This window comes from Microbacterium sp., from assembly GCF_031178445.1.
Taxonomy (GTDB): Bacteria; Actinomycetota; Actinomycetes; order Actinomycetales; family Microbacteriaceae; genus Microbacterium.
This window is the reverse complement of record NZ_JAPSIY010000006.1, coordinates 55,135-170,477: the sequence shown is the minus strand read 5'-3', so window position 1 is coordinate 170,477 and position 115,343 is coordinate 55,135. Positions and strand designations below refer to the sequence as shown.

Sequence of the window (115,343 nt, the reverse complement as noted above, 5' to 3'; positions counted from 1 at the left end):
GCACCACCTGGCCGACGGTGCGTCCCACGGTGAGCATCACCGAGTTCGCGAACATCTGCCCGAACGGCATCGACTCGAAGACCTCGGCGTAATTCGTGAACACCCACGGGTCCGGCAGCAGGCTCGGCGGCACCTGCACCGAGTCGGACAGCGTCTTGAACGACGTCAGCAGCTGCCAGATGAACGGGAACACCATCAGCACCGCGCCGACGATGAGCACCAGGTGCACGGCCCAGATGCCGCGGTTCTTCGGACTGCGACCAGCGGACCGGGCACGGGTGTCGCTGTCGGCGCCGACGACGGCGCGGGTATCGAGCGAGACGTCACTCATAGTGCACCCACTTCTTCTGCATCCGGAACTGCACGACGGTCAGCACGAGGATGATGATGAGCAGCAGGAAGGCGACCGCAGCCGCGTAGCCCCGGTCGTTGTCGAGGAAGCCCGCTTCGTAGAACAGGTACACGACGGTGCGGGTGTTCGGCATGGCCGGGTTGCTGCGTCCCAGCATCATGTAGATGAGGTCGAACACCTGCAGCGCCCCGATCACGCTGATGACACTGACGAAGAAGATCGAGGGCGACAGCAGCGGAATGGTGATCGAGAAGAACTTGCGCACGGGGCCGGCCCCATCGAGGTCGGCGGCCTCCATGACCGTATCGGGAATGCCCTGCAGGCCGGCGAGGAAGATCACGATGTTGGTGCCGAGGCCAGCCCAGATGCCGACGACGGCGATCGCGACCAGAGCCGTCGACGGATCAGTGAGCCAGCTGCGTCCGTCGAGGCCGAACCAGCCGAGGGCGACGTTGAGCACGCCGTAGTCGCCGTTGTAGATCATGCGCCAGACCAGCGCGATGGCGGCGGGCATCGTGACGACGGGGATGAAGTAGAGGGTGCGATACGCGCTTCGACCCTTGAGACCCGCGCTGTTCAGCAGCGCGGCGATCCCCACGGCGATCGGGATGCCGATGAGGGCGATCACGGTGTAGATCGCGGTGTTGCGCAGAGCCCCGATGAGCTCGGCGTCCTGGAACAGACGCTCGTAATTCTCGATGCCCACCCATTCGGAGCCGCCGAAGGGACCGGACTTGGTGAACGAGATGATCAGGGTGCGCACGGTCGGCCAGAGGTAGAAGACCGCCAGGCCGAGCGCCATCGGACCGATGAAGACCAGCGCCCACCAGGGGGAGGCGCCCGGGTTGCGCCGCCGGCGGCGGACGCCGGAGGGCTGAGCCTCCGGCATCCGCACGACCGGCGTCTCCGCGCGCTGCGCGAGGAGATCGCTGCTCACGACGTCACTCCTGCTCGGCGTCCAGAGCCGCCTGCATCTTCTCGGCGAGGTCCTTCAGACCGTCCTTCGCCGAGACATTGCCCGCCCACACCTGCGACAGCACCTCGCTCTCGATGCTCGTCCACGCGGACGTGTTCTTCGACACCGGGTAGGGGACGGACGTCTCGAGGGCGTCGATGTAGACCTGCAGGTCGTACTGCGGGAGGGCATCGACCCAGGCCTGCTGTGTGCCGTCGAACGCCGGGATCACCGTACCGGTCTCGGCCTGGATCGTGGCAGCGGCCTCGCCGCTCGCGAAGGCGGCGAACTCCTTCGCTTCGGCGAGGTGAGGGCTGTTCGCGTTGGCGACGTTCGCGACGCCGTGGATCACGCTCTGGTTGCCTGCGGGGCCCGCGGCGAGCGGCGCCACATCGACCTTGTCGGCGATGTCCGCGTTGTCGGCATAGGCGATCGCTGCCCAGGACCCGTTCTGGAACATGGCGACCTTGCCCGAGAGGAAAAGGTCCTCTGGGTTCGTGTCGGTGAGCTGCTGCGCCGTCGGTGACGAGCCGGCGTCGATCTGGTCGGTCCACAGCTCGATGCCGGCGAGCGCCTCGGGGCTGTCGTAGCCGGTCTTCGTGCCGTCGGCCGAGATCACCTCGCCGCCGGCCTGCGCGATCGAGTTGTAGAAGTTCTCCTGACCGTACTGGCTGGCGGCGATGCCGAACTGCCCCTTGGCCGCGTCGGTCAGCTTGGCCGCCGCATCCTTCAGGTCTTCCCAGGTCCACCCCGCGGCCGGGTAGTCGACATCCGCCGCGTCGAAGAGCTCCTTGTTGTACCAGACCGCCACGGTGTCGAAGTCCTTCGGGGCGCCGTAGAGCGTGCCGTCGTACGTGTAGAGGTCGACGAGGCCCTGCGGGTAGTCAGCGGCGTCGATACCGGTGTCGTCGAGCGGCGCGAGCTGCCCGTTCGAGGCGTACAGCTGGAAGTTCGGTCCGTTCATCCAGAAGACGTCCGCGGCGGATCCACCGCTGGCCGCGGTCTGCAGCTTGGTGAAGTACTCCTTGTAGGGCGTGACCTGGATGTCGATCGTGACATTGGGGTGCTCTTCGGTGAACGCTGCGGCGATGTCCTCCATCGCAGGCTTCTGGTTCTCGTCCCAGATGGCGTAGCTGAGGGTGACGTCGCCGCCCGATTCGCCCGATGGCGTTCCGGATGCGGACGAACAGGCGCTCAGGGCGAGAGCGGCGACGGCAGAGAGTGCCAGCGCGCCGGCGGCACGGCGGGTGGGCTGCGACATGGGGTCTCCTTTGACGGTGAGGGGTTGGTTCGCCAGTGCGGTAGCTCGGGAATCGGATTGGTTAATCGATTAGTACTGTTAAACGATTAGCAGGATAGCTCGATCGATCCGCCACCACAACTCGGGAGTGCCGCCCGCCGCCTCACCCACCCGGAATGCAGGAGATCGCCCGGAATGCAGGGCGGATGCTGCGAAAGCATCCTGCATTCCGGGCGATCCCCTTCGAGTCAGGCGCCGGGTCAGGCGGCCTACAGGTTGGCCTCGGCGTACACGCGCAATGCGTCACGCACGAACTCGGCGCCGGCCGTGCCGCCCCTGCTCGTGGCGTAGTTCGCCCCGAAACGCGGGTCGGCGACGTACATCTCACCGAGACCGATGACGTACGCCTTCACGTCGCCGCCCGGTACGGCGGCGGGCGTGCCCGGGATGCCGGTCAGCCACTCGACGTGCCGACGGGCGATGTCCTGAGCCTCGTCGGATGCCGGGTCGATGCCGCTTTCCGCGGCGGCGATCCAGTCCCTGCCGAGATCCGAGACACGCTGCTGCCAGGCGGCGCGTTCGTCATCGCTCATGCCCCGCCACCAGCGGTCGCTGTCGGCGTAGGCCTTCTTGCCCCAGCGCTGCTCGACCTCGTCCTTGTACTGGGTGTGGTCGAAGCCGTCGAACATGTTCTCTGCCATGAGGTGTTCCCCTCCTTTCAATGCGGTGATGGTGGACTCGACGGACGCGATCTGCCGCGAGAGCCGATCCTGCTCCTGGCGCAACCAGGCGAGGTGCGACTCGAGGGCGGATGCTTCGCTGCGCTCACGGTCAATCACATCGGCGATCTGCGGCAGCCCGAGCCCGAGCTCGCGCAGCAGCAGGATGCGCTGCAGGCGCACGAGCGCGGCCTCGTCGTAGTGCCGGTATCCGTTGTGAGCGACGCGAGTGGGCGCGAGCAGGCCGATGTCGTCATAGTGACGCAGCGTCCTGCTGGTGGTGCCGGCGAGCCGGGCGATCTCCTGGATCGACCAGTCCATGGCGCTCCTCCTGCCTCTTGCGTTCCGTCGATGATCCCACGCTAGAAGTTGACGTTGCGTAAAGGTCAAGCAGGGGTGACGCGGTTCCGGTTAGTCTGGACCCGTCTGAGTCGAGGGGGAACCATATGGACAACATCCAGAGCGCTTCGCGCCGCACAGTACTCAAGGTCGGAGCGTGGAGCGTGCCGGTGATCGCCGCGGCGGTCGCAACACCGCTGGCGGCGGCCAGCACCGCGGTGGATCTGCAGTTCTGGCTTCTTGCCGGCGACGGGTATTCCATCGACAACGCAGCCGGCACCCGCCGCCTGAACGTGTCACTGCCATCGCGATTCAGCATGTTCACGACGGCGGGCACCGTTCCTGCAGGCACGACGATCAGCATCAAGTACGACAACCGCTTCCATTTCGGGCCGTCCGCATTCTTGGACGCGGACGACACCCCGCTTGCGATGGTCGGCGACATCGTGAGCGACGGCATCCGCAGCACTGCGACGTTCACGGTTCCCGTTCCCGTCACGACCGACTGGACCGTCATCGGGCTGGAGTTCGAGACGAACGGGCGAGAGTTCCATGACGACTACGCCACGATGATCGCCACGGCCATCGCCCCCGGTGGAGACGACCCCGACCCCACCAACAACACCCGCGCGCTGGAAGGCGAGTACGAGGACCTTCCCCTGCCCTGACAGCACCCATTTCTGAAGAGGCTCCGGCGATCCATTCGCCGGAGCCTCTTCAATTTTCTGCGAGATTGCGAACCGACTCTTGACATACTCGAGATATATCGTGTTATTCTCCTAACACGCGATATATCTTGATATCGCCTCGACAGGAGAGAAGAAACGACATGACCGAGAAGTGGCTCATCGCCCCCGGCGAGGAACGCGTGATCGACATCGCCTCGGCATCGCGCCTCAAGGTCGGGCTCGTGGGCGGACAGGTCGACATCGTCGCCCACGACGAACCCGGCATCCGCATCGAGGTGCACGGCGTCACCACCAAGGACCTGCGCATCGAGTCCGACGGCAGCCAGGTCGAGATCGACCATCCTCAGATCGGCTGGGACAACTTCCTCGAAGTGTTCCGCAACTTCGGCACCGGGGGCCCCAAGGCCGAGCTGAGCATCGCCGTCCCGCGCGGCATCGCCCTCACCCTCGGAGTGGTCAGCGCGGGCGCCCTCGTCTCCGGCATCCGCAACGACGTGCGCCTGAACACCGTGTCAGGCGAGATCATGGTGGACACCGTCTCCGGAGATCTGTCCGTCAACTCCGTCTCGGGCGACGTGCAGATCCGCAACCTCGTCGGCTCGGTGAGCGCGAACAGCGTCTCCGGCGACGTCGCGGTGACCGGCTCGCTGCGCAAGGCGACGATCGACACCGTCTCGGGCGCGATGCTCGTCGACGCTGCAGGCGATGCGAACACGATCAACCTCAACACCGTCGCCGGCTCCTCGACCATCCGACTGGACGAGACACTCGCCGCCAACTACGTGCTGCGCAGCATGAGCGGCAAGCTGCTGGTCGACGGCGTCGAGCGCTCCAGCGGCGGCCCAAGCAACTACACCGGTCAGACCGGCGAGCTGGCCGGCAGCTTCGTCGACGTGCGCGCGAACTCCGTCTCCGGCGGCATCACCGTGCTGCGCCGCCCGCAGGTCTCCGCCGCCGACGACGCGGAGTGGGAATCATGAGCCCCGCGGTCTTCTCCCATGGCGACCTGCGCCTGTATCTGCTTTCGCTGCTGGCCGAAGCACCCCAGCACGGCTACGGCATCATCCAGGCGCTCACCGACCGCACGGGAGGCACGTACACCCCCAGCGCCGGAACCATCTACCCTCGGCTTGCGAAGCTCGAGGAGGAGGGTCTGGTGAGCAAGACCGTCGACGGCCGCACCACGATCTACTCCATCACCGATGCGGGCCGCGCCGAGCTCGCGGGACGAGAGGCCGATCTGGCCGGCATCGAGGAGGGCCTCGCCGACTCGGTGCGCCTGATCGCGAACGAGGTTCGCCAGAGCGTGCAGGAGGCCATGCGCAGTCTGCGTGCCGATCTCGCGACCGCGGCGCACGAGGAGAAGAAGTCCGCGAAAGCACGGGCGCACTCCGAGGGCATGCGCGATGAGCGCGTGGGAAGCCGTGAGAACCTGCAGCGGGCGGATGCTGCGATCACGGCATTCCGTGCGCAGGTGCGAACCGACCTGCGGACGCATGTCGCGCGCGGCGGCTCGCTGCCGACTTCCGTCGTCGCGGAGCTCGAGAACGCCATGGAAGCCGCCGCCCGCGGCGTCATCCAGGCGCTCTCGAAGCTGGAGGGCTGAACACAGGCTCCACCTGCGGCGAAGTGCCGGCGTCGATCGACGCCGGCACTTCGCGTGTGTTCACCGCGCTATTCGGTCCAGATGTCCTTCTGATCGTCGGGGACCTGCTCGCCCTGGGGCACCACGAGGATCGAGCGGTGCTGCCGGTGGGCGAGGCGCGCCGCCACCGAACCCGTGAAGAACTCCCTGATCGACTCTCCGATCCCGCGCTTGCGAGTGCCGATCACGATCAGCTGCGCATCGAGCTTGTTCGCGAGCTGCTTGATCGCCAGCGCCGGATCTCCGACGAGCTGGCGGGCGGTCCAGGTGATGCCCGCCCGATCCAGGGCCGCGGATGCTTCGCGCTGCACCTCCTCGAACTCCGCCACGCCCGCGTCGAGGTTCAGGTCGATGGGAGCGGAATGCACGTATCCGTCCGGATCCTCGTACGTGACGAAACGCGTGACGTCGACGTGCACGACGACGAGCGGTGCGCTCAGCAGCCTCGCGAAGCGCACGGCCTCGTCGAGCACGTGACCGGGTTGACCGGGCTGCATGCCGACGATCACGGCCTTCTGGAGCTCGGCGTTCTGCGCGGCTTCGTCGGCTGCCGCGGGCGTGGAATCCGTCATGGTGATCGTTCCCCCTCACCGGCCGCTCGCGCGGCCTCAGGTCCTGGCGTGCATGGTATCCTGAATGCTACTCTTACCGGCCTCGAGCCGGTGCCGTGAATGTCATCGGGCTTCGCACAGCCCGCTGCTGAACTCGTAAAAGGGGGTCTCGCGCATGGGCCGTGGCCGTCAGAAGGCGAAGCACACCAAGATCGCTCGCGAACTCAAGGCGTACAGTCCTGAGGTGAACTATTCGGCACTTGAGCGCGAGCTCGGGCACCCCGACACCGACGGCGACCAGTACGTCGACAAGTGGGCCGATCAGTACGAGGATGAGGACGAGGACGAGCTCGAACGAGCCTGATCCGCCTCGCATCCGCATCGACACCCTGGTCGACGAGCATCCGCTCCGTCGACCAGGGTGTCGTCGTTGTCGCCGATTGCCGCTGCAGGCTCAGTCCCAGCGGATCGCCGAGGCACGGTTGCGCCACGAGCCCAGATCGCTGTCATAGCTGTAGTAGCCGTAGGTCGCACCCGAGAACCCGGGGTGCTCCCACAGCTTCGTCTTGCAGCCGGAGTAGCTCTTGAACGAGTCGATGTCATCGTTCCAGCCGATCGCGCCGAGATCCGAGAACGTGAACGCGAGTCCCTGCGTGCAGGAATAGCTCGATGTCGCGGTGTAGGAGCGCCCACCGTAGTTCGGGTACGAGTAGATGGTGCCGAGCGCGTACGTGGCGGCCGCCGCAGCCATGCGGGCGTCGGTGGTGGAGCCCGTCCTGCTCGCCGTGCCGTAGACGAGCACTTCGCCCGTCGCTTCGTAGACGGCATCCGCGAGCTCCGACGCGGTGGCGGCGCACACCCGCACGCCCGTGTCGATGTTCACCGAGCAGTGGTCGCCCTCGCCGTGGCTTGCGGTCAGGTCGGCGCTGAGACCACCGTCTCCAAGCCCGGATGCCGCAGCCGGAGCGGCCGCCCCCGTGGCCAGCAGTGCGCCCAGGGCAGCGGGAAGCAGCAGACGACGCGCCAGGTTCCGGATCATGTTCTTCTCCTCACATCGCGACTCCGCACCGACGGACGCCGGGTGGAGAGCCGGGCGGAGGACTGGTACTCGGCATGCTAGACGAAGCGGCTGCCGTGCGCGCGGCGTGCGGACGCGCCACAATGGTCGCATGGAGCATCCGGCGAGCGCCCGTACGCCGGCATCCGACCAGCATCTCGTCGCGTCTTTGCGCGACCCCGGTTCGGATGCCCTCGTCGTGTTGCTCCGTCGACACGCGGACGCCCTGCACGACTACATCTCGACGACGGTCGCCGACGCCGCCGTGGCCGAGGACGTGTTCATGCGAGTGTTCGTGCGCGCCTGGTCGGAGCTCACGCCACGACGGATGCCGGAAGAATCTGCGCTGCCGTGGATGCTGGCCACGGCCAGGAACGCCGCTCTCGAGTCCGCGCGTGTGCGCGAGCGGGAATCCGCCCCCGTGACGTCTGATCCCCGTCGAGCCCTCGACGGCCGATCCGGCGCGCTGCGCGTGGCGTTGGCGAAGCTCACCGAGCGAGAGCAGCGGATCGTCGAGCTCTGCCTGGTCGAGGACCGCACGTACCGTCAGGCTGTCCGCCTCACCCGTAGCCGGAAGCGCCGCGGACTGCGTACACTTCTTGTTCGTCAGCGGGAGTGGTCCCGCGCTGCCGTCGCGACACTGAGGGGGAACGCGAATGGCTGAACTGATGACGGAGCATACTGTCGACCGGCTCCTGGCGGAGATCCAGCGCAGGATCCTCGCGGACGACGCCAGGCGGCGACGACGTAAGCGGCTCGTGACGGCCGCGGGCGGTCTGCTCGCCTGCGTGGCGGTGACCGGCGGAGCGTTGGCGGTGGCACAGGCGAACGACACGGCCAAGACGGTGTCGGTCTGCTACGAGGCGGCCTCCGCGCAGTCCGATGCCGCCGAGGTCGGAGCGGCCCCGATGGACGGAACGGTCGCGGCGCTGCCGAGCATGGCCTCGCGCGTGGCCTTCGCCGAGGCGCAGTGCGAGGTCGTGTGGCAGATCGGACTGCTCGGCTCGGATGCTCCCCAGGGCGGTGCCGAGGCACCGACGCTGTTCACCTGCGTGCTCGCCGACGGGCGGCTCGGCGTGTTCCCGGCCGAGGGTTCGACAGGATGCGAGACTCTCGGCCTGCCGCAACCGTGACGGGTTGTCTGTGCTGCTGCGCGGTGCTCACCAGCGCCCGTGCCGGCGCTCCCACTCGTCCTCGATCGTGCGACGGCGCCCCGCCATCATGCCGGTGGGGATCGCGGCGAGCAGCACCGCGGCGATGACCAGAAGCGGCACGGTCCATCCGCCGGTGGCGTCGTGCAGCACACCGAACAGCACGGGGAAGACCGCGGCCACCATGTAGCCCGCGCTCTGCACGAAGCTCGACAGCAGCACCGCGCTCTCGGCGGTGCGGGAGCGGATGCTGATCAGCACGAGCGACAGCGGGAAGAGCACCCCGACCAGGCCGAACAGCACGACCCACAGCCAGATCAGACTGGGAAGCGGGGCGAGGAGCAGCCCGATCACTCCCGCCACCCCACCGAGGGCGCCGACCAGGAACAGCGGCCGCGTCGCCTGGTATCGCACCACCAGAACCGGCACGAGCAGCGACGCCGGCAGGCCGATGAACCCGAACAGCGACAGCAGCAACCCGGCGACGGCCGCGTCGACGCCCGCGACGTCGATCATGATCGCGGGAAGCCACGCGAACGCGACGTACGCCATGGTCGACGACGTGCCGAACGTGATCGACAGCGCCCACACCAGCGGGATGCGCGCAAGCCGCGCGAACAGACGCCGGTTCGCGGGTGCGGTGGCGATCGGACCGGTGACGGCGAGGTCGGGCGAGTCGGATGCGGCGTGGGTCAGGTCGCCGGCATCGCGCTGGGACGTTCCGTCCCGGTGCTCCCGTGCGTCCTCGATCGACGACCGGGACGGAACCGAGCGCGCGACCATCAGCAGCCACGGGATGAGTCCGGCGACGGCGAACACCGCCCACACGGAGAGCGAGAAGCGCCAGCCCGCGGCATCCGCCATCGGAACCGCGAGCAGCGGCGGCACGAACGTCGAGATCGCCATCGCGGTCGTGTACACCGTCATCATGACGCCGATGCGGTCGGGGAAGTACTGCTTGACCAACGGAGGCAGGAGGATGTTGCCCATGCCGACCCCGGCGAACACGAGCGCCGTGGCAAGCAGCAGTCCTGTCGACTCGCCCACGAGCCCGCGCAGCAGCAGGCCGGCCGCGATCGCGGTGAGCGCCACGATGGTGAGCCGCTCCAGACCGAGCCGCCGCTCGAGGGTCGGGGTGAGCAGTCCGAACACCGCGAAGCACACCGGAGGCAGCGTGCCGATCAGCCCGGCCACGGCCGATGACAGCGGGAAGTCGGCGGCGACGCGATCGATCAGCGGCGACAGCGATGCGACGGCCGAGCGCAGCGAGAACGCGCACAGCAGGATGCCGAGTACTGCGAGCGCCCGTCCGCGCCACAGCGGTCGCGCGCCCGACGTCACGACGACTGCGACCTCTCGACCCAGTCGAGGTACTCGTCGGTCACGGTGCCGGTGATGTAGCGCCCGTCGAAGCAGCTCATGTCGAGATCGGTCAGCTCCGAGCCCTCGATGATCGCGGCCTTGAGGTCGTCGACCTCCTGGTACACGATGCGGTCGCAGCCGAGCTCCTCGGCGATCTCAGGGATGGTGCGGTCGTGGGCGATCAGCTCCGCGCGGGACGGCATGTTGATGCCGTACACGTGCGGATGCCGCACGGGCGGGGCGGCCGATGCGAAGATGACCGACTTCGCGCCGGCATCCCGTGCCATCTGGATGATCTGCTTGCTGGTCGTGCCACGCACGATCGAGTCGTCGATCAGCAGCACGTTCTTGCCCTTGAACTCCGCCGACATCGCATTGAGCTTCTGCCGCACGCTCTTCTTGCGCACCGCCTGGCCGGGCATGATGAAGGTGCGGCCGACGTAGCGGTTCTTGTAGAACCCCTCGCGGTACTCCTTGCCGAGCTTGCGGGCGACCTCCATCGCCGACGGCCGCGACGAGTCCGGGATCGGCATGACGACGTCGATCTCGTCGAGCGGCACGTGCTTGGCGATCGTGTCGGCGAGCTTGTCGCCCATCCGCAGGCGCGACTCGTACACCGAGACGCCGTTCATCACGGAGTCCGGACGGGCGAGATAGACGTACTCGAACGCGCACGGCGTCAGCTGCGTCTTCTCGGCGCACTGACGGGTGAACAGCTCGCCGTCGTTCGTGATGAACACGGCTTCACCCGGCTCGACCTCACGAACGATCTCGTAGTCGGCGTTCTCGAGCACGAGCGACTCACTGGTGACCACCCACTCGTCGGCGTCGCCGGGGGCGGCGGACGGGCGGCGTCCGAGGATCAGCGGGCGGATGCCGAAGGGGTCGCGGAACGCCAGCAGACCGTATCCGGCGATGATCGAGATCACGGCGTAGGCGCCCTCGATGCGCCTGTGGGTGCGCGACACCGCTTCGAAGATGCGGTCAGGGTCGAGGTCGACCGATGAGGTGGAGGTCTGCAGCTCGTGCGCGAGCACGTTCAGCAGCAGCTCGGTGTCGCTGGAGGAGTTCAGGTGCCGGCGATCGCGCTGGGCCATGTCGGCGGTCAGCTCACGCGTGTTGGTGAGGTTGCCGTTGTGGATGAGCACGATGCCGTACGGCGCGTTCACGTAGAACGGCTGCATCTCCTCCTCGCTGGAGGCTGTGCCCTTCGTGGCATAGCGCACATGTCCGAGGCCGATGTTCCCCAGCAGCGAGCGCATGTCGCGGGTGCGGAACGCCTCGCGCACCATCCCCTCGGCCTTGGCGAGGTGCATGACGCCGCCCGGCTCGGCCGTCGCGATTCCCGTGGCATCCTGACCGCGGTGCTGCAGGAGCAGGAGCGCGTCGTAGATGTCCTGGTTGACGGGGCCGCCAGCCACCATTCCGACGATGCCGCACATGGGTTGTTATCTGATCCGTTCTGTCTGAATGACTCAGGCGTAGGTGCCGACGAGGCGCACCGCGCCGCCGTCGACGCCCTTGGCGCCCACTTCGAAGTCCCCGGCGGGACGCTGGCCGATGTGCACGGTGCCGACCTGCCAGGCGTCGATGCCCTCGGCGCGGATCGCCGCGATCGCGGCATCCTTCTGGGCGTCGGCGACGACCGCGAGGAATCCGATGCCGAGGTTCCACGTGCCCTCGGTGTCGGTGAGCGCGGTGCTCGAGACGTCCGCGAGAACGCGGAACACCGGGCTGGGCGACCACGTGGAGCGGTCGACCTCGGCCCAGCTGCCCTGCGGCAGCACGCGGGCGAGGTTGGCGGCGATGCCGCCGCCTGTGACGTGGCTGAGCGAGTGGATGCCCTCGGGCACCGCGTCGAGCAGCCGCAGCAGCGGCGTCGTGTACAGCCGCGTCGGCTCGAGCAGCGCCTCACCCCAGGTGCCGCCGAGGTCTGCCGCGTTGTCGCCGTAGCCGATCCCCGCGTTCGCGACGATGTGCCGCACGAGCGAGTAGCCGTTGGAGTGCAGGCCGCTGGAGGCCAGTGCGATCACGGCATCGCCGTCCTGCACACGCTCCGCGCCGAGCACCGCATCCGCCTCGACCACGCCGGTCGCCGCTCCCGCGACGTCGTAGTCTCGCGGGCCGAGCAGACCCGGGTGCTCGGCCGTCTCACCACCCACCAGCGCCGTGCCGGTCGCGGCACACGCGTCGGCGATGCCGCGCACAATGTCGGCGATGCGCTCGGGCACGACCTTGCCGCAGGCGATGTAGTCGGTCATGAAGAGCGGCCTGGCACCCACCACGACGATGTCGTCGACGACCATGCCGACGAGGTCCTGACCGATCGTGTCGTGCTTGTCGATCGCCTGCGCGATGGCGACCTTGGTGCCGACGCCGTCGGTGCTGCTGGCCAGCAGCGGGCGGCGGTAGCCGAGCAGCGCGCTGGCATCGAACAGACCGGCGAAACCGCCCACCCCGCCGAGCACTTCGGGTCCGTGCGTCGCCCGCACGGACGACTTCATCAGCTCGACGGCCAGATCGCCTGCAGCGGTGTCGACACCGGCCGCGGCGTAAGGATTGGTGGGGGAGTCTGCCACCCCACCAGCCTACCGGAGCCGCACTGCACGTGAGCCGGGCGTGACCACACCAAGGCGCGCACCCGCGCAAGGCCGGCAGGCGGATCGTGCTAGTATGGGTGGTTGCGCATGATCGCCGCTTCTCACCGGCACAGCGCACGCTTCAGCCGGAGCATCCTCTCCGGACGGACCGCACCGACGCGAGTCCGTCAGCACCGGCTCATCGACCAGGCGGCAGCATGCCGCCGCACACAGCAAGAGCACAACCATGAGCAGTACCCACACTTCCGTGCGCTTCGGCGCGCCCGATTCCATGCCCGGCGAACCGACGCCGGCTTCTTCTCCCGTCGCCGCATCCGACCTCGCCTGGAAGCAGGCCGACCACGATGTCTTCGTGGCGACCCGCGAAGGCGAGTTCGCCGGCTTCGTGACCGTCGACGTGCAGGCTCACATCGTGCACGACCGGCACAATCGCCGGATCGGCAGCTACTCCACTCTCGCCGCCGCACGGCAGGCACTCGCCGACGCATCGCGACCCGCGGCTCGCGCGCGGCGACGTCGGCGCGGATTCCTCTCGCGTCGGAGATAGTCCCGGATCGCGTCGGAGATAGTCCCGGTGGTCATCCTCTGCCTACGATGAAGTCATGGTCGACAAGCCGCAGTGGCTGATCCGCGAAGACGCGAGCACGTCGGTGCTCGTCGCGCTCGCACTGCGGCAGCTTCTCGGCATCCGCGTGCCCGACGACCTGCCCTCGCTGCGCGGCCTCGAGGTGCGGCAGCCGGATGCGGTCGAGGTCGACGACGAGCTCGAGCGCCAGTGGCGCGAGTACTGGGACATGACGGTGGAACCCCGCGCCCACCGCTCCGGAGTGCCGCTCGACCTCGTCGACGGTTTCGAGACGCTGGTCGCGCTGCCGACCCGTGGCGCCGAGGAGCTGCGCGACGCGATCGTGCCGCATGCTCCGGCTGTGCTCAAATACGCCGAGAGCGCGCACCGCAGGTACGTCGAATCGGTCAGCTCGTCAGGCGGCGCCTACCGGGCGTATGCCAGCGCTATCGCCGAGTTCGAACGCGAGGTGGGGCGGCGCGCTCACTCCTTCGAACTGAACGTGCAGGTACTGCCGTTCAGCCAGCGCGGCATCTGGTGGATCGGCGCACTGAGCGTGGCCGTCACAGACGGTCTGCGCCGCGATGTGGTCGCCTTCGACACCGCGATGCGTCCGGTGATCGCCGAACTGGCCTGACTGCGAGCGTGACGCTCGCGGGATGAGCGCCGGCCCCGCGGCTCAGGATTCGTCGTCCTGCACCCGCTCATGGTCGACACGGACCACCCGTGAGTGGCGGCGGGCGGTGCGATCGAGGATCAGTGCGACGACACCGCACAGTGCCATGCCGATCGGCACGGTCCACAGCAGGGCGAAGCCGAACACCTGCCCTGGCGGGTAGACGACGTCGAGGGCCTGAGAGGGCTCGTAGCTGCCGATCGCCGCGAGGATGCCGGCAGCGATCACACCGAGCACCACCCCGAGGCCCAGGAACACGCCGTAGCGGGGCACCGGGCGGATGCGGGCCTCGGTGGTCTCGTGCGTCGTGTTGCGGGGCATGTTCCCATTCTCCCATGCCTGTGCGCCGACGGTTCCAGACGATGAAAGATCAAAGTGCTCGGCAACGGGTCGGACACGCGCACTTCTGATCCTTCATGCCGCCCGCGGGCCGTCAGCGGGTCGTTCGAGAGGGCCGGGCGTCCGGTCAGGGGCGCAGCGGCAGCAGATCGGAGAGGTCGGCGCGGGTGCCGGATGCCGAGACCCGGCCCGCTGCGCGCGCGGCCTCCCAGGTGATCTCGCCGGTGGCGAGGGCGATCCAGGTGGCGGCATCCGTCTCGACCACGTTAGGCGGTGTGCCACGGGTGTGGCGCGGGCCCTGCACCACCTGCACCGCTCCGAACGGCGGCACCCGCACCTCGACGCTGTTCCCGGGCGCCTTCTCGTCGAGAAGCTGCAGCAGGTAGCGCACGGCGGTCGCCGTCGACGACCGTGACGCCTCACCCGCGGCGACGGCGGCGAGCGCGGCGCGGCCGTCGGCGACGTCGATCCTGCGGACTGGCATGGATCCAGGCTACGCGGTGCGCCCGCACGGGCCGCAGCGGGCATAGGCTCGGACGGGATGACGGAGACAGCGGAGACGATGCGGGGCGCACGCGCCGACCTGCTCGCAGCGGCCGGTCGCCTGGACGACCTGCCGAGCCGCTTCGCGCCCGTCATCGGTGGCACACGACCTGCCGCGGTGCTGATGCTGTTCGGTCGACTCGACAGCCTGCCCGCGGACACCGGCGAGACCCCCGTCGCCGCCGACCTCGACGTGCTGCTGCAGCGCAGGTCGGCCACGCTCTCGTCGCACGCAGGCCAGGTGTCGTTTCCGGGCGGGGCACGAGACGAAGGTGATCGGGATGCCGTCGCCACGGCGCTGCGCGAGGCCGAAGAGGAGACGGGTCTGGATCCGTCCGGCGTCGACATCCTGGCGACCCTTCCCGAGCTTCCCATCGTGCCCAGCCGCTACGCGGTCACGCCGGTGCTCGCCTGGTGGCGGTCTCCGTCACGGGTCGCGGCCGTGGATCACGCCGAGACCGTGGACGTCTTCCGCGTGCCGGTCGCCGAACTCCTCGATCCGCAGAACCGGTACACATCGACTCTGCACCGCGCCGGGCGTGACTTCCGCGGGCCCGCGTTCGACATCGACGGCACCATCGTGTGGGGCTTCACGGCCATGGTGCTCGACGGCCTGTTCGACGCCGCCGGCTGGACGATCCCCTGGGATCCATCCGTCGAACGGCCGGTGCAGCCCTGACGGCACCCGGGTAACGCTGACGGGCGCCGCCGGTAGGCTGGCGGCATGAAGATCCTGGTCCTCGGTTCCGGCGCGCGCGAGCACGCGATCATCCTCTCCCTGCGCTCGGAGACCGCCGGCCACGAGATCTTCGCCGCCCCCGGAAACGCCGGCATCGCCCAGGACGCGCACCTCGTCGAGGTCGACCCGCTCGACGGCTCCGCCGTGGCGGCCTTCGCCAATGAGCACGGCATCGATCTCGTGGTCGTCGGCCCCGAGGCACCCCTGGTCGCGGGCGTCGCGGATGTCCTGCGCGAGCGGGGGATCCCGGTGTTCGGCCCGGGCAAGGCGGCCGCGCAGCTCGAGGGCTCGAAGACGTTCGCGAAGCGGATCATGGATGCCGCGGGCGTGCCCACAGGGCGCGCGGTGCGCGCCGCATCCCTCGCCGAGGTCGAAGCGGCGTTCGACGAGTTCGGCGCGCCCCACGTGGTCAAGGCTGACGGACTCGCCGCTGGCAAGGGCGTGATCGTCACCTCCGATCGCGCCGAGGCACTGGCGCACGCGGAGCACTACCTGCCCTCGGGCGCGGTGCTCATCGAGGAGTTCCTCACCGGAGCCGAGGTGTCGCTCTTCTTCCTCAGCGACGGCGACACCGTGCGCGCGCTCACCCCGGCGCAGGACTTCAAGCGCGCGCTCGACGGCGACGCCGGCCCGAACACCGGCGGCATGGGCGCCTACTCCCCTCTCCCCTGGCTCGCCGAAGATCACGGCAGCGTGGAGGAGTTCGTCGCCGAGGTCACCGCCACCGTGGCCGAGCCCGTGATCCGTCAGCTCGACGCGGAGGGCACCCCGTTCATCGGCCTGCTCTACGCCGGGCTGATCCTCACTCCCGCCGGCGTGCGCGTCATCGAGTTCAACGCCCGGTTCGGCGACCCCGAGACCCAGGTCGTACTGCCGCGCCTTCGCACGCCGCTGTCGGAGCTGCTGTTCGCCGCCGCATCCGGCACCCTCGAGGACCAGCCGCAGCCGGAGTTCTCCGACGACGTCGCGATCACCGTGGTGCTCGCGAGCGAGGGGTATCCGGAGTCGCCCCAGACCGGTCGCATGATCGAGGGCCTCGCCGAGGCGGCGTCCGTCGAGGGCGTGCGCGTCGTGCATGCCGCGACCGCTGGTCCGGATGCTCCCGGCGGCGCTCTCATCGCCACGGGCGGCCGGGTGCTGAACGTCGTCGCGACCGGTTCGGACTTCGCCGATGCGCGCGCCCGCGCCTACGAGGCGATCGGCAGAATCCGACTGGACGGCGGGCACTACCGCAGCGACATCGCGGCACGGGTCGCACAGTAGACCCGCGCCGCCCGCGCCATCCCGCCACTCGGGATCAGACCGGCTTCTCCTGCATCCCCCACGGCGAGTCGTAACCGGCAGGCGCCGCCGCTGCGAGCAGGTCGAGGAACGGCTTCGCGTCGAACGCCTCAGGCCCCAGCACCCCTGAGCCCGCCCATGCCCCGCGCGCCAGCAGCTCCAGAGCGATCACGGGGTTGATCGCCGTCTGCCAGACGACGGCCTGCGAATCGTACTGCGACATCGTCTGCTCGTTGTCGGCGACGTGGTACAGGTACGTCGAACGGGGCTCGCCGTCCTTTCCTTTGCCGCGAACCCACACGCCCGCGCAGGTCTTGCCGGTCATGCGGTCGCCGAGCGTGGCTGGGTCGGGCAGCACGGCGGCCACCACGTCACGGGGAGAGACCTCGACACCCTTGACCGCCACCTTCTCCGTGCGATCCAGACCGAGCTTGTTGAGCACCCTCAGCACCTCGATGAACTCGTCGCCGAGTGCGTACTTGAAGGTCACCCGCTTCGCGCCGGTCCAGCGCGGCATGAGCAGCACCTCCTCGTGCTCGACATTGACGCACTCCACCGGCCCGATGCCGTCGGGGAAGTCGAAGATCTCCGGCTCCGAGAACGGCGCGGTGGTGTACCAGCCGCGGTCCTTCTCGTAGATCACGGGAGGGTTCAGGCACTCCTCGATCGTGGTCCAGATCGAGAATGAGGGGGCGAAGTCGTACTCCTCGACGACCAGATTCGCACCGTCGCGCACCCCGATCTCGTCGATCTCGCTGAAGAGCTCGTCCTCGGCGTAGCGCGCGAACACGTCGGACAGACCCGGCTCGACGCCTATGCCCACGAGCGCCAGCAGTCCAGCTCGCGCCCACTCATCGGCCTTGGCGAACTGCTCGTCGCCGAGCTTGACGCCGGTCAGCTCGTACGGCCGCTCCGGATGCCGCTGCGACAGGCTCATCGCCATGTCGAGGTAGACCGCGCCCGCCGCGAAGCATCCGTCGAAGATCGGCATCACGAATCGCGGGTCGACCGCGTTCAGCACATGAGTGGAGCCGTGCTCGCGGATGAGTGCGGCGACCGACTCCGCCGACGACGCGTCGACCTGCGCGGCCGCGAACCTGCGGTCACCCAGTTCGGCGACCAGCGACTGCGGTCGCGCCGGGTCGTAGTCGGCGATGAGGAGTTCATCGAAGAAGTCCCGCCGTGCTGCGATCCGCGCGGCTGCCGAGCCCACGCCGCCGGCGCCGATGATGAGAATGCGCATGCCAGATGCCTCCGTCGGTGACTGGATCCAGGCTCGCCGCGGCGAGCTCTCGGTGGCGCCAGACTAGGCCAAGCCGGGCTGCGAGTCCAGTGGTGATCTGCGTCATTCTCACGCGAATCCGTTACGCCAGCGGCACATGTGCCACGATTCCGCTCGTGGATCTGGCTTCTCTCAATGAATTCCGCAGGTCCTGCCGCGGCGTAGGGTCAGAGCTCGATCCAGTACTGCCGCACCCGCGGGTGACCGGCCTCGGCGGCGTCGATCGTGTCGTGCAGAACCCCGCCAGAGCCTTCGATCGTGCGATACGAACCGGTGTTGTCGTCGTCGCAGGTGAGCATGACGCGCTCGTATCCCTCGCCGCGGGCGCGGTCGAGCAGAAGATTCAGCGCCGCCCGTGCGAGCCCCTGCCGGCGGCGGGACGGTCGCACGGAGTAGCCGATGTGACCGCCGTAGTTGCGCAGCCAGTCATTCAGCTCGCGCCGGAACGCGATGAAGCCGACCACTTCGCCGTTCTCGGTGACCCAGAAGTAGTCGCACGCCACGTGGCCGTCCGGCAGCGACGCACCGAGACGGCCGTAGAGCTCGGCCTTCGCCACGAACGCCGCGCAGGTCTCGCGGTCGGGGGACGCGCCGAGGTCGAGTCCCGCGCCGTCGATGTGCACTCCGCCGAACTCCGAGACCGTCGCCGCCCAGGAGTCGAACAGGTCGGTGGAGGGTGCGGAGAGTGCGATCGTCATCCACCCATCTCACCACAACCGCCGGTCGTTGCGAGACAGCGGCCGGGGGCGTTCAACCGTTCAGGGCGAAGCTCTGCGGAAGGATGTCTGGTGAAAGGGCGTACTCGACAGCAAGCATGCTCGCGCCGCGCACCGCCGCCTCGCCGGCCGTGACGGACTGCACGATCGACAGATGCTCGGTGGCGAGCGGCATCGACCGGGTGTAGACGATCTCACGGACCCCGGCGATGAGGTGTTCGCCCACGCGGGACATGGCGCCCCCGATCGAGATCACCGAGGGGTTGAGCAGGCTCACGGATGCCGTGAGCACCTCACCCAGGTCGCGGCCCGCCTGCCGCACGGCCTGAATCGCCTCGAGGCTGCCGTTCTTGACCAGCTCGACCACGTCGTTTCCGTCCTTCGCCTCGATGCCGAGCGCGCTGAGCGATCGGGCGATCGCCGGACCGGACGCCAGCGCCTCGAGGCAGCCGGTGTTCCCGCAGTGGCAAGGGACGTCGGCTCCACGCGCGACCCGCACGTGACCGAAATCACCGGCGATGCCCTGCGCCCCGCGCAGCAGCCTGCCGTCGGAGATGATCCCTGCGCCGATCCCGGTGGCGACCTTCACGAAGATGAGATGGTCGGTGGAGGGCCAGGCGGCGGCACGCTCCCCCAGCGCTGAGATGTTGACGTCGTTGTCGACGAGCACCGGCACCTCGAGGTGCTGCTGCACCCAGCCGGGCACGTCGAAGCCGTCCCAACCTGGCATGATCGGCGGCTTGGCCGGCCTGCCGGTCGAGTACTCCACCGGCCCTGGAACTCCCACTCCGACGGCGGCGATCTGGTCATGCTCCAGCCCGGCCTCGGCGACGAGCTCGGATGCCGTGTCGACCATCCAGGTCAGCACCGGTTCGGGGCCGAGAGACACCGCCAGCTGACCGCTGCGCTGGGCGAGGATCGTCCCGGCCAGATCCGTCACCGCGACGGTCGTGTGCGAGGCGCCGATGTCGGCGGCGATGACCACCTTGGCGGCCGGGTTGAGGGCGAACTGCGACGGCGGGCGTCCGCCCGTCGACGCGGCGTCGGCGACCGGCGCGATGAGCCCCATGCGCATGAGCTCATCGACGCGGGCCGCCACGGTCGAGCGGGCGAGGCCAGATGACTTCGCGAGTTCGGCGCGCGTGCGCGGAACTCCGTCCCGCAGCAGCTGGAAGAGCTGACCTACACCGGTGGCGCTGAGATTGCCTGTCATTCTTCCCCTGTGCTGCTCATGAACCGTGGCCACCGACGCGTCACGAGAGCGGATGTTCACTCCTGCGTCTGAACCGATGAGTTTACGCCGCCGGCGTCCAGCACTCCGCGCTGCGACGTGCGGCGCTTCTTGACGCGACCGACCGCGAAGCGCTGCTGCAGCAGCACGGCGATGACGATGATGACACCCTTGGTGATGGCCTGCAGCGACGACGACATGTTGTTCTGCACGAAGACGTTGCTCAGCGTCGCGAAGATCAGCACGCCGAACACGGTTCCGGTGATCGTCCCGCGGCCGCCGATCAGCAGCGTGCCGCCGACGACGACTGCGGCGATCGCGTCGAGCTCGTACAGGTTGCCGTGGGTCGAGGTGCCGGCGTTCGTGCGTCCGAGCAGCATGACCGCCGCGATGCCGGCCGTGAGACCCGAGAGTGCGTACAGCCACATGGTGTGCTGCTTCACCTTGATTCCCGCGAGTCGCGCGGCTTCGCGGTTACCGCCGATCGCCACGGTTCGCCGCCCGAACGTTGTGCGGTTGAGCAGCAGCCAGCCGCCGACCGCCACCAGGGCGAAGATCCAGATGAGGATGTCCACTCCGAGCAGGTCGACGTTCATGGCACGGAGGAAGTCGCGGTCCGACACCACCAATGTGCGGTTGTTGGCGAGCACCTCGGCGAGACCGCGCGCGCCGACCAGCATGGCGAGGGTCGCCATGAACGCGGCGACCTTGCCGTAGGCGATGACGACGCCGTTGATCAGCCCCGCGCCCACGCCGACGGCGAGGGCGATGACGATGGTGACGATCCAGTGCGACGACTTGGCTATGTCCTGGATCGCGGCGAGCGAGCCGACGACGGATGCCAGGGCCAGCACCGCGCCGACGGAGAGGTCGATGCCGCCGGAGATGATGACGAATGTCATGCCGATACTGATCACGCCGATGATCGAGGCCTGTCGCAGGATGACCAGCGCATTGCCGAAGTTGAAGAAGTTGTCGAAGGCGGTGAGCATGCCGACGGCGACGATGGCGAGCAGCGCCAGCACGAGGCCGAGGTTGCGTCCTGCAGCGCCGGAGAACACCGACTTGAGCGGTGAAGCCGGCATCTGCGACGTCGCCGCCTTCTGTTCAGGGGCGAGGGTCTGGGTCTGCTCGCTCACGCGGCGGTTCCTTTCATGACGAGGTCTAGCACGCCGTGCTCATCGATCTCGGAAGCGGGAAGAGTGGTCAGCACGCGCCCGTCGCCGACGACGAGCACGGTGTCGGCGAGACCGAGGACTTCCTCGATCTCGCTCGAGATGATGACGATCGCATGGCCGTCGGCGGCGAGATTGCGGATCAGGGCGTAGATCTCGGCGCGAGCGCCGACGTCGACGCCGCGGGTGGGCTCGTCCAGCAGCAGGATGCGGCTGCCGTGCACCAGCCACCGGGACAGCAGGATCTTCTGCTGGTTGCCGCCCGAGAGCGTGCCTGCGGGGAGATCGGGGTCCGCCGGGCGGAGTTCCATGGCTGCGATCTGCTCTCGCGCGATCCGGCGCTCGGCCCGCTCATCGAGCCAGCCCGCCTTGGCCTCGCGGGCGAAGGAGGACATCGTGATGTTCCGGAAAATGGGCTCGCCGAGCACGAGCCCTTGAGACTTGCGCTCCTCCGGGCTGAGGCCGAGGCCCGCTCGGACAGCGGCGGGAACGGAGCCGCGCGGGAGTGGCCTGCCCTCCACCCGGACCGTCCCCGAGGAAGCGGGGCGGGCGCCGTAGATGGTTTCGAGGATCTCGGACCTGCCCGAGCCGACGAGGCCGGCGAGTCCGATGATCTCACCGGCGCGTACCGAGAACGACACGTCCTCGAAGACGCCGTCGAGTGCGAGGCCGTCGACCTCGAGCAGCACAGGCGCGTCCGCGGGGATCGGCGCCGCGGCAGGGAAGACGTTCTCGACGATGCGACCGGTCATGTGCTTGATGAGCGTCGGCGTCGGCGTGTCAGCGACGGGGAGATTGCTCGCGGTGCTCGCTCCGTCCTTGAGCACGGTGATCCTGTCGCCGATGGCGCGGATCTCCTCGAGGCGATGCGTGATGTAGATCACCGCGATCCCCTGAGCGGTGAGCTCGCCGATGATGTGGAAGAGGTTTCTCACCTCCTCGGAGTCGAGCACGGCCGACGGCTCGTCCATCACGATCAGTCTGATGTCGTGCGACAGCGCCCTGGCCATGCTCACGATCTGCTTCTGCGCCGCGCTCAGCGAGCCGACCTCGGCGTTGGGAGAAAGCGATTCGTGACCGAGCCGCTTCAGCAGCGCCCGCGCCTGGGCTGTCGTCTCGCTGCGGCGGGTGAATCCGGCCCGGGCGAGCTCGTGCCCCAGGAAGATGTTCTCCGCCACGGTCAGATCGTCGACGACGTCGAGCTCCTGGTACATGGTCGCGATTCCGAGGTCGATGGCCGCCTGCGGACTGTCGATCGTGACGACGTCGCCGTTCCAGCGCACCTCGCCCGCATCGGGCGCATGCACGCCCGCGAGGGTCTTTATGAGCGTGGACTTGCCGGCGCCGTTCTGGCCGAGCAGGCAGTGCACCTCGCCGGCCCGGATCTCGAGATCCACTCCGCGCAGAGCCCGCACAGCGCCGAAGGTCTTCTCGACCCCTCGCATCTCCAGTAATGCCGACGTTCGGTCATCTTTGATCACGAGAGGACGATAACACGAGGTCGGCGAGCGCACGAGCACCAATATCGCTCGACCCCGGTGAACCACTGCTGTACGGTTTCCCGCGATTTCTAGCGGTTCGCCCGCTTTTGCCGTATCGAGAACAAAAGTTGCACGTCGCGATTGCGCTTCTGTTACATTGACCCTGTGCCCGCGACGCCGTACAGCTCAGGCGACGGCCGTGACGGACGCAGAGATGCATCACATTCAAGGAGGAAACACATGCACCGTATGCGCTCACGGCGCCTTCGCCCGCTGATGGCCGGCGCCGCCGCGATCTTCGCCGTCGGCCTGCTGGCCGGCTGCACCAGCTCGGGTGATGAGGGCGATGCCGAGACCAACCAGGGAACGACCAGCGAGGAGAACGCCGCGACCGGCGACACCGTCACCATCGGGTGGTCGGGTCCCGAAGCCGACCACGGCTGGCTCGGCGCGATCAACACCGGCGCCATCAACGCCGCCGAGAGCTTCGGCGATGTCGAACTGCTTCAGGCCGAGGGCACCAACGACGCGAACCAGCAGATCGCCGCAGTCGAGAAGTTCATCAACGACGGCGTCGACGCCATCGTCCTGCTGCCCACCGACGGCGCCGCGCTGACCCAGGTCGCTCAGAAGGCCATGGATGCCGGCATCCCCGTCATCAATGTCGACCGCGAGTTCTCGAGCCCGTTCGCAGCCCGAGCGACCATCCTCGGCGACAACTACGGCATGGGCGTGAGCGCGGGAACGTACATCTGCGAGCAGCTGGACGGTCAGAGCGACGCGGTCGTCGCCGAGATCGCCGGCATCGACTCGCTGCCGCTCACGCAGGACCGTTCGCAGGGCTTCGCAGACGCGCTGGAAGGCTGCGGTCTCGAGGTCGGCCCCCGCGTCGCCGCGGACTTCACGGTCGCCGGCGGTGAGAGCGCGGCATCCCAGCTGCTTTCGGCGAACCCCGAGATCGATGCCATCTGGAACCACGACGACGACCAGGGCGTCGGCGTCATGGCTGCGATCGAGGCTGCGGGCCGTGACGAGTTCTTCCTCGTCGGCGGTGCGGGCAGCGTGAACATGATGGACCGCATCGAAGCCGATGACAGTGTCATCAAGGCGACGGTGATCTACCCGTCCACCCAGGCCGCGGACGGCATCGCGCTCGCCCGCCTCATCGCGCAGGACAAGACCCTCAGCGACCTGGTCACGCCGACCGTGCCGTACCGGATCGTGCTGGATGCGCCGGTGGTCACCAAGGACAACGTCGACGACTACATCAAGCTCGCGTTCGAGTCCTGATCCACACTGCGGGGCGGGCGCACTTCGGCGCGTCCGCCCCGCCCATTCCGGGGAGGAATGATGTCTGCACAGCTGCGCGTGGCCATGATCGGTCACGGATTCATGGGCGCCGCGCACTCGGTCGGCTGGCGTCAGGCGCCGGCGGCCTTCGATCTCCCGCTCACTCCGGTCATGTCGGTGATCGTGGGCAGGGACGCCGACAAGACGTCCGCCGCGGCCGACCGGTGGGGCTGGGCGCAGCATGCGGCCGACTGGCGTGAGGTCATCGAGCGCGATGACGTCGATGTGGTCGACATCGTCACCCCGGGCGACACGCATGCCGAGATCGCCATCGCCGCCCTCGCGGCGGGCAAGCATGTGCTGTGCGAGAAGCCCCTCGCCAACTCGGTGGCAGAGGCGCAGTCGATGGCGGAAGCCGCGCGGGATGCCGCCGGACGCGGCATACGGGCCATGGTGGGGTTCACCTACCGACGAGTGCCCGCAGCCACCTTGATGCGCGACATGATCGAGGCGGGGCGCATCGGCGCGGTGCGTCAGGTGCGCGCCAGCTATCGTCAGGATTGGCTCGCCGATGCCGAGGCGCCGATGACGTGGCGGCTCGACAAGGATCGCGCCGGGTCCGGCGCGCTCGGCGACATCGGCGCGCACGCCATCGACCTGACGCAGTTCGTCACCGGCACGTCGGTGACCGAGGTGTCCGGCATCCTCGAGACGCTCGTGCGCGAGCGACCCCTGCTCGCCGAGGGCAGCGGTCTCAGCGGCACCGCCGCGGAAGGCCGGGGAGAGGTCACGGTCGACGACGTCGCCATGTTCACCGGACGCCTGTCCTCCGGCGCACTCGCATCGTTCGAGGCCACCCGCTTCGCCACCGGCCGCAAGAACGCTCTCGAGATCGAGATCTCCGGTGACCGCGGAGCGCTGCGCTGGAACCTCGAGGACATGAACGTCCTCGAGTTCCACGACGCCACGAGGCCATCGGTCGAACAGGGCTTCACCCGCATCCTCGTCACCGAGCCGGATCATCCGTATCTGTCGGGCTGGTGGCCAGCCGGCCATATGCTCGGCTACGAGCACGGCTTCTCGCACCAGGTGAAGGATCTGGTGGAGGCCATCTCCACCGGAGTGGATCCGCACCCCACCTTCGCGGACGGACTGTCCGTGCAGCGCGTGCTCGACGCCGTCGAGCGCAGCTCTGCGGCATCATCCGCATGGACCGCCGTCTGATCACCGCAGTCAAGAACACAGCATCCGGCAGTCGCCGGACGCAGGAATGAGAGGGACGATGATGTCACGACCAGTCACGCTGTTCACCGGGCAGTGGGCCGATCTGCCCTTCGAAGAGGTCTGCCGCCTGGCGGGCGAGTGGGGCTACGACGGGCTCGAGATCGCCTGCTGGGGCGACCACCTGGACCCGTGGCGGTGGGACGACGACCCCTACATCCAGGATCGCCTGGCGATCCTGGAGCGCAACGGCCTGCATGTGTGGACGATCTCGAATCACCTCAAGGGTCAGGCTGTGTGCGACGACCCGATCGACCAGCGCCACCGAGGCATGCTCTCGGATCGGGTATGGGGCGACGGCGAAGCGGAAGGCGTGCGGCAGCGTGCCGCCGAAGAGCTGAAGAACACGGCTCGCCTCGCGGCGAAGCTCGGAGTGAAGACCGTGACAGGGTTCACCGGATCGTCGATCTGGAAGTACGTGGCGATGTTCCCGCCGGCGACCGACGACATGGTCGACGCCGGGTACCGCGACTTCGCCGACCGATGGAACCCCATCCTCGACGTGTTCGACGAGGTCGGCGTGCGATTCGCGCACGAGGTGCATCCGTCGGAGATCGCGTACGACTACTGGACCACCGTGCGCGCCCTGGAGGCCATCGGGCACCGAGAGGCGTTCGGCCTCAACTGGGATCCGTCGCACATGGTGTGGCAGGACATCGACCCGGTCGCGTTCCTGTGGGACTTCAAGGACCGCATCTACCACGTGCACTGCAAGGACACGAAGAAGCGCCTCGGCAACGGCCGCAACGGCCGGCTGTCATCGCACCTGCCCTGGGCCGACCCGCGCCGGGGCTGGGACTTCATCTCCACGGGTCACGGCGACGTGCCCTGGGAGGACGCCTTCCGCATGCTCAACGCGATCGGCTATGAGGGCCCGCTCTCCGTCGAGTGGGAGGATGCGGGCATGGACCGGCTGCTGGGGGCGACGGAAGCGCTCGAGTTCGTGAGGAAGCTGTCGTCGTACCGGCCGTCGGATGCCGCGTTCGACGCCGCCTTCGCCACGCGCTGACGGCTGACGCCACGAAGGCCGCCCGACAGACTGTCGGGCGGCCTTCACCGTGAACCGGGATGCCGCGTCAGCGAGGAGCATCCTCGGTCTGCATCCGGTGGCGACGGAGGAAGAGCGACGCGATCAGGGCCACGACCATGACGGATGCCGGCAGCATCATCGTCTGGGCCATACCCGCCGACAGGCCCTCGGCCACGACGTCCGGCAGTGCGCCGCCGCCGGACCCGATACCGCCGGACGCGTCCTCGAGTCCTGGAAGGTTCGCCTCGAGCCGCGCCTGCATGAACGCCGCGATCGCCGATGATCCGACGACAGAGCCGATCGTCCGCGTCGTGTTGTAGATCCCTGCGCCGGCGCCGGCCTGGCGCGGGGGCAGATTGCGGGTGGCGGTCGTGGCGAGCGGACCCCACATCCCCGCATTGCCGATGCCGAGCAGCGCGGACGGCAGCAGGAACATCCAGGTCGGCGAATCCACGTTCATCAGTGAGGCGTTCCACAGCACGCCGCCCGCGACGCACAGCAGACCGGGGATCAGGATGAAGCGCGGATCCACCCTGTCGAGCAGGGCGCCCGCGAGCGGCGCCAGCGCACCGGAGACGACCGCCATCGGGATCATCAGCAGCGCCGCCTCGGTGGGGCTGAGCCCACGGGCCAGCTGCAGGAAGAACATGAACGGCAGCGACATCCCGGTCACCGTGAAGCCGACTGCGGCGATGCCGACGTTCGCGCCGGCGAAGTTGCGGTCGCGGAACAGCGCCAGCGGCACGAGAGGCTCGCTCTTGGTCCTCCACTGCTGCAGCACGAACACCGCCAGCAGCACCACCCCCGCGCCGATCAGCCCCCACACCGAGATGGGTCCGACGATCACACCCCAGTCGTACTTCTCGCCCTCCTGCAGGCCGAACACGATGAGGAACAGCGCGGCGGCGCTGAGCACCACCCCCACCAGATCGAACCGGTGCGGGTGCGTCTCGAGTTTGGGCACGAGCATCCATGCCATCACGAAACCGAGGATGCCGACGGGCACGTTGATGATGAAGATCCACTCCCAGCCGAACGCGTCGACGAGCAGTCCGCCCAGGAGCGGCCCGACCAGGGTCGCCACTCCTGCGGTCGCGCCCCACAGACCCATCGCCGCACCACGGCGGGCGGGCGGGAAGGTCCGCGTGATGACGGCCATGGTCTGCGGCGTCATGAAGGCGGCCCCGAGGCCCTGCACCGCCCGGGCGGCGATGAGGCCCTCGAGCGTCGACGACAGACCGCACCACAGCGAGGAGGCGGTGAAGACGACCAGACCGATCAGGTAGATGTTCTTCGGACCGAAGCGGTCGCCGAGCCGCCCGGTGATGAGCAGCGGCACGGCATAGGCGAGCAGGTACGCGCTGGTGACCCACACGACGTTGTCGAGGTTGTTCGTGTCGGGGTCGAGTGCCGCCTTGATCGCGGGATTGGCCACCGACACGATCGTCGTGTCGACCAGGATCATGAAGAAGCCGATGACGAGTGCCCAGAGGGCGGGCCACGGGCTGCGGGTCTTGACGGGAGACGTCGAGGCGGAAGTCACCGGGCAACGCTACACCCGCGCTCCGACCTGCGCGCGCGGTCAGATGTCGGCCGGCCCCATTCCTGCACGCTCGCGAATGCCCGCCACGAAGCGGTCGGCGATGAGGTCGAGACCACCCTGGTCGGGGTGGAGTCCGTCGTACAGCGCATTGGAATCCGCCGCGCCGAGAAGCTCCCGCCCGTCCCAGTACGCCAGTCTGTCGTCACCGCGGGCGGCGACGATCTCGGCGAGGATCTCGCGGCTCCGCGAGAGCGTGAGGGCTCCCGTGTCACCCTCGACCGCCCGTCGCGCCGCGCGGGCCCTGCCGTCCTCACCGGTGACCACCGGGCCGGGCGAGTCCTCGTGGATGGGGCAGGACAACGCCGATATCAAAACGATCGGAGTATCCGGCTGTCGCTCCCGAATAGTGTCGAGAAAGGCGTGGACGGCGGGACGGAACGTCCGCTCGCGCATGCTGTCGGCGTTGACGAGGTTGATGCCGGCCTTGAGCGTGATGAGATCAGCCGGCTGGTCGCGGATCACCCGCGCCGCGAAGCCGTCGAGTTGCGCGTTGCCCGCTATGGACAGGTTGCGCAGTCGCCACCCCAGCTGCGCCGCCGCGGCCACCGGCCACGTGCGCGATGCCGACACAGCGTTCAAGCCCTGGCTGATCGAGCTGCCGTAATGGGTCCAGCGCAGCCCGGCGGCGGGCCACGGCTCGATGCCGCCGTCCGCGGCCAGTGCCACCAGCTCGACCCGGGCGTTGTGCGGCAGCAGCACCTCGACGGTTCCCCCGGATGCCGCCGTCAACCGCACAGTCTGCGGAGGCCTTGGCCTCATCTCGCGCACCGTGGCGTCGCCGTCGATCACGATGAGCGACGGGTCGGTGAGCGGCAGCATCCGCTCCGACTCCCCCTCGCGCACCATCAGCGCGACCTCAGGCGCCGCCCCTCCGTCCTGCATGACCGTGGTCGCGGCGATGGTCAACTCCACCTCACCCTTCGCCACGAATCGCAGACTCACGCCGACGGGACACGCCTCCGCGAAGCGGAACATGATGTCGTCGACCTGCACTCGGGCGTTCGCGGGATAGCGATGCACGGCCAGTCCGGCCGATCCAGGTTCGAGCGAGCCTGCACCGTGCACGAACGGCTCCCACCCCGCCCCGCTGACCAGCGTCGTCACTCGGTCGTCCCATCGGCGAGAGCGTCGTTCGCCTTCCGGATCACGTCCTGCACGATCTCCTCGGTCAGCCCGAGACCCCACGTGGTGAGCTTCATGACCGGCGTCGATCGCACCATGGCCAGCAGTTCGGGAGCCTTCTCCGCCATGCCTGCCGGCATGCCGGCACGCATCTGCTCGAGCACCTTCGCGCTCACGGGATTGCGCTCCCACTCCGCGAGTGTGGAATCGGCGCGCAGCGGGTCGATGATGCCGTCACCGGGGCTGTGGATCTCGCCGCGCAGCCGGATGTCCCTCGAGGACGCGCCCACTTCGATCCGGTACCGCCCCGGTTCGACCTGCCAGCGCCGCGCCTGCGCGTTCCAGAACGCGAGATCCCGCGGCCCGATCTCCATTTCGACGGGCTTCTCCTCCCCCGGAGCGAGCTTCACCTTGGCGAAGGCGCGCAGCTCATGCGCCGGACGACGCACCTCACCGCCATCCGCCGCCACGTACAGCTGGACGACGTCGGATCCCGCTCTGCTGCCTGTGTTTCGGATTCTGACGCGCACAGCCCAGCGGTTGCGGCCGATCTCCACGATCTGCAGATCGTGATAGCGGAAAGACGTGTACGAGAGTCCGAAGCCGAACGCGTAGGCGACCTGAGTGCCCAGCGTGTCATAGGACCGGTAGCCGACGAAGATGTCGTCGCCGTAGACAACCTGCGAGTCGCGACCGGGAAAGGTGAGATGGCTCGGATTATCCTCCAGGCGCAGCGGGATGCTCTCCGCCAGCCGACCGCTCGGGCTGACCTCGCCCAGCAGGACCTCGGCGATCGCCCGGCCGCCTTCCTGACCGAGCAGCCACCCTTCGACGATCGCTGCGATCCCGTCACGCCACGAGGCGATGTCCACCACCGAACCGTTGGACAGGACCACCACGACCGGCCGCCCCGTCGCCCGCAGCCGTTCCAGCAGGGTGAGCTGATCAGCGGGCAGCAGCAGATCCGTCCGGTCGAAGCCCTCCGACTCGGCGTGGTCGGGCAGGCCGAGGAAGGCGATGATGACGTCGGCGTCGGACGCGGCGGCGACTGCCGCGTCCGCCAGGTCGGTGTCCGCCCCCGGTGAGAGGGTGAAGCCGGGCTCGAAGGCGATCGTGCCGGCCACGCGCTCGCGCAGCGCGTCGAGCGCATTGAGCACGCGGGTCGGCTGAACACGAGACGACCCCCCGCCCTGGAAGCGTGGGGTGCGGGCGAACTCGCCGACCACGAGCATCCGCGTGTGGTCTTCCACGGCGAGAGGCAGGATGCCGTCGTTCTCGAGCAGGGTGACGGCCTCTCGTGCGGCATCCAATGCGACTGCCTGGGCGGACGCGCGGTCGTCGACCGCCGTCGGGCGCGCCGTCCGTGCCGCAAGCCGGCGCAGCCTTTCGATGGCGCTGTCGAGCACAGCCTCGTCGACGTGTCCCTCCTCGAGTGCCTCCAGGACGCGGGTATGACGTCCGCTCGGCGGCATCTCGAGATCGAGCCCGGCTGCGACGGCGGCGACCGGGTCGTCCACGGCACCCCAGTCCGACATCACCAGGCCATCGAAGCCCCATTCGTCGCGCAGCACTTCCTCGAGGAGCCAGTGGTTCTCGCTCGCGAACACCCCGTTGACCCGGTTGTACGCCGACATCAGGGCCCAGGGACCCGCGTCGCGCACCACCTGTTCGAACGCGGGGAGGTAGATCTCCCTGAGCGCGCGTTCGCTCACGGTGACGTCGACCCGCATGCGGTCGGTCTCCTGGTTGTTCGCAGCGAAGTGCTTGGGGGTGGCGGCGACGCCGCGAGCCTGGATGCCGCGCACCATCGCTGCCGCGAGGGTGCCGCTCAGTCGCGGATCCTCCGAGAAGTACTCGAAGTTGCGTCCGCCCAGCGGCGAGCGCTTGATGTTCAGGCCGGGGCCGAGCAGCACGTTCACGCCCAGCCGCGCCGCCTCATCGCCGAGGGCGTTGCCGACACGTTCGAGGAGGGCCGGGTTCCAGGTCGAACCGAGGCCGACGGCAGGCGGGAAGCACACCGCCGGAAGGCTGTCGCCGATGCCGACGGAGTCGCCTTGAGCTCCCTGGCTTCGCACCCCGTGCGGACCGTCGGCCAGCAGAAGCTCGGGGAGGTCACGCCCACCTGAGACCGTCTTCCAGGTGGACGCGCCGGCGACCAGCCGAGCCTTGTGCTCTCTCGTCAGCTCTTCCATGAGTGCCAGCCTTTCGTCGTGTCGGACCCGTTGACACGGGGCAGCCGGAGCCCGAGTCGCAGGAAACTGCCTTCGTCGGCTATGAGATCGAAACCCAGCCGACGGTAGAAGCCGATCGCCCTGACATTCCCGGTGCCGACGCCGAGGTGCACCCCGGGAACGGATCTGGCCTCCAGAGCTGCGAGAAGTGTGCCGATCAGGCGCCGGCCATGACCTGCGCCCTGCGCCTGCGGCAGGAGATCGATGTGCAGGTGGGCCGGATACTCCTCGGTCACCGCGGGCGGCGTCACCGGAGGGCTCAGGATGGCGCGACGCACTGAGGCATCTCCCCACGACCGCTCCTCGCCGGGGACGGCGGCATCCGCATGGCGCACTCGCACGGCCGGCCACCAGTGCTTCTCTGCTGCGGCCTCGAACTGAGCGGTGTCGGCCGCGCCGAGCACGAAGCCGGCGGGCTCACCGCCGGCATCGAGGAGAACCCAGGCGAGCTCGGGCTCCAGCCGCAGATATGGTCCGACGAACAGGTCGCCGAGGATCCGCGGGTCGTGGAACATGGCGGTCGCATCCTCCCCGTTCGCACCGGTTCGAAGGCACACGTCGTAAAGCCTCGCCACCTCGCGTTCGTCGTCCGCTCGTGCCGGCCGGATCTGCCACGGTTCCGCCTGCACGGACCTCACCGCTCCTGCTCGTTCCGAGCCGTTCCCGGCTCTGCGGTTCCAGGCGAGAAAGCGGCACCCCATCCGAGCCGCTGCCAGACCGGTCGGTGAGCGGCGATCCGCCCGCTGTAGTCGTCCCACCTCGTGGCGTCGTGTTGCCAGGCGCGCTCCGCGGCTGAGCCCAGCCGCGGCAGCAGGAGGAACGCCAGGTCGTCGAACGACTCGATCGATTCGGCCCAGATCGCAGCCTCCACTCCGGCGACGCTCACGCCGCGGCCCTCCACGAGTGCCTGCGGCGTCCACTCATGCATCTCGCGAAGGGTCTTCGCGGGATAGTCGGGAAAGCCCAGCCGCCTGCGCCGCTTCTCACCCTCGACCGTCGCCGCCGGTTCGGCGTACTTCCGGTCGAGGTAGAGGACATCGTTCGACGAGATCAGCACCGGTATGCCCGCCGCGGCGGCCAGCGGCAGGTCATCCGGGGCCTTGGCGAACAGTTCGACCATCGCGTCCACGAACCGATGCGCCTCGGGTGGCAGTTCCGCCTTCTTCGCATCCACGTCGATCTCGTTCTCGGCGCCGATCCAGAACTGCACGAGATCATGCTCATCCAAGGCACCGGCGCGCACCGCCTCCTGCCAGGCGACGACACGCTTGCCGGCCTGGTGCGCCGCGCCCACGGCGATCCTGATGGCCTCGCGATACGCCGCCTCGGGCATCCCGAACGGCTCATCGCCGCCGATATGGAGGAACTCGGCGTCTGTACCCTCTGCGAACTCCGCGACCTCGGCGCGGATGAAGTCCTCGACGCCCTCGACGGCCGGGTCGAGATATCCGAGCCGGGCGGTCGTCTCGTTCGCGGCGAGGGCCGGATACGCTCGCACCGCTGCAGCGGCGTGGCCAGGCAGGTCGACCTCCGGCACGATCGTGACGCCCAGCGCGGCCGCGCGGGCGGTGAGCGCCTGAAGATCCTCAGCGGTGATCACGGGGCCGCCTGCGACGGTCTCGAGGAGAGGATGCGGTGTCGATGCGAGCCGCCATCCCTGGGCATCGGTGAGGTGCAGATGAAGCACGTTGAGCTTGTACCTCGCGAGGAGGTCGACCACCCGGTCGATCTCCTCGACGGTGAACGGGTGGCGCACCGCATCCAGTGAGAGACCGCGCCACGCGTAGCGCGGTCCGTCCTCGATGCGCACGATCGGAAGCATCCTGTCTGGCGCGTTGAGAAGCTGCAGGAGCGTCGCGACGCCGCGAAGCACCGCGCGGGGCGTCGGCCCCACGATCCGCACCCGGCCGTCGGCGATCTCCACGATGTGGCGTTCGTCCTCCGGCCTCGCCGCAGGATCCACACCCGTCGCGGCGACGACGCCCGCGGGCGCAGGGCCGATCGCCAGTTCGACGACGAGGTCGGTGCTCTCGTGGGGGTGGCTGTCCCCCACGACGAGCATCTCGAGTTCGGCCTCAAGCCACCTCTTCGCACCCTCGAGACCCGGCTCGAGGGTGATGTGCACGCGGGCTGGTTCGAACGGGATACGACGCCCCTCGAAGGCGATGGACTGCGGCCGTGGCACGACGAGCTCCTCCGGGCCGGCGCCGTGGCGTGTCATCGCAATGCTCCCGCCGTCTGGTCGGACTCCGAGAGAATGGCGCCATTCGTCTGCGCGACCTGCCCGTACCAGCGCCCACTGGACTTGACCGTCCTTCGGAAATCGGTCCGGTCGACGGCCACGAGCCCGAACGTGGCATCCCACGAGCCCCACTCGTAGTTGTCGAGCAGCGACCAGTGCAGGTAACCCCGCACGTCGATCCCGTCCTCCATCGCCGCCCGCAGACCCTCCAGCGCCAGCTGCGTGTACTCGATCCGCTCGGAATCGTCCGGCGTGGCGATCCCGTTCTCGGTGACGAGGATCGGCACGTCGCCGACGCGCGCCGCGGTGTGCCGCACCGCCTCGGCGAGAGCCGCCGGATAGAACTCCCAGCCCATCTGCGTCTGCCGCGAAGCGGTGGCCTTCCGAAGACCGTCCGGGCCGATCAGCATCCGCGAGTATGCCTGAACGCCGATGAAGTCGTCGGATCGCCCGACGTCGAGGAAGCGATCGTCGACACTGTTCCGGACCCGATCCGCCAGCTCATCGGCGCCGTCGACTGCCGTCACGTTCTGATTGGCGACCGTCCATCCTGACCGAACGCCAGGGAGCGCAGCCAGCACCTCACGCGCTGCGCGATGAGCCGATGCCAGCCCCTCGAACGCCTCGTCGGACAGGGCCGGCACTCCCGGCGCGGCGGGAACGTGCTGCTCCGCGCTCAGGCGCGCCTCGGCCATCGCCACCATGTTCGGCTCGTTGATGGTGCAGATCCAGTGCACGCCGTCGAGGGCGGGGAGCACAGCCTCCACGTACCGGGCGAAGCGGTCCGCGGCCGAGGCGCTCGTCCATGCCCCGTCGCGGCGGAACCAGCGCGGGGAGCTGAAGTGATGCAGCGTCACCACCGGCGTGATGCCCCGCTCGAGGCATCCCTGCACCATGCGGCTGTAGTGGGCGATCTCGGCCTGCGAGAAGTGGCCCGGCTCGGGCTCGACACGTGCCCACTCGATCGAGAAACGATAGGCGCCGAGGCCGAGGTCACGGACGATGTCGAGGTCGTCCGGCCAGCGGTGATAGCTGTCGCAGGCATCGCCCGAACGCTCCGCGAAGCGCGGCGGCACGGCGTTCTCGGCCATCCAGCTGTCGGTGTTGACGTTGTTGCCCTCTGTCTGATGCGCCGCGGTGGCCGCACCCCACAGGAATCCGGTGGGGAACGAGGTCAGCGGATGTGGCATGTGAGCTCCAGAAGCTGTCGGAGGGTCGGTATGAGTGGTCATTTGATCCCTGTCGTCGCCAGGCCCTGCACGAAGTAGCGCTGCAGGAACACGAACAGCAGCAGGATCGGTGTGATGATCAGAACCGAACCCGCCAGCAGGGTGCCGTAGTCCGTCGCGAACTGCCCGGTCGAATACAGGGAGAGGGCGACGGGCAGCGTGTACATGTGCTGGGCCTGGCTCGCGACGAGGGGCCAGAGGAAGTTGTTCCACGAGCCCAGGAAGGTCAGGATGCCCAAGGTCGCCAGCGCGGGGCCGCACATCGGCAACACGACCTGCAGGAAGACCCTGATCTCGGACGCGCCGTCGATACGCGCAGCTTCCAGAAGCGAATCGGGGATCTCGAGCATGAACTGTCGCATCAGGAAAACGCCGACCGGCGCAGTGAGGAAGGGCAGCACGAGGGCCGCGATGGTGTTCAGGATGCCCATGTTCGCCACGATGACGAAAAGGGGGACGAAGGTGACGACTGCCGGCACCATCAGCGTGATCATCACCGCGGTGAACAGGATCCGCTTTCCCGCGAATTCGATCTTGGCCAGCGCGTAGCCGACCATCGAACAGAACAGCAGATTGCCGGCCACCGTGAGCAGGGCCACCACCAGGCTGTTCGTGAAGTACACGCCGAAATCGAGCTCGGTGAACCAGCGGACGAAGTTCTCCATCGTCGGCATGGCCGGCCACCACGTCGGCGGATCGGCGAAGATCTCGACCTGCGACTTCGCGGAGCCCAGCACCATCCAGACGAAGGGCAGCACCCACAGCACGGCACCCGCGCCGAGGACGAGATAGACCAGGGCCCGCCCGGTCAGTCGCCGTGCACCACCGTGTCGCCTACGCGTCCGCCGGGGCACGCCGACGCCGACCCGCTCGGGGGTGCTGTCAGTGGACGGCCGGCTCGCACTCGGTGAAGTGCCAGGGCCGAGTTCGGTAGGGGTGGAGGTGCTCATGTCTTCCTCCTGAAGACCCGGAACTGGACGACGGACACCACGGCGATGGCGAGGAAGATGATGTAGCTCGCGGCGGATGCGGTGGCGTAGTCGCCGTACTCGAAGATGCGGAAGGTGTAGAGGGTGGCGGAGAGCGTGGAGTTCAGCGGCCCGCCGCCGGTCATCACGAACGCCTCCTCGAAGAACTGCAGGTAGCCGATGGAGATCAGCACGCTGCCGAGCAGAATGGTCGGTCGAAGCAGGGGAACGGTGACGCTGGTGAACCGCCGCCACGCGCCGGCACCGTCCACGGTGGCGGCCTCGAGAAGCTCTTGCGGAATACCCTGCAGCCCGGCGAGGAAGATGACCATCAGCGTCCCCGTGTTGCGCCACACGGCCATGGCGATCAGCGACGGCAGCGCGAAGGCGGGGTCATTGAGCCAGTCGGGTCCGGCGATGCCCACGACAGCCAGACCCATGTTCAGGAAGCCGTCCGGGGCGAGGATGTACTTCCAGATGACCGCCACAGCGACGATGCTCGTGACCACCGGTGCGTAGAAGATCACCCGGAAGAGGGGGCGAGCGCGCCGGATGCCCGAGTTGAGCGCGATGGCGAGCGCGAGGCCGAACACCACGGTGACCGGAATGCCGATCACGACGAACGCGGCGGTGACCAGCGCTGCGGTCTGAAAATCCGGGTCGCTCAGAACCGTTGCGTACTGCCCCAGACCCACGAAGTCCACGGCGAACGGCGTGCGGATGTCCGCCGACGTCATGTCCGTGAACGACAGCAGGAGCGAGCTCAGGATCGGCAGGAGCATGAACACCGAGAAGACCGCGACGAAGGGGGTCACGAATCCCCACGCGATCCACGTGGCCCTTCGGCGGCGCGCGGCGCCGGTCCTGCGTGGAGCCGGGCCGCGCCCGGCTCCACGCAGCACCTCGGGCTGAGACGTCACAGTCACTCGGTGCCGATCTCGTCGGCCCGCTTCTGGAGAGAGGCGAGCCCGTCCTCGACGGTGACGGTACCGCGGATGATCTGCTCGATGACGGCATCGCCTTCATCCCCGACCTTGTCGAAGGAGACGATCTGCGGCGGCGACTTCGCGGTCTGCAACTGCTCGCCGAATGCCGCCAGCGTGTCGTCGTCCTTCAGCACCGGGTCTTCCCAGGCGGACTGGACGGCCGGCAGGTCACCGGAGGCTTCGTACCAGGCGACCTGTGTCTCCGGCTCGCTGAGCCAGCGCACCAGCTTCCAGCCGGCATCGCTGTTGGCCGCCTCCTTGAACACCACCAGGTTCGCTCCGCCAACGAAGGACGTCGATGACTCGTCCGCCGGAAGCACGGTCGTCGCATAGGGAAGGTCCTTCGCGGCACCGTTCAGCAGGCCGGCGAAGAACGGACCCGTGATGAGGGCGGGGTTCGCTCCGCTGATGAAGTCGTTGACTGCCGCTGCCGGCGCAGGATCTGCATTCGGGTTCGCGATACCGTCGGTGAAGAACGATTTCAGGTACTCGTACGCAGCGGCGAACTCCGAGGTGTCCAGGCTCCATTCGTCCTGACCATCGTCCATCAGCTCGCCTCCTGCCGACCACGGCATCCACAGCGTGTTCTGGAAGCTGCCCGGTCCACCGGCGGGGAGTCGGATGCCCCACTCGGCACCCGCCTTCTTCTGCATGTCGCCGGCGAACTGGTGAAGCTCGTCCCACGTGCTCGGCGCCGAGGTCCAGCCCGCCTGCTCGGCGAGATCCGTGCGGTAATAGAGCACCCTGGTGTCGACGTACCAGGGCACCTGAAGCTGCGCGCCGTCCATATTCCCGGTCGCCACGGAGCCCTCGAACATGCCGGATACATCGATGCCGTCCGGCACGGGCGCGTACGCGTTCTTGAAGATCGGCAGACCGGGCATCATCGCGACGTCTGGCACGTTCCCGGAGGCGATGGCGGTCTGGAACTTCTGGAGCGCGGAGTCCCATGGGATGGCCGTCACTTCGACAGCGACCTCGGGGTTCGCCTCTTCGAAGGCCTTGACGAAGTCGGGCAGCAGCTCGCCTTCGGTACCCATCGCCCACATCTTCACCGTCCCGGTCGCCGGTCCGTCGCTGAGCACGGATGTCTTGTCGGGCGCTTCAGCCGCCGAATCCGCACGGCCGCAGCCGCTGAGGGCGAGCGTCGCCGCGATAGCGATCGCAGACGCCGCGAGGAGTTTCGTCTTCACCAGGTACCTCACCTCTCCGTTGAGATTGAAATCAATGCGCATAAATCTATGCGCTTCGATCGCTTTGCGCAAGCACGAGACCGTCTCTTCCTGAGGGACGCGCGACGGCGCGGTCAAGACGCTTCGGTGCACCCGCAACTGGCGCGGCGGACCAGCTGCGTGGGCAGGATGTGCTTCCGCGTTCCCACGACGTCCTCGTCCCCGAGGAGGATCCTCACGGCGAGGCGGCCCATCGTCACGAAGGGCTGGCGAACGGTGGTGAGCGGAGGCGTGCAGGCGAGGCTCGCGGCGATGCCGTCGAAGCCGGTCACCGCGACGTCCTCGGGCACTCGCACCCCGTGCTCCGAGAGGTAGTCGAGCACGGTCAGCGCCAGCTGATCGGTGGCGCACAGCAGGGCATCCGGCAGGTCGCGGTTCTCGATCGCCTGGCGCACGCCGGCGAGACGAGCGCCCGTGAGTGCCGTCGAGTCGAAAGGCTCGGCAGGGACCGGGAGACCCCGCCGACGGGCCGCATCCTGGAAGGCGGCGAACCGCTCGACGATGTCGGGAGCGCTGAGCCCGCCGACGAAGGCGATGCGCTGGTGCGCATGCACATCCACGAGGTGATCGACCATCTCGTGAATGGCGGCGACATTGTCGACGCGCACCTCGAAGAAGTCGTCGTCGACCGAACGGCTGAACACGACGACCGGCACGCGGTCCGCGACCCTCGACATCACCTCGGGCATCACCGTGCCGGGGAACATGGCCAGACCGTCGATGCTCCCCGCGATGTCCATCGTGGCGACGTGATCGTCGCTGGCGGCAGAGCCGATCATGACGTTGCGACCACGGCGCATCGACTCCAGCTGAAAACCGTGCTGGATCTCGTCGACGTAGAGCGGGAAACGGTTCAGCTGCAGGCCACCGCCCAGCTCATGCTCCAGCAGAGCGCTCAAGCTCTCAGGAGTGCCTTCCCGGTCACTGGGCAGCACCATGTCGAAAGCGTAGAGACCGAGTGCTCCTTCCATGCCTCCGGCGAGCTGTCGCGCGCTGGCGCTAGGGGCGTAGCCGAGCTCGCTCGCCGCGCGGTACACCGCCTCCCGCGTACGCCCCCGGACCCGATCGGGCTGACGAAACGCGAACGAGACGGTGGCGATGGATACCCCGGCCCGCTCAGCCACGTCGTACACCGTCGCGCGTCGCTGCGCCATCGTCCCACCTCGTCCTCGTCGGAGCATCATGCCTTCGAGCGCAGCCGGTGACTGCGTCTGGTCGCCGCTCGGGTTCGAGAGCGACACGACTGATGCGCTTAGATCGTAACTCGCGATAGCACTGCGGCTGGTCCGCGGGGCGCGGTCAAGAGGGAGACCGCGCCCCGCGTTCGTGTCACTTCTTCTTGCAGGCGTTCGGGTTGGGCCCGTTGCCCTTGTCATGCCCGTAGGCATATCCCTTCCCGTTACCAGGACGGCACTTCTCCGGCTGTGCCGAGTCGGTCGCCAGCGACATCACCCGCAACGTGTCGGGCGCCGACGATCCGAAGAGGTACACCCCCTTCTGCTCGACAGCGGGATCGTCTCGGTGCTCGGGTGCGAGCGGTGCGATGACGAAACGCGCGATCTCCTCGCCCGGATCGGTGACGATCCGGTGCTCCATGGTCTCGGGGTCGAGCACAGTCAGTCGCGAAGCGACGTTGATGAGCAGCTTCCCGTCGTACCAGTCGAAGCTCATCGGTCGCCACATGCCGTAGCGCGTGACCTCGGGCAGGATGTTCTTCGACTTCGATTCGATGACCTGCATCGTCTCCGGGTCGAGGGCGAACACCCACCCGTCCGTGGTGCCCCACAGGTTGCCGTCCGGCCCGAAGGACAGGGCGCTGATGTGCTTCGGCTTCTGACCGGAGGGAAGCTCCAGCGAGTACTCTCCGGTCTTCTCTCCGCTGGCGACGTCATAGGTGAACAGCTTCGCCTCGGTGGCGATCGGTTCTGCCCCGAGCCCGCCGACGATCGTGGTCGAGCCGTACACGGTGCCGTCCTTCACGGCGATTCCGATCACGCTCTGGTTCTCGACGATGCCCTTTTCAACGACGGTCTCGCCGGTGGCGAGGTCGTGGATGGTGAGCGCGCCCTGGTGCAGACCGTAGCCGGGGATGGAGCCGATGAACAGCTTCCCGCCGTCTTCGACCATGTAGTACGGCCGATCCTGTCCCTCACCCAGCGTGAACACCCGTGACGACATCGGACGCCCGTCGTCAGCGACCACCACGCGATCGATGTGGCCGCCGGGATAGAGGCCGAAGTAGGTGGCATCGCCCACGGTGAGCATCGATTCCGCCTGCTCGGCGGGGAAGTTGCGGAAGGCGCCGGTGCCGGTGTCGTACACGGCGCCCGTGCCGGCGGGGTACGTCACCATGTAGATGTCGCCGTCGGAGTTCACGCCTGCGGTGTGCAGCGGAGTTCCGGTACTGGTCTGCACGGCGTTCGGCAGGATGATCGACTTCTTGTTGACGAGGTCGAGCGCGCGCAGAGGCCCCTGACGGGACGCGGTCACGAGCCACTCTCCCGGGTGCCCGGCTTCGCTGAGATCGACCCAGGCCTGCCCGCGCATCCCGAGGCCGAACGGGATGCCGGCATCCGAGAACGTCGGCTCGGCTCCGCTGAGATCCACCTCGGCGATCGTGCCGTTGTAGGTGAGGTAGATCCTCCCGTCGCGCGGCGCCAGCTGAGTGAAACCAGGGTTGCCGTTGCGCGTCGGGGTTCCGGCGATGGCGCTCTTGTTCAGTGTCTTCTCGCTCCACTGCTGCGTTCGCAGGTTGTAGAACGCGGTGGCCGCGAGGTCGCCCGAGAAGTTGACCACCAGCCAGTCGCCGACCTTCTGCATGTCATACGCCCACGGCAGCGTGGTCACCCCGAAGATGTCGAGCAGCGGATCCGAGATGCGCTCGCGCACGGAGGGGTCCTCCGCGTCGATCTTCACAACCGCGCCTGTGGCCCCTGTTCCGGCGTAAATGTGCCCGTCGTGGTATTCGATGGAGCGGACATACTCCTCCCCCTCGACCCGATCCCAGCGGGTGAACTCGCCGGTGGACGCGTCGTATTTCACGACCTCCCCGGTCTTGTACGTGCCCACGTAGGCGTTGGACTGATCGTCGACGACCAGAGACCAGTTCGAGCTCGACCCGGGTACGACTCCGGCGAAGACCGCCTCATTCGTCGCGGGATCGTAGATCCACAGCTCACCTCGCTGCCCGCCCACGGGGTCCTTCCCGATCGCAGCCACGTACACCTTGCCGTTGGGCGCGATCTCGAGCTTCCAGACCTGGATGACGGTCGGCATCGCGGCGCCCTGCACGAAGGTGTTCGAGGCGATGTCGATGACGTTCAGCAGTGAGCCGTCCGACGACGTCGCGGTGTATCCGACGGTGCGCCCGTCGAGCTCGCCGAAGGCCATGTCGATGATGCTGGGCACCTGCACCGGAATTCCGACGCGCTGCTCATCACCGAAGGTGAGGCCGTGGAAGGCCGGGTCGGGGCCGGTCGCCTCGGTCGCGGCGGCTGTCGGCACGGCCGTGAAGGCCAACGCGGCGCAGGCCATGAGAGCGACCATCGACCTGACGGGGTTTCTACGTGCTGAGGGCACGGGATCTCCTCACTGGCGCGCGATGCGCCATCGGCTCGTCCGTTCCCGAACGCGCGACCGCAGAGAACGCAGCGCTGCGTCATAGAAACGAAAGATCGGTTTCGTAATTGCCGACCGTAACGCCTATCAACGGTTAAGTAAATACGTCACTCAATTGTGAAAACGTGACCTCCTTCGTCGCGTTCGGCCGCTGCGCGCCCCCGCGGGATAATGAACGCGTGACCTCTCCTCTTCAGATCCCCGGCTGGCGGCACATCTACTCCGGCAAGGTCCGCGACCTTTACGCCTCGGAGGATGCCGGCGACACCCGCATCCTGGTGGTGGCATCGGATCGGGTGAGCGCCTTCGACTTCGTGCTCTCCCCCGGCATCCCGCAGAAGGGCGAGCTGCTCACGACGCTCAGCATGTGGTGGTTCGAGAAGCTCGCCGACGTGCCGAACCACATCGTCGAGGGCGATATCCCGCAGGCCGTCGCGGGCCGAGCGATGCTCGCCATGGCTCTGGAGATGCTCCCGATCGAGTGCGTGGTGCGCGGCTACCTCACCGGCACGGGCTGGACGGAGTACGTGGAGTCGGGCACGGTGTGCGGCATCGCGCTGCCTGCGGGGTTGAGGAACGGCGACCGTCTGCCCGAGCCGCTATTCACACCTGCGTACAAGGCGCCCATGGGCGAGCACGACGAGAACGTCACCTTCGACCGCGTCGTCGAACTCGTCGGCGCCGAGCGCGCAGCGCAGCTGCGCGACGTCTCGCTCGACATCTACCGCCGCGCAGCCGAGTACGCCGCCGAGAAGGGGCTGATCCTGGCCGACACGAAGTTCGAGTTCGGCACGGATGCCGAGGGCACTCTGCGCCTGGCCGACGAGGCGCTGACCAGCGACTCCTCCCGCTACTGGGATGCCGAGTCGTGGAAGACCGGTTCGACGCCCGAGGAGCGGATGGCGAGCTTCGATAAGCAGATCGTGCGCGACTGGCTGGCCGCCAACTGGGACAAGCAGGGCGAGCCGCCCGCGCTGCCCGATGAGATCGTGAAGCAGACCGCAGACCGCTATCGCCAGCTCATCGACCGCCTGCGCGGCTGACGGCATCCGTCTCGCACCGCCCGGCCCTGCCGGCGGATCGGGATCCCGCGCGCGAGCAGCGGGACGGTAGTGTTTCCTCGGCCCTGATCCCGACTCCCGAGGAGCCCGCATGCCGGTGTGGAAGATCCATGGCGACGGCCGTAACGTCGCACCCGACCAGGTCGTTCGCCCTGAAGAGCGGCTGAACTGGCCCGCGACCTTCGCGATCGGCGCTCAGCACGTCGTCGCGATGTTCGGCGCCACGTTCCTCGTGCCGATCATCACCGGGTTCCCGGTGTCGACCACGCTGTTGTTCTCAGGTGTCGGCACGCTGCTGTTCCTGCTGCTCACCCGCAACCGCCTGCCCAGCTACCTCGGCTCATCGTTCGCGTTCCTGGCCCCGATCACCGCGATCAATGCGGGCCAGGCGCTGGAGACCGGCCAGCAGATCGCGCAGGCGCTCCTCGGCGTCGTCGTGGTCGGCGTGCTGCTGGCCGGCGTCGGCTTTCTCGTGCAGGCGGTCGGCGTGCGCTGGATCGACCGGTTCATGCCCCCCGTCGTCGCCGGCTCCATCGTCGCGCTGATCGGGTTCAACCTCGCCCCGGCGGCCTGGAACAACTTCACGCTGCAGCCTGAGCTGGCTTCGGTGACGCTGGTGGCCGTGGTGCTGTTCAGCGTGCTCTTCCGGGGGTTCCTGGGACGCATCTCGATCTTCCTCGGCGTCATCGTCGGTTACATCGTGGCGATCTTCACCGGTCAGGTGACGTTCGACGGCATCGAGGATGCGGCCTGGGTCGGTCTGCCCGACTTCCATCTCGCCGCCGTCACCGACCCGGCCGCGTGGCTGTACGTTCCGATGTTCCTGCCGGTCGTCCTGGTGCTCATCGCTGAGAACGTCGGTCACGTTCGCGGCGTCGCCACCATGACGAACGACCCCTCGATCAACGAGCACACCGGCCGCGCCCTCGTCGCCGACGGCCTCGCCACCACGCTCGCCGGTGGATTCGGTGGCTCCGCCACCACCACCTACGGCGAGAACATCGGCGTGATGGCCGCCACGCGCGTCTACTCGACCGCCGCGTACTGGGTGGCAGGCGCAGCCGCGATCCTGCTGGCCTTCTCGCCGAAGGTCGGCTTCATCTTCAACACGATCCCGGCCGGTGTGCTCGGCGGCGTGACGACGGCGCTGTACGGGCTCATCGGAGTCATCGGCATCAAGATCTGGGTCGACAATCGCGTCGACTTCTCCCGCCCGGTGAACCAGTACACCGTAGCGGTGTCGTTCGTGATCGCCGTCGGCGGCTTCGCGATGAGCTGGGGCGCGTTCCAGCTCGGCGCGATCGTGCTCGGCACGGTGGCGGCCATCCTGATCTATCACCTGGGCAATGCGATCGCCCGTGCCCGCCGGACGGGTGCGGACGACGGCGGCCCGATCCCTGCCGTCGGCCCGCTCGGCGGCGACCCGACCTGAACAGCGGAACGCATCGGGCGGCTCCGGTATGCGATTGTCGCCGCGGCATCCCCGTGTCAAGCCCTGGGCCCGCGCGGCGGCCGGCGGGTATCGTCGGGCCGCATGGATGATGTGACGCAGCTCAGCGATCTCGCGCGAAGTCGGGGCATCCGGGTCGCGGTGGCGGAATCGCTGACGTCCGGCACCCTCGCCGGTGCTGTCGGAGAAGGCGAAAGCGCCAGCGAATGGTTCGCCGGCGGCATCACCGCCTACATGACCGAGGTCAAGGAGCGCGTGCTCGGGCTCACGCCCGGCACGGACCCGTGCTCGGCGGAGTGCGCGGAGCAGCTGGCCCGCGGAGCGCGTGAACTGTTCGACGTCGACCTCGCGGTGTCGACGACGGGCGTCGGAGGGCCGGATGCCGAGGACGGGCATCCGCCCGGCACGGTGTACCTGGGCTGGGCCACCCGCTCCGCCGGCGGCCACCGGCGGCTCGATCTCGACGGCGACCCCGACGACGTGCTGTCAGCGACCGTCGAGGCCGCGGTGCGGATGCTCGCGTTCCACGCTGCGGAGGCCTGAGCCTCGGCATCCGCCCCGCGTCGCGCGAGAACCGGATGTTCGCCGGCGACAGGACGGATGCCGCGAAAGCATCCTGTTTTCGGCGATTCTCCTGCTCTCGAGCGACGGGCCGGAGGGAGCACCGCCGAGATCAGCTGTCACGGCCGGTCCGGAGCGGATGCTGGGATCAGCCGATGCGGCCGATCACGGCGTCGGCCGCGACCGTCTCGCCCACCTCGGCGCGTCTCGCCAGCACGCCGCCCCGGTGCGCGGTCACGGGAGTCTCCATCTTCATCGCGTCGAGCACGGCGACGGTGTCGCCCTCGGCGACCTCGGCGCCGTCCTCGGCGAGCCAGCGCACCAGCGTCCCCGGCACGGGGGCGTGCAGTTCGGCCGGGTCGGCCGCGTCCACCGGGGCGGATGCTCCGGCACCGGCTGCGAACCCTGCGAGCAGCGCGGTCGGCAGGCCGAGCATCACGCGCCGCCCGTCGATCTCCACGGCGAAGCGCTGCAGTCCGGCATCCGGCATCGGCGCAGGGCGAAGCTGCGGGTCGAGGCGGGGCAGGAGCGCACTCTCGATCCACTGCGTGTGCACGGCGAAGCCGTCGGTAGAGAACTCCGGGGCGTCGATCGCGAGACGATCGAAGCCGATAACGGTGGCGGGCCCTTCCACGGCCAACTCCGTGAGCGCACGGCGCGCCCGCACCAGCGCGGCATCGCGGGAGTGGGCGTGCACGATGAGCTTGGCGATCATCGAGTCGAACGCGGGCTGCACGGCATCCCCCGCCTCGATGCCGCTGTCCCAGCGCACGCCGGGGCCGCCCGGCACTCGCAGCGTCGTGACCTCGCCCGGGCTCGGCAGGAAGCCGCGCCCCGGGTCCTCCGCGTTGATGCGGAATTCGAACGCGTGCCCCTTCGGTTCCGGAGTGGCCGTGATCGACATGCCCTCTCCGAATGCGATGCGGAACTGCTCTCGCACCAGGTCGACGCCCGTCACCTCCTCGGTGATCGGATGCTCCACCTGCAGGCGGGTGTTCACCTCGAGGAAGGAGATCGTGCCGTCGGCGGCGAGCAGGAACTCGACAGTGCCGGCACTGCGGTAATCGACCTCGGCGCAGATGCGGCGCGCGGCCTCGTGGATCTGCGCTCGCTGCTCGGAGCTGAGCCCCGGAGCCGGCGCCTCTTCGATGAGCTTCTGGTTGCGACGCTGCATGGAGCAGTCGCGGTCGCCCACGGCCACCACCTCGCCGAGTCCGTCCCCGAGCACCTGCACCTCGATGTGCCGAGGGCTCTCGAGGAACCGCTCGACGAAGCACTCGCCCCGCCCGAAGGCGACGATCGCCTCGCGGGTGGCCGCGTCGAACGCCTCGGCGACCTCGGTCAGCTCGCGCACCACCTTGATGCCGCGGCCGCCGCCACCGTAGGCCGCCTTGATCGCGATCGGCACCCCGTGCTCTTCGGCGAAGGCGACCGCGTCGGCGGGCCCTGCGAGCGGCTGATCGGTTCCCGCCGCCAGGGGCGCGCCCACGCGCTGCGCGATGCGGCGAGCGGTCATCTTGTCACCCAGCGCCTCGATGCTCGCGGGTGAAGGGCCGATCCAGATCAGACCGGCCTCCTCGACCGCGCGTGCGAACGCGGCACTCTCCGACAGGAAGCCGTAGCCGGGGTGCACGGCGTCGGCACCCGACGTCTCGGCGGCGCGCAGCAGCGCATCGATCGACAGGTAGGTGTCGGCTGCGGTCGCGGCTCCGAGCCCCACCGCCTCGTCGGCCAGGCGCACGTGCAGGGCGTCGGCATCCTGGTCGGCGTAGACGGCGACGGAGGCGTATCCCGCCTCGGCGCAGGCGCGGATGACGCGCACGGCGATCTCGCCGCGATTCGCGATCAGGATCTTCTTCATGAGTGCCTTCCTCTCAGGCGATGCGGAAGCGGATGCGCGCGCCCGGTGGCAGCTGACCGGCGAGGTCGAGGCAGCGATCGGTGAGTGCGCCGATGATCGGATACCCGCCGGTGAGCGGGTGATCGGGCAGGAACAACACCGGCTGCCCGTCGGGGGGCACCTGGATGGCGCCGTTCACGGCTCCTTCGCTGGGCAGCTCCCCGCTCACGGCGCGCTCCAGCGGGGTTTCGCCGTGCAGGCGGATGCCGACGCGATCGGAGCGCGGGGTGACCTGCCACTCCTGCTCGATCAGGGTCTGCACGGCGGCTGACGTGAACCAGTCGTCGCGCGGACCGAGGGTGATGTCGAGCTCGACGACATCACCGGAGGCCGGCAGATCGCGCGGTCGCGGGTGGGGGTCGACCGCGTGGGGCGCCTCCGCGCCCACCGCCACGACATCGCCTGCGGTGAGCGGGGCGGGGCCGAGCCCGGCGAGCGTGTCGGCTGATCGGCTGCCCAGCGCGGCCGGAGCGAGGATGCCGCCGCGCACCGCGAGCACATGGCGCAGGCCGCGCGCCGGCGCGCCCAACCGCAGCTCGTCCCCGTCGACCGTAGCGAAAGGTGCGCCGTGCAGCACGCTTCGCTCGACGCCCGCGGCATCAGTCAGCGTCAGTTCGCTCATCGCGCCGGTCACCGCGGCGACGCCGTCGCCCCGGAACCGCAGCACCGCTCCCCCCACGATCTCGAGCACCGCGGTGTCGGGGTCGTTCCCGACCGCGCGGTTGGCGTCGCGCAGCGCCGTCCGGTCGGCGGTCCCTGATGCCGAGACGCCCAGCGCCGCATGCCCGAAGCGCCCGAGGTCCTGCACGAGCATCTGCAATGCGGGCCGCACCACCTCGATCGCTCTCGCGGCGGGCGCGTCGGAAGTCTCGTGCGAGGTTCGCGCCTCGTCTGGCTGTGGCCGCTCGACGAGAGGGGCGGTCTCCCGCGCGGCGCGCTCGAATCGCACGAGCGTGCCGGGCGACAGCAGGGCGGGCGGATCGCGGTCGATGTCCCACATGACGGCATCCGTACGGCCGATCAGCTGCCACCCGCCCGGACTCTCACGCGGATACACGCCGGTGAAGTGCCCGGCGAGCGCGACCGAGCCGGCCGGCACGCGCGTGCGGGGAGACGAACGCCGCGGCACGTCGAACAACGGGTCACCGCTCACGGTGTATCCGAAGCCTGGAGCGAACCCCGAGAACGCGACCTGCCATTCTGCGGCGAGATGGCGGTTGACGACCTCCTCGGACGAGACGCCCAGCAGTGCGGCGACGTCTTCGAGGTCTTCACCGTCGTACCGCACCGGGATGATCACCTCACGGTTGTGCGGCACGTGCTCGGCATCGACCTCGGTGGACTCGAGCGTCTCGGCGAGCGCACGCGCCGAGACGCGCACGGGGTCGAAGCGCACCAGTACCGTTCGCGCTCCGGGAATGCGCTCGACCACGCCCGGCACCCCGTCCCAAGCCAGGTTGAGCCGCATCGCCTCGTCGAGGTCGGCGGCCTCGACGAGCAGTGCACGATCGGAGGCGGTGAGGATGCGCATCAGACGACGTACTCCGCATCGGGGACGTCGGTGATGAACATGTAACCGGGCGCGTGCGTCACGGCAAAGGGTGGCTTGGACGCCATGATCGCCGCTTGCGGGGTGACGCCGCAGGCCCAGAACACCGGCACCTCGCCGTCGCGGATCTCGGGGGCGTCGCCGAAGTCCGGCCGGCTCAGATCGGTGATGCCGAGCGAGGCGGGGTCGCCGACGTGCACCGGAGCGCCGTGGACGGCCGGGGTGCGGCCCGAGATCTGTACGGCATCCGCGACGCGCGACGCCGGGATCGGCCGCATCGACACCACCATCTCGCCGCGCAGGCGCCCGGCGGGTGCGCAGTCGACGTTCGTGCGGTACATCGGTACGTTGCGTCCCAGCTCCTGATGGCGGATCGGGATGCCGGCCTCGGCGAGGCCCGTTTCGAACGTGAAGCTGCATCCGATCAGGAACGACACGAGATCGGGATGCTCCGCCCACGCGCCGCTCGCGTCGGAGACCTCCTCGGCGAGCTCGCCGTCGCGCCAGATACGGTAACGGCCGATGTCGGTGCGGATGTCGCTGCCCGGCGCGAGCGCCGACTCCACGTCGCCCTGCTCGATGACCTCGAGCACGGGGCACGGCTTGGGGTTGCGCTGCGCGTACAGCAGGGTCTCGAAGGCCCAGTCGGCCGGCACGGCGATGAGATTGGCCTGGGTCAGCCCTGCCGCCACGCCACTGGTGGGTTCGGCCAGCCCCTCCCGGTAGGCCCTGCGGGCGGCCCGGGAGGCGACGAGCTGATCGGGGGTGGCGACGACGGCCATGTCAGGCCCCTCGCGTGGCGAACGGCGCGATCGTGACGCCGGCCGCCTGCAGCATCCGCTTGGTCTCGGCTGCCATCGCGATGGCCCCGGCGCTGTCACCGTGCACGCAGATCGACTGCGCCTCGACACGCACGTCCGTGCCGTCGATCGCGCGGATCACCCCGCTCTCGGCGAGGCGCACCATGCGCTCGGCGACTGCTGACGCGTCGTGCAGCACCGCGCCTTCCTGGGTGCGCGAGACCAGCTGCCCGTCGGGCTGATAGGCGCGGTCGGCGAACGCCTCGGCCGCCACCTGCAGACCCGCCCTCTCGGCGACGTCGAGTACGACACCGCCGGCCAGACCAAGCAGTACAAGCTCAGGGTCGATGGCCTTGATCGCCGCCACCACGTCCTTGGCCTGCCGCTCATCACGGGCGATCGTGTTGTAGAGGGCGCCGTGCGGCTTGACGTACGACACCACGCCACCGACCGCGGTGGCAAGCCCCGCGAGAGCACCGAGCTGGTACTCGACGTGCGCCTGCAGGGTCGCCGAGTCGACCTCCACGTTGGTGCGGCCGAAGTTCTCGTAGTCGCGGTAGCCGGGGTGGGCACCGATCACGACGCCGTTGCGCACCGCGGCCCCGAGCGTCTCACGGATGCCCTCGGGGCTGCCCGCGTGGAATCCGCACGACACGTTCGCACTGGTGACGATCTCGAGCATGGCCGCGTCGTCGCCGACGATGCGGTCGGGCGTGTTCTCTCCGAGATCCGAGTTCAGGTCGATGTTCGCCATGTCATGCTCCGTTCGGTATGGGGGTCGTTCTGATCGATTCTCACGCGCCGATGCCGAGGAAGGCGAAGATCGGGCCGACCGAGACGATCCCCATGTACCAGGTGAGAACCGTCACCAGCGTGCCGGCGATGAGGAGCCACAGCGGATACTTCTTCGAGCCGAGCAGATCGCGGCGGAACCAGCCGATGTACATGAACACGGTCAGGCCGATCGGCAGGATCAGGCCGTTGAAGCCGCCCACGAACACCAGGATCGCCGCCGGCGCGGTGCCGATCGACAGGTAGACGATCAGCGAGACGACGATGAAGATCACCGTCGCCCACTGCAGCGACCATCCGCCCAGGAATCGCCTGTGGAACGTGGAGAGGAAGCTCGCTGAGGTGTAGGCGGCGCCGATCACCGAGCTGATGGCCGCGGCCCAGAAGATGGCCCCGAAGATGCGCAGACCGGCCTCGCCGAGCACCGCGCCGAAGGCCTGGCCGGCGGGGTTCGCCGCGTTGGTGGTGAGGTCGAGTGTGACGCCGGATGCCACCACGCCCAGGATGGCGAGGAACAGCACGTAGCGCATGATGCCGGTCACGAAGATGCCGTTCGCGGCCGCGCGCATGACGGGTCCGGCGTGCTCGGGTCCGACGTGACCGGACGCGAGGTAGCGGTGCGCACCCGAGTAGGTGATGTAACCCCCGACGGTTCCGCCGACGATGGTGGTGATGGTCGCGAAGTTGATCGTGTCGGGCACGATGGTCTGACGCAGGGCGTCGCCGACTGGCGGCTGCGCCACGATGGCGACGATGACCGTCATGATGATCATGCCGACACCGAGGACGATGAGCACGATGTCCATCACCGGCCCGGCCTTCTTGATGAGGAAGATGACGATCGCGAGGGCGGCGGTGATCAGGCCGCCGAGCTTGGGGTCGATGCCGAGGAGGGCGTTCAGGCCCAGCCCGCCGCCGGCGATGTTGCCGATGTTGAACGCCAGGCCGCCGATGATCACCAGCACGGCGATCACGTGGCCCGAGAACGGGATGGCGCTGTTCGCGAGCTCGCCGGCGCGTTTGCCCGACGAGGTGATCATGCGCCACACGTTCAGCTGCACGGCGATGTCGATGAGCACGGAGACGAGGATCGCGAACGCGAAGGACGCGCCGAGGGTGGCGGTGAAGGTGGCGGTCTGGGTGATGAAGCCTGGGCCGATGGCACTGGTCGCCATGAGGAAGATGGCGCCGATGACCGCGCTGCGACCCACGCGCTTCTTCGCGGCGGCGAGTCGGGCTTCGTCTTCGGGGGTGACGGATGCAGAGGACTGCTCGGACATGAGGGGAGTTCCCATCGTCGTTGGTGGGGTGTCGGATAACACCGAGTGTAGAACTTAGCAGCAACGATTGTTGAACAATTTCCGAGCACCGCCCGCCGGCTCCCTTACGCTGTACCCATGCCCACCCGCACCCCGCTCGCCGACCTGCTGCGCCAGCGCATCATCGACGGCGACTTCGCCCCAGGGTCGCGGCTTTCGGAGTCCACCCTGGCCGAGCGATTCGAAATCTCGCGCAATACGCTGCGCGAGGCGTTCCGCGTCCTCGCCGAGCAGGGCCTGGTGGAGCACATCCCGCATCGCGGGGTGTCGGTGGCCTCTCCCACCATCGCCGACGTCATCGACATCTATCGTGCGCGCCGGGTGATCGAATGCACCGCGCTGAGGCATTCCGAGCCCGAGCATCCGGCGGTGCACCGCATGCGTGATTCGCTGGCTGACGCCGAGGCGCACCTTCCCGCCGAGGACTGGCACCGGGTGGGCAGTGCGAATATGGCCTTCCACACCGCGATCGTGGCGCTGGCCGACAGTCCGCGTCTGGCCCGCACGTACCGTGACGTTGCCGCAGAGCTGCGCCTGGTCTTTCTCGAGATCGACGATCCGCGCGCGCTGCATGAGCCGTTCGTGCGCAAGAACCGCCTGGTGCTCACCACCCTGCTCGAGTCGGGCCCCGTGACCGCGGCCGACGAGCTCGAGCGCTACCTGATGGCCTCCGAGCGCACAGTCCTCGGCGCGTTCACGCGCATGGGAAAGGCCTAGCGCTTACACCATCGGCGGCCGACACGCCCGGGCGCACCGAACAGGCGCACTGTTCCTTGACAGAGTCCAACAATCGTCGTTACTTTGAGCGAGCTTCGGAGCCAAGGGCGGCGCAAGGAAGCTCGCCCCTCTGATCCGAGGCCCGTTCGCTGACCAGGCGGACGGAATCGCTCAGCCCAGAAGGAGCACTGTATGCGACTCACCAGAACCCTCGCTCTCGCCGCCACCGCGGCGGCCGCGCTCAGCATCGGCGCGGTGATCCCCGCCGCCGGTACGACCTCCGTCAGTCCGGACACCCCGACGTATCAGGAGTTCGCGGCGTCGACATATCGGGACGTCGACGGCAGCTACGTCGTCAACGGCGACGAGGTGATCTCGAACCAGGGCGACCTGCGCGCGTTCTACGAGCAGCTCATCGGACCGGAGACGATCAACGACGGCCTGATCGTCAACACCGTCGGCGGCGTCGACGACAAGTGGTCGACCTCACAGGTCGGCAACCTCACCTACTGCGTCAGCACGAAGTTCGGCGCCCGCCACGACGACGTCGTCAGTGCGATGGCGAGCGGCGCGGCGCTGTGGGAATCCGCATCCTCGAAGATCGACTTCGTGTACGTGAGCGGCGCCGACGGCAACTGCACCACTCGCAACAAGTCGGTGCTGTTCTCGGTCGAGCCGGTGCAGACGACGCAGTACATCGCACGCGCGTTCTTCCCGAGCACCCCTGACCGCCAGCAGAACGTCCTCATCGACGACTCGATCTGGTCCTCTGGCTCCTGGACTCCGACGAACATCATCGGACATGAACTCGGGCACGTTCTCGGCTTCCGCCACGAGCACACGCGCCCCGAGTCGGGCACCTGCTTCGAAGACAACAACTGGCGTCCGCTGACGCCCTACGACTCGTCGTCGATCATGCACTACCCGCAGTGCAACGGCTCGTCGGACGACCTTTCGATGACCAGCGCCGACCGCGCGGGCGTCGTCGCCCTCTACGGCAACTGATTACTCACGTCAGACTCTGTTGGGCCCGGTCGCACTCGACCGGGCCCAACGTTTGCCAGCTGACCGGCCGGCCGGCGATGAGGGGCTCCGGACGACACAGCCGTCCGGAGCCCCTCATCAGGTCACCCCAGGCCTCAGACCCCCGGCGCCGACCTCCGCACCACGAGCTCGGTGGGCAGGATGGTCGTGCCGGCCACCGGTCGGCCGCCCAGCAGGTCGAGCAGGAGGTCGGCGAGCAGCTCCCCCTGGCGGAACATCGGCTGCCGCACGCTGGTGAGCCCCGACGCGGCGGCCAGCGGCGAGTCGTCGAAGCCCACGATGGCGACGTCGTCCGGCACCCGCAGCCCGGCCGCGTGCAGTGCGCCCAGCGCACCGCGCGCCATGAGGTCGCTGGCGGCGAAGATCGCGTCGGGCGGCTCTCGCCGCGTGAGCAGTGCGCGAACCGCATCCGCTCCACCCTGCTCGCTGAAGTCCCCGTCGATCTCACCGGCCGATTCCAGCCCGGCCGCGCGCAGCGCGTCGCGGTAGCCCTCGCGTCGGTCGACGCCCACCGCCATCGTGAGAGGACCGGTGATCGTCGCTATCCGCCGCCTGCCGAGCGCGATGAGGTGCTCCGTGGCGACGCGACCGCCCTGAACGTTGTCGACGTCGACCACATGGTCGTCGACGCGGCCGCGAGTGCGCCGACCGCCGAAGATGACCGGCACGGCGTCGACGATGTGGTCGATGAACGTGTCACTGGTGTGATGCGAGACGATGATCGCGCCGTCGACGCCGCCGTTGCGCACGAAGCGCGTCATCTTGTCGCCGGGGTCGTCGCTGGCGATCAGCAGCGTGAGGACGTGATCCGAGCCGACCAGGCGGGCGTTGACCCCTGCGACGACCGTCGCCAGGAACGGATCGCCGAAGAAGCGGGTGGTGTCCTCGGGGATGATCAGCCCAATGGCGTGCGCCTGCCGGCTCGCCAGCGATCGAGCGGCACGGTTGGGCGAGTAGTCGAGCTCGGCTATCGCCTTCTGCACGGCGGCGAGCGCCTCGGCGCTCACCGCCGTCGAGCCGTTGACGACGCGCGACACGGTCGAGCGCGAGACGCCGGCGAGGGCGGCGACCTCCTCGATCGTGGCGCGGCTCATCAGACCGAGCGCTCGGCGATGATGCGAGCGTACTCCCGGCCGCTCTGCTTCACGGTGCGCCGCTGTGTCTCGTAGTCGACGCGCACGATGCCGAAGCGCTTCGCATAGCCCCACGCCCACTCGTAGTTGTCCATCAGCGACCAGTAGAAGTAGCCGCGTACATCCGCGCCCTGATCGATCGCGTCCAGCGCGGCGGCGACGTGCGCGCGCAGGAACGCGGTGCGCTCGGCATCCGCGACCTCGCCGTCTTCGCCCACGACGTCGTCGTAGGCAGCACCGTTCTCGGTGACGTACAGCGGCACGTCCGGTGCGTAGTCCTCGCCGAGGCGCACGAGCAGGCGGGTGAGCCCCTCGGGCTGCACCTCCCAGTCCATCGCCGTGCGCGGCAGCCCGCGCTCGACCCAGTGGATGCCCTCATGCGACGGGAACGGCGACGCCGTCTCCCGCTCCTGGCCCTCAGTCTGATGGGGGTCACCCTGCCCCTGCTGGGGATGCCCCGACAGCAGCTCGCCGTGGTAGTAGTTGACGCCCAGCGCGTCGAGCGGAGTCGAGATGGCTTCGAGGTCGCCGTCGTGCACCGCGTCCTGCCAGGCCGCCACCGCCTCGGCATCCACGTCTCGGATGTCGCGCACGATGTCGGCCGGATAGCTGCCGCGGAAGATCGGGTCGAGGAACCAGCGGTTGAACTGGCCGTCGATGCGGCGGGCGGCATCCACGTCGACCGGGTCTGCGATGTCGGCGGCTTCGGCGACGGTGAGGTTCAGCGTGATACCGAGGTCCAGCTCCGGCGCGCGCTCGCGCAGCGCCTGCACGGCGCGGCCGTGGGAGAGCAGCAGGTGGTGCGATGCGAGCAGGCCGTCGCGGATGCTGGTGCGCCCCGGCGCGTGCACCCCGGCCGTGTAGGAGAGGAACGACGAGCACCACGGCTCGTTCATCGTCGTCCAGTGCTGCACCCGGTCGCCGAGGGCGTCGTGCACGCTGAGCGCGTAGTCGACGAACCGGTCCACCACGTCGCGGCTCGTCCAGCCGCCCTGCTCCTCGAGCGCCTGCGGCATGTCCCAGTGGTGAAGGGTGAGCCACGGCACGATGCCGGCCGCGAGCAGCTCGTCCACGAGCCGGCTGTAGAAGTCGATCCCCTTCGCGTTGACCGGTCCGCCATCGGGCCGAACCCGCGACCACGATGTCGAGAACCGGTAGGTCTGCAGCCCGAGATCCTTCATGAGAGCCACGTCGTCGCGATAGCGGTGATAGTGGTCGCACGCGACATCGCCGGTCTCGCCGTTGACGACGGCGCCTGGTACCCGGGAGAAGGCGTCCCAGATCGATGCCGTGCGTCCGTCGTCGAAGGCCGCGCCCTCGATCTGATACGCCGCGGTCGCGGTGCCGAACAGGAAATCGTCGGGGAAGGAACGGGTCATGCTCTCATGATGCCATGGCGGCGTGAGAGCGCTCCCATCCAGTCGGCGGATGCTATCGCCCACCCCGCGGCCCGGATGCAGCCGGACGGGTCGGATAGCCTTGGCGGGTGAATCCCGAACTGGCACGTGCCGCCGAGCTGATCCGCTCCGTCCCCGATTACCCCGAGCCCGGCATCCTGTTCCGAGACATCACCCCGCTTCTCGCCGACGCCGCGGCGCTCAAAGCCACCACCGAGGCGCTGATCGAGCCGTTCGCGGGCGCCTTCGACGTGGTGGCGGGCATCGAGGCGCGCGGCTTCATCCTCGCCGGTGCCGCCGCCATCGCCGCCGGAGTCGGCCTGGTGCCCATCCGCAAGGCCGGCAAGCTGCCACGCCCCGCCGCCGGCGTCGACTACAGCCTGGAATACGGCACGGCGACCATCGAGATGCACGACGACCTGCCGGCCGGCACCCGCATCCTGCTGATCGACGACGTGCTCGCCACGGGCGGCACGCTCGCCGCCGGACGACAGCTCGTCGAGCGCCTCGGCCACTCCGTCGCCGGCATCAGCGTGCTGTTCGAGATCGACGGCCTCGGCGGCCGCGACCTGATCGGCGACCTGCACACCGTCTTCCACTCCGCCTGATCCCGCTCACCGCGCGGCGGGCGGCTTCGCGATGTCGGCGGGAGCGTGCCCGCGCTCGATCGCGGATCGTATCGACGCCGCGGCGTGCGCCAAGCTGCTCACCGCCTGCAGCTGCCTGGCACGGGCCTGGACGGCGAGCAGCACCCGCCGTGCGATCTGATCGCGCGAACCCGTCGGACCCAGCGCCGCAATGTTTCGACCCGCCAGCGGCTCGAGAGCATCCGCGTACTCCATCAGCAGGTCGACGTCGTAGTCGAGCCCGACCCTCGATGCCTGCCACAGCGCGTGGGCGAGCGCCCGCTCCGCCGCCCCCGGGTACCGCGCCAGTCGCGCCGGCGCATCAGCTCGTGTGCGCGCTCGCGGAACGGCGCCAGCTCCGGAGCGTCCGCGATATCGGAGGGTGTACCCAGCGCGAACGCCTGACAGGCGTTCATCACCTCGAGCGTGTCGGTGTCCTCTGCATCGATCAGCGAGGTGAGCGCGCGGATGTCGGAAACGGAGGCGCGGAAGTCCTCGCGCATCAGCAGGATCAGCAGTGCCCGGTCGACATGATGCTGGTCGTAGACCGCGGTGGTCTTGTTGCGCAGCTGCCCCGGTGGGAGGATGCCGACACGGATCCAGTGCTTGAGTGTGGACGTGCTCACACCGCTCTGCGCGGCCAGCTCGCTGAGCTTCATGTTCGCCTCCCTGACGTCACGGTCGCGGGTTGGAGAGTGCGCACCACTCTCACTCTCCACGATGCACGTCCCGTCCGATGACTCTAACCTTCTTGTGCAGGGCCCTGCCCTCGTTTCCGGACCTGCGGAGGCGAGGTGTCGAGCGTCATGGGAATCGCTCGATGTGCCCGGACGGGTGCTCGCAGAGGGGGCGGCATCCGTCCGGGCATCACCTCGTCGGCGGGTAGACTTGACACCGAACCCGCCCCGCGACATTCGGAGCCCGCTATGCCCACCATCGTCGTCGACGTCATGCCCAAGGCCGAACTGCTCGACCCGCAGGGGAAGGCCGTCTCGGGCGCCTTCGCCCGACTCGGCGTGGAGGGCTTCAGCCAGGTGCGCATCGGCAAGCGCTTCGAGCTCACCGTCGACGGCGAGGTCACCGACGAGCTGCTCGCCGAGGCCCGGCGCGTGGCCGAGGATGTGCTGTCGAACTCGGTCATCGAGGATGTCGTCGGCGTCGAGGTGGCGGAGTGAGCATCCGCATCGGGGTCATCACCTTCCCCGGCTCGCTCGACGACCGTGACGCGCAGCGCGCCGTCCGCCTCGCGGGCGCCGAACCGGTGGCCCTGTGGCACGGCTCCCACGACCTCGAGGGCGTCGACGCCCTCGTGCTGCCCGGCGGGTTCAGCTATGGCGACTACCTGCGTTCGGGCGCGATCGCCGCGCTTTCGCCGATCATGGCCGAGGTGAAGGATGCCGCCGCATCCGGCATGCCGATCCTCGGCATCTGCAACGGATTCCAGATGCTCGTCGAGGCACACCTGCTGCCCGGCGGCCTGATCCGCAACGACCACCAGCACTTCGTGCGCCGCGACCAGAAGCTCACGGTCGAGAACGCCGACACCGCCTGGACCACCGCCTTCGAGCAGGGGCAGGAGATCGTCATCCCGCTCAAGAACGGCGAGGGCGGCTACATCGCATCCGAGGAGACGCTCGACCGGCTGGAGGGCGAGGGCCTGGTCGCCTTCCGCTACGCCGGCGTCAACCCCAACGGATCGCTGCGCGACATCGCCGGCCTCACCAATGAGCGCGGCAACGTCGTCGGCCTGATGCCGCATCCGGAGCACGCCACCGAGCCGGGGTTCGGCCCTGACACCCGTGCCGCGATGCGCTCCGGCGTCGACGGACTCGGATTCTTCGAGAGCGCTGTCGCCGCGGTCGCACGCGTCGCCGCGTAACGCCACTTCCACTGGCGCTCCCCCGGCGCGGCCGCCCCGCGCGGATCAGATGCCGGCGGGCGGCCAGGCGCCGATGATGATCGCCATCACGAGCGCCGTCACCAGTTCGTGCGCGATGTTCAATGTGGTGAGCCTGGTCGAGCGCCCCTCGAACGCATCATGGGTGATGAACCGGGCCGCGGTGAACCCCGCCCAGAGCGTCACGGCGGTGACGATGGCAGCCCAGAAGTAGGAGCCCTCGTAGAAATGCCAGGCGATGGATGTCGCCCCGGCGAGCACCCAGGCCGTGATGAAGCTGACGATCACCGTCGTGATGATCGGCATCACCGCGCTCGAGCCGGGTCGGTCCATGTCGACGTTCGCGAGCTTCGCCCACCGCGTGCCGAAGACCTTAGGGGAGTACCAGATGGTGCCGACGACCATGGTCGACGCCATCGCGAGCAGCACGGCCCAGTAGTTGATCTCGGGAATCGTCATGATGCCTCCTCAGTCGGATGCGGTCAGACTACTCCCAGGTGGATCCTCAGCCGCCAGAATGATCAGATGACCGCATCCGACGAGCATCTGCTGGGACCGGGGCTTCTGCCGACGCCCTTCACGGCGGCCGAGATCAGGGCGGCCAGCCGCGGTGGAAAGACCATCCACCTGCTCGTCGAGTCGCCCGACGGCACGAGCTTCGAGCGAGTGAACCGCTTTCGCGACGGTGACGACGACGGCGCCACCCTCGAGCAATGGACGACGGATGCTCCCGCCGCGGTGACCTCGCGTCGAGTGACGTGGCGCGAGCTGCAGAAGCACGCAGCCTTCCCGGCCGACGCCACGCGCATGTCGACCGAGGTGCTCGATCTGCCACTGGGCCGACTCGAATGCCTGCGCTACGACAGGCAGGCAGCCGAGGGCGAACCGCCGGCGACGTTCTGGTTCGCCCTCGCCCACCCCGGCATGCCGGTGCGGTTCGAAGCGGGCGGGCAGCGCACGACCGTGCTCAGCATCCGCGCGGACTGAGTGCTGGCGCGATCATGCGATGCCGCCGCCGTCGACCACGAGCGCCGATCCGGTGACGTACGAGGCGTCATCACTGGCGAGCCACACCACCGCCGCTGCGACCTCGCTCGGCTGGCCCATTCGGTTCAGCGGGCGATCCGCGGCCTCGGCGAGGAAGCCCGCCTGATCTTGACCGAGCTGGCGGGCCTCGTCGCGCAGCATCCCGGTGTCGACGTCGCCCGGGTTGACGGAGTTCACACGGATGCCGTCGGGGCCGTGATCGATCGCCAGCGCGCGGGTCATGTTCACCACGGCGCCCTTCGAGGCGCAGTACGAGATCGCCTGGCCGCCGCCCTTGAGTCCCCAGCCCGAGCCGGTGTTGACGATGGAGCCGCCGCCGGCCGCCTTCATGATCGGCACGACGTGCTTGCACATCAGGAAGATGGCGCGCACGTTCACGCCGAACACGTGGTCCCACTCCTCGACGGTGGTCTCGACGGCGGTGGTGCGGCGGATGATGCCTGCGTTGTTGAACACCACGTCGATGCCGCCGAACGCCTCGTTCGCGGTGGTCACCACGCGGACGATGTCGTCCTCGCTGGAGACGTCGGCACCGATGGCGATGGCGGTGCCGCCGGCTGCGCGGATCTCCTCCGCGACGGCCTCGGCAGCATCCGCGTTCAGGTCGACGACGGCGACCGAGGCACCCTCGGCGGCGAAGGCGAGCGACGTGGCGCGGCCGATGCCGCCGGCGCCACCGGTGACGATGGCCTTCTTGTTCTCGAGACGCATGGGGTTCCTTTCGAGTATGGACTTTCGGGCCGGCTCAGGCCGGCTGGAGGTCGGGAGCGGCGACCGCGTACAAGCTGGTCGTGCCGGCCCCGGTGACGATGCGGGCGTGACCGGACAGGCGGGCATCGATCTCGGCGTCGCCGGTCTCGACGATGAGCGGCCTGCCCCGCAGGTCGATGAGCTTCTGCTCTGGCGCGACGACCATCAGCGGGTCGTCTCCGAGCGCTCGAATGACGGATGCTGACAGCTGCTGGTTGCCCCGGCCCAGCAGAAAGCCCTGACCGCCGATCACGGTGACCACAGCCTGCGCAGGCCCCTTGGCGACCTCGTCGAGCAGCTGCTGCTCGCTCGCCGAGGCGATCACCTGGTGCCCATCGAGAATCACATCGACCCCGAGTGGCGACTTGTGGACGCCGAGCTGCCGTGCGACCTCGGCGGTGGTGCTTCCGGGCCCGAGGAGGTAACGGACGCCGGACAGCATGCGCCTGACGGCTCCCCTGGCCGCTGCCTCGACCGCAGCAGCTTCGGAGGAGGGAGTCGCCGACTTGCGCGACTGCGTACGCCCGAGGCGCACCGGCACGCGCAGCATCGCGAACAGGACGGGATCGACCCGGGCATGGCGCATCGCCGCTTCGTCGATATCGAGCACCTCCCGTTCGGCTGTCGGCAGCCCGCCGCCGAGCCACTCCGCGGCGAGCGCCCCCGCGGCACGAGGACTGACCGCGAACACCGGCGAATACATCTTCACGCCCGACGGAATGCCGAGCACCGCCGGCATCCCGTCTTCGGCGAGTCCCGCCGCGGCATCCCGCAGCGTGCCGTCCCCTCCGGCTACGAGGATCAGCGTGGCGCCGGCTGCCGCGACGGCGGCGACGGCGGCCGAGGTGTCCGCCGCCTCCGTCGGCCTGTCATTGAGAACAGGAGACTCACCCGGCACAGGACGATCCAGACGGAATCGTCCTGTGCTCGGCGAACCTCCTGCGTTCGGTGACGGTTCCGAGGGCGAACGGATCGCCCCGGATGCCGGCGTCCACGCTACCCGGGCCTCCAGACCGGCGGCCGTCACAGCATCGGCGCCCATGGGACCGGCCGCCGTGAGGACCACGGCGGCCGGATGCCGCGCCGCCAGCACCTGCAGCGCCGCGGTCGTCCTCTCCTGCACGCGCGCGCGCGCGCCGCGCGAGGCCGCGAGAGCCTGCACGTCGGCGCCGTCGGAGCCGGCGAGGCCCGCGGGCCCGCCGACTCCGGCGAAAGGATTGACGACCAGTCCGATCACGAGGCCGCGGCCTCCTCGAGCACGCGAGGCTGCACGTCGTCGGCGGGCACCTCGCCGAAGTACTTGCGGCGGTAGGCGCGCCAGGTGATGGCCCAGCGCTCGGGGTCGTCGAGGTCATCGTGGTGGGTGTGGTGGACCGTCTGGTTGTGCGGAGCCGTGCGGACGAGCTCAGGGTTGTCCCTCGCCTCCTGCGCCACGGCGGCGAGAGCGGTGACGTACTCGTCGATCTCGGCCTTGGAGTAGCACTCGGTGGGCTCCAGCGTGAACGGCTGCGGCACGACGTACGGGTGGTGGCTGGTCCAGTAGTGGAAGCCGTAGTCCGCCATGCGGATGCCGATCTCCTCCGACGAGATGCCGGTCTCCTCGAACAGCTCCTGCCACGAGTACCGCACCTGCTCGATGCGGCGTCGCCCGCTGGCGTACGGCGCGGAGGCGCCCGGGATGTCAAGCACCTTCTTGAGCAGGTAGTTGTTGTTCAGCACCGCGATCTGGGAGGCGGTGAGCAGCCCCTCGGCGCCGAGCGCCATGATCCAGGCGTAGGCGCGGACCACGTGCAGGATCACGCCGTGCGAGGGCGCGACGTGCCCAATCGACAGCTCTCCGGGCTCACGCGCCACGAAGCGGCCGTCGATCGGCTCCACGCGCGGGCCGGGCAGGAACGGTGCGAGCTCGGCGGTCACGGCGTTGGCTGCGGCCCCGGGGCCCCCGCTGCCGTGCGGTGCGGAGAAGGTCTTGTGCAGGTTGAACTGGCACACGTCGAATCCGGCCTCGCGGGCGCGGGTGATGCCGAGGATGCCGGCGGCGTTCGCCTGGTCGTACGAGGCGAGGGCGCCGACCGCGTGCGCGGCGTCCACCCACTCCTTGATGACCGGGTTGTAGATGCCGGTGTCCTCAGGGTTGGTGACCATGATCGCGGCGGTGCGCTCGGACAGCGCGGCCTTGAGCGCCGCCAGGTCGGGGTAGCCGTCGGCATCCGGGTAGACGGTCACGACCTTGTATCCGGCCACCTTCGCCGCTGCCGCGTTCGACGGGTGGCTGAAGATGGTCGTGATCACCTCGTCACGCTGGTCGCCCTCACCGCGCGACTCGTGATACGCCCGGATCATCGCGATGTTCGTCCAGATGCCGGCCGAGCCGCCGGGCGACGCGAGCGAGACGGCGTCCATGCCGGAGATCTCGGCCATCAGCCCCTCCAGTCTCCAGATCATCTCCAGCGCGCCCTGCGTGTCGGCGGGGTCCTGGGCAGGATGCAGCGCGCGCAGCTGCGGCACCTCGATGAGCTGGTCGTTGATCTTCGGCGAGTACTTGATCGTGCAGGTGCCCTGGCCGATGTCGACGTTCAGGTCGGAGCCGAGGTTCTCCTGCGAGAGGCGCAGGTAGTGCTTGAGCACCCGCATCTGCGCGATCTCGGGCAGTGCGGGCGGCTGTGGCCGGCGCATCCCCTCGGGAAGAGACGTCACGACGTCGCCGACGGCCTCGCGCACCACCGGCTCGACGACGGGCACGGCGATGCCGCGCTCGCCCGGGGTGGACAGCTCGAAGACGATCGGCTCGTTCCAGCTGGCCTGGTGGAAACGGCGCGGGCCGGATGCGGGTGCGATGGGGAGGCTCACTTCGACTCCTTTGTAATGCCGGCGGTGCCGGTGGTTCCGGCGACGGTGTGGGCGACCGCCTCGGCGAGACGGTCGATGTCGGATGCCGAGGTGGTGTCGGTGACGCACACCAGCAGCGTCCGCGCGCCGACGACGATGCCAGGCTCGATGCCCTGCGACCGCAGCGCCGCGACCAGTTCGTCGGCGCCGATGCCCGAGAGGCGCACGGTGAACTCGCGCAGGTGCAGCGCGTCGTCGCCGAGCTCGACACCGGGGATCGCCGCAAGCTTCTGCTGGGCGTAGCGGGTGCGAGCGAGCAGCAGCTCGCCGAGCTCCGCCATGCCGGCCGGGCCCATCAGCGAGAGGTAGACGCCGGCGGCGATGCCCCAGAGGGCGGCGGCCGTGCCGACCCACTCCTTGCCCTCCTCGCGGTGGGCGAAGGAGGTACGGTCGTAGGCGACGTCGCCGAACCCGTACTCGCCGGGCACGTCGGTCGATTCCAGTCCGAACAGGCGCGAGGGCATCTCCATCACGAACCGTGGGTCGTCGTGCACGGCGATGAAGCCCGCGTGCGCGCCGCCGAACCACTGGTGCAGGCCCAGCGACTGGATGTCGCCGGTGACGACGTCAGCGCCCTGAAGAGCGGGGGGCGTGAGGATCCCGTATCCGATCGGATCCGTGCCGACGACGACCACCGCGCCCGACGCATGCGCGGCCTCGGCGATCTCGGCGATGCGGGTCTCCACGGCGCCGGTTGCACTCGGCGTCTCGATCCAGACGGCGGCCACGTCGGCGTCGAGCCTGTCGCGCACCGCCTCGGCATCGGCGGTGCCGCGGACGGGGGCGATCCAGTCGATCTCGAGATCCGTGCGCAAATAGTCGTGAACCTTCGAGCGCTTCTCGGGCAGCACGTCGCTGACGGCGAGCACGCGACGGCGGCCGGTCAGGCGGCCGGCCATCGCGAGGCCGGTGGCGGTGGCCTGGTACCCGTCGTAGGTGGGCACGTTGACGACGTCCATCGCGAGCAGCTCGGCCATCAGCGACTGGTACTCGAACAGCGCCTGGAACCGCCCGTGATCCTCATAGGGCTCGCCGGCGTAGGCGGTGAGGAACTCGCTGCGGCGGATCACCTCGTCGACGACCGCGGGGACGTGATGGTTGTAGGTGCCGCCGCCGAGAAAGCTCAGCCGCTCCTCGGTGGTGCGGTTCTTGGCGAGGATGCCGCGCACGTGGCGTGCGAGGTCGTGCTCGGCCGGCAGCGCCTCCGGCAGGTCGAGGGCACGGCGCAGGCGCAGCTCCTCGGGAACATCGGCGTAGAAGTCCTCGACGGACTCCGCGCCGACCTCGGCGAGCATCGTCGCCCGCGATCCGGGCGCCGTGTTCGGGATGTACGGATGCACGAACGGCTGCGTCATGCTGTCTCCTTGACGGGGTTGATGGTGACGAACGGGACGGATGCCGCGCGCGGCGACGCGACGACGGCGACGCCGTAGGCGCCGAGCTCGACGACGCCCGCGGAATCGGCTCCGGTGAGAAGGTCGACGCCGGGCGCCGGCAGCGTGAACGCGACCGACGAGGCGCCGTGGTTGAGGAGGAACGTGTAGTCGGTGGTGTCGTCAGCGCGGGTGACCGCCTCGGCGTCGACGTTCACGTCATCGCGGGCGGGCAGACCGCACGCGCGCAGGACGTCACGGAACATCGTCAGCATCCCCTCCGGCTGCAGGATCGCGCTGACGTACCAGGCCGAGCCGGCGCCGACGGTGCGGCGGGTGACGGCGGGCAGGCCGTCGAGCACGCCCGTGGCGTAGGCGCCGCGCACCTCGACGTCGGCATCCGCTTCGATCCACTCCGCCCAGTGCAGCACCTCGAGGCTGTCTCCGCCGTACGCGAGACGCTCGGCGAGACCGTCGGCGATCGGCCACTGCTCGTCGATCTCGACGCCGAGGATGTCGCGCAGCGGACCGGGCGCCCCGCCGTCGTGCACCTTCTCGGTGGCGTCGACCACACCCGAGAACGGGCCGACCACGAGATGACCGCCGCTCTCGACGAAGGCGCGCAGGGCTTCGGCCTGCGGGGTCTCTGCGATGTAGAGGTTCGGCACGACGACCACGTCGTACTTCTCGAACGGGCCAGTGGCGCGCACGGTGTCGACGGGGTGGCCGAGCGCGTAGAGCGCCCGATGCCAGGCGCGGGCCTGCTGCGCCCACTGCAGTCGCTGCGAAGGCAGCGACTCGATCGCGCTGGAACCCCACCACGAGTCCCAGTCGATGACCAGCGCGACACGCGAGCGCACCCGGGTGCCGCGCACCGGCTCGAGCCGCTTCAGTTCGTTGCCGAGCGCCTTGGTCTCCTGGAAGCTGCGCGACTTCTCGCCGCGATGGCCGAGCATCGACGAGTGGAACTTCTCCTGGCCGTACTTGGCCTGGCGCCACTGGAAGAACATCACGGCATCCGACCCGTGCGCGACGGCCTGCAGGCTCTCCACGCGGATCTTGCCCGGCGCCTTGGGCACGTTCACGTCGCGCCAGCTCGTGGCGCTGGCCGACGACTCGAGCAGCAGCCACGGTCGCCCGCCCTTGAGCGAGCGCATCAGCCCGTAGTTCAGCGCGGCGCCGACGTGCGAGGTCGGGTCGGCCGGCTCCGGATAGGCGTCGTCGGTGACGACGTCCTCGACCGCGGCGAAGTCCCAATAGTCCAGGTCTCGGAACATGCTCATGAAGTTCGTCGTGACCGCGATGTCGGGGGTGATCTCGCGCAGCACATCGATCTCGATCCGGAACAGCTCGAGCATCGCGTCGGACGAGAAGCGCTCGAAGTCGAGCAGCTGCGTCGGGTTCACCGGACCGGGCGCCTTGCGCGGCGTCTCGATGTGATTCCAGGAGGTGTAGCGCTGGCCCCAGACGTTGACACCCCACGCCTCGTTGAGCCCGTCGAGGTCTCCGTAGCGATCCTGCAACCAGCGTCGGAAGTGCTCAGCAGTGACGGGGCACCAGCACCGAGAGACGTGATCGCCGTATTCGTTCGAGATGTGCCACATGGCCAGGCCCGGGTGCTCGCCATAGCGCTCGGCCATCGCACGGGTCATGCGGGCGACGTTCTCGCGCCAGACGGGCGAGGACGGGCAGTAGGTCTGCCTCGAGCCGAACTCGAGGCGGTGCCCTTCGGAGTCCCACGGCGCCATCTCCGGGTGCGCACGCAGCAGCCACGAGGGCGGGGTGGCGGTGGCGGTGGCGAGATCGATGCGGATGCCGGCTTCGTGCAGCAGATCGAGGATGCGGTCGAGCCAGCCCCAGTCGTAGACGCCGGGCTCGGGCTCGAGCTGCGGCCAGCTGAAGATCGGCAGGCTCACCATGGTGATGCCGGCCTCCTTCATGAGGCGGATGTCCTCGTGCCAGGTCTCCTCCGGCCACTGGTCGGGGTTGTAGTCGCCGCCGAAGGCGAGCGCATCGATGCGGACCGGACGGATGTGCTCGTCGTCGAGCTGATTCACGAGGATTCCTCTCTGCGTCTTGTGCAGCGATGCGCTGTTCAATGTATTCTGTATACAGCCAGCGTAGGATGTAATGCGTGCTGCGGTCAAGCTCTAAGCTGACCGCACAAGTCGAAGGGACGAAGATGGCGATCGAGCGCAAGAACCTCCGCTCGCAGGTGCGGGAGGAGTTGCTCAGCCGCATGCGCAACGGGCTCGTGAAGCCTGGCGAGAGCATCAACGAGGTGCAGCTCGCCACCGAGCTCGGCGTCAGCCGCACGCCCCTGCGCGAGGCGCTGATCGCCCTCGAGTCCGAAGGACAGATCACCAGTGAGAACGGCAAAGGGTTCCGCTTCGTCCCGCTCAGCGCCGGGGAGTTCGAGGACCTCGCCCCGGTCATGGCCGCTCTCGAGAGCCTCGCCTTGGAGCTCAGCTCCCTCGACGAACTCCGGAAGGTCGGCGAGCGCCTGGTCGAGCTGGCCGACTCCTTCACCGACGAGCTGGTGGAGCACCGGCTCGTCATCACCCGTGACGACGAATGGCACGCCGTGATGCTCTCGGTCTGCCCCAACAAGCGCCTGCTCGACGTGATCGAGAGTGTCCGGGGGTCGTTCCACCGCTACGAGTCGCTGCTCGTCGCGGAGGACGTCAAGGTCGAGCGTGTCGCAGCCGAGCACGCCGCGATCGCGCGCCACCTCGCGGCGGGCGATGTGCCCGCGGCCATCGAGGCGCTCAAACTGAACTGGATGCACGGCATGCGCCGCATCCTCGATAACTCCTCGAGCGCCTACTTCAGCGCCTGACTGCCGGATCTCGACGCGGGACCGCCCTCCCCGGTCAGGTCAGCACGACGGCGAGGTCGATGAACAGCGCGGCCGACCAGCCGAAGGCGGTGGTGGCGCGCTCGGCCTTCAGCCCGGTGAACGGGTTGTAATATTCGTGCGGTCCGCCGCCGTGCACGACCAGCCGCACGGTCTGCTCGCGCAGCTCGCGCGCCCGCTCCGGATAGCCCGATGCCTCGAGGCCCTCGGCGACCAGCGCGCTGGTGTTGATCCAGATCGGTCCGCGCCACATCCGCTCCGGCGAGAAGTCGGGGTCGGATGCCGCGACGGTGGGCAGTCCCCACTCCAGCGCGAAGCGCGCAGGGTCGTCGATCGCGTCGCGCAACGCCGACCGGATGCCGTCGGGCAGTGAGCCCGTGCGCAGCGGCATGAGTCCGACGACCGTGTCGGAGAGGATCTCCTCCCCCGCGCCGCGGGCCACGTACCGCCTGCGCTCGGCATCCCACATCTCGTCGAGCAGGCGCTGGGTGCGCTCGGCGCGTGCGAAGAACCGCTCGGTCTCGGCATCCGGCTCGTACCGGCCCAGCAGTGCCCCGATCTCACGGTCCTGACAGACCAGGTACGACCCCAGATCGGGTGCGGCGGTCGGGATCGGCCCGTCGAAGATCGGGCTGTCGTCGAGCCCGGACGAGTACGGGTGCCCGTACTCCGGCATCCCGTCGCCGTCGAGGTCGGAGCCCGAGAACCACCAGTCCTGCGACCGGATCACGCGAGCCAACTGCGACCGTGCCCACTCGGGGGCGTCCTCGACTTCGAGCACCTTGCGCAAGGCCCAGGCCGCGAGCGGCGGCTTGGTCAGCGGCACCGGCTTCGAGGGGTCGGCGATCTGCGAGCCCGCGCGGCGCAGGTTCGCCCGGTCGCTCTCGGGCAGGTCGTCGCTGGACGCGAGGATCCCCTCCTCGTGGACGACATCGGGCAGCTGCCCGTCGGCGCTCGGGAACCGGAAGGCGATCTCGAGCTGCTCGCGGGCGAGCTCAGGGTCGCCGTGCCGGAGCCCCACTGCAATGAAGTAGGCGTCCCACTGCCACAGTCCGACGTAGCCGATCTTCGACGGCACGACCGCTCGGGCGTCGCCCAGCGAGGGCAGTTCGACGATGTTGGCGCCCAGCACCCACCAGCAGAACGCGGCCATCTGCTGCAGGTCGTCGCGCACCCGCGGGCACTTCGCGAGCCAGTCCGACCATAGCGCCTCGGTCGCGGCGAGCGCCGCGGCGTGATCGCCGGACTCGACCGACACGGAGCGGTCGGGAGCCACGGCGATGCGGATGCCGGTATCGAGCGGATGCTCCTTGACGCGGCCGTCCGGAAGCGTGAGACGCACCCGCGTTCCCGGCGTCCCGCCGAGGCTCAGCGTCGAAGGGTCGGCGAACGTGAGGGTCGCCTCGTCGGGTTGTCCTCCCTCGTGGAGGAGTGCGGCTGACGGGCCGCCGAAGCGCACTCGCCCCGGCAGCACGTCGGCCAACGCCAACACGGCGCCCGAAGCATCCGTCACCACGATCGAATCGAGCACCCGGCACGCCGACAGCCGCTTCTCGTACTCCGAGGTGTGCACGCGCACGCCCTCGCCGTCCTCCGAGCGGAACACGAGCACGCGCGAACGCGGCAGCGTGAACGGGGCGGTAACGAGGTCGAGGTGACGCCCGGCGAGGGCGGCCAGGGCCGCGGCATCCTTCATCTCATCGTCCTCCGAGGCCGGATGCCGCCATGCTGTTCAGGATCTTGCGCTGGCCGATCATGAACACGATCAGCATCGGCACCGTGGCTATCGCGGATGCCGCCATCACCAGGCCGTAGTTGATCGACCCGTGCTGGCTCTCGAACGAGGTCAGCAGCAGGGGCACGGTGAACAACTCGGGCGAGTTCAGCAGCACCAGCGGGAACAGGAACGCGTTCCACACGCCCAGTGCGGTGATGATCGCCAGGGCCGCGAGACCAGGGCGCAGGTTGGGCAGCACGATGCTGAAGAAGATGCGCAGTCGTCCTGCGCCGTCGACCAGGGCCGCCTCCTCGAGTTCCTTCGGCAGCGACAGCACGAACTGGCGCATCAGGAACACAGCGAACGGGTTGGCGATCATGCCCGGCACGATCAGGGCGAGATGCGAGTCCACCCAGCCGAGGTTCGACATCAGCAGGTAGAACGGGATGAGCGTCACCTGCGCGGGGATCATTTGCGTGGCGAGGAACACGATGAACAGCACCCGGCTGCCACGGAAGCGGATGCGCGCGAACGCGTATCCGGCCATCGACGCCGTGATGAGGGTGCCGACCACGACAAGCGCCGTGATGTACGCGCTGTTCAGATACGCCTGACCGAACGGGACCGCGTTCCACGCCTCGGCGTAGTTGTCGACCGTCCACGGGTTCGGCAGGAACTCCAGCGGGTTCTGCAGCAGCTGCGGCAGCATCTTCAGCGACGTCAGCAACATCCAGATGAATGGGAAGACCATCGAGATACCGGCCAGGATGAGCACGAGGTGGAGCACCACTGGGCCGGTGCGGCGGCTTCCCGCGCCGCGGTCGCGACGTGGTGTGGTGCCAGGAGCGACGATCGCGATCGTCGAATCGGTTGGCGGGGCCTCGCGCCCGTCGATCTGTCGGGGTGTCGTGACGCCGGTCATGCGGGATCATCCTCGTAGTGCACGAACTTCTTCTGGGCAGCGAACTGGATCGCCGTGATCACGAGCGTCAGCGCCAGCAGGATGATGCTCGCGGCGCTGGACGGACCGAATTCGAAGCGCCCGAAGCCGAGGTCGTAGATGTGGTACACGATGGTTCGCGTGGCGTGGTCGGGGCCGCCTCCCGAGACCAGCACGTAGACGATGTCGAAGGTCTGCAGCGAGGAGATGAACGCGATGACCGACGAGAAGAACACGATCGGCGACAGCAGCGGCAGGCGGATGCTGAGCAGTAGCCGCACCGCGCCGGCGCCGTCGATGCGGGCGGCCTCGATCACCGATGGCGAGATGTTCTGCAGCCCGGCGAGGAAGATGACGACGTTGAGGCCCAGCGACGACCAGATCGTGACGATGCAGACCGCGAGGAGAGCCAGTCTCGGGTCCTGCAGCCAGTTCGGCGGCTCGATGCCGAAGATCCTGGCGATGGTAGTGGAGAGCACGCCGTCAACACGGAACATCTGCTGCCAGATCATCGCGATCGCGACGGTCGCCGTGACAACGGGCGAGAAGAACAGCACTAGGTAGAGCGCGCGGGTCTTCAGCCGTTCGAGCGCAACAGCGACGACGACGGCGAGGCCGAGGCCGATCGGCACGGTGACGAGCGCGATCAGCAGCGTGTTCAGGATCGCGCGGCCGAGCAGCGGATCCTGCAGCTGGTCGGCGAAGTTGTCGACGCCGACCCAGGTCAGCTCGCCGAGGCCGTCCCAGTCCGCGAAGGCGAGCACGAGGCTGGCCACGAACGGGAGGACCACGAAGAGTCCCATCCCGATCAGCTGGGGGCCGACGAAGACGTAGCCCCACAGTCGATCGCGGCGGCGCCAGGCCGCCTCCTTGCGCAGGGGCGGGACGGATGCCGCAGGCTGGGCCTGCGACATCCGCTCCGCCTCGGTGAGCTGACTCACTCTTACTTCTCCGACCGTTCCTCGACCAGCTTCGCGATGGTGTCCAGCGTCTGCTGCGCGTCGGCCTTGCCCTCGTACAGCTTCTGGAACTCCTCGCTGATGGCGACGGGGAGTCCGGGCACGCGCGCCTCGGCCGGGTAGTCCTCGAATCCGATGTCGCGCATGTCGAGGAAGGTCTGCGCGTGGGCCGGGTAGCCGTCCTCGAGCACGACCTCGTCGGCGCCCTTGATCGACGGCACGGCGTTGCCGCCGCCCCTCAGGCGGAAGATCTGCCCTTCTGCGGAGAGAAACTCCGTCCAGAAGGTGAACGCGGCATCCTTGACCTTGGTCTTGCCGTTGATCGCGAGGAAGCTCGTCGCCACGCCGGTCGGGGCCGGCTCGCCGTCGGGCGTGGGCCAGCGCACGATGTCGTACGACTCCTCGACGCCAGCCGACTTCACGCTGCCGATCGTGTAACGACCCTGCACGAAGAAGCCGGCCTTGTGGGTGACGAAGACGCTGTCGGCGCCAGCGCCGTCGGGCAGGGTGTCGGCGACGACGAAGGTGCCGTCGGCGAACAGGTCGCCCAGCTGCTGCACCGACTCGACCGTGGCGGCATCCTTGTTCGCGACGAAGGCCCCGCCGTCGTCGTACGGGGCGTCGAGGCCCTGCGACGACAGCCAGCTCCAGTGCGTGGCCCAGTAGTTCCAGAACATCGAGCCGGTCAGTTTCGCATCGTGCAGCTTGGCGTTCATCTCGAGGAACTTCTCCGTGGTCCACTCGCCGTTCTCGGCCAGGGTCGCCGGGTCCTCGGTGATGCCGGCCGTCTTCAGCGCCTCCTTGTCGTACCAGAGCACGTCGGGGTTGGAGTCGTTGGGGGCGGCGTAGATCTCGTCGTCCTTCTCGGCCGCGCCGAACAGGCCGGGGTAGAAGTCGTCGTGCTTGGTCTTGCTCTCCTTCGAGTCCATCAGCTCCTTGAGCGGCATCAGCCGGTTAGAGTCGACGAACTGGCCGATCATGTCGTCGCCCACGTAGAACACGTCAGGCGCGGTGTTGCTGGTGAGCTGGGCGAGCAGCTTGGAGTGGTAGTCGCCGTAGCCGGCCACCGGCTGGAACTTCACCTTGATGTCCGGGTGCCGCTTCATGAAGTCCTCATTGAACTCCTTGTAGCGGGTGAGTTCATCGGCGCTTCCCCAGGTCGACCACACGATGGTGGCATTGCCGTCCGCGTCGAGACCGCCTCCTCCCCCTCCACTGCCGCTGCACGCGGCGAGCCCGAGGGTGAGTGCGCCGACGGCGACGCCGGCGAGGTACTTCCGATTGCTGGAGCGGGACATTCCGCAACCTCTTTCGTCGTTGGAAGAGCCGGTGTTCCGGCGCGGGTTTCTGATTCGTATTCTGTATACAAAACGCAGGCATGTCAACACCGCCTCGAGATGGCGGGGTTTCTCCAGGCACTCCCGGCCACGACGGTAGGGTCGAGACGTGAGCCTGCTCGTCACCGTACCCACCGACCGCCTCGCCGCGAACCTGGGTGAGATGCCCTCCGATGTGGAACTGAAGGTCTGGGACCTGAAGTCGCCGCCGCCCGCCGAGCGGGTCGACATCGTTGTTCCCCCGTACATGGGAGGCACCGACGCTCTCTCCGCTCTGGGAGGCATCGAGGTCGGCCTCGTTCAGAGCCAGTCGATCGGCTACGACGGCGTCGCTGACCACCTGCCCTCCGGCTTGACGTTCGCCAACGCCGCGAGCGTGCATGAGGCCTCGACCGCCGAGCTCGCACTCGCGCTGATGCTCGCCGCACAGCGGCAGCTGCCGCGGTTCGTGCTCGCTCAGCAGCGCGGCGAGTGGGCGCCCGTGTTCGCCGACAGCCTCGCCGACCGGCGGGTGCTCCTGGTCGGCTTCGGCGGCGTCGGCAAGGCGATCGCCACGCGCCTGATCCCGTTCGAGACGTCGTTCACCGCGGTGGCCAGGACTGCTCGCACCGAGCAGGTGGAAGGGATCGGAGCAGTCGACGTGCACGGCATCGACGAGCTGCCGGCCCTGCTGCCCGATGCCGAGATCGTGGTGCTCAGCCTGCCAGGCGGCGAGGAGACCGAGCACCTGTTCGGTGCCGAGCAGATCGCCCGCATGGCGCAGGAAGCACTGCTGGTGAACGTCGGCCGCGGATCGCTGATCGACACCGATGCGCTGGTCGTGGCGCTCGGCGACGGCCGCATCCGAGCGGCGCTCGACGTGTTCGAACAGGAGCCGATCCCCGCGCAGCATCCGCTCTGGAGCGCCCCCGGTCTTCTGATCAGCCCTCACGGTGGCGGCGCGTCGACCGCTATGAACCCGCGGATGGCGCGTCTGATCCGCACGCAGATCGAACGGATGCTGGCCGGCGAGCCGCCGCTGAACGTCGTGCTGCCGGCATCCTGATCGTCCGTTCCTCGGCCCGGCACCCCTGGCGTCGAACCGATTCGATCCGCGCACTACCCCAACTGTAAGCGCTTGCAGTAGCCTGATCGCATGGCACAGCTCGAACAGCTCGAACAGTCCGCTGCACCCGGCTCGGAATGGTGGCGCACCGCCGTCATCTACCAGATCTACCCCCGCTCCTTCGCGGATGCATCCGGTGACGGCATCGGCGACCTCCCCGGCATCACGTCCCGTCTCGACGACCTGAAGAGCCTCGGCGTCGATGCGATCTGGCTCAGCCCCTTCATGACGAGCCCGCAGAAGGATGCCGGCTACGACGTCGCCGACTACCGCGACGTCGACCCGCTGTTCGGCACTCTCGCCGACTTCGACGAGATGCTGGCGCAGGCGCACTCCCGCGGCATCCGCGTCATCGTCGACCTCGTTCCCAACCACTCCAGCGACCAGCACGCCTGGTTCCAGGAGGCGCTCAAGGCCGCCCCCGGCAGCCCCGAGCGCGCCCGCTACGTCTTCCGCGACGGTCGAGGCGAGAACGGCGAGCTGCCCCCGAACAACTGGCAGAGCGTGTTCGGCGGCGGTATGTGGGAGCGCGTGACCGAGGCGGACGGCACGCCTGGCCAGTGGTATCTGCACATCTTCGACGCCACGCAGCCCGACTTCGACTGGACCAACGAGGAGGTCAAAGAGGAGTTCCGCAGCATCCTGCGCTTCTGGCTCGACCGCGGCGTCGACGGCTTCCGCGTCGACGTGGCGCACGGCATGGTCAAGGAGGCAGGGCTGCCCGACTACGCACCGGTCGCGGACGCCGACTCCATGGGGGGCGGCGAGGAGTACGTGCCGTACTGGGGCCAAGACGGCGTGCACGACATCTACCGTGACTGGCACCAGGTGCTCGCCGAGTACGACGGAGACCGCGCGCTGTGCGGCGAGGCGTGGCTGCCCACTCTGTCGCGCACGGCCCTGTGGGTGCGGCCCGACGAGATGCACCAGACCTTCAACTTCCCGTACCTGATGACCCCGTGGGATGCTCAGCAGCTGCGCGAGGTGATCCGTGAATCGCTTGAGGAGTTCGGTGGCGTCGGCGCCCCCAGCACGTGGGTGCTCTCGAACCACGACGTGGTGCGGCACGCCTCGCGTCTGGCCCTCACGGCCGACAACCCGCAGGGCGAGGGCATCGGCCCGAAGTCGGAGGGCAAGCCAGACCAGGTTGTCGGGCTGTCGCGAGCCCGCGCCGCGACCACGCTGATGCTGGCGCTGCCCGGCTCGGCGTACCTCTACCAGGGCGAGGAGCTCGGCCTGCCCGAGGCGATGGAGATCCCCGACGAATTCCGCCAGGATCCGACGTGGTTCCGCACGAACGGCGAGCGCTACGGCCGCGACGGATGCCGCGTGCCGCTGCCCTGGTCGGCAGATGCTCCGGCGTTCGGATTCAACGACACCGGGGCATCCTGGCTGCCGCAGCCGGCGGAGTGGGCGACGTTCGCGCGCGAGGTCGAGGAGAAGGATGCCGATTCGACCCTGAACCTGTACCGCCGGCTCATCGAGCTCCGCCGAGACCGCTCGCTGGGCACGGGCTCGCTGGTCTGGGAGGACGCGGGGGCGGATGCCGTTGCGTTCCACCGCGGCGACCTGCACATCGTCGCGAACCTGGGCGAGCAGCCGATCGAGCTCGGCGAAGGCGTGACCTTCGTCGTGCAGAGCGAGCCGTTCGCCGGCACCGCCGTGCCCCCGAACGCCGCCGCCTGGTTCACGCGGGCGTGACCGCCGTGTCCGCGAGAAACCACATTCCGCATGAGAAGCCGCGCGAGGCATGGTTTCCCACGCAGGATATGGTTTCTCGCGGGCGCAGAGGAGTGACGGCATGGTGAGCATCGACGAGGTCGCCAAGCTCGCCGGGGTGTCGACGGCGACGGTGTCGCGCGCGCTCAGCGGCCGGGGACACGTGTCGCCGGCATCCCGCGAGCGGGTGCGCACCGCGGCCGAGGCGCTCGGCTACGTCGTCTCGTCACGGGCGTCGAGCCTGGCATCGGGGCGCACCCGCAACATCGGCGTGATCGTGCCGTTCCTCGACCGCTGGTTCTTCTCCACGGTGCTCTCCGGCGTCTCGAGCGCGCTGATGCGGGCGGGCTACGACATCACGCTGTACAACATCACGGCCGACGCCGATGTGCGACGCGAGGTCTTCGCCACCTTCCTGCGTCGTCAGCGAGTGGATGCTGTGATCGCGGTGTCGATCGAGCTCGACGAGTCCGAGACGCAGCTGCTGCTCGAGCTTGGGCTTCCTGTGATCGCGATCGGCGGGCCCAACCCGCGGCTTCGCACGCTGACTGTCGACGACACCGCCGTGGCGCGACTGGCCACCGCGCATCTGCTCGGACTGGGGCATCGCGACATCGCGCACATCGGGGCCAACCCCGAGTTCGACCTTGACTTCCACATCCCCACGCAACGCCGCCTCGGCTTCGAGCAGGCGTTGGCTGATGCCGGGATCACGCCGAACCCCGCGTTCCTGGAGCCGGCGGACTTCACCGTCGACGGCGGGTTCCGCGCCGCGAAGCAGCTGCTGGGCCGTCCGGGGCCGCGCCCCACCGCGATCTTCGCCGCATCCGACGAGATGGCGATCGGCGCGATCCTGGCGGCCCGCGACCTGGGGTTCCGCGTGCCCCAGGACCTGTCGATCATCGGCATCGACGGTCATGAGCTCGGCGAGTTCTTCCAGCTGTCCACCGTCGATCAGTTCCCGATCGCGCAGGGCGAGCGCGCCGCGCACGAGGTGCTCGCCCGGCTCGACCAGGACAGGGAGATGTCCGCGGCCTCCGAGCTGCCGTTCGAGCTGATCGTGCGGGGGACGACGGCGCGGGTATGAGAGACGCGCTGCTCAGCGCACCTCGAAGGAAGCGCGCAGCAGCCGCTCGTCACGCGATGACGGGCCCACGAGCAGTTCGAACTCCCCCGCCTCCACGACGCGGCCGCCGGCAGCATCCACGATCGTGCATGCGGCGACGGGCAGGTCGATCCGCACCCGCTCGACATCGCCGGGCGCGAGATGCACCTGCTGGAAGGTCTTGAGCTCCTTCTCGGCCCAGCTCACGCTGGTGACGACGTCGCGAACGTAGACCTGGATCGTCTCGAGCGCGGGCCGCTCCCCGGTGTTCGCGACCGTGACATGCGCGACGACGGTTCCGGATGCGGCGAGTGCGGTCTGCTCGATGACGAGATCGCGGTACTGCACCGTCGTATACGAGCGCCCCTCGCCGAAAGCCCACGCCGGCGACTGGGTGAGATCCGCGTAGCGATCACCGTGCTGCCCGCGGATCTGGTTGTAGTACGTGGGCTGCTGGCCTGCGTGGCGGGCGAAGGAGATGGGCAGGCGGCCCGTGGGCTCGACGGCTCCGGTGAGGATCTCGGCGATCGCGCGCCCGCCCTTCATCCCGGGGTTGGCGACCCACAGCACTGCGGCGGCGCGGTCGACCGACGGCGGCAGCACCAGCGGTTTCGAGGCGAGCAGCACGACGACGACCGGCGTGCCCGTCTCGATCAGGGCGTCGAGCAGGGCGATCTGTCCGCCGATGAGCTCGAGCGTCGCGGTCGAGCGGCCTTCGCCGTACAGGCCGATCCGATCGCCGACCACCGCGACGACCACATCGGCGTCGGATGCCGCGGCCACGGCCTCGGCGACCAGCTCCTCGTCCGGCGGGCAGGCGCGCACCACCGGCGGCCTGGGCTGCCCGTCGGGGAACGTCGCCCCCCGCGGATCCTGCTCGAGGTTGCAGATGTCCGCGCCCCGTGCGTGCACGACCTCCCAGGGCGCGATCTGCCGGAGGCCGTCGAGCACGGTCGTGATCAGCTCACGTGGCTGACCGTCGAGCCATCCGGCCTGACCCGACCCGCCGGCCCAGTCGCCGAGGTGCTCCTGCGCGTCATCGGCGAGCGGGCCGACCACGGCGATGCGCGTCTGCGAGGACGCAGCGAGCGGCAGCAGACCGTCGTTCTCCAGCAGCACGATCGAGCGGCGCGCGACCTCGAGGTTGAGCGCGGCATGCTCTGCGGAGCCGACGACCTTGTCCAACCCGTCCTGCGGCAGCCGTGGATTCTCGAAGAGTCCGAGATCGAACTTGAGGGTGAGGATGCGACCCACCGCACGGTCGAAGGCGTGCTCGGTGAGCAGGCCCCTGGACACGGCGTCCAGAGCACCCTCGAAGAAGCCGGGGGTGGTCATGATCATGTCGTTGCCCGCCTGCACAGCGGCGGCGGCGGCGTGCGCGTAGTCGGGTTGCACATGCTGCTCCCACACCATACGGCCGACGTTGTCCCAGTCGGTGATGAGGGTGCCGGTGTATGCCCATTCGCCGCGAAGCACGTCGCTGAGCAGCCAGTCGTTCGTCGTGATGGGCACGCCGTCCATCGTCTGGTAGCCGAGCATGAACGATCGACACCCCTCGCGCGCGACGCGTTCGAACGGCGGCAGGAACCAGGAGCGCAGCTTGCGGCGGGAGATGTCGGCCTCGCTGGCGTCTCGCCCGCCCTGCGTCTCGGAGTAGCCCGCGAAGTGCTTCGCGGTCGCCAGTATCGCTGTCGGGTCTGAGAGCCCACTGCCCTGATAGCCGCGCACCATGGCCGCAGCGAGTTCGCCGATCAGGTGCGGATCCTCGCCGAAGGTCTCGTTCACCCGGCCCCATCGCAGATCGCGAGCGATGCACAGCACCGGTGAGAATGTCCAGTGGATGCCTGTGGCGGCCACCTCGACCGCCGTGGCACGCGCCACCCGCTTGAGCAGGTGCGGGTCCCAGGATGCGGCCATCGCGAGCTGGGTCGGATAGATCGTCGCTCCCGGCCAGAAGGAGTGACCATGGATGCAGTCCTCGCCGACGAGCAGGGGGATGCGCAGCCGGGTCTGGGCGGTCAGCTCGCTCGCACGGACGATCCGCTCAGGAGACGTGTGCAGGATCGAGCCGGCGTGGCGGCGCAGGATGTGGTCGTCGAGGTCGTCCCGCGCGTCGAGCTGCAGCATCTGCCCGACCTTCTCCTCGAGCGTCATGCGCGCGAGCAGGTCGGCGACGCGTTCGACGGTCGAGAGCGAGGGGTCCAGGTACGGCAGGGTCAGGGTTTCGGAGCTCATCACTTCTGGTTCTCGTTCGTGGTCGTCTTGCCGGGCCGCACGGCTGTCACCGCGTCGTTGACGTCGAGGCCCTTCTTGCGCATGGCTCGCGCACGCTCTCCCGCCGAACGCAGACGCGGGTTGACGTACTCGTCGATGCCGAAGTTGATCAGGGCCAGGGCGACACCGATCGCGGCGATGCACAGACCCGGCGGGAGGTACCACCACCACTGGTTCTGCGCGAACGCACCCTGCGCGGAAGCCCAGTTCAGCATGGTGCCCCAGTTGTACGTGGTCACCGGGATGACGCCGATGTACGACAGCGTCGTCAGTCCCAGGATCGCGGCGGTGACCGTGCCGACGAAGCTCGCGGCGATCAGTGCCATCAGGTTGGGCAGCATCTCCATGGCGATGATGCGACGAAGCGGCTCAGCGTTCGCGCGTGCGGCCTGGATGAAGTCGCGGTTGCGCAGCGACATGGTCTGCGCCCGCAGCACACGGGCACCCCAGGCCCAGCCGGTCAGTCCGAGCACCGCGGCGATGAGCACGAGCGGCGGCTCCTCGAACAGCGACGCGACGATGATGATCAGGGGAAGGCCGGGGATCACGAGGAAGACGTTCGTGAGCGCCGAGAGCGCTTCGCTCTTCCACCCCGAAAGGTATCCCGCGATCACTCCGATGACGATGGCGATGACGGTCGCGATGATCGCGGCGAGGAAGCCGACGACGATGATGCCGCGCGTGCCGTGGATGACCTGGCTCAGCACGTCCTCCCCGATGTGCGTGGTGCCGAGCAGATGCGCAGCCGACGGGGGCTGCAGCCTGGCGGCGTTGTCGATCTTCGTGGGGGAGTATGGCGCGAGGACATCGGCGAACACGGCGACCAGCACGAAGAAGGCCAGCACGATCAGGCCTGCGAGTGACTTGCCGTTGCGGAACATCGCGAAGGCGCCGGCGATCTTCGCCCGGACGGTCTTCTGCCGTGGTGTGTAGTTCGGCGGGGTGCGCAGGGTTGCCGTCTCGGGTAGGCCCGCTCGCGCGACGGCGGTGGGTTCGGCGGTGACGGCGTCTGCCGATGGAGAGAGGGTCATGTCAGGCCTCCGTCTGGCGAGTGCGCGGGTCGAGGAATGCGTAGGCGAGGTCGGCGAGGATGTTCGCCACCAGCACCGAAAGCGTGATGACGAGGAACACCCCCTGCATCAGGGCGTAGTCCTTGGCGTTGGTGGCGTCGAGCAGGAGCTTGCCCACTCCCGGGTAGCTGAACACCATCTCCATCACGATCGTGCCGCCGACGATGAAGCCGATCGACAGTGCGAAGCTCTGGATCTGCGGCAGCACGGCGTTGCGAGCGGCGTAGCGCCACAGCACCCGCCTGTTCGTCATGCCCTTGGCCTGCGCGACGGTGATGTAGTCCTCGTCGAGCACGGTCAGCATCATGTTGCGCATGCCGAGCATCCAGCCACCGAGCGAGGCGATCACGATCGTCGCCGCCGGCAGTGTGCCGTGATGGATGACCTGGCCGATGAACTCTGCATCCCACCCCGGTTTCATGCCGACGCCGTAGGCCTTGCCGATCGGGAACCAATGCAGGTTGACCGAGAACACCGCGATCGCGAGCAGACCCAGCCAGAAGTACGGGATCGTGCTGAGGAACGTGGTGATCGGGATGAGGACATCGAGCCTGCTGCCTCGGCGCCATCCGATCACGGCGCCGCCGATCGTGCCGATCGCGAACGACACGATGGTGGCGAAGCCGACCAGTCCGATCGTCCACGGGAGGGCCTGACTGATCACCTCGGTGACAGGACGTAGTCCGTGCAGCAGGGAAACGCCGAGATCGCCCCGCAGCAGCAGGGCCCAGTAGTCGAGGTACTGCTGCAGGAGGCTCTTGTCGGTATCGAGGCCCAGGAGCGCGCGAAGTGCGTCGGCCGCCTCCGGCGAGACGTTGCGATTGCGCGCGAGGTACTGGGTGACGGCATCGCCCTTCATCATCCGCGGCAGGAAGAAGTTGATGGTCAGCGCCGCCCACAAGGTGAACAGGTAGAACGCTGCGCGTCCGCCGAGGAATCGCCACGGCACACGGGATCGGCCACCGACCGCCTTCGTCGCCGTGGTGCCCACCTCCACCGCATCGACCGGCACGTGGGGCTCGACCGCGGTCATGCTGCGCCTCCTGATGTGCTCGTCGCGAAATGCCGTTCGGGATCGGGCGAGGCTGCGCGCAGCTCCTGAGTGTAGGGATGCTGCGGTCTGAGGATCACGTCGTCGGCGGGGCCGTGCTCCACGACTCTGCCCTGGTTGAGGACCATGATCTCGTCGCTGAAGTGCCGGGCAGTGGCGAGATCGTGCGTGATGTAGAGCACGCCGAGCCCCTCCTCGCGCTGCAGGTCGGCGAGCAGGTTGAGCACTCCCAGTCGGATCGAGACGTCGAGCATGGACACCGGCTCGTCGGCGACAAGGATCGCAGGTCGCGAAGCCAGGGCGCGGGCGATGGCGACTCTCTGACGCTGTCCGCCGGACAGCTCGTGCGGCCGCCGGTCGATCACGGCGTCCGCGTCCAGTCGCACTCTCTGCAGCAGCCGGCGCACCTCCTGTTCGATGTCTCGCTTCGGCACCACGTGGTCGAGGCGCAACGGCCGCTCCAGGTGATAGCCGATCGAGTGATACGGGTTCAGAGACGCGAACGGGTCCTGGAAGACCATGCGCAGCTGCTGCCGGTACGCCCGCAGCCCCCGCCCGTGACGCGGGATGGGTCTGCCATCGAGCAGCACCTCGCCGGCTGTGGGCGTCTCGAGCTGGGTCAGTATCTTGGCGATCGTGGACTTCCCACTCCCCGACTGGCCCACGAGTCCGAGCGTGGTGCCGGAGCGCAGCGTGAAACTCACGTCGTCGAGGGCGGTGATCCGCCCCGCGCCGCGCACGCTGTAGATCTTCGTGAGCCGTCGCACTTCGAGAACAGTCATCGCGCCACCACGCCCTTCGGTCCGGTGAGACGGGGGAACGACGACAGCAGCGTCCTCGTGTAGTCGTCCTCGGGCGATTCCCAGATGCGTTCTGCCGTGTCGAGTTCGACGATCTCGCCGTCTCGCATGACCGCGATGCGATCGCTGATCTCGAGCAGCAGGGGAAGGTCGTGGGTGATGAAGATCACCGAGAACCCGAACTCGTGCCGCAGCTGCGAGATCTGGCGGAGGATCTCGCGCTGCACGAGGACGTCGAGCGCGGTCGTCGGCTCGTCCATCACCATCAGCTGCGGCCGCAGAGCCAGTGCCATGGCGATCATCACGCGCTGGCGCATGCCGCCGGAGAGTTCATGCGGGAACGAGCGGCTGCGCTGTGCACCGACTCTGACGATCTCGAGCAGCTCGGCGACGGCCTTGCGGCGCTGGCGTCTGCCCATGTGTGGACGGTGCACCTCGAACACGTCCTCGAGCTGCGCGCCGATGGTGGCGACGGGGTTCAGGGCGTTCATCGCCCCCTGGAACACCATCGAGATCCGGTCCCACCGGAAACGCCGCATCTGCTCGGCCCCGAGCGCGCCGACGTCGATGTCGCCTCCATCGGCGTCGTGGAAGATCACCGATCCGCCGGTGATGACAGCCGGGGCCTTGAGCAGGCGCTGGATCCCGTAGGCGAGGGTGGTCTTGCCGCATCCGGATTCGCCGGCGAGACCCAGTATCTCGCCGCGTTGCAGTTCGAGGTCGACGTTTCTGACCGCCGCCACCGGTGGATCGACGTCGTACACGACGGAGAAGTCGCGGACGGTGAGGAGAGGATCTGGCATGGATGTGCCCTGTTCTTTCGCGGTGCTTCTCGCTTCGCTCACTCGACGACCGGGGGTTCCCGGTCGTCGAGCGCGGAGCGAACGACGAGACGAACCTGAGTTCTATCCGGCTGGTGTCAGCTTCGTGAGCACCTGCACGATGCCGGGCTGGGTCGGGTCTGCCGAAGCGTACTGGTCGTCCTCTGACGGCCAGCCGACGTAGTTTCGGGTGTTGAACTCACCGAGAAGCGGGTGCGCTCCCAGCGGGATCGCCGGCACGTTCTCGACGAAGGCCTTCTGCAGTACCGCCGACGCGGCCTTGCGGTCCTCGTCACGGGCTGCGTTGGCGTAGGTGTTCAGCGCCTCGGTCACGGCAGGGTCCTCGAAGCGGCCGAAGTTGAACTGCGCCTTGCCGTCGACGATCCACTTCGGGTCCATCGTCGAGGTGTACAGGCCGTAGGCGTTGCCGGTGTCCTCGAGCCAGTGGATGATCGCCTGGAAGGTGCCCTCCTGGCGGGCGGCATCCCAGCCGCCCCAGTCGGGCTGGTCGACCTTGACCTCGATGCCGAGTGCCTCATCGAGCTCCTCGGCGATGAGCGCCTGCTCGGTGTTCCAGTCGCTCCACCCCGATGGCACCGAGATGGAGAACGAGACGGGAGCGCCGTCGGGGTCGATCAGCTTCTCGTCCTTCCAGGTGTAGCCGGCGTCGGTGAGGATCTGCTTGGCCTTGTCGACGTCGACCGAGTAGTTCTGGTCCTTGTACTCGGGGATGATCTCGTCCTCGAGCAGTGTGCCGAGTCCGGTGACGTTCCAGACGACTTCACTCGCGCCTTCGCGTGCGATGTCGACGTAGGCCTGGCGGTCGATGGTCCATGCCAGTGCCTCGCGCAGGGCGGGGTCGTCGAACGGCTCGGACTGCAGGTTGAAGAACAGGGTTCCTGCTCCGGCGGTCGGCGAGACGAGGAAGTGGTTGTCGTCGTCGGCTGAGAGATAGCTCGACTCGATCTGCGGAATGAACGCCTGCGCCCAGTCGGCTTCGCCGGACGCGAGTGCGGTGGTGAGTGCGGCGTTGTCGCCGTACGAGACGTAGTGCAGCTCAGGCACAGCCAGCTCGCCGCCCCAGTAGTTCTCGTTGGCCGTGAGGGTGACGGACTCGGTCGTCCAGTTCGACAGCACATAGGGCCCCGTTCCGACCACGAGTCCCTCACCCGTGAGCGGGTCGGTGTTGGGGTCGGCGATGTTCTCCCAGATGTGCTTGGGAACGATCGGGGTGTGCAGCACGCGCGCCTGGGCGGTGTACTTCGAGTCGGCGAATCCGAGGGTGATGCGGTCTCCGTCGACCGTCGCCCCTTCGTAGTGAAGGCCGGATGCGTCGGCCAGCTTGCCGCTGAGGAACTGGTCGAAGGTGAAGACGATGTCGTCTGCGGTGAACGGCTCGCCATCGCTCCATGCGACGTCGCTGCGCGGCACGACGGTGAGCTCGGTGTAGTCGTCGTTCCACGCGACCGACTCGGCCAGCCATGGGGTGGTGCCGAGATCTCCGGTCGGATTGACGAGCGCGAGCGGTTCGAAGATGACCTTCGCATACCCGTACTTCGAGGCAGACGAGTCACCGAGGTACGGGTTGTGGGACTCGGTGGTGATCGCGCCGTCGGGTTTGGCGATGGTGAGAGCGACGCCAGTGCCGGCTTCGGCCTCGGCCGGGTCGCCGCCTGCCGAGCATCCGGCCAGCGCCGTGGCACCGATCGCGGCCATCGCGGCGGCGGCGATCAGGGACTTTCTGAGCTTCATTGCTTCTCCTGCGACACGGTCTTTGTGCAAGGGATGCCGGGCATCGCGCCCGGCTGGGGGATTTGCTTACTCACGGGAAAGTAAGCGTGTTTTCGGGAAGCTTACTGACAAGTAAGTATCATGGCAACAAGGTCACGAAACACGCACGAGAGAGCGGAACGATGGCGAACAGCAGCAGCGCGGCGACCCAGCACCGCCCCGAGACGCTGGAGAAGCGCGAGCAGATCCTCAAGGCCGCCGTTGAGATCTTCGGCAATAAGGGCTCGGCGAACGGCACGCTCGCGGACGTCGCCGAACAGGTGGGGTTGACGCACGCAGGGGTGCTGCACCACTTCGGTTCGAAGCAGAAGCTGCTGCTCGAGGTGCTGGCGTACCGCGACCAGGCCGACGTCGCCGAACTCGCCGAGAAGCACATCCCCGGCGGCCTGGAACTGTTCCTCCACCTGGTGCGAACAGCTTTTCTCAACGCTCAGCGACCGGGGATCGTGCAGGCCTACACGGTGCTCTCCTCGGAGTCCGTGACCGATCGGCATCCGGGCCGGGACTACTTCGAGGAGCGGTACACCACCTTGCGCCGCGAGGTGTCAGAGGCGTTCGACGCGCTGTGCGCCGACGAGGGCGTGACCGACCGTGATGCGGTCGCCGCCGCATCCGCCGCGATCCTCGCCGTGATGGACGGACTGCAGCTTCAATGGCTGCTGCACCCGGATGTCATCGATCTCGGCGCCTCGACCGAGTTCGCCATCCGGGCGATCGTCAACGCGGTGCTTCACCCGGCCCCTGCGCTGGAGACGTACCGCCGCTGACTCTCAGGCCGCGGGCACCAGCACCGCCCCGCGCGGGGCGCCGCGCGCGACCATGAGATGCAGGGCCATCGTGATCGCGAGGACCACCGCAGACGCCGGCAGCAGCCCGTCGGCGGGCAGCCCCGCAACCAGCAGCGCGCCGCCCAGCATCCCGCCGAGAGCCGACCCGAGCTGCATGCCGCTACCGTTCAGCGCGAGCACCAGTGCGATCGAATCGGGAGCGAGAGTGCTCAGGCGCGACTGCAGCGCCACGCCCGATCCTCCGTTGAAGAACGCACACGCGAAGAACCAGGCGAAGGCGGCGAGCGCACCGGCCAGGCCGGGCAGCAGCAGGCCCGCCGCGCCGAGCAGGGCGACGCCGATCAGTACGCCGACGATCACCGTGACGACGTGCACGGGAGCGAAGCGGTCGATCATCCGGCCCGAGATGAGGTTGCCGATCAGGCTGACCACGCCGTAGCCGAACATCGCGCCGATCATCGCCAGTCCGTCGCCGATGCGCGGGCCGAAGATCAGGGTGGCGTAGGTGAAGCACAGGTAGCTGGCGCACATGATGCCGGTGGCGACGAGGATGCCGCCGATCAGTGCGGGCTGGCGCAGTGGCCGCAGCGTCTCGAGCAGGGTCCGCGAGGGCAGATGCAGTCGCGGCACCTTGATCAGGATGCCGGCGAGCGAGACGATGCCGACGCCGGTGACCAGGAACAGCGGCAGACGCCAATCGTCCTGACCGATCACCAGCCCGATCGGCACGCCCAGCGCGGTCGCGGCGAGGAAGCCGCCGAGCACGAACGACAGGGCGCGACCGCGTCGCTCGACGGGAGTCTTGGCGACCACGTACGCACTCACCACCGCACTGAGCAGCGCGCCCCCGAGCGCCGAGATCACACGTCCGGCCATGGCCCAGAAGTAGTCGGGCGCGATGGCGATCATGAGATTGCCGAGCACGAACACCGCCAAGGATGCCGCGATCACGCCCTTGCGCTCCCAGGCGCCGGTCAGCGCGCTGAGCACGGGACCGGCGATCGCGGCCGTCAGGGCGAACACCGCCACGAGCTGGCCGGCGGCGGCATCCGTCACGTCGAGATCGTCCGCGATCTGCGGCAGCAGACCCGCCAGTACGTACCCGTCGATTCCCATCGAGAACGTCGCCAGGAAGAGCCACAGCAGGGCTCCGAACCCGGCGGCCTTCGACTCATCGCTCTTACGCACCAGATCATCCAAGCAGAGTTCCGAACCGATTCGAACCCTGCCGGACACACGCGAGCGCCCTCCGGGCCGCTGCGCACGCTGAAGAGTCGGAAACGCCGCTCACGCGTGCTCATTCCGGGCGTTTCTGGCCTCTCGGCGCGCCGCCCCGCGGAAAGACGAAACCGGCCGGAGCCCGAAGGCTCCGACCGGTCTTAGTCGCAGTGCGCCGCGCTCAGAGCGGGCGGATGTTCGCTGCCTGCATGCCCTTGGGGCCACGCTCGGGCTCGAACTCGACCTTCTGGTTCTCGGTCAGCTCCTTGAAGCCCGAACCGGTGATCGCAGAGAAGTGCGCGAACAGGTCATCGGTGCCGTCATCGGGAGCGATGAAGCCGAAGCCCTTCTCGGAGTTGAACCATTTCACAGTGCCAGTGGCCATGTGTTTCTTCTTTCTGTTGATATGGCCGCAGAGCGGCCGGAGCACCGCACCGATTCTTCCGGTGGGCACGATCTGGGGTGTTGACACCGGCCGCTCGTGCGCAGATGCGCGGAAGCGGCGGGCGAGAGACCGTCGGCCGCGGCACTCACACGCGGGGAAGACGATCGGAGAAGGGGCCGCACACGACGATGCCGCGGGCCGAGATGAGAGTGAAGCCTCCGGTGGAGGGACACCCAACCGTACCACGCTGCACCTGGGAACTCGCCTGTCCGGCCGCCGGGCGAACGGCCCCGCATCGCTCGGATAGAGTTCTCACGGCCGCGCCCGCTGCGGCCGCCCCGCTCGCACTCGCTGATCCGCCAGGCCCACGCGGGCGGGAAACCGAGCTACGGAGTGTTCATGACCGCGGTCTCCCCCACGCGCGACAGCGCCTCCCGCTACCGGATGGAACCCACCGTCTGGCAGGCGCTGCGCAGCCCGCGCCTGCTGACGCGTGAGGTGCTGGCCGGCCTCGTCGTCGCTCTCGCGCTGATCCCCGAGGCCATCGCGTTCTCGATCATCGCGGGTGTCGACCCCCGCGTCGGACTGTTCTCCTCGTTCATCATGGCCGTGGTGATCGCGTTCCTCGGTGGCAGGCCCGCGATGATCACCGCCGCCACAGGTGCGGTCGCGCTGGTGATCGCCCCGGTGGTGCGCGAGCACGGGATGCAGTATTTCATCGCCACGGTCATCCTCGCGGGGATGATTCAGCTCGTGCTCGCCGGTCTCGGCGTCGCCAAGCTCATGCGCTTCATCCCACGCTCGGTGATGGTCGGCTTCGTGAACGCCCTGGCGATCCTCATCTTCTCCGCGCAGGTGCCCCAGCTGCTCGGCGTGCCGTGGGCGGTGTATCCGCTCACCGCCATCGGCCTCGCCATCGTCTTCCTCTTCCCCCGGCTCACGAAGGTCGTGCCAGCGCCCCTGGTCGCGATCGTGGTGCTGACCGCCGCGGTCGTGCTGCTCGGCGTCGCCGTGCCGAATGTCGGCGACCAGGGCGCGCTGCCCGACAGCCTGCCCGCCCTCTTCATCCCCGACGTGCCGCTCACCCTCGAAACGCTCGGGATCATCGGTCCTTACGCGCTGGCCATGGCGCTGGTCGGCCTGATGGAGTCGCTGATGACGGCGAAGCTCGTCGACGACATCACCGACACCCACTCCCGCAAGACCCGCGAAGCGTTCGGACAGGGCGGAGCGAACATCGTCTCCGGTCTCTTCGGCGGGATGGGAGGCTGCGCGATGATCGGCCAGACGATGATCAACGTCAAAGCATCCGGTGCCCGCACGCGCATCTCCACCTTCCTGGCAGGTGTGTTCCTGCTGATCCTCGTTCTCGTGCTCGGCGATGTCGTCGCGATCATCCCGATGGCGGCGCTCGTGGCTGTGATGATCTTCGTGTCGGTCGCGACCTTCGACTGGCACAGCATCCGCCCCTCCACTCTGCGACGGATGCCGAAGAGCGAGACGGCCGTGATGCTGATCACCGTGGTCGCGACGGTGTGGACGCACAACCTGGCGATCGGCGTGGTCCTCGGCGTGATCGCCGCCATGGTGATGTTCGCGCGACGCGTGGCGCACTTCGTGACGGTCACGCGCAGCGTCTCCGACGACGGCGCTGAAGCGCGGTACACGGTCGACGGAGAGCTGTTCTTCGCGTCGAGCAACGACCTCACCACCCAGTTCGACTACGCCGCCGATCCCGGTCGGGTCGTCATCGACATGTCTCGGTCGCACATCTGGGATGCGTCGACGGTCGCGGCCCTGGACGCCGTGATCACGAAGTACGCCGCGCATGGAACCGCCGTCGAGATCACGGGGCTCAACGAGACCGCCGCCGCGTTCCGGGATCGCCTGACGGGTGGACTCGGCGGCGAGCACTGACCGAAGGTCTATCGGCGTCGTTATGCTCGGCGCATGAGCATCGACCTCGAAGCGCTGTACATCGACCTGCACCGCCATCCTGAGCTGTCGTTCCAGGAGACCCGTACCGCCAGCATCGCCGCCGCGCACCTGCGGGATCTCGGCCTGGACGTGCACGAGGGCATCGGGGTCACCGGCGTGATCGGGGTGCTCGAGAACGGCGAAGGACCGGTCGTCTGGCTGCGCGCCGACATGGACGCCCTGCCCGTCAAGGAGGAGACCGGTCTCGCCTACGCCTCGACCGCGGTCGGCGTCGACCCCGACGGCAACACTGTGCCGGTGATGCACGCCTGCGGGCATGACATGCACGTGACCGCGATGATCGGCGCGGTCGAGCGCCTCGTCGGTGACCGCGGCAGCTGGCAGGGGACGATCGTGGTCGTGATCCAGCCCGCCGAGGAGTACGGCGCAGGGGCGCGCGCCATGCTCGACGACGGGGCGCTCGCCCGCTTCCCCCGCCCTGACGTCGTGCTCGGTCAGCACGTCACCCCGCTGCCGGCCGGCGTGATCGGCGTGCGGCCGGGTCCGCAGATGTCGGCGTCCGACGGGCTCCAGGTCGTGATGCACGGCCGCGGCGGGCACGGATCGCGCCCGCACTCGACCGTGGATCCCGTGGTCATGGCGGCTGCCACCGTGATGCGTCTGCAGACCATCGTCTCTCGCGAGGTCGACCCGCACGACCTGGCGGTCGTGACAGTCGGATCGATCCACGCCGGCACCAAGAACAACATCATCCCCGCCGACGCCACCTTGCAGCTGAGCCTGCGCTACCCCGACGAGCAGCTGCGCGACAAGGTGCTCGAGAAGGTCGAGCGCATCGTGCGCGCCGAGGCGTCGGCATCCGGCGCGCAGCGCGAGCCCGAGATCACGACCCTGCACACGCTGCCCGCCACCATCAACGACGCGGATGCCACCGCCCGCGTCATCTCGGCGTTCCGATCGGCGTTCGGTTCGGATGCCGTGATCGATCCCGGCCTGTTCACCGGCAGCGAGGACGTGTCGTGGTTCGCACGCGACGCCGGAGTGCCGCTGGTGTTCTGGTTCTGGGGCGGGGCCGATCCGGTCGCGTACGCAGCGGCCATGGCCGACGACACCCTGGATCAGGCCATCCCGACCAACCATTCGCCGTTCTACGCGCCCGTCATCCACCCGACCGTCGAAGCCGGAGTGACGGCGCTCGCCGTTGCGGCGCGGGAGTTCCTGGGCTGAGCCCCCTGCGTCCAGCTGACGGGCTCAGAATCGCGTCCGCCGCGCGCGACGGGCCTCAGGCCTCGATCACCCGCTGATTGATCTCGTGCGCCTCACGGTGCAGGCGCTCCATGCGCTGGTCGAGCTCACCGGCGGCATCCGCGGCATCCGTCAGGCTCTGCACCAGATGCACGGGCACGCGTCCCGCGAACTTGTAGTGGATCTTGTGCTCGAGGCTTGCCCAGAAGTCCATCGCGATGGTGCGGAACTGCACCTCGACCGGTACGGGCACCGGGCCGGTGGACAGGAACACCGGCACCTCGACGATCACGTGCAGGCTGCGGTAGCCGTTCGGCTTGGGCTCTGCGATGTAGTCCTTCACGAGCCGCACGGTGATGTCGTCCTGCTTGGTGAACAGCTCGAAGAGCCGGTACACGTCGCTGACGAAGCTGCACGTCACCCGCACACCGGCGATGTCGGTGATCTCGCGGCGAATCGTGTCGAAGTCCGGCTCGATGCCCTTGCGCGCCACCTTCTCGACGATGCCGTCCGGCGACTTCAGCCGGCTCTTCACGTGCTCGATCGGGTTGTACGCGTGATTGTGCGTGAACTCGTCGCGCAGGATCGAGATCTTCGTCTCGACCTCCCGCATACCGAACTCGTACTCGCGGAGGAACCGCTGGAACTCGTCTCTCAGCTGCTTCGCTTCCGCGATCGCGGCATCGTCGACGGAAACCGTGGTCATGCCATCGACGTTACGCGGACGGCTTCGGAAACGGCTGTGTGTTCGTCATCAGCGGACGAGCGGCGTCACGCGTCCCGTGACCTCCACAGCAGCCACACGAAGTAGGGCGCGCCGATCAGGGCGACGACGATCCCGGCCGGCAGCTGCGCCGGTGCGAGCACCGTGCGACCCACGGCGTCCGCGACGCCCACGAGCAGCGCTCCGAGCAGCACCGCGACGGGGATCACCCTGGTGTGCCTCGCGCCGACGAGGGCTCGCGCGGCGTGCGGCGCGACCAGGCCGACGAAGCCGACCACGCCCACGGCCGACACCGCCAGGGCGGCCAGCAGGGCGGCCGCCACGAGCAGCCCGAGCCGGGTGCGCTCGAGACGGATGCCGGCCAGTCTCGGCGTGTCCTCGTCCATCGCGAGGATGTCGAGATCGCGGCGCTGCGCGATGACGAACGGGAGCGCGACGGCGAGGACGATCGCGAGCGGGATCACCTGCTCCCAGATCCGCCCGTACGTGGTGCCCGAGAGCCAGGTGTAGATCTTCGGAGTGTCCCACGGGTTCGATCGCAGCAGCACGAAGGTGGTCAGCGCGGTGCTTCCGTACCAGACGCCGATGCCGATCAGCACGAGACGGTCGGCGCTGAGACCACCGCGCCAGGCAAGCGCGTACACCAGCGCGAACGCCAGCAGGGCACCCGCGATCGCGGCAGCGAGCATCCCGAACGTGGATGCCGTCGCGCTGGTGACCACGAGCACCGCGCCGAGGCCAGCACCGCCCGTGATGCCGAGCAGGCCGGGCTCTGCCAGCGGGTTGCGGCTGACAGCCTGCGTGATGGTGCCCGCGAGGGCCAGCGCGGCTCCGGCGACCACGGCCGCGATGACGCGCGGGGCGCGCTCGTCGAGCGCGAACGACACCAGCGGCGGGGCCTGCTGCTGCAGCCACAGCATGATATCACCGGTGAGCAGCGGGGTCGCGCCGACGAGCAGGCCGACCAGCACGACGGCCGCGAGCGCGGCCGAGGTGACGACGAGGACGGCCGCGAAACGGCGGCCTCTGCGCACGCCGAAGCGGATGCTGGGCGGGCGACGTGTCGGCCCCGCATCGCGCAGGCGCCGTGCCATCACGATCAGCACGATCGCGCCCAGCAGTGTCGTCGCGACACCGGTCGGCACGGCGATCGCACCCTCGGCACCGATCAGGGCGCGCAGCACCGCGTCGGCGAGGATGACGACGATCGCGCCGATGAGCCCGGTCGCAGGGATGAGCAGTACGTGCTTCCCGAGCGCGGGCACGAGACGCGAAAGCAGCCGGGCGAGCACGGGCGCACACAGGCCGACGAAGCCGACCGGGCCGGCGAGCGTCACGGCCGTCGCGGTCAGGATCACCGAGAGCAGGATGCCGAGCACCCGCGTCGAACGGATGGGCACGCCGAGCGACGAGGCGGTGTCGTCGCCGAGGGCGAGCACATCGAGACGGCGAGTCAGCGCGAGCGTGAGGCCCGTCGCCACGAGAACGATCGGGGCGGCGCGCAGGAAGCTCTCCAGGCCCAGCTGCGACAGGCTGCCGCTCCCCCAGGCGAACAGCCCCTTGGTCTCCTCGTCGAACAGCACCAGCAGCGCCGAAGTACCTGCCTGCAACGCCAGCGCCAGCGCGGATCCTGCGAGCACGAGCCGCGTGGTCGACGACGCGGCTCCGCCGGCCAGGCCCAGCACCAACGCCGCTGCGAAGAGACCGCCGGCGAACGCGACCACACCCGACGCCCAGAACGGGATCGAGACGCCGAAGGCGGTCACGGCCGTGACGGCGAAGTAGGCGCCGCCTGTCACGCCGAGGGTGTCGGGCGAGGCGAGCGGGTTGCGCGACAGCGACTGCATCAGCAGGCCGGCGACGCCGAGCGCGACGCCGACGGTCACGCCGGCGGCGAGCCTGGGCAGCCGCGAGCCGAACAGGATCTCCTGATCAGCGAACACCTGACCGCTGGTGCCCTGCGTGAGGTGCCACATCGAGGCGGCCAGCAGCAGGATGAGAAGGGCGAGCAGTGCGGCGACGGCACGCATGATGCCGCCGCCGCTTCCCCCTCCGGGTTCTGAGACGCTGTCCGCCGACGACCGGGAGACCGGGGCGTGCAGGGTCACTTCGTGATGATGTCGACGTACGCGTCGATGATCTGCTCGGCCGAGCGCGGACCGCCGAAGGTCCAGATGCCCGCCGGGAAGGCGTGGATGCGGCCGTCCTTCACCGCGGGGATGGACGCCCACGCCGGGTTCTTCTCGGCGGCGTCGACGAAGCTCTCGGAATCAGGGTCGGCCGTGCCCGAGTGCAGCAGGGTGGCGTCGCCGATCGTGGTCATCCCCTCGATGTCGGTCTGGCCGAGGCCGTAGGCGGGGTCGACCTCACCGGTCCAGGCGTTGGTCAGGCCCAGCTCCTCGCCGATCTCGCCGATCAGCGAACCCTGGCCGAACGGACGAAGCGAGACGTTGCCGCCGTCGACCCAGCCGTCGAAGAACACGAACTCGCTGATCTCGGGGGCGGCATCCGCCACCTTCTCCTTCGCGTCGGCGAGGTGCTGCTCGAACTCTTCCTTGACCACGTCTGCGCGCTCGGTGCGGCCGGTGGCCTCGGCGATCAGGTCGAACGTGTCGAGGGTCTGCTGGATGGGATCCTCGGCCTTGGCGCCGAGCGTCGCCAGCACGGGCACACCGTACTTCTCGAGCTGGCTGATGATCGCATCGTCGCGCGTGTACGCCTCGACGATCACCAGGTCGGGCTCGGTCGCGAACAGCGCATCGAGGTTCGGCTCCTGACGGGTGCCGACGTCCTTCACGTCCTCGGGCAGCTCTTCCGCGGTGTCCCAGGTGCGGTAGCCCTCGGCATCCGCCACGGCCACCGGGGTCAGGCACAGGGAGAGCACATCCTCGATCTGCTGCCATTCGAGCACGGCCACGTTCTCGGCGGGCTTGTCGAGCTCGACGGTGCGGCCGAAGGCATCGGTGAGCTCGACGGGACCGCTGGAGGTCTTCGTGGTGTCGTCGGCGCAGCCGATACCGGTCGCGGTCGAGGTGGTCTCGTCGGCGGGCTCGGCTGCGGACTGCGTGGTGCCGCAGGCGGTGAGGACCAGGGTGAGCGCGCCGAGGGTCGCGAGGGCGGCGAAGGGCTTGTTCATGGAGGGGCTCCGGGGTTTTTCGGGTAGGGGCTTCAGGCGGAGAGAGCGGTGAGCGCGCGGCGGGCACGGTCGTGATGCCGGCCGCGGGGAGTGACATGCACGCGTCCGGTTCGGGTGTCGACAGCGGCCTCGATCGCGAGCCCGTACACCTCGGTGAGGTTCTCGGAGGTCAGCACGGCGGCCGGGGTGCCGGCCGCATGCACGCGGCCTTTGTGCATCAGCACGACCTCGTCGGCGACGGATGCGGCGTGGTCGAGGTCGTGCAGCACGACGCCCACAGCAGTGCCGCGATCGGCGAGGTCGCAGACCAGATCGAGCGTCTCGACCTGGTACCGCAGGTCGAGGTGGTTGGTGGGCTCGTCGAGCAGCAGGATGCCGGTGCTCTGGGCGAGCGCCGTCGCCAGCCACACGCGCTGCAGCTCGCCGCCCGAGAGCTCGTCGACGGGGCGATATGCCATGTCCTCGAGCCCGGTGAGCTCCAGCGCGTGCGTGATCGCCTGCCGGTCGGCATCCGTCAGCCCTGCGAAGCGTCCGCGATGCGGGTGCCGGCCGTAAGCGACGACGTCTTGGACTTCGAGGCCGGACGGATGCGGACGCGACTGGGACAGCATCGCGACCGTGCGGGCGAACTCCTTGGCCGACAGGGATGCGGCGTCGCGAGCGCCGTGCGCGCCGTCGATGCGCACGACTCCTGAGTCGACCCTGTGCAGCCGAGCGAGGGCGCGCAGGGCGGTGGACTTGCCGCTGCCGTTGGGACCGATGAGCGCGGTGACGACGCCGGGACGCAGGTGCAGGGAGACGTCGTGCACGACCCGCATGCGGCCGTAGCTGAGGGCGAGCGCCTCGCCGTGCAGTTCGTCGGCGGGTGCTTCGCGGGACTCGGTAGGTGTCACGTTAGGAGAGCCTAACCTATGATGGACGGGTGAGCCACCACCCTTACCGCACATTCCGGACGACCGTCGCGCGCATCACCCCGCTGTCGCCGCACTTCACGCGCATCACGCTCGCTGGCGACGACCTGACGCACTTCGGCACCGACGGCCTGGATCAGCGCATCAAGCTGATCATCCCGTTCGCCGACGGCACGATCACCGATGTCGGCCAGTTCGACGAGACGCAGAGCATGGGTGAGTGGTACCGGCGCTGGCGCGAGCTGCCCGACGAGAAACGCAATCCGATCCGCACCTACACGATCCGCGCGCCGCGCCCGCAGGACCGCGAGATCGATGTCGAGTTCGTGCTGCACGGCACTGAGGGCCCGGCATCCGCCTGGGCGAGCGCCGCACGCGTCGGGGATCCGATGTTCGTCGTCGGCCCGGACTCCCGCTCGGATGAGCAGGGCGGCGGGATCGAGTGGAAGCCGGGTTCGGCGTCATCGGTGCTCATCGCGGGCGACGAGACGGCGGCACCGGCGATCCGCTCCATCGTGGAGGCGCTGCCGGCCGACGCCGTCGGCGAGGTGTGCATCGAGGTGCCGACCGAGGCTGACGCCCTGCCCCTGAGCGCTCCCGACGGCGTGCGCGTGAGCTGGCTGGCCCGCAGCGGCGCCGCTCACGGGGTGCGCCTGAGCGCCGCCGTGCACGCGTGGGGACGCCAGCGCGCGACCCCCACCGCCGTCGCCGATCTGGACGATCCGTCGTCCGACGAGATCCTGTGGGAGGTGCCGGATGCGGTCGACGGCGGCGAGTACGCGTGGCTTGCCGGAGAGGCCGGCACCATCACAGCGCTGCGCCGGCACCTGGTGCGCGACCTCGGCATCGACCGGCGTTCGATCGCGTTCATGGGCTACTGGAAGCAGGGCCGCGCCGAGGCTTCCTGATCGCGCGCTGCGTCCGGCACAGGACGCGGATTCACCACCAGACCCGCGGCGAAGAGCGAACTACGCTGACGGGATGAGCTCACAGCGACACGATGCCTGGCCTGTCCGGACGCAGCGGCTGCAGATCCGCCCGTGCACCGTCGATGATCTGGACGACGTGTGGGAGTACCGCCGCCTTCCGGACGTGAACCGCTGGCTGGGCCGTGCGCCCGAGACGCGCGAGGCGTTCCACGAGACGTATTCCGAGAGCGACCGGCTCGCATCGACGTTCGTGATCGAGGCGCTTTCGGCGCCCACCGAGCGGCCGGCGATCATGGGCGACATCATGGTGCGCATCGAAGACGGCTGGGCGCAGGCCGAGGTCGCCGCTCAGGCCAAGGGAGTTCAGGCGGAGCTCGGCTGGGTGCTGCATCCGGCGCACGCGGGCAACGGATACGCGACCGAGGCGGTCCGGGCCGTGATCGACACCTGCTTCGGGGCGCTCGGGCTGCGCCGCGTGCACGCCGGATGCTTCACCGTCAACGAGCGCTCCTGGCGACTGATGGAGCGACTCGGGATGCGGCGCGAAGAGGACAGCCGCAAGACCGGGCTGCATCGCTCGGGCGAATGGCTCGACGGCCTCAACTACGCGCTCCTGGCCGAGGAGTGGCCCACGCCGGGCAGTCTCAGCGGCGAGACCGAGCATCGGTCAGATGCTGACCGGACAGCACGCCGGGCAGCCCCCGACCTGCCCGCGTGAAGAACAGCATGACGCACGCGCCGAACAGCAGTGCGCCGGAGAGCGAGTCGAAGACACCGCCGAGCAGACCGAGCGCGGAGAGTCCGCCCACGCCGCCCGCCCATCGCAGTAAGCGTGCGACGGGCACAGGCACCGGCCCGCCCGCGTAGCGCAGCTGCACGGCGAGGTCTCCGATCGACTGCCCGCTGGCGAGGATCGCGACGAGCCAGACGAACGCCGCGCCGCCGGTGCCCACGATCTCGGCCCAGATCCCGGCGAGCACCGCTTCGCGATCATGCCTTACGTACTGCAGGTAGAGCTGCACCGCGACGCTCCCGATGCCGGCGACCAGGAAGAACCCGATCCCATCGCACAGCATCGCCACCGCACGTCGGCCCCGCGTGACCGGACGCGGCTGCGCGGCATCCGGTGCCGTGGCCAGGCCGCGGTGGGCGCGCGGCACGACGAGGCCGAACACGGCGCCGAGCAGCGAACCCGTCGTGTTCGTGAGGAGGTCGCCGACGTCGAAGAACCGGTACGCGCAGGGGTAGAGGCCCCAGACTCCGGTGAGCTGCGTCGTCTTGACGAACAAGGAGAGTCCGAAGCCGGCGAGCAGGGCGACGAGGATGCCGCGTCCGCCCAGCACCCGCAGGAAGAAGCCGAGCGGCACGAACAGCAGCACGTTGAAGAACAGCTGGAGAACGGCCGGATGAGTGAGGGTGCTGCCCGGCGCGGCGATCGCCCGCCGCACATCGCGCACGATCTCCATCGGGTCGGTGATCATCCCCACGCACCGGATGCTGTCGGGCTCCGGCAGGGGCAGCAGCGTGTAGGTCCAGATCGCCCAGAAGTACACGAGTGCGGCGAACCAGAGCAGCGCGCGGGGCAGGCTCAGCCGGCCGCGTCTGCGGTAGCTGATCGCGACGAACGGCACGAACAGCGCGACGCCGGCGACCATGCCGATGCCGACCGCGACCACACCCAGAAGCACCTGTTCCCCCACGAGCGGCAATTCTAGATGCGTGCCATCGTCGCCCCGAGCCAGGCCACTCGGTCGCAGCATCCGGCAGTCGCCGTCGCACGGATGCAGGAGATCACCCGATCTGCAGGAGCCCTTCGGGCAGGGGACTCCTGCAATCCGGGTGATCTCCTGCAGACCGGGCGGCCTTCGTCAGCGGCGCACCGCCGCCTCGGGCCGCAGATCCAGACGCCGAAGCGCCTGGGCGTTGAGCGCGACGACGATGGTCGACAGCGACATCAGCACGGCACCCACCGACATCGGCAGCACGAATCCGACTGGTGCGAGAACGCCTGCGGCGAGCGGCACCGACAGCAGGTTGTATCCCGCCGCCCACCAGAGGTTCTGCTTCATCTTGCGGTAGCCGGCCCGTGACAGCTCGATCACCGACAGCACCGAACGCGGGTCGTCCGACGCGAGGATCACTCCTGCCGAGGCGATCGCCACGTCCGTACCCGCTCCGATGGCGATCCCGACGTCGGCCTGAGCGAGTGCAGGGGCGTCGTTCACCCCGTCCCCGACCATGGCGACCTTCTTCCCCTCGCGCTGCAGCTCGGCGACCTTGGCCGACTTGTCCTCGGGGCGCACCCCGGCGAACACGCGATCGATCCCGAGCTGGCCCGCGACCGTACGCGCCACGGCTTCGGCGTCGCCGGTGATCATCACGACCTCGACCCCGCGGCGGTGCAACGCGTCGACGGCCTCCCGTGACTCGCCGCGGATCTCGTCGGCGAGCCTGAGCCCGCCGATCACCTCTCCGTCGCGCACCACATGCAGGATGATCGCGCCCTCGGCGCGCCACGCCGCGGCATCCGGGATCTCCGCGGCATCGACCTCCTCGAGCATCTTCGGCCCGCCCACACGCACGTCGCGCCCGTCGACCGCCGCCTTCACGCCGACGGCCGGCGAGGAGGAGAAGCCCGTCGCCGTCGGCACGTCGAGATCCGACGCGGCCCTGACGATCGCCTTGGCCAGCGGATGCTCACTGTCGGCCTCGACGGACGCGGCGAGTGCGAGCACGGCGTCCGCCTCCCAGCCCTCGGCCGGCGCGACGGCCGTGACCGTCGGCTCGCCCTTCGTGAGCGTCCCGGTCTTGTCGAACAGGACCGTGCCGATGCCCCGCATGCTCTCCAGGGCCAGCCGGTCCTTGACGAGCACTCCTGCGCGGGCGGCTCGCTCGGTGGCGATGGACACGACCAGCGGGATCGCGAGTCCGAGCGCGTGCGGGCAGGCGATCACGAGGACCGTGACCGTGCGGATCACCGCGGCGTCGGGGTCGCCGGCCAGACTCCAGAGCAGCGCCGTGAGCACGGCAGCGCCCAGCGCGAACCAGAACAGCCACGCCGCCGCCCTGTCGGCGAGGCGCTGCGCCCGCGAGCTGGACGCCTGCGCCTCGGCGACGAGCTTGCGGATGCCGGCGAGCGCGGTGTCGTCGCCGGTGGCGGTCACCTCGACGCGCAGACCGGAGTCGGTGGCGACCGTGCCCGCGGTGACCCGGTCACCCGCACCTCGCGATACGGTGCGGGACTCGCCGGTGAGCATCGACTCGTCCATGTCTGCGCGACCGTCGACTACGACGCCGTCGGCGGGGACGCTTGCCCCTGGACGCACCACGACCACGTCGCCGACTCGAAGATCGGCCGGGCTCACCCGTACGATCTCGTCGCCTTCGATCCGCGCCGCCTCATCCGGCAGCAGGGCTGCCAGGGAATCCAGGGCCGAGGTGGTCTGAGCCAGCGAGCGCATCTCGAGCCAGTGCCCGAGCAGCATGATGACGATGAGCAGCGCCAGCTCCCACCAGAACTCGAGCTCGTGGTGCAGAACGCCCAGGCTCGCGCCCCAGGATGCGACGAAGGCGACCGTGATGGCCAGGGCGATGAGCAGCATCATGCCCGGCCTACGGCTCTTGACCTCCGAGAGCGCCCCTGTGAGGAACGGGCGGCCGCCCCATGCGTACATCACGGTACCGAGCACCGGGGCGATCCAGCGCGATCCGGGGAAGTCGGGGATCGCGTACCCGATGAGCATCGCGAACATGCCGCTGAACGCCACCACGGGTACCGCGAGGAGCAGGTTGGCCCAGAACAGGCGGCGGAACTGGCCGACGTGGTCGCCGTGACCCTCATGACCGCCATGGCCGCCATGACCGGCACGGCCATCGTGATCGCCGTGGCCTGCGCTGACGTCGTGCTCGGTGTGCCCGGCGTGGCCCTGGTGCGGGGCCGAGCCGTCGTCCTCGGTGTGACGGCCGGCGTGCCCCGACGAAGAATCCATCCCGTGATGGGCGTCGTGTGCGTTCATCATTCACCCTCCTGCCGGAAGCAACCCAATACCCCCGCGGGGTATTCCGGATCGGCACTCCTGCGCGCCATCCTTCCCCGTCCGAGTCGTCAGCGGAAGGAGCGCAGCCGAAGGCTGTTGCCGACGACGAAGACGCTCGAGAACGCCATCGCCGCTCCCGCGAGCATCGGATTCAGCAGCCCGAGGGCCGCAAGCGGGATCGCCGCGATGTTGTAGGCGAAGGCCCAGAAGAGGTTGCCCTTGATGGTTCCCAGCGTGCGGCGGGACAGCCGGATCGCATCCGCCGCCGCCCGCAGGTCGCCGCGCACCAGGGTGATGTCGGACGCCTCGATCGCGACATCCGTTCCGGTTCCCATGGCCATGCCCAGGTCTGCCTGCGCCAGTGCGGGCGCGTCGTTGACACCGTCGCCGACCATCGCCACGACCCTGCCCTGCTCTTGCAGTCGAGAGACCACGGCGACCTTGTCGGCCGGGAGCACCTCTGCGATGACCTCGTCGATGCCGACCTGCGCAGCGATGTGCCGCGCGGCCGCCTCGTTGTCGCCGGTGAGCAGCACCGGCGTGAGGCCGAGCAGCTTGAGCGAGGCGACGGCTTCGGCACTGGTCGGCTTCACCTGGTCTGACACGACGATCATGCCGCGCGCCGCTCCGTCCCAGGCGACGAGGACTGCCGTCTGACCGGCCGCCTCGGCTTCGGCCTTGGCCGCGAGCAACCGGACAGAGGGATGGATTGCCCAGTCCTCGAGCAGTGAGAGCCGCCCGACGAGCACTGCGCGCCCCTCGACCACGCCGCTGACCCCGCGCCCCTCGACGTTCTGGAACGATTCGACGTCCGGCAGCCTCGGCGTGGGGTCGGAGAGTGCGGCATCCGGGCGAGCCGCCGCGATGTCTCGTGACTCCTCGGCGGACAACGCGGCGGCCGCGACCGCGCGGGCGATCGGATGCTCGCTGGCGTGTTCGAGGGATCCCGCCAGGCGCAGCAGCTGCACGGCATCCGTGTCCCCTTCGGGGATGACCGACACGACGCTCATGCGTCCTTCGGTGACCGTGCCGGTCTTGTCGAGCACGACGGTGTCGACACGGCGGGTGGATTCGAGCACCTCGGGCCCCTTGATCAGGATGCCGAGCTGCGCACCTCGGCCTGTGCCGACGAGCAATGCGGTGGGTGTCGCGAGTCCCAGCGCGCACGGGCAGGCGATGATGAGCACGGCGACCGCGGCGGTGAAGGCGGCGGATGCCGGGAACCCGGCGCCCAGCCAGGCGCCGAGAGCCGCGACGGCGATCGCGATGACGATCGGCACGAAGACGCCCGAGATGCGGTCGGCAAGGCGCTGGACCTCGGCTTTGCCGGTTTGCGCCTGCTCCACCAGGCGGGCCATCTGCGCAAGCTGTGTGTCGGCGCCCACGCGGGTGGCGCGGACGACCAGGCGACCGCCGGCGTTCACGGTCGCGCCCGTCACGGAATCCCCCACGCCCACCTCGACGGGCACGGCCTCGCCTGTGATCATCGACTGATCGACGGCGGACGAGCCAGAGGCGACGACGCCGTCGGTCGCGATCTTCTCGCCCGGGCGCACGACGAACTCGTCGCCGACGCGCAGCTCCGACGTGGGGATGCGCGTCTCAACGTCTCCGCGCAGCACGGCGACGTCCTTCGCGCCGAGCTCGAGCAGAGCGCGCAGCGCGGCACCGGCACGGCGCTTGGCGCGTTTCTCGAAGTAGCGCCCGGCCAGCACGAACATGGTGACGCCGGCGGCGACCTCGAGGTAGATGTTCGCCGCGCCGTCGCTCGGAGCGATCGCGAACGAGAACCCGTGCGTCATACCGGCCTCGCCGGCCGTGCCGAGGAACAGCGCGTACAACGACCACAGGAACGCGGCCGTGGTGCCGAGGCTGATGAGCGTGTCCATGGTGGCGGCGCCGTGGCGCAGATTGACCCAGGCTGCGCGGTGGAATGGCCACGCCGCCCATACGATCACCGGGGCGGCCAGCGCCAGAGAGGCCCACTGCCAGTAGGTGAACTGTAGAGCCGGGATCATCGCGAGGAGTATCACGGGCACCGACAGCACGACGGCGCCGATCAGGCGGTGCCGCAGTGCGCGCAGCTCGCGCTGCTCCCCGCTTTCGCCGCCGTCGACTCGCGGCGCATCGGGCGGGGCGGGGACCGCGGCGGAGTATCCGGCATTCTCGACCTCGGCAATCAGCATCGCCGGGTCGATCGGGCCGTCGACCGTCACCTGCGCCTTCTCGGTGGCGTAGTTCACGGTGGCGGTCACGCCGTCGAGCTTGTTGAGCTTCTTCTCGATGCGCATCGCGCAGGAGGCGCAGGTCATGCCGCCGATCTCGAGATCGATGCGGTTCTGTGCCGTGCCGTCGGGCAACGCGGCGGTGCTCACGATGGTGCTCCTCGTCGGTGCGATGTGGATCAGTGCTGGTGGTCGTCGGAGTCGTCGCCCTGCGCCGCATCCGTCGTATCGACGACGAAGGGCACGGAGTGGACGGCCCCTTCGACCTGGAAGTCGAAATAGAGCAGGTAGCGCCCCGCAGTCGGCACGGATGCCGCGAACGACACGTCAGGGCCTGAGGTGTCTCCCGCCCGGGGTGCGTCGCCCTCCGGGTGCACGTGCGCGTAGCCGAGGTCGCCCTGGCGCAGGGCGACGAGATGCCCGAACGCCCCGAGGTACGGCTCGAGAGCGGTGACGGGTGCGCCGTTCTTCGCGATCTCGACCGTCAGTTCCGATGCTGCTCCGACGGCGAGATCGCCGCGGAGGTGCACGTCGTAGCCGGCCACCCGCGCGTGCCGAGCAGGCTGCGGGTCGACGGGCGCAAATGCCCCCGAGACCTGCACCGAGCGTGACAGCGTGACGGCTTCGGCGCCGGATGCGGTGAAGTCGGCGAACACGCGGTAGCTGCCCGCTTCACGCCAAGACCAGTCGATGGACCAGACACCTGCAGCGTCCATCTCGGGGTGCACGTGACGGAACTCGGCGCCGTCGCTGCGCACCACGATCAGGTGCAGGTCCTTGTCGTGCTCCCGCTCGTATTCGGTCACGGGTTCGCCGTGCCCGTCCAGGATGCGGAAGCTCAGTTCGCCCGGCTCGCCTGCGGCGGTCGGTGCGGTCACGGTGTCGAGGGTCAGGCCTTGCGCGGAGAGGGAGAGACCGCCGAGCTCACCGGCGCGAGCCGGTCCGCCGTGGCCGTCGTGCGCACTCGGCGCAGGGGCTTCTGTCGCTGCTGTGCTGTGATCCTGCATGGCGGAATCCTTCTGCGAGGCGGTCCATTCGGTGGCGATGCCGTCGGGCGCGATGGCCCCCGATGCGGCTGCGGCGACGCCGAACACCGCCACCAGGCCCAGCCCGAACAGGCCGAGGCGTGCCGCGGCGTTCATCAGGCCGACACCACCTGGTAGCCCGCCTCGTCGACGGCGGCGATGATGGCAGCGGCGTCGACCGGTGCAGTCGAGCCGACGATGAGACGACCGTTCTGCGCGTTGACGTCGATGCTCTCGACGCCGGCTACCTTGGCGACCTCTTCACGCACGGACATCTCGCAGTGGCCGCAGGTCATCCCTGTCACCTGGAACTCGGTGGTGGTCATAGCATCTCCTGTTCGTTCGATGTACCCCCTCGGGGTACTACATGAGACTACTACAACATACCCCCTGGGGGTATTCCCGCGGCGCGAAAGAACTCCGGAGCGACCCGACGACCGCCGCGCATTCGAGGAAGGAGCGTGCTGGGCGACGGCGGCTCAGGCGTCGACGAGGGAGCGATGCCGCGCAGCGGCCTCGGTGCGCGTCGCGGCGCCCAGCTTGCGCAGCACGGCTGAGACGTGCACGCTCACAGTCTTGATGCTGATGAAGAGCCGCTCGGCGATCTGGCGGTTGCTGAGTCCTTCGGCCAGGAGCTCGAGCACCTGCTGCTCGCGGGCGGTCAGCTCGGTGCCGTCGCGCCGGGCGGCCGTCGTCGTCAGACCGGTGGCGTCGGCGAACTCGGTGGCCTCGTGCTGCAGACGGGCGTGGCCGATCCGGGCGGCAAGCCGCTCCGCGTCGGCGAGCACCGTCGCCGCCTCCGCGCGATCGGAACGGTCGGCGACCAGCCGGCGGGCGAGTTCGAGGCGGACGAGCACCGCGAGCGCCGCCGGCATGTCGTCGCCGTCGGCGATCGGCATCGCTTCGCGCAGACGGTCGGCGTCGCCTGCCAGCAGGGCGAGCAGCACCTGGGTCCACCCGGCGGGGTGCAGCGCCTCCGGCAACCTCTGCCAGGCGTCCGCCACGGATCCGGCGAGCGCCGCAGCCTCGTCGGCGAATCCCTGCGCGCGCAGCGCTGCGACGATCGATCCCCCGTCGAGCAGCACCCGGGCCGCGTGGGCGAGTTCGGCACCGCCCCCGTCGAAGAGCTCCTGGAGCACTCGCGCGGCGCCGCGTGCATCGCCCGCGGCCAGCCGCAAGGCGATGTCGGAGGTGAGCAGCGAGTACTGCACCTGTCGCTCGATCACCGCGACCTGACGAACGACGGGCAGCCATTCGTCGAGCAGTGCTCTTGCCTCGTCGATGCGCCCGCGCCAGGCGAGGGCGCGCACCCGCGTCATCGTCGTGTAGACGCGGAACACCCGGTGCGTGCGGAATGTGAGGTCTCCGGCCAGCAGGCTCTCGGTGCGGGCGATGTCGCCGAGCTGCAGCAGCGGTTCGGCGAGGTTCTGCGTGAGGATCGACCCGCTGGTGCGCTCGACGCCGAGGGTCCGCGCGTGAGCGATGCCGTCCTCGGCGACCTGTACGGCCTCTCGATGCCGGCCGAGCAGGTACAGCGCGTCGGAGTAGTTCACCCGGTAGCGCATCTGCGCGGTGCTGCCCTTCGCCCGCTCCCACGCGAGTCGGTAGTCTGCCAATCCACCCGACACATCGCCGGTGTGCATACGACTGCCGGCCCTGGTGTTCGCCGCGATCGACATCTGGTCGTCGTCGCCTGCCGCCTCGGCCAGGCGATAGGCCTCGTCGGCCGCCTGGATCGCCTCGGGGAACTCCGCCGCCACCATGTGGCGCCCGGCCAGCAGGTTGAGCAGCGTGGCCCGCAGCCGGTCGTCGTCGAGGCGGCCGGCCATCGCATCGAGCGCCTGCCGCAGCAGCGCGATCGATCCGGTGCGGCCGAGGTTCTGCAGGTAGAGCGCCTTGTCTCGCAGCAGCCTGGCGTACACCCCGACGTCGGCCGTGGCCGGATCGATCTCGTCGAGAGCGAGGCCCACGACGGTCAGAGCGCGTTCGCCGTCTCCGGCGTTGCGCAGGATCGACCCGAGCCGGGCGAGCAGCGTCACCCGTGCCATGCCGGCGGCCTCGGCGGCATCCGGCACCTGCTCCCACAGTTCGAGCGCCAGCTCGCCGAAGCGCGCGGCGGTCGAGAAGGCGTAGCTGGTCTTCGCGCGCTCCATCGCTCCGATCGCCGCGGTCAAGGCGCGCCGCGCGTCGTGAGCCTGGTGCCAGTGGAAGGCGAGGGCGGCCTCGTGGCAGCATTCACCCTCGGCGGCCCGTGTCTCGAGCGCCTCGGCGTAGGCACGATGCAGCCTGGCGCGCTCGCCGGGAAGCAGATCGTCGTGCACAGCCTCGCGCAGCAGCGCGTGGCGGAATCCGTACGAGTCGTCCGAGCGCACCGCGAGCACCGCCGCGCCTGCCGCCTCGCGGATGGCTGCGTCCAGCTGCTCGTCCGGCAGCCCGGCGATCTCGCTGAGCAGCTCATGGTCGACAGCGGCGTCCGAGCCCGAGACCGTGCGCACCACGCGCTTCGCATCGTCGCCGAGCGCGTCGAAGCGCACCAGCAGCAGATCGCGCAGCGACTCGGGCAGCGGACCCGCGGCATTGCACGAGAGCTCTTCGACGAAGAACGGCACGCCCTCTGAACGGTCGAGCAGACGAGTGAAGGCCGCGTCGTCGATCGGCCCGTTCAGCGCCTCCACCATCGCGCGCACCTGCACGGCATCGAGTCGCGCGAGCGTCAGACGGTCGAGGAGCCGTGCCCGCTCGGCTTCGACGAGGAACGAGCGCACCGAACCACCCCGGCGCACCTCGTCGACGCGACAGGTGATCACGAAGAGCACGCGATGGCCGGCGAGCACCCGCAGCAGGAAGGCCAGCGTCGAGAGCGTCGCGTCGTCAGCCCAGTGCAGGTCTTCGATGAGCACGACCACCGGACGCCTCGCTGCGGCCGCCTCGAGGACGTTGGCGATGGCCTCGCGCAGGCTCTCAGGGCCGGCTTTCGTGCGGTCGAACGGTGCGTCGCCGAGCTCGGGCAGCAGCAAGCGCAGCGCCTCGCGTGCGGGGCCGGCGGCTTCGGCTGCGGCGTCGCCCAGTTCGGCCAACGCGCCGCGCACGATCGAAGGCAGCGGGGTGTACGGCGCGGGCGTCGCGCCGTAGTCGAGGCTCCATCCGCTCAGCACGAGCGCCGAGCCCGCCGCCCTCTCGCGGAACTCGCGCAGCAGGCGCGACTTGCCGATACCCGCCTCGCCCGCCACGAGCATCGACGCGACCTCACCCGCCGACGCACGCTGCAGGGCCGCCTCGAGGATCTCGAGTTCGGCGTCACGGCCCACCATGTCGGCGGTGGACGCGATGAGGGACATGTTCTCATCGTGCCACTCGCCACCGACATCGGGGCCGCCTGCCGTCGGAGTGCGCTCGTGCAGGATGGTCACGCCGCGACGGCCTCGCAGTCGGCGCCGGCCGGGCAGCGCTCCGCCGGGACGCGGGCCGTGGACGAGGAGGTCACCTGGACTGAAGCGGCCGTCACGGGGACAGGCGTCTCGCGTCGCGGCGCGATGGCACGGAGCACCCGGGCGATCACACCCGGTCGCGACCGGATGCGGTCGGGGTTGTCCATGATCACGCGACGACGTTCTGCGATCACGGCCGCCTGCTCCTGCTCGAAGGCGGTGACACGGTAGGCGAGATAGGGGTGCTCGTACATGGGGTTCTCCTCTTTCGGTGCATCCCTACACTCGTCTCTGAGTGGGTGGGGAGACATCGGGAGGATTCCCTATCTTGCAGACTCTGCCGCCTCAGATGCGCGCGATGATCAGTGACTCACGAGGCCGGTCACCGGGTCGGGCGGATCCGTCGAGGCCTCGTAACCCTCAGGGAGCTCAGGGCGCACCAGATCCGGGTTCGCGGGGTACACGATCACGGCATCCAGCTGCGCGCCTTCGTCGATCGCGACCCGGAACGAAGACAGCGCGATCGGGTCGATCGTATGGATGCGGCGCACGCCGACGGTCTTCGCCTCGACGATCGCCCGCTCGTCGACCTCGATCGTGTGCCTGGTGATCCGCTGACCGTGCTCCAGCGCTTCACGCAGCTCGATCTGGCCCACCTCGACCTCGGCCGGCAGCCGGACCGCCCACTGGCCGGGTGAGCGTTCCTCGACATCCGCCCGAACGGGTGCACTGAAGCGCCGATCGAGTTCGGCCCTCAGCTCGCGGACCCGCTCCGCGTCGCGAGGGTCGATTCGCCCCGAGGTGTCGGGAGGGAGGTTCAGCAGCAGCCCAGCCCCCATGCCGATCGACTGCAGATGGATCGCCATCAGGTGCGCGACGCTCTTCGGCTCGTCGTCCGGGTGCCAGAACCACCCCCGCCGGATGGAGACGTCGCACTCCGGTGGAGCATAGATGCGCTCCGCAAGCGCATCGGCGCCCGTCACGTATTGGTTCAGCGCGAGCGCATCCGTGACGTACTCGACGGGATCGGCGGCCAGCCCGTCCTCGTTGCCGACCCAGCGGATCGTGGGCGCACCCATGTTGAAGATCATGGCGTCGGGCTGATGCTGCTGCACGATGCGCATGTATCGCGGCCAGTCGTAGACGCGCCCGTCGGATCCGGCGCCGTCGAACCACACCTCGGTCAGGTCGCCGTATCCGGTCATCAGCTCGGTGAGCTGCGCGGCGTAGACGGCGTCGTAGGCGTCGGCATCCGCGTACTCCGGCGCATACCTGTCCCAGGGCGACAGGTAGACGCCGAATCCGACCCTCCTTCGCCTGCAGGCAGCCGCGACCTCCGCCACGACATCACCCCGGCCGTCACGCCACGGTGACGAGGCCACGGAGTAGTCGGTGGTCTTCGTCGGCCACAGGCAGAACCCGTCGTGATGCTTGGCGGTGAGCACCACATAGGCGGCGCCGAGGCCGGCCGCCACCTCGACCCACTGGTCGGCGTCGAAGTCGGTCGGATCGAAGACCTCAGGAGAGAGCGTCCCATCGCTCCATTCGACGCCCGCGAATGTGTTGAGGCCGAAATGGAAGAACACGCCGAGGCCGGCGCGCTGCCAGGCCAGTTGCGCCGCCGATGGTCGGAGCACGTCATTCATGACCCGATGAATTCCTCCACCTCGCCGAAGTCGGGTTCCTCGCGGATCTCGACGGTCGAGCCGAGACGGTCGGTGTCGAGGATCGCGATCTCGTTGACACCGGCCCGCCACAGCGGCTCGGGCGCGTACAGGGTGACCTGCGGCCCGCGCTCCCAGTATCGCCCGAGCAGGAATCCGTTCAGCCACACCATGCCCTTCGCACCGCCGGGGAAGGCGAGCCAAGCGTCAGCGGGCTCTTCGATGTCGAAGGATGCCGTCGCCAGACCCTCGACGGCGCCCCCGCCGGATCCCACGACGGGCACGGCATCGCGCGGGAGCATCCGGTGGTCCCACCCGTGCACGAGACGGCGGCCGATGAGGACGCCGCGCAGGATCCCCTTGTGCTCGCCGGTCAGAGCACCGTAGTTGATGCGTCCGAGGCTCTCGGTCACGATCGTGAGCCGGCCCGCACCGCCCGCGGAGGGGAGCGGCAGTGTGGGCTCGCCGTCGTGCTCGATCGTGCCGAGCCGCACGTCGTCGAGGAAGACGGTGGCACGGTCGCGCAGCTCGAGCAGCTGCAGCGTCGCCTCGGCCGGGAACGAGATCTGCGCCTCGTAGGAGACGAGGCCGTCCTCGGCGCCCAGCTGCTCATAGCTGAGCGGCTGCGGTGCGGTCGCCGCCACCGGCACCGCCCGCACCACGTCCAACAGCGAGGCGGTGGGCACGAGCGGAGCGGATGCCGCCGGCTGGCGCCGAGGAGCATCCGGAACAGGCGGCAGGTCGCCGTCGTGGAACGGCGCGAAGGCGGCGCGCAGCGCGTGGAACTTGTCGTTCAGCGTTCCGTCCTCGCCGATCGGAGCATCAGAGTCGTAACTGGTGACGGTGGGCTGCAGCAGCGTGCCGTCATGATTGGCCCCGTTCCACAGCCCGAAGTTGGTGCCTCCGTGCGCCATGTAGAGGCTCACCGAGCCGCCGGCGTCGAGCAGCTCGTGCACCGTCGCGATCATGCTGGCGGCCGAGCGCACGTGGTGCCGCTCGCCCCAGTGGTCGAACCAGCCGCCCCACAGCTCACTGCACATGAGGTGGTGATCGTCACGGCGCAGCTCGACGGCGAGTGGCACGCCGGTGCCGAACGTGAAGGTGCCCATCGTCCCGGGGATGCTGCCGTGCTCGACCATGTCACCCGTGGTGCCGTCGGCGGTGGTGAGCATCTCGACCATGCCGCGGGAACGCAGCCCCTCGCGCAGATGCGCGAGGTACGCGGCGTCGCTGCCGTACGAGCCGTACTCGTTCTCGACCTGGATGAGCCGGATCGGCCCGCCGTGCACGGCCTGCAGAGGCTCGAGCTGCGGGATGAGCGCGTCGTACCAGGCGTCCACCGCGTTCGTGAAGACGGGATCGCTGGTTCGCAGGGCGCGGGTGCGACCCGAGAGCCAGAACGGGATGCCGCCGTTGGACCATTCCGCGCAGATGTAGGGGCTCGGGCGCACGAAGACGTCGAGTCCGATCTCACCGGCGATGCGCACGAACCGCGCGAGGTCCTTCCAGCCCGTGAAGTCGAACTCTCCCTCGGTTCGCTCGTGGAAGTTCCAGGCCACGTAGGTGTCGACCGTGTTCGCCCCCATCGCGGCGAGGCGACGCAGACGATCCTCCCACTGGTCGGGATGGATGCGGAAGTAGTGCACGGCGCCCGAGAGGACGCGATGCGGCTCGCCGTCACGGAGGATCCGCCCGTCGCGCCAGGTGAGTGACGGGGAGGATGAGGTGGGCATACAGCTCCAGGATGCTAGATGTTTGCGTTCACATTACCGTACACGGAGGCGCTGATTCCGCCGGATTCGCGGCGATGGACCGCTACCATGGCCGCATGTCACCACGTCGTCCCGGCCCAGACCGCGCGCCCAATCAGATGGACGTGGCGCTGGCCGCCGGAGTCAGCACCCAGACGGTCTCGCGCGTGCTGTCAGGCCACCCGAACGTGCGCCCCGACACGGCGCGCAAGGTGCAGGCCGCCGTCGAGGCGCTCGGGTACCGCATCCACGCCGCCGCGGCCTCGCTGGCATCCGGACGGACCCGCATCCTCGGCATGATCGTCGTCTCCACCGACCGCTATTCGTCCGCCGCGCTCGGAGCCGGAGTCGAGAAGGCCGCGGCGGCTAACGGGTACACCGTGACGACCGCCGCCGTCGCCGATCACGCATCGACGGCCGCATTCCTCGAGGCGTTCGACCGGCTCGAACGGCAGGGCGCCGAGGGGATCGTCCTCGGAGTCCCGGTCGAACTCGACACCCCGGCGATGAGAGCCCGCACCGATCGAACCCCTTCCACGCGCAGCGAACGCGCGTCGATGCAGCCGGATGCGCCGCTCATCGTCGATCAGCACGCGATCGGCCGGCTGGCCGTCGAGCATCTGCTCGATCTCGGGCATCCGACCGTCTGGCATGTGTCCGGAGACGAGTACTGGGTCGAGGGCCATCGGCGCCGGGAGGCGTGGGAGGAGACGCTTCGCGCACGGGGCATCGTGCCGCCGCCTGTGATCCCGGGCGATTGGACGCCGGAGTCGGGGTACAGGGCCGGACGCACCATCGCTGCGATCCCCGATGCGACGGCGGTCTTCGTCTCCAGCGACGAGATGGCGTTCGGTCTCATCCGAGCGCTGCATGAAGCCGGTCGCCGTGTGCCGGAGGACGTCTCCGTGGTCAGTGTCGACGACATCGCACTGGCCGCGTTCGCCTCGCCCGCGCTCACCACGGTGCGACAGCCCTTCGAGGACATGGGTCGCGCCGCTGCGCTGCGACTGATCGCCCACATCGAGGGTCGAGACCCGGACGAGAGCGTCTCGGATCTGCATCCCGACCTCGTGATCCGCGCGTCGACCGCGCCGCCGCTCTCACGCTGAGAAGCGCCTCCCGATCAGCGGCGGACGGAGAGGGCGGATGCCGCAGTGCAGCATCCGCCCTCTCATCCCTGCCGCCTTACGGCGCGCAGGCGAGCTTCGCGTCGGCCCAGTTCGCGTGGTCGCGGTAGTTCACGCCGTTGGTGTCGACTGCGAGCTCCAGGACCTCGACGCCTGAGACGTCGACGGAGATCGGAGTGCCAGGGTCGTCCCACGTGATCGACCCGGTGTCGTGCAGCACGTCGCCGTCGCCGATCACCCGGAAGATCACATCTCCCTCGCCCTTCTCATCCTTCGAGTCGTCGAGCCCGACCGTGGCGGTCAGGGTCGAGCACTGCCCGCCCAGGAACACCTTCACCGACGAGTCGGCGTGCGTGCCGAGACCCTTCTCGAACGTCACGCCGCCGATGGTGAGGGGCGAGCCGTCGCCGGCGGCGTCCTCACCGTTCGACATGTCGCGCTCGACCGGACCCCAGCCGTTCGCCTCGCTGAGGAAGGGCAGGTCGCTGACGTACACAGTGCCCTTCGGCGCGGTGGGGCCGCCCGGGGTGGTGGTCCCGTCGCCGCACGTGAACTTCGCGTCTGCCCAGTCGGCGTGGTCGTTTCCGTTGCCGTCGCCGCCGTCGCCGGCGATCAGCTCGACGAACTGGCCGCCGGTGACGTCGGCCGTCAGGGCGAACGTCTGGCTGGTGGGCTTCATGAGCGGCGAGGTGACGACGGTGCGTCCGTCGACCTTCACCGAGAAGACCACCGATCCACGGCTGGGCTGTGCATCATCGATGCCGACGCTTGCAGTGAACGCGGTGCACTTCCCACCCAGGAAGTACTTCACGTTGCTGGGCGCGTGCGCACCGATCCCCTTGTCGAACACCTGGCCGTTCAGCGTCAGCGCGGTGCCGTCACCTGCGCCCTGCGGACCGTTGGACATGTCGCGCTCCACCGGTCCCCAGCCGTTCGTCGCGCTGACCCAGTCGTGATCGCTCGCGAACACGGTGCTTGTCGGCGGCTTCGGCAGTGTCTTCACCTGGGTCACGTTCTGCACGGAGCGGGTGCCGATGGGCTCGGCCGTGGTCGTGTACGTCGCCGACGCCTTGATGTCATAGGTGCCATCGGCCTCGGCCGGAGCGACGATGCGCCACTGCGTGACCAGCGTTCCCTTCGACGCGAGCGTCGCTGCCGTCGCCGCGGTGACGGCCTCGGCCGTCCAGCCCTCGGGAAGGCTCAGCGAGACCGTGACGTCGGAGATCGGTGCAGGCTCGTCCGACACGAACGTCGTGGTGTACGTACTCGGTGTGCCCTGCTGGATCACATCGCCGGTGAGCTTGCCGCTCAGCTGCGCGCACGCCGGCACAGCGTCGGATTCTCCGAGGTCCTCGACGAGGAAGTCATCCAGGATCAGGTCGGCCGCACCGCCGGCGATGCGCTCGAGACCGACGAAGGTGTCGCCGCAGTAGCTCGCCTCGACGATCTGCTCGAAGCGCGTGGTCTCGTGCACGGCACCGAACGGCGCGCGCTGGGTCACCCGGGGTCCGGTGCTGGAGTCGTATCCGGTGACCCACGCATACTGTCCCGCTGCGGTCGACTGATGGTCGAACGACACCCGGTAGCGGTGGCCGGGTTCGAAGGGCACGGTGTACTCGCTCGTGCGGTAGACCAGCCCGGAGTTCTCCTGGTGCGCCATGAGCGACCATTCGCCGTTGAGGATGTTGTCGATCTTGCGGCCGTTCCAGCCCTTCTGCGTGTAGTCGTTGCGCTTGGCGATGTGGGTGCGCGGGTCGGTGGTGCCTCCGGCGTTGCCCTTGATGAACGGGCCCCATCCGGCATCCACGTCCTCGAAGTCCTCGCGGGCGATCACGCCGTCCCCGAGTTCAGGGGCCGCGGCCCTCACGATGCGCACATCGTCGACGCGCACGGCGGCGTCGCCGTCACCCGCGGTGATCTTCAGTGTCGGGCGGGCGCCGTCGGCGGGCACAGTGAAGTGCACCCGCAGGCGCTGCAGGGTGGTGCCATGCCATTCATCAGATGCCATGTAGTTCACGGCGTTGGAGGAGTCGATCGCAACCTCGGCATCGGCGCCACCCGGCACGTCGACGCTGAGCGTCGTGGGCCGGGTTTTGTCCTTGTCGACGCCGACCCAGGCACTGGCGGTGTACTCGCCTGCGGCGAGCTCGCGCAGTCGCTGGTGCAGGGACGCCTCACCGGCACCGAACAGAGCGGAGCGGCGCCCGCGGGAGTCGCGCTCGATCGAGACCTCGCCGGCCGGGTTCCAGGCATCGAGATCGGTCAGGTTGAAACCCGGGTCGACCACCGGGGTGCCCTGGCCGAAGCGGACCTTCTTCGGCAGGACACTGGCGGCATCCGCCTTCTTGCCGGCGACCAGCACGTACGGCTGCCCCGCCTTGGCGTCGATCGTCACGGCACCGTCGAAGACGGGAACGTCGGCGACCTTCGTGCGCCCGCCGTCTCCGAGAGAGAACAGCTGTACAGACGCAGCGTCTGCGAACGGCTCGGTGAGCGTCCAGGTCGTGGAACCGCCCGCCGGGTTGTAGTGGTAGAGCTTGTCGACCTTGCCGCCCTCCTTCGAAGACCACGGCAGCAGGTAGCTTCCCCCGCGCAGGACCTCGGCGCCGTCGACCGTTATCGAACGGTTCGCCGCAGTGGTTCCGGTGGCGCGCACACCGTCCTCGAAGACGATCGCCTCATCGGTCCAACGGGTGATCTCGTGGTGCTGCAGGAACTTTGCGGGGACGTTCGCCTCCCACACGTTCTTGAGGAAGGCGTTGAAGTCGTTCTGCCCGGTCCAGCCCTCGAACTCGACGATGTGGCTGGTGCCCAGACGGGGGTCGGGGTTCCAGACGTCGGCCTGGGTGTTGTTCACGAACCGCAGGATCTTGGAGTTGACGCCCTTGTTCGTCGAGCCGCCGTACTTCTCATCGTTGGCCCAGTGGGACCACGTGTTGTTGGCCGACAGCTTGTCGGCCCACTCCGATCCGATGCGGAAGCCGTGGTCGATCAGCGAGTCCTGCAGGGTCTTGGCGAGCCAGCCGTATTCGTAGTAGACGTCGACGTAGACGAAGTCGAGGTTGTCGTGGGTGGCGTCGGCGAGCTCGCCGACGCGCTCGTCGAGCTGGCCCGAGAGCCGGTCGTAGCGCTGGTCGATGTAGTACGACTGGTCGAGCCAGTTCCACCCCGGCGCCTTGGGATTCATGATCTCGTCGCTGAACGAGTTCGCCTCCGGGTAGATCTCCGTGGCGTTGATGTGCACGCCGAACGAGGCGTTCCATTTCTCACCGGCCTCGAGCGCGGCGTTGAGCTCATCGAGGCCGCCGGCGCGCTCGTTGAAGTTGTCACCGTAGTCGGTGTTGGCCGAGTCGTGGCCTTCGCTCGTGTAGCCCTTGAGCATTGCGACCTGGCCCAGACCGTCGGTGTTCTGCGCGATGCGCTTCACGTCGTCGAGCGTGCGCAGGAAGGGGTGGGTGGCCTGTGAGGCGAAGTTGAACGGGATGTGGGTGATGACGTTGTCCGGCGTCTGATCGCCCTTGTACGGAGCGACGCGCAGGTCACGCAGGGCGATCGCCCCGTCCTGCCAATCGACGATGTCGTCGGCGTTGGCGTCAGGTGTGATGGCCACCTTGACCCAGGGCAGGTCCTCGGTGTCGGTCGATTCCGCGGCGCGGTGCAGCCACTGTCCGCTCGAGATGCCGATCTCGACCTCGTCGCCGTCCTTCACCGCCTGACGCCAGAAGTTGCCGGAGTCCTTGTTCGCGGGCCCCGACGAGGAGTCGTAGAGCGCATTGGTGGTGAAGGCGGCGGCGAGCCGCCCGGTGTTCGCGATGATCGTGTTCGACGAGACCGGCTTCGCGTCCAGCGGCGTCGCGGCGGTGACGGGGATGAACGTGTCTCCCGAGACCGCCCGGTCGACCGAGAGGTTGGCGGCGGCGACGGCTGATCCCTCATCGGCCGACGACACCGTGACCAGGTTCTGACCCGGGATGCGCAGGGTCTTGACCTGCTGTGCCGGGTCGTGGATGTCGGTGAAGGCCAGCGTGACGATGTTCTTCTTCACGCTGAGCCTCGCAGTGAGCCGCACGTCGTCGAGGGCGGTGGGTGTCAGCACGTACTCGACGGTGCTCGAATCGATCTCACTGTGCGAGACGTCGACCGGCTGTGACGTGCCGTTGATCTCGACCGCCGTGAGAACGGTGTCGTTGCCGCGCATCGCGGCGCCACTGGCGCGGTCGATGTACGACACGACCTGCGGGAACCCGGTGGCGGCGTGCACCTCGAGCACGCCGGTTCGAAGTACCACCTCGCCCTCGTCCACGGCCAGTGCGGGGCTCGCGCTGAAGGCCGAGAGGCCGGCAGCCACAACCGCGCACGCCAGACCCACCCCCGTCCAGCGTCTCTGCGTTGTCTTCACCCTGTTCTCCTTCGAATCGGCGACCTCGCTGACGATGATCTCAGAGAATGTTTGCGGAAACAAGAGATCAGGTCGACGTTACGCTTCTCGACGACGAGCTCTTTAGATCCGATTGATTTCACGACTCTTGCGCGGTATCTGGATCGCCGCCAGACTATGGGAACGCAAACACCGGGTAACCGGGCGAAAGGACGAAGATGTCTCCAACGCCGCGCAGAGCACTGCTCGCGCTGACCGCATCCGTCGCCGCCGTCGCGCTGGCGACCTTCGGAGCCACGTCCGCGGCGAACGCCGACGACGAACGCGTCCGGTATGCGAACCTGCGGGTCCCGGCGCAGACCGATGAATCCCTCGAGCCCGCCCGCGCCGCACTGGAGCGCATCCTCGGTGACAACGCTGATGCGTTCGACCTGGTGACGATGCCGCGGACCGGCGACGTCGACCGTTACGAGGTGACATCCAAGCGCAACCACGTGCGCATAGCCGCCACAGATCCCGCCACCGCGATCACGGCCACCAACGCCTATCTCGGGACCGTCGGCCAGTCGATCTCGTGGAACGCACGCAACATCGACTCCGCTGCGCGGCTGCCACTTCCGCAGCAGCCTATCCGCGCGACCTCGAACGTCTCGCATCGCTTCTACGGGAACGACACGGAAGACGGCTATACGGGCGCCTACCGGACTTGGGAACAGTGGCAGCGCGAGATCGACGAACTCGCCGCCCTGGGATTCAACGAGGTGTTCATGCCCGTGGGATCGGAGGCCGTCTACGCCGAGGTGCTGCAGGAGTTCGGGTACACAGACGAGGAGGCGAGGGCATGGATCCCGCTGCCCTCGCACCAGCCATGGTGGCTCCTGCAGAACATGTCGGGATATCCGGCCGGGACCAGCGAGTCGCTCCTCGACGCACGCGCGAAGCTCGGCAGGAAGATCGCCGACCGCCTTCGAGAGCTGGGAATGACGCCGGTGCTGCCCGGATACTTCGGCACAGTGCCGACCGATTTCGCCGAGCGCAACCCCGATGCCCGCGTCGAGCCGCA

The 115,343-nt window shown here is 68.8% G+C and carries 101 protein-coding genes (2 of these 101 only partly in view); 33 read left to right on the top strand and 68 right to left on the bottom strand.

Features of this window, described 5'->3' with window-relative positions; all coding sequences use genetic code 11:
- The 4 genes from RIN43_RS10630 to RIN43_RS10615 form a co-directional block, all read right to left on the bottom strand.
- Window positions 1-331: the 5' portion of a carbohydrate ABC transporter permease gene (locus RIN43_RS10630; protein WP_309128888.1), read on the bottom strand. 566 nt of this gene lie to the left of the window's left edge; the window shows 331 of its 897 coding nt (coding positions 1-331); it begins with the start codon at window positions 329-331; the stop codon falls past the left edge of the window.
- Window positions 324-1,289, bottom strand: a complete 966-nt coding sequence (locus RIN43_RS10625) for a sugar ABC transporter permease (protein WP_309128887.1) — start codon at window positions 1,287-1,289, stop codon at window positions 324-326. Before RIN43_RS10625 ends, RIN43_RS10630 begins: the two co-directional genes overlap by 8 nt.
- 4 nt (window positions 1,290-1,293) lie before the next feature.
- Window positions 1,294-2,568 carry a sugar ABC transporter substrate-binding protein gene (locus RIN43_RS10620; RefSeq protein ID WP_309128886.1) on the bottom strand — a complete coding sequence of 425 codons (1,275 nt, stop codon included), beginning with the start codon at window positions 2,566-2,568 and terminating at the stop codon, window positions 1,294-1,296.
- A gap of 248 nt (window positions 2,569-2,816) precedes the next feature.
- On the bottom strand, window positions 2,817-3,587 hold the full coding sequence (locus tag RIN43_RS10615) for a MerR family transcriptional regulator (RefSeq protein ID WP_309128885.1): 771 nt from the start codon (window positions 3,585-3,587) through the stop codon (window positions 2,817-2,819).
- Window positions 3,588-3,712: 125 nt separating this feature from the next.
- Here RIN43_RS10615 and RIN43_RS10610 point away from each other — a divergent pair, with 125 nt between their 5' ends.
- From RIN43_RS10610 to RIN43_RS10600, 3 genes are all read left to right on the top strand, one after another.
- Window positions 3,713-4,273, top strand: a complete 561-nt coding sequence (locus RIN43_RS10610; RefSeq protein ID WP_309128884.1) for a hypothetical protein — start codon at window positions 3,713-3,715, stop codon at window positions 4,271-4,273.
- A gap of 161 nt (window positions 4,274-4,434) precedes the next feature.
- The gene (locus RIN43_RS10605) at window positions 4,435-5,274 is read left to right on the top strand and encodes a DUF4097 family beta strand repeat-containing protein (protein WP_309128883.1); all 840 of its coding nucleotides are present in this window, start codon (window positions 4,435-4,437) and stop codon (window positions 5,272-5,274) included.
- Window positions 5,271-5,900: a helix-turn-helix transcriptional regulator gene (locus RIN43_RS10600; RefSeq protein ID WP_309128882.1), complete on the top strand. Its 630-nt coding sequence runs from the start codon at window positions 5,271-5,273 to the stop codon at window positions 5,898-5,900. Before RIN43_RS10605 ends, RIN43_RS10600 begins: the two co-directional genes overlap by 4 nt.
- Before the next feature lie 68 nt (window positions 5,901-5,968).
- Here the strand turns inward: RIN43_RS10600 and RIN43_RS10595 are convergent, their stop codons facing one another.
- A complete protein-coding gene (locus RIN43_RS10595; protein WP_309128881.1) occupies window positions 5,969-6,511 on the bottom strand; it encodes a universal stress protein in 543 nt (180 codons plus the stop codon).
- Window positions 6,512-6,665: 154 nt separating this feature from the next.
- On the opposite strand from RIN43_RS10595, the gene RIN43_RS10590 reads away from it, so the two are divergent.
- Entirely contained in the window at window positions 6,666-6,854 is a 189-nt protein-coding gene (locus tag RIN43_RS10590) for a DUF3073 domain-containing protein (RefSeq protein WP_309128880.1), read from the top strand.
- Between the two features lie 90 nt (window positions 6,855-6,944).
- Here RIN43_RS10590 and RIN43_RS10585 read toward each other — a convergent pair whose 3' ends face one another.
- A complete protein-coding gene (locus RIN43_RS10585; protein ID WP_309128879.1) occupies window positions 6,945-7,529 on the bottom strand; it encodes a hypothetical protein in 585 nt (194 codons plus the stop codon).
- 130 nt (window positions 7,530-7,659) lie between these two features.
- Between RIN43_RS10585 and RIN43_RS10580 the strand changes: the two genes are divergently transcribed.
- Entirely contained in the window at window positions 7,660-8,211 is a 552-nt protein-coding gene (locus tag RIN43_RS10580) for a sigma-70 family RNA polymerase sigma factor (protein ID WP_309128878.1), read from the top strand.
- Window positions 8,212-8,215: 4 nt separating this feature from the next.
- Entirely contained in the window at window positions 8,216-8,680 is a 465-nt protein-coding gene (locus RIN43_RS10575; protein ID WP_309128877.1) for a hypothetical protein, read from the top strand.
- 27 nt (window positions 8,681-8,707) lie between these two features.
- Here RIN43_RS10575 and RIN43_RS10570 read toward each other — a convergent pair whose 3' ends face one another.
- From RIN43_RS10570 to purM, 3 genes are read right to left on the bottom strand one after another with little or no spacing between them, the layout of a single operon-like run.
- On the bottom strand, window positions 8,708-10,039 hold the full coding sequence (locus tag RIN43_RS10570; protein ID WP_309128876.1) for an MFS transporter: 1,332 nt from the start codon (window positions 10,037-10,039) through the stop codon (window positions 8,708-8,710).
- On the bottom strand, window positions 10,036-11,502 hold the full coding sequence (gene purF / locus RIN43_RS10565) for an amidophosphoribosyltransferase (RefSeq protein ID WP_309128875.1): 1,467 nt from the start codon (window positions 11,500-11,502) through the stop codon (window positions 10,036-10,038). Before purF ends, RIN43_RS10570 begins: the two co-directional genes overlap by 4 nt.
- 33 nt (window positions 11,503-11,535) lie before the next feature.
- On the bottom strand, window positions 11,536-12,639 hold the full coding sequence (gene purM, locus RIN43_RS10560; RefSeq protein ID WP_309128874.1) for a phosphoribosylformylglycinamidine cyclo-ligase: 1,104 nt from the start codon (window positions 12,637-12,639) through the stop codon (window positions 11,536-11,538).
- A gap of 247 nt (window positions 12,640-12,886) precedes the next feature.
- Here purM and RIN43_RS10555 point away from each other — a divergent pair, with 247 nt between their 5' ends.
- Both RIN43_RS10555 and RIN43_RS10550 read left to right on the top strand, forming a co-directional pair.
- A complete protein-coding gene (locus RIN43_RS10555) occupies window positions 12,887-13,207 on the top strand; it encodes a hypothetical protein (protein ID WP_309128873.1) in 321 nt (106 codons plus the stop codon).
- Between the two features lie 55 nt (window positions 13,208-13,262).
- Entirely contained in the window at window positions 13,263-13,862 is a 600-nt protein-coding gene (locus tag RIN43_RS10550) for a zinc-binding alcohol dehydrogenase (protein WP_309128872.1), read from the top strand.
- 42 nt (window positions 13,863-13,904) lie between these two features.
- On the opposite strand, the gene RIN43_RS10545 is transcribed toward RIN43_RS10550, so the two are convergent.
- Window positions 13,905-14,222, bottom strand: coding sequence for a potassium transporter Trk (locus RIN43_RS10545; protein WP_309128871.1), 318 nt, complete (start codon window positions 14,220-14,222; stop codon window positions 13,905-13,907).
- A 145-nt stretch (window positions 14,223-14,367) separates the two neighbouring features.
- Window positions 14,368-14,724: a sterol carrier family protein gene (locus RIN43_RS10540; RefSeq protein ID WP_309128870.1), complete on the bottom strand. Its 357-nt coding sequence runs from the start codon at window positions 14,722-14,724 to the stop codon at window positions 14,368-14,370.
- Between the two features lie 57 nt (window positions 14,725-14,781).
- Between RIN43_RS10540 and RIN43_RS10535 the strand changes: the two genes are divergently transcribed.
- Window positions 14,782-15,462: a CoA pyrophosphatase gene (locus RIN43_RS10535; protein WP_309128869.1), complete on the top strand. Its 681-nt coding sequence runs from the start codon at window positions 14,782-14,784 to the stop codon at window positions 15,460-15,462.
- A 45-nt stretch (window positions 15,463-15,507) separates the two neighbouring features.
- Window positions 15,508-16,785: a phosphoribosylamine--glycine ligase gene (gene purD, locus RIN43_RS10530; RefSeq protein WP_309128868.1), complete on the top strand. Its 1,278-nt coding sequence runs from the start codon at window positions 15,508-15,510 to the stop codon at window positions 16,783-16,785.
- 34 nt (window positions 16,786-16,819) lie between these two features.
- Here purD and RIN43_RS10525 read toward each other — a convergent pair whose 3' ends face one another.
- From RIN43_RS10525 to RIN43_RS10505, 5 genes are all read right to left on the bottom strand, one after another.
- Window positions 16,820-18,046, bottom strand: a complete 1,227-nt coding sequence (locus tag RIN43_RS10525) for a saccharopine dehydrogenase C-terminal domain-containing protein (RefSeq protein WP_309128867.1) — start codon at window positions 18,044-18,046, stop codon at window positions 16,820-16,822.
- Window positions 18,047-18,252: 206 nt separating this feature from the next.
- Entirely contained in the window at window positions 18,253-18,783 is a 531-nt protein-coding gene (locus tag RIN43_RS10520; protein WP_309128866.1) for a GNAT family N-acetyltransferase, read from the bottom strand.
- Window positions 18,784-18,835: 52 nt separating this feature from the next.
- On the bottom strand, window positions 18,836-20,014 hold the full coding sequence (locus RIN43_RS10515; protein WP_309128865.1) for an ROK family transcriptional regulator: 1,179 nt from the start codon (window positions 20,012-20,014) through the stop codon (window positions 18,836-18,838).
- Window positions 20,015-20,070: 56 nt separating this feature from the next.
- Window positions 20,071-21,171, bottom strand: coding sequence for an ABC transporter permease (locus tag RIN43_RS10510; RefSeq protein ID WP_375163736.1), 1,101 nt, complete (start codon window positions 21,169-21,171; stop codon window positions 20,071-20,073).
- Window positions 21,168-22,652, bottom strand: a complete 1,485-nt coding sequence (locus RIN43_RS10505; RefSeq protein ID WP_309128943.1) for a sugar ABC transporter ATP-binding protein — start codon at window positions 22,650-22,652, stop codon at window positions 21,168-21,170. Before RIN43_RS10505 ends, RIN43_RS10510 begins: the two co-directional genes overlap by 4 nt.
- A gap of 285 nt (window positions 22,653-22,937) precedes the next feature.
- Between RIN43_RS10505 and RIN43_RS10500 the strand changes: the two genes are divergently transcribed.
- From RIN43_RS10500 to RIN43_RS10490, 3 genes are all read left to right on the top strand, one after another.
- Window positions 22,938-23,978: a substrate-binding domain-containing protein gene (locus RIN43_RS10500; RefSeq protein ID WP_309128942.1), complete on the top strand. Its 1,041-nt coding sequence runs from the start codon at window positions 22,938-22,940 to the stop codon at window positions 23,976-23,978.
- A 60-nt stretch (window positions 23,979-24,038) separates the two neighbouring features.
- On the top strand, window positions 24,039-25,202 hold the full coding sequence (locus RIN43_RS10495) for a Gfo/Idh/MocA family protein (RefSeq protein WP_375163735.1): 1,164 nt from the start codon (window positions 24,039-24,041) through the stop codon (window positions 25,200-25,202).
- 61 nt (window positions 25,203-25,263) lie between these two features.
- Window positions 25,264-26,268, top strand: a complete 1,005-nt coding sequence (locus RIN43_RS10490; protein ID WP_309128940.1) for a sugar phosphate isomerase/epimerase family protein — start codon at window positions 25,264-25,266, stop codon at window positions 26,266-26,268.
- Window positions 26,269-26,335: 67 nt separating this feature from the next.
- On the opposite strand, the gene RIN43_RS10485 is transcribed toward RIN43_RS10490, so the two are convergent.
- The 11 genes from RIN43_RS10485 to RIN43_RS10435 form a co-directional block, all read right to left on the bottom strand.
- Window positions 26,336-27,754 carry an MFS transporter gene (locus RIN43_RS10485; RefSeq protein WP_375163739.1) on the bottom strand — a complete coding sequence of 473 codons (1,419 nt, stop codon included), beginning with the start codon at window positions 27,752-27,754 and terminating at the stop codon, window positions 26,336-26,338.
- 117 nt (window positions 27,755-27,871) lie between these two features.
- A complete protein-coding gene (locus tag RIN43_RS10480) occupies window positions 27,872-28,996 on the bottom strand; it encodes a GDSL-type esterase/lipase family protein (protein WP_309128863.1) in 1,125 nt (374 codons plus the stop codon).
- Window positions 28,993-31,206 (bottom strand): glycoside hydrolase family 3 C-terminal domain-containing protein, encoded by a 2,214-nt coding sequence (locus RIN43_RS10475; protein WP_309128862.1) that lies wholly within the window; start codon window positions 31,204-31,206, stop codon window positions 28,993-28,995. Before RIN43_RS10475 ends, RIN43_RS10480 begins: the two co-directional genes overlap by 4 nt.
- The gene (locus RIN43_RS10470) at window positions 31,194-31,883 is read right to left on the bottom strand and encodes a GNAT family N-acetyltransferase (protein WP_309128861.1); all 690 of its coding nucleotides are present in this window, start codon (window positions 31,881-31,883) and stop codon (window positions 31,194-31,196) included. The genes RIN43_RS10475 and RIN43_RS10470 overlap by 13 nt, the downstream gene beginning before the upstream one ends.
- Window positions 31,880-33,466: a family 20 glycosylhydrolase gene (locus RIN43_RS10465; RefSeq protein WP_309128860.1), complete on the bottom strand. Its 1,587-nt coding sequence runs from the start codon at window positions 33,464-33,466 to the stop codon at window positions 31,880-31,882. Before RIN43_RS10465 ends, RIN43_RS10470 begins: the two co-directional genes overlap by 4 nt.
- Complete coding sequence (locus RIN43_RS10460; RefSeq protein ID WP_309128859.1) at window positions 33,463-34,677, bottom strand: family 1 glycosylhydrolase; 1,215 nt, start codon at window positions 34,675-34,677, stop codon at window positions 33,463-33,465. The genes RIN43_RS10465 and RIN43_RS10460 overlap by 4 nt, the downstream gene beginning before the upstream one ends.
- 38 nt (window positions 34,678-34,715) lie before the next feature.
- On the bottom strand, window positions 34,716-35,666 hold the full coding sequence (locus tag RIN43_RS10455) for a carbohydrate ABC transporter permease (RefSeq protein WP_309128858.1): 951 nt from the start codon (window positions 35,664-35,666) through the stop codon (window positions 34,716-34,718).
- The gene (locus RIN43_RS10450) at window positions 35,663-36,499 is read right to left on the bottom strand and encodes a carbohydrate ABC transporter permease (RefSeq protein WP_375163734.1); all 837 of its coding nucleotides are present in this window, start codon (window positions 36,497-36,499) and stop codon (window positions 35,663-35,665) included. The genes RIN43_RS10455 and RIN43_RS10450 overlap by 4 nt, the downstream gene beginning before the upstream one ends.
- Before the next feature lie 107 nt (window positions 36,500-36,606).
- Entirely contained in the window at window positions 36,607-37,863 is a 1,257-nt protein-coding gene (locus RIN43_RS10445) for an extracellular solute-binding protein (protein WP_309128857.1), read from the bottom strand.
- A 113-nt stretch (window positions 37,864-37,976) separates the two neighbouring features.
- Entirely contained in the window at window positions 37,977-39,056 is a 1,080-nt protein-coding gene (locus RIN43_RS10440) for a LacI family DNA-binding transcriptional regulator (RefSeq protein WP_309128856.1), read from the bottom strand.
- A gap of 175 nt (window positions 39,057-39,231) precedes the next feature.
- Window positions 39,232-41,481, bottom strand: a complete 2,250-nt coding sequence (locus RIN43_RS10435; RefSeq protein ID WP_309128855.1) for a hypothetical protein — start codon at window positions 41,479-41,481, stop codon at window positions 39,232-39,234.
- A 218-nt stretch (window positions 41,482-41,699) separates the two neighbouring features.
- Between RIN43_RS10435 and RIN43_RS10430 the strand changes: the two genes are divergently transcribed.
- The 3 genes from RIN43_RS10430 (at window position 41,700) to RIN43_RS10420 (ending at window position 44,574) form a co-directional block, all read left to right on the top strand.
- Window positions 41,700-42,563, top strand: a complete 864-nt coding sequence (locus tag RIN43_RS10430) for a phosphoribosylaminoimidazolesuccinocarboxamide synthase (protein ID WP_309128854.1) — start codon at window positions 41,700-41,702, stop codon at window positions 42,561-42,563.
- 109 nt (window positions 42,564-42,672) lie between these two features.
- Window positions 42,673-44,013 (top strand): solute carrier family 23 protein, encoded by a 1,341-nt coding sequence (locus tag RIN43_RS10425; RefSeq protein ID WP_309128853.1) that lies wholly within the window; start codon window positions 42,673-42,675, stop codon window positions 44,011-44,013.
- A gap of 102 nt (window positions 44,014-44,115) precedes the next feature.
- Window positions 44,116-44,574 (top strand): CinA family protein, encoded by a 459-nt coding sequence (locus tag RIN43_RS10420; protein ID WP_309128852.1) that lies wholly within the window; start codon window positions 44,116-44,118, stop codon window positions 44,572-44,574.
- A gap of 166 nt (window positions 44,575-44,740) precedes the next feature.
- Here the strand turns inward: RIN43_RS10420 and RIN43_RS10415 are convergent, their stop codons facing one another.
- The 5 genes from RIN43_RS10415 to RIN43_RS10395 are packed head-to-tail and all read right to left on the bottom strand — an operon-like array spanning window position 44,741 to window position 50,913.
- Entirely contained in the window at window positions 44,741-46,453 is a 1,713-nt protein-coding gene (locus RIN43_RS10415; protein WP_309128851.1) for a biotin carboxylase N-terminal domain-containing protein, read from the bottom strand.
- Window positions 46,454-46,466: 13 nt separating this feature from the next.
- Window positions 46,467-48,023: an urea amidolyase family protein gene (locus RIN43_RS10410; RefSeq protein ID WP_309128850.1), complete on the bottom strand. Its 1,557-nt coding sequence runs from the start codon at window positions 48,021-48,023 to the stop codon at window positions 46,467-46,469.
- Window positions 48,023-48,823 carry a putative hydro-lyase gene (locus RIN43_RS10405; protein ID WP_309128849.1) on the bottom strand — a complete coding sequence of 267 codons (801 nt, stop codon included), beginning with the start codon at window positions 48,821-48,823 and terminating at the stop codon, window positions 48,023-48,025. The genes RIN43_RS10410 and RIN43_RS10405 overlap by 1 nt, the downstream gene beginning before the upstream one ends.
- Before the next feature lies 1 nt (window position 48,824).
- Window positions 48,825-49,595 carry a 5-oxoprolinase subunit PxpA gene (locus RIN43_RS10400; protein WP_309128848.1) on the bottom strand — a complete coding sequence of 257 codons (771 nt, stop codon included), beginning with the start codon at window positions 49,593-49,595 and terminating at the stop codon, window positions 48,825-48,827.
- A gap of 40 nt (window positions 49,596-49,635) precedes the next feature.
- Window positions 49,636-50,913 carry a divalent metal cation transporter gene (locus RIN43_RS10395; protein ID WP_309128847.1) on the bottom strand — a complete coding sequence of 426 codons (1,278 nt, stop codon included), beginning with the start codon at window positions 50,911-50,913 and terminating at the stop codon, window positions 49,636-49,638.
- A 117-nt stretch (window positions 50,914-51,030) separates the two neighbouring features.
- On the opposite strand from RIN43_RS10395, the gene RIN43_RS10390 reads away from it, so the two are divergent.
- Both RIN43_RS10390 and RIN43_RS10385 read left to right on the top strand, forming a co-directional pair.
- Window positions 51,031-51,669 (top strand): GntR family transcriptional regulator, encoded by a 639-nt coding sequence (locus RIN43_RS10390; RefSeq protein ID WP_309128846.1) that lies wholly within the window; start codon window positions 51,031-51,033, stop codon window positions 51,667-51,669.
- A 192-nt stretch (window positions 51,670-51,861) separates the two neighbouring features.
- On the top strand, window positions 51,862-52,674 hold the full coding sequence (locus RIN43_RS10385) for a M57 family metalloprotease (protein WP_309128845.1): 813 nt from the start codon (window positions 51,862-51,864) through the stop codon (window positions 52,672-52,674).
- Between the two features lie 134 nt (window positions 52,675-52,808).
- On the opposite strand, the gene RIN43_RS10380 is transcribed toward RIN43_RS10385, so the two are convergent.
- Both RIN43_RS10380 and RIN43_RS10375 read right to left on the bottom strand, forming a co-directional pair.
- Window positions 52,809-53,807, bottom strand: coding sequence for a LacI family DNA-binding transcriptional regulator (locus tag RIN43_RS10380; RefSeq protein WP_309128844.1), 999 nt, complete (start codon window positions 53,805-53,807; stop codon window positions 52,809-52,811).
- Window positions 53,807-55,225 carry a GH1 family beta-glucosidase gene (locus RIN43_RS10375; RefSeq protein WP_309128843.1) on the bottom strand — a complete coding sequence of 473 codons (1,419 nt, stop codon included), beginning with the start codon at window positions 55,223-55,225 and terminating at the stop codon, window positions 53,807-53,809. Before RIN43_RS10375 ends, RIN43_RS10380 begins: the two co-directional genes overlap by 1 nt.
- 107 nt (window positions 55,226-55,332) lie before the next feature.
- Between RIN43_RS10375 and RIN43_RS10370 the strand changes: the two genes are divergently transcribed.
- Window positions 55,333-55,851, top strand: coding sequence for an adenine phosphoribosyltransferase (locus tag RIN43_RS10370; RefSeq protein WP_309128842.1), 519 nt, complete (start codon window positions 55,333-55,335; stop codon window positions 55,849-55,851).
- Between the two features lie 6 nt (window positions 55,852-55,857).
- On the opposite strand, the gene RIN43_RS10365 is transcribed toward RIN43_RS10370, so the two are convergent.
- Both RIN43_RS10365 and RIN43_RS10360 read right to left on the bottom strand, forming a co-directional pair.
- On the bottom strand, window positions 55,858-56,085 hold the full coding sequence (locus RIN43_RS10365; protein WP_309128841.1) for a hypothetical protein: 228 nt from the start codon (window positions 56,083-56,085) through the stop codon (window positions 55,858-55,860).
- A complete protein-coding gene (locus RIN43_RS10360) occupies window positions 56,085-56,528 on the bottom strand; it encodes a MerR family transcriptional regulator (protein WP_309128840.1) in 444 nt (147 codons plus the stop codon). Before RIN43_RS10360 ends, RIN43_RS10365 begins: the two co-directional genes overlap by 1 nt.
- Before the next feature lie 267 nt (window positions 56,529-56,795).
- Between RIN43_RS10360 and purS the strand changes: the two genes are divergently transcribed.
- The gene (gene purS, locus RIN43_RS10355) at window positions 56,796-57,044 is read left to right on the top strand and encodes a phosphoribosylformylglycinamidine synthase subunit PurS (protein WP_309128839.1); all 249 of its coding nucleotides are present in this window, start codon (window positions 56,796-56,798) and stop codon (window positions 57,042-57,044) included.
- A 2-nt stretch (window positions 57,045-57,046) separates the two neighbouring features.
- On the top strand, window positions 57,047-57,748 hold the full coding sequence (gene purQ / locus RIN43_RS10350) for a phosphoribosylformylglycinamidine synthase subunit PurQ (RefSeq protein WP_309128938.1): 702 nt from the start codon (window positions 57,047-57,049) through the stop codon (window positions 57,746-57,748).
- A gap of 45 nt (window positions 57,749-57,793) precedes the next feature.
- On the opposite strand, the gene RIN43_RS10345 is transcribed toward purQ, so the two are convergent.
- Window positions 57,794-58,225 (bottom strand): DUF1761 domain-containing protein, encoded by a 432-nt coding sequence (locus RIN43_RS10345; RefSeq protein ID WP_309128838.1) that lies wholly within the window; start codon window positions 58,223-58,225, stop codon window positions 57,794-57,796.
- Between the two features lie 66 nt (window positions 58,226-58,291).
- Between RIN43_RS10345 and RIN43_RS10340 the strand changes: the two genes are divergently transcribed.
- Entirely contained in the window at window positions 58,292-58,753 is a 462-nt protein-coding gene (locus RIN43_RS10340) for a hypothetical protein (RefSeq protein ID WP_309128837.1), read from the top strand.
- 12 nt (window positions 58,754-58,765) lie between these two features.
- Here the strand turns inward: RIN43_RS10340 and RIN43_RS10335 are convergent, their stop codons facing one another.
- Genes RIN43_RS10335 through RIN43_RS10315 form a run of 5 tightly spaced genes read right to left on the bottom strand, consistent with a single transcriptional unit; the run spans window position 58,766 to window position 65,882 of the window.
- On the bottom strand, window positions 58,766-59,524 hold the full coding sequence (locus RIN43_RS10335) for an SDR family oxidoreductase (protein WP_309128836.1): 759 nt from the start codon (window positions 59,522-59,524) through the stop codon (window positions 58,766-58,768).
- A gap of 34 nt (window positions 59,525-59,558) precedes the next feature.
- A complete protein-coding gene (locus RIN43_RS10330; RefSeq protein ID WP_309128835.1) occupies window positions 59,559-60,800 on the bottom strand; it encodes an NAD(+)/NADH kinase in 1,242 nt (413 codons plus the stop codon).
- The gene (gcvPB, locus tag RIN43_RS10325; protein WP_309128834.1) at window positions 60,797-62,413 is read right to left on the bottom strand and encodes an aminomethyl-transferring glycine dehydrogenase subunit GcvPB; all 1,617 of its coding nucleotides are present in this window, start codon (window positions 62,411-62,413) and stop codon (window positions 60,797-60,799) included. The genes RIN43_RS10330 and gcvPB overlap by 4 nt, the downstream gene beginning before the upstream one ends.
- Complete coding sequence (gcvPA, locus tag RIN43_RS10320) at window positions 62,410-63,807, bottom strand: aminomethyl-transferring glycine dehydrogenase subunit GcvPA (RefSeq protein ID WP_309128833.1); 1,398 nt, start codon at window positions 63,805-63,807, stop codon at window positions 62,410-62,412. The genes gcvPB and gcvPA overlap by 4 nt, the downstream gene beginning before the upstream one ends.
- Window positions 63,804-65,882 carry a beta-galactosidase gene (locus tag RIN43_RS10315; RefSeq protein WP_309128832.1) on the bottom strand — a complete coding sequence of 693 codons (2,079 nt, stop codon included), beginning with the start codon at window positions 65,880-65,882 and terminating at the stop codon, window positions 63,804-63,806. The genes gcvPA and RIN43_RS10315 overlap by 4 nt, the downstream gene beginning before the upstream one ends.
- A gap of 125 nt (window positions 65,883-66,007) precedes the next feature.
- Between RIN43_RS10315 and RIN43_RS10310 the strand changes: the two genes are divergently transcribed.
- Complete coding sequence (locus RIN43_RS10310) at window positions 66,008-66,664, top strand: GntR family transcriptional regulator (RefSeq protein WP_309128831.1); 657 nt, start codon at window positions 66,008-66,010, stop codon at window positions 66,662-66,664.
- A 34-nt stretch (window positions 66,665-66,698) separates the two neighbouring features.
- Here the strand turns inward: RIN43_RS10310 and RIN43_RS10305 are convergent, their stop codons facing one another.
- The 4 genes from RIN43_RS10305 to RIN43_RS10290 are packed head-to-tail and all read right to left on the bottom strand — an operon-like array spanning window position 66,699 to window position 71,596.
- Complete coding sequence (locus RIN43_RS10305) at window positions 66,699-68,378, bottom strand: hypothetical protein (RefSeq protein ID WP_309128830.1); 1,680 nt, start codon at window positions 68,376-68,378, stop codon at window positions 66,699-66,701.
- A gap of 1 nt (window position 68,379) precedes the next feature.
- Complete coding sequence (locus tag RIN43_RS10300; protein ID WP_309128829.1) at window positions 68,380-69,321, bottom strand: carbohydrate ABC transporter permease; 942 nt, start codon at window positions 69,319-69,321, stop codon at window positions 68,380-68,382.
- A complete protein-coding gene (locus RIN43_RS10295; protein ID WP_309128828.1) occupies window positions 69,318-70,280 on the bottom strand; it encodes a sugar ABC transporter permease in 963 nt (320 codons plus the stop codon). The genes RIN43_RS10300 and RIN43_RS10295 overlap by 4 nt, the downstream gene beginning before the upstream one ends.
- 2 nt (window positions 70,281-70,282) lie before the next feature.
- The gene (locus tag RIN43_RS10290; RefSeq protein WP_309128827.1) at window positions 70,283-71,596 is read right to left on the bottom strand and encodes a sugar ABC transporter substrate-binding protein; all 1,314 of its coding nucleotides are present in this window, start codon (window positions 71,594-71,596) and stop codon (window positions 70,283-70,285) included.
- Window positions 71,597-71,798: 202 nt separating this feature from the next.
- On the opposite strand from RIN43_RS10290, the gene RIN43_RS10285 reads away from it, so the two are divergent.
- The 3 genes from RIN43_RS10285 to RIN43_RS10275 all read left to right on the top strand — a co-directional run bounded on the left by RIN43_RS10285 (window position 71,799) and on the right by RIN43_RS10275 (window position 75,546).
- Entirely contained in the window at window positions 71,799-72,680 is an 882-nt protein-coding gene (locus tag RIN43_RS10285) for a 2-hydroxyacid dehydrogenase (protein ID WP_375163738.1), read from the top strand.
- A 90-nt stretch (window positions 72,681-72,770) separates the two neighbouring features.
- Window positions 72,771-74,441, top strand: coding sequence for a glycoside hydrolase family 13 protein (locus RIN43_RS10280; protein WP_309128825.1), 1,671 nt, complete (start codon window positions 72,771-72,773; stop codon window positions 74,439-74,441).
- A 100-nt stretch (window positions 74,442-74,541) separates the two neighbouring features.
- Window positions 74,542-75,546, top strand: a complete 1,005-nt coding sequence (locus RIN43_RS10275) for a LacI family DNA-binding transcriptional regulator (protein WP_309128824.1) — start codon at window positions 74,542-74,544, stop codon at window positions 75,544-75,546.
- 12 nt (window positions 75,547-75,558) lie between these two features.
- Here RIN43_RS10275 and RIN43_RS10270 read toward each other — a convergent pair whose 3' ends face one another.
- The 6 genes from RIN43_RS10270 to RIN43_RS10245 all read right to left on the bottom strand — a co-directional run bounded on the left by RIN43_RS10270 (window position 75,559) and on the right by RIN43_RS10245 (window position 83,332).
- A complete protein-coding gene (locus RIN43_RS10270) occupies window positions 75,559-77,799 on the bottom strand; it encodes a glycoside hydrolase family 3 N-terminal domain-containing protein (protein ID WP_309128823.1) in 2,241 nt (746 codons plus the stop codon).
- Window positions 77,799-78,869: an ABC transporter permease gene (locus RIN43_RS10265; protein ID WP_309128822.1), complete on the bottom strand. Its 1,071-nt coding sequence runs from the start codon at window positions 78,867-78,869 to the stop codon at window positions 77,799-77,801. Before RIN43_RS10265 ends, RIN43_RS10270 begins: the two co-directional genes overlap by 1 nt.
- Window position 78,870: 1 nt before the next feature.
- Window positions 78,871-79,941 (bottom strand): ABC transporter permease, encoded by a 1,071-nt coding sequence (locus RIN43_RS10260; RefSeq protein WP_309128821.1) that lies wholly within the window; start codon window positions 79,939-79,941, stop codon window positions 78,871-78,873.
- A complete protein-coding gene (locus tag RIN43_RS10255; protein WP_309128820.1) occupies window positions 79,938-80,741 on the bottom strand; it encodes an ATP-binding cassette domain-containing protein in 804 nt (267 codons plus the stop codon). The genes RIN43_RS10260 and RIN43_RS10255 overlap by 4 nt, the downstream gene beginning before the upstream one ends.
- The gene (locus RIN43_RS10250) at window positions 80,738-81,562 is read right to left on the bottom strand and encodes an ABC transporter ATP-binding protein (protein WP_309128819.1); all 825 of its coding nucleotides are present in this window, start codon (window positions 81,560-81,562) and stop codon (window positions 80,738-80,740) included. Before RIN43_RS10250 ends, RIN43_RS10255 begins: the two co-directional genes overlap by 4 nt.
- Window positions 81,563-81,664: 102 nt before the next feature.
- Entirely contained in the window at window positions 81,665-83,332 is a 1,668-nt protein-coding gene (locus RIN43_RS10245; protein WP_309128818.1) for an ABC transporter substrate-binding protein, read from the bottom strand.
- Between the two features lie 161 nt (window positions 83,333-83,493).
- On the opposite strand from RIN43_RS10245, the gene RIN43_RS10240 reads away from it, so the two are divergent.
- Window positions 83,494-84,138, top strand: coding sequence for a TetR/AcrR family transcriptional regulator (locus tag RIN43_RS10240; RefSeq protein WP_309128817.1), 645 nt, complete (start codon window positions 83,494-83,496; stop codon window positions 84,136-84,138).
- A 3-nt stretch (window positions 84,139-84,141) separates the two neighbouring features.
- Here the strand turns inward: RIN43_RS10240 and RIN43_RS10235 are convergent, their stop codons facing one another.
- Both RIN43_RS10235 and RIN43_RS10230 read right to left on the bottom strand, forming a co-directional pair.
- The gene (locus RIN43_RS10235) at window positions 84,142-85,347 is read right to left on the bottom strand and encodes an MFS transporter (protein WP_309128816.1); all 1,206 of its coding nucleotides are present in this window, start codon (window positions 85,345-85,347) and stop codon (window positions 84,142-84,144) included.
- A 211-nt stretch (window positions 85,348-85,558) separates the two neighbouring features.
- A complete protein-coding gene (locus RIN43_RS10230; protein ID WP_309128815.1) occupies window positions 85,559-85,762 on the bottom strand; it encodes a cold-shock protein in 204 nt (67 codons plus the stop codon).
- A 399-nt stretch (window positions 85,763-86,161) separates the two neighbouring features.
- Here RIN43_RS10230 and RIN43_RS10225 point away from each other — a divergent pair, with 399 nt between their 5' ends.
- Both RIN43_RS10225 and RIN43_RS10220 read left to right on the top strand, forming a co-directional pair.
- Window positions 86,162-87,679, top strand: a complete 1,518-nt coding sequence (locus tag RIN43_RS10225; protein WP_309128814.1) for a SulP family inorganic anion transporter — start codon at window positions 86,162-86,164, stop codon at window positions 87,677-87,679.
- 33 nt (window positions 87,680-87,712) lie between these two features.
- Window positions 87,713-88,927 (top strand): amidohydrolase, encoded by a 1,215-nt coding sequence (locus RIN43_RS10220; RefSeq protein ID WP_309128813.1) that lies wholly within the window; start codon window positions 87,713-87,715, stop codon window positions 88,925-88,927.
- Window positions 88,928-88,982: 55 nt separating this feature from the next.
- Here the strand turns inward: RIN43_RS10220 and RIN43_RS10215 are convergent, their stop codons facing one another.
- The 4 genes from RIN43_RS10215 to RIN43_RS10200 form a co-directional block, all read right to left on the bottom strand.
- The gene (locus RIN43_RS10215) at window positions 88,983-89,651 is read right to left on the bottom strand and encodes a GTP pyrophosphokinase family protein (protein WP_309128812.1); all 669 of its coding nucleotides are present in this window, start codon (window positions 89,649-89,651) and stop codon (window positions 88,983-88,985) included.
- A 65-nt stretch (window positions 89,652-89,716) separates the two neighbouring features.
- Window positions 89,717-91,699 carry an iron ABC transporter permease gene (locus RIN43_RS10210; RefSeq protein WP_375163737.1) on the bottom strand — a complete coding sequence of 661 codons (1,983 nt, stop codon included), beginning with the start codon at window positions 91,697-91,699 and terminating at the stop codon, window positions 89,717-89,719.
- 74 nt (window positions 91,700-91,773) lie between these two features.
- A complete protein-coding gene (locus tag RIN43_RS10205) occupies window positions 91,774-92,805 on the bottom strand; it encodes an iron-siderophore ABC transporter substrate-binding protein (protein ID WP_309128810.1) in 1,032 nt (343 codons plus the stop codon).
- Window positions 92,806-92,837: 32 nt separating this feature from the next.
- The gene (locus tag RIN43_RS10200) at window positions 92,838-93,698 is read right to left on the bottom strand and encodes an ABC transporter ATP-binding protein (RefSeq protein ID WP_375163733.1); all 861 of its coding nucleotides are present in this window, start codon (window positions 93,696-93,698) and stop codon (window positions 92,838-92,840) included.
- Window positions 93,699-93,727: 29 nt separating this feature from the next.
- On the opposite strand from RIN43_RS10200, the gene RIN43_RS10195 reads away from it, so the two are divergent.
- Both RIN43_RS10195 and RIN43_RS10190 read left to right on the top strand, forming a co-directional pair.
- Window positions 93,728-94,624, top strand: coding sequence for a siderophore-interacting protein (locus RIN43_RS10195; protein WP_309128809.1), 897 nt, complete (start codon window positions 93,728-93,730; stop codon window positions 94,622-94,624).
- A gap of 73 nt (window positions 94,625-94,697) precedes the next feature.
- Window positions 94,698-95,363, top strand: a complete 666-nt coding sequence (locus RIN43_RS10190; protein ID WP_309128808.1) for a GNAT family protein — start codon at window positions 94,698-94,700, stop codon at window positions 95,361-95,363.
- On the opposite strand, the gene RIN43_RS10185 is transcribed toward RIN43_RS10190, so the two are convergent.
- The 9 genes from RIN43_RS10185 to RIN43_RS10145 form a co-directional block, all read right to left on the bottom strand.
- Entirely contained in the window at window positions 95,290-96,345 is a 1,056-nt protein-coding gene (locus RIN43_RS10185; protein WP_309128807.1) for a VanZ family protein, read from the bottom strand. The genes RIN43_RS10190 and RIN43_RS10185 overlap by 74 nt on opposite strands.
- A gap of 168 nt (window positions 96,346-96,513) precedes the next feature.
- Window positions 96,514-98,664, bottom strand: coding sequence for a heavy metal translocating P-type ATPase (locus RIN43_RS10180; protein WP_309128806.1), 2,151 nt, complete (start codon window positions 98,662-98,664; stop codon window positions 96,514-96,516).
- 86 nt (window positions 98,665-98,750) lie between these two features.
- A complete protein-coding gene (locus RIN43_RS10175; protein WP_309128936.1) occupies window positions 98,751-100,994 on the bottom strand; it encodes a heavy metal translocating P-type ATPase in 2,244 nt (747 codons plus the stop codon).
- A gap of 92 nt (window positions 100,995-101,086) precedes the next feature.
- Entirely contained in the window at window positions 101,087-102,049 is a 963-nt protein-coding gene (locus RIN43_RS10170; protein ID WP_309128805.1) for a heavy-metal-associated domain-containing protein, read from the bottom strand.
- Window positions 102,049-102,258: a heavy-metal-associated domain-containing protein gene (locus RIN43_RS10165; RefSeq protein ID WP_309128804.1), complete on the bottom strand. Its 210-nt coding sequence runs from the start codon at window positions 102,256-102,258 to the stop codon at window positions 102,049-102,051. Before RIN43_RS10165 ends, RIN43_RS10170 begins: the two co-directional genes overlap by 1 nt.
- A gap of 153 nt (window positions 102,259-102,411) precedes the next feature.
- Entirely contained in the window at window positions 102,412-105,342 is a 2,931-nt protein-coding gene (locus RIN43_RS10160; protein WP_309128803.1) for an AAA family ATPase, read from the bottom strand.
- On the bottom strand, window positions 105,339-105,614 hold the full coding sequence (locus RIN43_RS10155; protein ID WP_309128802.1) for a hypothetical protein: 276 nt from the start codon (window positions 105,612-105,614) through the stop codon (window positions 105,339-105,341). Before RIN43_RS10155 ends, RIN43_RS10160 begins: the two co-directional genes overlap by 4 nt.
- A 108-nt stretch (window positions 105,615-105,722) precedes the next feature.
- Window positions 105,723-107,006 (bottom strand): alpha-L-fucosidase, encoded by a 1,284-nt coding sequence (locus tag RIN43_RS10150; RefSeq protein ID WP_309128801.1) that lies wholly within the window; start codon window positions 107,004-107,006, stop codon window positions 105,723-105,725.
- The gene (locus RIN43_RS10145) at window positions 107,003-108,757 is read right to left on the bottom strand and encodes a beta-galactosidase (RefSeq protein WP_309128800.1); all 1,755 of its coding nucleotides are present in this window, start codon (window positions 108,755-108,757) and stop codon (window positions 107,003-107,005) included. The genes RIN43_RS10150 and RIN43_RS10145 overlap by 4 nt, the downstream gene beginning before the upstream one ends.
- A gap of 95 nt (window positions 108,758-108,852) precedes the next feature.
- Between RIN43_RS10145 and RIN43_RS10140 the strand changes: the two genes are divergently transcribed.
- Window positions 108,853-109,884 (top strand): LacI family DNA-binding transcriptional regulator, encoded by a 1,032-nt coding sequence (locus RIN43_RS10140; RefSeq protein ID WP_309128799.1) that lies wholly within the window; start codon window positions 108,853-108,855, stop codon window positions 109,882-109,884.
- A 76-nt stretch (window positions 109,885-109,960) separates the two neighbouring features.
- Here RIN43_RS10140 and RIN43_RS10135 read toward each other — a convergent pair whose 3' ends face one another.
- On the bottom strand, window positions 109,961-114,301 hold the full coding sequence (locus tag RIN43_RS10135) for an endo-alpha-N-acetylgalactosaminidase family protein (protein WP_309128798.1): 4,341 nt from the start codon (window positions 114,299-114,301) through the stop codon (window positions 109,961-109,963).
- Between the two features lie 197 nt (window positions 114,302-114,498).
- Here RIN43_RS10135 and RIN43_RS10130 point away from each other — a divergent pair, with 197 nt between their 5' ends.
- Window positions 114,499-115,343, top strand: the 5' end (the start) of a protein-coding gene (locus tag RIN43_RS10130) for an alpha-N-acetylglucosaminidase TIM-barrel domain-containing protein (protein WP_309128797.1). It continues 1,897 nt past the right edge of the window; only the first 845 of its 2,742 coding nucleotides appear in the window; its start codon is at window positions 114,499-114,501; its stop codon lies beyond the right edge, outside the window.

Coding starts and splice junctions, on each gene's coding strand:
- RIN43_RS10620 (WP_309128886.1), bottom strand. CDS start 2,568: ATGTCGCAGCCCACCCGCCGTGCCGCCGGCGCGCTGGCACTCTCTGCC.
- RIN43_RS10615 (WP_309128885.1), bottom strand. CDS start 3,587: ATGGACTGGTCGATCCAGGAGATCGCCCGGCTCGCCGGCACCACCAGC.
- RIN43_RS10610 (WP_309128884.1), top strand. CDS start 3,713: ATGGACAACATCCAGAGCGCTTCGCGCCGCACAGTACTCAAGGTCGGA.
- RIN43_RS10605 (WP_309128883.1), top strand. CDS start 4,435: ATGACCGAGAAGTGGCTCATCGCCCCCGGCGAGGAACGCGTGATCGAC.
- RIN43_RS10600 (WP_309128882.1), top strand. CDS start 5,271: ATGAGCCCCGCGGTCTTCTCCCATGGCGACCTGCGCCTGTATCTGCTT.
- RIN43_RS10595 (WP_309128881.1), bottom strand. CDS start 6,511: ATGACGGATTCCACGCCCGCGGCAGCCGACGAAGCCGCGCAGAACGCC.
- RIN43_RS10590 (WP_309128880.1), top strand. CDS start 6,666: ATGGGCCGTGGCCGTCAGAAGGCGAAGCACACCAAGATCGCTCGCGAA.
- RIN43_RS10585 (WP_309128879.1), bottom strand. CDS start 7,529: ATGATCCGGAACCTGGCGCGTCGTCTGCTGCTTCCCGCTGCCCTGGGC.
- RIN43_RS10580 (WP_309128878.1), top strand. CDS start 7,660: ATGGAGCATCCGGCGAGCGCCCGTACGCCGGCATCCGACCAGCATCTC.
- RIN43_RS10575 (WP_309128877.1), top strand. CDS start 8,216: ATGACGGAGCATACTGTCGACCGGCTCCTGGCGGAGATCCAGCGCAGG.
- purF (WP_309128875.1), bottom strand. CDS start 11,502: ATGTGCGGCATCGTCGGAATGGTGGCTGGCGGCCCCGTCAACCAGGAC.
- RIN43_RS10555 (WP_309128873.1), top strand. CDS start 12,887: ATGAGCAGTACCCACACTTCCGTGCGCTTCGGCGCGCCCGATTCCATG.
- RIN43_RS10550 (WP_309128872.1), top strand. CDS start 13,263: ATGGTCGACAAGCCGCAGTGGCTGATCCGCGAAGACGCGAGCACGTCG.
- RIN43_RS10545 (WP_309128871.1), bottom strand. CDS start 14,222: ATGCCCCGCAACACGACGCACGAGACCACCGAGGCCCGCATCCGCCCG.
- RIN43_RS10540 (WP_309128870.1), bottom strand. CDS start 14,724: ATGCCAGTCCGCAGGATCGACGTCGCCGACGGCCGCGCCGCGCTCGCC.
- RIN43_RS10535 (WP_309128869.1), top strand. CDS start 14,782: ATGACGGAGACAGCGGAGACGATGCGGGGCGCACGCGCCGACCTGCTC.
- purD (WP_309128868.1), top strand. CDS start 15,508: ATGAAGATCCTGGTCCTCGGTTCCGGCGCGCGCGAGCACGCGATCATC.
- RIN43_RS10525 (WP_309128867.1), bottom strand. CDS start 18,046: ATGCGCATTCTCATCATCGGCGCCGGCGGCGTGGGCTCGGCAGCCGCG.
- RIN43_RS10520 (WP_309128866.1), bottom strand. CDS start 18,783: ATGACGATCGCACTCTCCGCACCCTCCACCGACCTGTTCGACTCCTGG.
- RIN43_RS10515 (WP_309128865.1), bottom strand. CDS start 20,014: ATGACAGGCAATCTCAGCGCCACCGGTGTAGGTCAGCTCTTCCAGCTG.
- RIN43_RS10505 (WP_309128943.1), bottom strand. CDS start 22,652: ATGCGAGGGGTCGAGAAGACCTTCGGCGCTGTGCGGGCTCTGCGCGGA.
- RIN43_RS10500 (WP_309128942.1), top strand. CDS start 22,938: ATGCGCTCACGGCGCCTTCGCCCGCTGATGGCCGGCGCCGCCGCGATC.
- RIN43_RS10495 (WP_375163735.1), top strand. CDS start 24,039: ATGTCTGCACAGCTGCGCGTGGCCATGATCGGTCACGGATTCATGGGC.
- RIN43_RS10490 (WP_309128940.1), top strand. CDS start 25,264: ATGTCACGACCAGTCACGCTGTTCACCGGGCAGTGGGCCGATCTGCCC.
- RIN43_RS10485 (WP_375163739.1), bottom strand. CDS start 27,754: ATGATCCTGGTCGACACGACGATCGTGTCGGTGGCCAATCCCGCGATC.
- RIN43_RS10475 (WP_309128862.1), bottom strand. CDS start 31,206: ATGGAAGAGCTGACGAGAGAGCACAAGGCTCGGCTGGTCGCCGGCGCG.
- RIN43_RS10465 (WP_309128860.1), bottom strand. CDS start 33,466: ATGACACGCCACGGCGCCGGCCCGGAGGAGCTCGTCGTGCCACGGCCG.
- RIN43_RS10460 (WP_309128859.1), bottom strand. CDS start 34,677: ATGCCACATCCGCTGACCTCGTTCCCCACCGGATTCCTGTGGGGTGCG.
- RIN43_RS10455 (WP_309128858.1), bottom strand. CDS start 35,666: ATGAGCACCTCCACCCCTACCGAACTCGGCCCTGGCACTTCACCGAGT.
- RIN43_RS10440 (WP_309128856.1), bottom strand. CDS start 39,056: ATGGCGCAGCGACGCGCGACGGTGTACGACGTGGCTGAGCGGGCCGGG.
- RIN43_RS10425 (WP_309128853.1), top strand. CDS start 42,673: ATGCCGGTGTGGAAGATCCATGGCGACGGCCGTAACGTCGCACCCGAC.
- RIN43_RS10420 (WP_309128852.1), top strand. CDS start 44,116: ATGGATGATGTGACGCAGCTCAGCGATCTCGCGCGAAGTCGGGGCATC.
- RIN43_RS10415 (WP_309128851.1), bottom strand. CDS start 46,453: ATGAAGAAGATCCTGATCGCGAATCGCGGCGAGATCGCCGTGCGCGTC.
- RIN43_RS10410 (WP_309128850.1), bottom strand. CDS start 48,023: ATGCGCATCCTCACCGCCTCCGATCGTGCACTGCTCGTCGAGGCCGCC.
- RIN43_RS10405 (WP_309128849.1), bottom strand. CDS start 48,823: ATGGCCGTCGTCGCCACCCCCGATCAGCTCGTCGCCTCCCGGGCCGCC.
- RIN43_RS10400 (WP_309128848.1), bottom strand. CDS start 49,595: ATGGCGAACATCGACCTGAACTCGGATCTCGGAGAGAACACGCCCGAC.
- RIN43_RS10395 (WP_309128847.1), bottom strand. CDS start 50,913: ATGTCCGAGCAGTCCTCTGCATCCGTCACCCCCGAAGACGAAGCCCGA.
- RIN43_RS10390 (WP_309128846.1), top strand. CDS start 51,031: ATGCCCACCCGCACCCCGCTCGCCGACCTGCTGCGCCAGCGCATCATC.
- RIN43_RS10385 (WP_309128845.1), top strand. CDS start 51,862: ATGCGACTCACCAGAACCCTCGCTCTCGCCGCCACCGCGGCGGCCGCG.
- RIN43_RS10380 (WP_309128844.1), bottom strand. CDS start 53,807: ATGAGCCGCGCCACGATCGAGGAGGTCGCCGCCCTCGCCGGCGTCTCG.
- RIN43_RS10375 (WP_309128843.1), bottom strand. CDS start 55,225: ATGACCCGTTCCTTCCCCGACGATTTCCTGTTCGGCACCGCGACCGCG.
- RIN43_RS10365 (WP_309128841.1), bottom strand. CDS start 56,085: ATGGAGTACGCGGATGCTCTCGAGCCGCTGGCGGGTCGAAACATTGCG.
- RIN43_RS10360 (WP_309128840.1), bottom strand. CDS start 56,528: ATGAAGCTCAGCGAGCTGGCCGCGCAGAGCGGTGTGAGCACGTCCACA.
- purS (WP_309128839.1), top strand. CDS start 56,796: ATGCCCACCATCGTCGTCGACGTCATGCCCAAGGCCGAACTGCTCGAC.
- RIN43_RS10345 (WP_309128838.1), bottom strand. CDS start 58,225: ATGACGATTCCCGAGATCAACTACTGGGCCGTGCTGCTCGCGATGGCG.
- RIN43_RS10340 (WP_309128837.1), top strand. CDS start 58,292: ATGACCGCATCCGACGAGCATCTGCTGGGACCGGGGCTTCTGCCGACG.
- RIN43_RS10335 (WP_309128836.1), bottom strand. CDS start 59,524: ATGCGTCTCGAGAACAAGAAGGCCATCGTCACCGGTGGCGCCGGCGGC.
- gcvPA (WP_309128833.1), bottom strand. CDS start 63,807: ATGACGCAGCCGTTCGTGCATCCGTACATCCCGAACACGGCGCCCGGA.
- RIN43_RS10310 (WP_309128831.1), top strand. CDS start 66,008: ATGGCGATCGAGCGCAAGAACCTCCGCTCGCAGGTGCGGGAGGAGTTG.
- RIN43_RS10305 (WP_309128830.1), bottom strand. CDS start 68,378: ATGAAGGATGCCGCGGCCCTGGCCGCCCTCGCCGGGCGTCACCTCGAC.
- RIN43_RS10300 (WP_309128829.1), bottom strand. CDS start 69,321: ATGACCGGCGTCACGACACCCCGACAGATCGACGGGCGCGAGGCCCCG.
- RIN43_RS10290 (WP_309128827.1), bottom strand. CDS start 71,596: ATGTCCCGCTCCAGCAATCGGAAGTACCTCGCCGGCGTCGCCGTCGGC.
- RIN43_RS10285 (WP_375163738.1), top strand. CDS start 71,799: ATGCCCTCCGATGTGGAACTGAAGGTCTGGGACCTGAAGTCGCCGCCG.
- RIN43_RS10280 (WP_309128825.1), top strand. CDS start 72,771: ATGGCACAGCTCGAACAGCTCGAACAGTCCGCTGCACCCGGCTCGGAA.
- RIN43_RS10275 (WP_309128824.1), top strand. CDS start 74,542: ATGGTGAGCATCGACGAGGTCGCCAAGCTCGCCGGGGTGTCGACGGCG.
- RIN43_RS10270 (WP_309128823.1), bottom strand. CDS start 77,799: ATGAGCTCCGAAACCCTGACCCTGCCGTACCTGGACCCCTCGCTCTCG.
- RIN43_RS10265 (WP_309128822.1), bottom strand. CDS start 78,869: ATGACCCTCTCTCCATCGGCAGACGCCGTCACCGCCGAACCCACCGCC.
- RIN43_RS10260 (WP_309128821.1), bottom strand. CDS start 79,941: ATGACCGCGGTCGAGCCCCACGTGCCGGTCGATGCGGTGGAGGTGGGC.
- RIN43_RS10255 (WP_309128820.1), bottom strand. CDS start 80,741: ATGACTGTTCTCGAAGTGCGACGGCTCACGAAGATCTACAGCGTGCGC.
- RIN43_RS10250 (WP_309128819.1), bottom strand. CDS start 81,562: ATGCCAGATCCTCTCCTCACCGTCCGCGACTTCTCCGTCGTGTACGAC.
- RIN43_RS10245 (WP_309128818.1), bottom strand. CDS start 83,332: ATGAAGCTCAGAAAGTCCCTGATCGCCGCCGCCGCGATGGCCGCGATC.
- RIN43_RS10240 (WP_309128817.1), top strand. CDS start 83,494: ATGGCGAACAGCAGCAGCGCGGCGACCCAGCACCGCCCCGAGACGCTG.
- RIN43_RS10230 (WP_309128815.1), bottom strand. CDS start 85,762: ATGGCCACTGGCACTGTGAAATGGTTCAACTCCGAGAAGGGCTTCGGC.
- RIN43_RS10225 (WP_309128814.1), top strand. CDS start 86,162: ATGACCGCGGTCTCCCCCACGCGCGACAGCGCCTCCCGCTACCGGATG.
- RIN43_RS10220 (WP_309128813.1), top strand. CDS start 87,713: ATGAGCATCGACCTCGAAGCGCTGTACATCGACCTGCACCGCCATCCT.
- RIN43_RS10215 (WP_309128812.1), bottom strand. CDS start 89,651: ATGACCACGGTTTCCGTCGACGATGCCGCGATCGCGGAAGCGAAGCAG.
- RIN43_RS10210 (WP_375163737.1), bottom strand. CDS start 91,699: ATGCGTGCCGTCGCCGCACTGCTCGCCCTTCTCATCCTGCTGCTGGCC.
- RIN43_RS10205 (WP_309128810.1), bottom strand. CDS start 92,805: ATGAACAAGCCCTTCGCCGCCCTCGCGACCCTCGGCGCGCTCACCCTG.
- RIN43_RS10190 (WP_309128808.1), top strand. CDS start 94,698: ATGAGCTCACAGCGACACGATGCCTGGCCTGTCCGGACGCAGCGGCTG.
- RIN43_RS10180 (WP_309128806.1), bottom strand. CDS start 98,664: ATGATGAACGCACACGACGCCCATCACGGGATGGATTCTTCGTCGGGG.
- RIN43_RS10175 (WP_309128936.1), bottom strand. CDS start 100,994: ATGACCTGCGCCTCCTGCGCGATGCGCATCGAGAAGAAGCTCAACAAG.
- RIN43_RS10170 (WP_309128805.1), bottom strand. CDS start 102,049: ATGAACGCCGCGGCACGCCTCGGCCTGTTCGGGCTGGGCCTGGTGGCG.
- RIN43_RS10165 (WP_309128804.1), bottom strand. CDS start 102,258: ATGACCACCACCGAGTTCCAGGTGACAGGGATGACCTGCGGCCACTGC.
- RIN43_RS10155 (WP_309128802.1), bottom strand. CDS start 105,614: ATGTACGAGCACCCCTATCTCGCCTACCGTGTCACCGCCTTCGAGCAG.
- RIN43_RS10150 (WP_309128801.1), bottom strand. CDS start 107,006: ATGAATGACGTGCTCCGACCATCGGCGGCGCAACTGGCCTGGCAGCGC.
- RIN43_RS10145 (WP_309128800.1), bottom strand. CDS start 108,757: ATGCCCACCTCATCCTCCCCGTCACTCACCTGGCGCGACGGGCGGATC.
- RIN43_RS10140 (WP_309128799.1), top strand. CDS start 108,853: ATGTCACCACGTCGTCCCGGCCCAGACCGCGCGCCCAATCAGATGGAC.